The sequence below is a fragment of the Trinickia symbiotica genome, from assembly GCF_003028655.1.
Classification (GTDB): Bacteria; Pseudomonadota; Gammaproteobacteria; order Burkholderiales; family Burkholderiaceae; genus Trinickia; species Trinickia symbiotica_A.
Genome location: NZ_PYUC01000008.1, coordinates 1 through 109,622, shown reverse-complemented (window position 1 = coordinate 109,622; position 109,622 = coordinate 1). Strand labels below are relative to the sequence as shown.

The window sequence follows — 109,622 nt, the reverse complement described above, 5'->3', positions numbered from 1 at the left end:
GGAAGGCTGCTGTAAGCAGGTCCGGCCCGACATGGGTCGATACGGGTAGCAGGTTCGATAACGAGTAAAAGAGGAGACGTCATGGCTCATCACGCCGACGCTCAACGAGCCGCCAAACGCTGGCTCTGGCTGCTGGTTCTTCCCTGGATCGCGATGATCTGGGTACCGTCCTACAACAGCATGGACCCGCAGCTGTGGGGATTTCCGTTCTTCTACTGGTACCAGCTGTTCTGGGTGCTCGTGAGTGCGGTCATCACCGGCTTCGTCTACTTCAGGACCAAGCCGCGTTCCAGCGGCCCGGCCTCCCAAGGCAAAGGGGGCGCGCAATGAACGCGACCGCTACTGGCGTCTTCGTCTTCTTTTTTCTTGCCATCACGGTTCTCGGCTTCGTCGCCGCGCACTGGCGGCGCGGCGACCTGGCCCATCTCGAGGAGTGGGGGCTCGGCGGCCGGCGCTTCGGCACGATCGTTACCTGGTTCCTCGTTGGCGGGGATCTTTATACGGCCTATACGTTCGTTGCCGTGCCGGCGCTCGTCTTCGGCGCCGGGGCAATGGGCTTTTTCGCCGTGCCGTATACGATTCTGATCTATCCGTTCGGCTTCCTCGTGCTGCCGAAGCTCTGGAGCGTGGCGAAGCGCCATGGCTACGTGACGGCCGCCGACTTCGTCAGTGCGCGCCACGGCAGCCGCATGCTTGCGTTGGCCATCGCGGTCACGGGCATCATCGCGACGATGCCCTACATCGCACTGCAGCTCGTCGGCATCGAGGTTGTCATCGGCGCGCTCGGATTCGATACGTCGGGCTTTGCCGGCGACCTTCCGCTCATCATCGCGTTTGCGATTCTCGCCGCCTACACCTATACGTCGGGGCTGCGTGCGCCGGCCATGATCGCCATCGTGAAGGATCTTCTCATCTACATCACGATCATTGCGGCAATCATCGTCGTGCCGGTGCAACTGGGCGGCTTCAGCCATATCTTCGCCTCCGTGCCGCCGGCCAAGGTCCTGCTGAAGGCGCCCGACGCGGCGAGCATGAACGGGTTCTCCGCTTACGCCACGCTGGCGGTGGGTTCGGCCTTCGCGCTCTTCCTTTATCCCCACTCGGTCACGGCGGTCCTGTCGTCGTCATCCGGCAACGCCTTGCGCCGCAACATGGCGATGCTGCCCGCGTACTCGCTCGTGCTGGGCCTGCTCGCGCTGTTGGGCTTCATGGCGCTGGCCTCGGGCGTGCAGAACATGCCGGAATTCCAGCCGTACTTCAAGGCGTTCGGCCCCAACTTCGCCGTGCCCGCGCTGTTCCTTCACTTCTTCCCGTCGTGGTTCGTCGGCCTGGCATTCGCGGCGATCGGCATCGGCGCGCTCGTGCCGGCCGCGATCATGTCGATCGCCGCGTCCAATCTCTACACGCGCAACATCCATCGCGAGTTCGTCAATCGCAACATGTCGCACGAGCAGGAGACGCATGTCGCGAAGCTCGTCTCGCTCGTCGTGAAGGTGGGGGCGCTCGTCTTCATCATCGGCTTGCCGCTCAAGTTCGCGATTCAGCTCCAGCTGCTCGGCGGCATCTGGATCATTCAGACGCTGCCCGCGATCGTGCTGGGACTCTATACGCGCAAGCTCGACTACCGGGGGCTCCTCGCCGGTTGGGCCGTCGGCATTGTCTCGGGAACATGGATGGCGGCCACACTCAAGCTGACGAGCTCGATCTACACGATCCATCTCGGCAGTGTCGCGATTCCGGGCTACGCGGCGCTCTGGTCGCTGATCCTGAACCTCATCGTGGCGGTGGTCGTGAGCGTCGTCGTGCGGGTTGCCGGCATGGCGGCCAGCGAGGATCGCACGCGGCCGGAAGACTATCTCGACGTACTCGAGAGCTAAAGAAACATCGCGTCCCCGAGCGCCGCCGCAGCAGCGAGGTGGCGGCGTGCTCCGGGGACTGCCCGCATCGCTCGACGACGGACCGGCTTTCGTCGACAATGAGCGGCCATGGCCGCTCTTCTCAGTCCCCAAATCCTCGTCGCCCGTGCGGCGCGTGCGATCAATTCGCCGTACTACCGCTACCGGTACGCGAAGGTGTTGCACGCGGTGCGCGTCGGCTTGGCGATGCTCGTGTCGATCCTGTTGACGACAGGCATCGACGTGCCGAACGGCATCTGGGCGTCCGTGACGGTCCTCGTCGTCATCGGCGGGCTCCAGCATCAAGGCAATATTCGCAAGCGGGCCGCCGAGCGCGCACTGGGGACGGCGCTCGGGGCGGTCGTCGGTCTCGCCATGCTGATCCAGCTGGATCTCGTCGGATCAACGACGCTCACCTATGTGCTGATGTCGATAGCCGCCGGCATTTGCGGGTATTTCGCGATCGGGCGGCCTGGCTATATCGCGCTGTTGACGGCGATCACCATGCTCATCGTCGCCGGACATGGCGACAATTCGATCGCCACGGGCCTCTGGCGCGTGTTGAACGTACTTGTCGGCATTGCGGTTGCGCTCGTTTTTTCGTTTGCCCTGCCGCTTTATGCGACGTACTCGTGGCGCTACCTGCTCGCGCGCAATCTGCGCGAATGCGCTCGGATCTATTCCCGCATCGCCACCGGCGCGGCGATCGACTCGGGCGAGCAGCTGACCGCGTTCGCGGGGCTCGGCGAGCGGCTCGTCAAGCTGCGCTCGCTGATGCCATCGGTAGCGAAAGAGATCGATACGCCCATCAAGCAGCTCGAGGCCGTGCAGCGGCTCCACCGATCGATGCTGAGCGCGCTCGAGATGCTTTCGACAGCGGCGCTTGCCGAGCCGGAGCGCGCAGCGTCGGCGATCGGCTCAGGCAAGCGTGACCCGCAGGTCTACGCGGTGCGCGCGACGCTGCTCGCGATGGCTCGTGCACTGCGCTTCGGCTCCGAGTCGCAAGCGCGATTGCAAACGACGGGCAGTTGGCCTGCCGGTGCGGCGACCATCGTTCTTGGCGACGCGGAAGGCCTCAAAGGGCAGGAGTGGATCGCCCAAGGTTTCGCCGAGCAGGTCGATCGCCTGCGCGACTTGCTCGCGGAAAGCGAAATTCAGTGGAACATCGAGCGACGCTCCGCGCTCGCGCGGCTGCATTGACAGCCGCGCATCGCACTCAAGCTGACTTTGCCGATGGGCCGCGCTCACCAGCGTGCCGCATCAACGCAGTGCTTCGATCAGTTTTTCGAGCTTGACCGCATCGGCCGCGAATGTGCGAATGCCCTCGGCGAGCTTTTCGGTTGCCATCGCATCGTCGTTGAGCTGATAGCGGAATGCAGGCTCATCGATGGCGATCCGTTCGACAGTCTCGTTCGCGAGCGCCTCGGCCGAGAGCTTGCGTTCGACGGGCTGGTCGCTCTCGTAGAGTTTTTGCAGAAGATCGGGGCTGATCGTCAGCAGGTCGCAGCCGGCGAGCTCGACAATCTGATTCGTCGTGCGAAAGCTTGCGCCCATGACTTCCGTCTTGTAGCCGAACTTCTTGTAGTAGGCGTAGATGCGCCGCACCGACTGCACACCGGGATCGTTGGCACCGCCCATTTTCGCTTCATCCCACTCGCTGCCGGCCTGCTTCTTGTACCAATCGTAGATGCGGCCGACGAACGGGGAGATCAGCTTCGCGCCCGCTTCCGCGCAAGCGGCTGCCTGCACCGGCGAGAAGAGCAGGGTCATGTTGCAGTTGACGCCTTCTTCTTGCAGGACTTCGGCGGCGCGCACGCCCTCCCACGTCGATGCGAGCTTGATCAGCACGCGCTCGCGGCCGATGCCGGCCGCCTCGTAGAGCTTGATGAGCTCATGGGCCTTGTCGATGGAGCCCTTCGCGTCGAACGACAGGCGCGCGTCCACTTCCGTCGAGACGCGTCCCGGAATGATCTTCAGAATCTCGCAGCCGAACGCAACGAGCAGCTCGTCGATGATCGCGCGGGCCGGCTTGTCGGCATGGTCGCGCACGGTTTTCTCCAGCAGCGGCTTGTAGGCATCCTTTTGCACCGCCTTCAGGATCAGCGAGGGGTTCGTCGTGGCGTCGCGCGGCTTGTACTGGGCAAGCTGCTGGAAGTCGCCGGTGTCCGCGACGACGATCGTGAATTGCTTCAGTTGGTCAAGAGCATTAGTCATGGCAGATATCGGGCGCTGGCGCCCTGACGAAAAAACGTAACGGGTTGACGGGACGCTCGAATTCGGAGCGATAGCCTTGGAGCAACAGCCGTGCGGCGATTCGGGCCGCATACGGCAGCCAACATCCCCTATTTTATTCCCCGGCGAGCGCGAGGCGGTTTGCCTTCTGCAATGAGCCGCCGTGCGCGCACTCCAATTCGCCGACGAGAGCGAGCTGCGGCCCTTTTTATTTGCTTAGTGTGCGCATCGCAGCTTCGAGTCCGGCGAGCGTGAGCGGATACATGCGATCGCCGAGCAGCTGGCGAATGATCGCGATGGATTGCCGGTATTCCCAGAGCCCCTGCGGCTCGGGATTGAGCCATACGTGATGCGGGAACTGATCGGCGAGGCGGCGCAGCCAGACGGCGCCCGCTTCTGGGTTGTTGTACTCGACGGATCCGCCCGGCTGCAGCACTTCGTAGGGGCTCATCGTGGCGTCGCCGACATAGATCAGCTTGTAATCGGACGTGAACCGGTGCAGGACATCCCAGGTGGCGATCCGTTCGACGTGACGGCGGCGATTGTTCTTCCAGAGGTGATCGTAGACGCAGTTGTGGAAGTAGTAGAACTCGAGATGCTTGAATTCGGCTTTCGCCGCCGAGAACAGCTCCTCGGTTCGCTTGATGTGATCATCCATCGACCCGCCCACATCGAGCAGCATCAGCACTTTCACCGTGTTGTGGCGTTCAGGCACCATCTTGAGGTCGAGCCAGCCTGCGTTGGCCGCCGTGCTGCGAATCGTGTCGGGCAGGTCCAGTTCTTCGGCCGCTCCTTCGCGCGCGAAGCGGCGCAGGCGCCTCAGCGCGACCTTGATGTTGCGCGTGCCGATCTCGACCTGATCGTCGTAATCGCGATAACCGCGCGCTTCCCATACTTTGACCGCCGTGCGGTTGCCGGCCGATTCGCCGCCGATGCGCACGCCTTCGGGGTTGTAGCCGCCGTGACCGAATGGCGACGTGCCGCCGGTGCCGATCCATTTGTTGCCGCCCTCGTGGCGCGCCTTCTGTTCATCGAAGAGCTGCTTCAGACGCTCCATCAGCTTGTCGAGGCCGCCCATCGCCTCGACTTGCGCTTTCTCCTCGGCCGTGAACTCGCGTTCGAGGCGCTTCTTGAGCCACTCGGGCGGTATGTCGAAGGCGGCCTCCGTCAGCGCCGCGGCGCCGTGAAAGTAAGCGGCGAACGCCTGATCGAACTTGTCGAAGTAGCGTTCGTCCTTCACGAGCGTCAGGCGAGCGAGGTAGTAGAACTCGTCGAGCGACGGCGCGATCACGCGCTCGCGAAGCGCCTCGATCAGCGTCAGGTACTCTTTCACGGAAACAGGCAGCCGCGCTTCTCGAAGCGTATAGAAAAAGTCGATCAGCATGCCGCCCGTCCTCCTTTGTCCCGCTCGCCGTGCTCATTGCGCTGGCGGCTTTTGCTCGTCCGTGCGCGTGTCCGTGACCTTGCGCGCTCTTCGTCGAGCGCCTCCGCAACCGCGGTCTACCGGTTGTGACGATTCATGAAGACGAGCCGCTCGAAGAGACTCATGTCCTGCTCGTTTTTCAGCAACGCGCCCGCGAGCGGCGGAACGATCTGCTTGTGATCCGGCGAGCGCAGCGCTTCGGGCGGGATCTCTTCGGCGAGCAGAAGCTTGAGCCAGTCGAGCAATTCCGACGTCGAGGGCTTCTTTTTCAGGCCCGATACGTTGCGCAGCTCGAAGAAGCTTTCGAGCGCCGCGCGCAGCAGATCCGCCCGGATGCCGGGGTAGTGCACATCGACGATTTGCTGCATCGTCGCGGGATCGGGAAACTTGATGTAGTGGAAGAAGCACCGGCGCAGGAACGCGTCGGGCAGTTCCTTTTCGTTGTTCGACGTGATGACGACGAGCGGGCGATGTTTCGCGCGCACGATCTCGCGCGTTTCATAGACGTGAAACTCCATGCGGTCGAGCTCGCGCAGCAGATCGTTCGGAAACTCGATGTCGGCCTTGTCGATTTCGTCGATGAGCAGCACGGCAGGCGTTTCCGATTCGAACGCCTGCCAGAGCACGCCTTTCACGATGTAGTTGGCGATGTTCTTCACGCGCTCGTCGCCGAGCTGTGAATCGCGCAGGCGCGAAACGGCGTCGTATTCGTAAAGGCCCTGTTGCGCTTTCGTCGTCGACTTGATGTGCCACTGAAAGAGCGGCATGCCGAGCGAGGCGGCCACTTCCTCGGCGAGCATCGTTTTGCCCGTGCCGGGCTCGCCCTTGATCAGCAGTGGACGCTTGAGCGTCATGGCGGCATTGACGGCGAGCTTGAGATCGTCGGTGGCGACGTAGTGCGACGAGCCTTCGAAACGCATGGGTACGCTCTCTCGGGAAATTCCGGTCAGTATAGGGCAGAAGCCGGTTCGATCTGCGGCATGATGTCGCAGGCCGTCCGCCGGCCCGCCTTGCGGGGGGCGTCGGCCGGGGGCGAGGGGCGGTGCGGGCCTTGTGGACGTGCGGCTGAGCGTCGCGGTACAATTGCCGCGCTTTTTTGGCCTCTATTGGGGCAATTTCGACAATGAATGGCGGCGTGGCGATGATCCGCGCCGTGGCCCGCCGCGGTCAAGCGGGCGCTCGTTTCCCCTCAGCCAGGTTGAACAGAATATGACTTCTATCGTCGGCAAACATGTCGTGACCGCGACGCTTGCGGTGCTTGCGGGGTTTGCGCTGACTGCCCACGCTGCCGATGTCGTCGGCAACGCGAAGGCGGGGCGCGACAAGGTCGCGATGTGCATTGGGTGTCACGGCATTTCCGACTACCGCACGGCCTATCCCGAGGTGTACGACGTGCCAAAGCTCGGCGGGCAGAACGAGAAGTACCTCGAGAACGCGTTGCAGGGCTACAAGAAGGGCGACCGCCACTTCCAGACGATGCATGCGATCGCGTCGTCGCTGACGGACCAGGACATCGCCGACATCGCGGCTTACTACGCGGCACAGACGCCTGCGTCGCCGAACAATCCCGAAAAGTGACCCCTGTGCGGGACGCTTTCAGCCTTCCAACTTCGCGGGATAGGAGAATTCATGAACAAGCCTGACCAGGCCCTTCGGACGGTCATCAAGGCTGCCGGGGCAGCCATCGCCATCGGCGCTCTCGTGGCTTCGAATCTGGCTCTCGCCGCCGACGCGTCGAACGGCAAGACGCTCGTCGACAGCCACAACTGCGCGGCCTGCCACGGCGCGGGCCTCAATAAGCCGGTGAGCCCTGAATACCCGAAGCTCGCCGGGCAGCATGCGTCGTACGTCTATTGGGCGCTGCGTCAGTACCAGATGGGCAACGGCAACCCGAATTTCGGCCGCAACAATCCGATCATGCAGGCGCAGGTGCAGTCGCTCTCGCAAAGCGATATGAAGGACATCGCGGCGTATGTGGATTCGCTGTCAGGGGATTTGGTGCAGAAGAAGTAAGCGGCACGCGCGTTGCCGCGCGCACGACGCACCTGATCTGATAAACGCCCCGTTCGCGCGGGGCGTTTGCTTTGGGTCGATCTTTCGGCTATGAATCGGCCCGGCTGTCGCTCTCTCTTTCAATCCCGCGACGCCCGCCGCTCGATGCGGGCCAGATACGCGTCGGTGTCCGGCGGCATGTTGCTACGCTGCGCTTCCCAGATCGTCTCGCCGAGGCATTCCATGATGGCGTGCTGCGCCTCGTGCGTGGACCCTAGACGGGCGACGAGCCGCTCGTGCGCCGCCCGGATGCCGGGCGGCTGATCGATCGAAAGCTGCTCGCTGATCGCGAGGTGCATCGACAAGTGCAGGAACGGATTCGTCCTTCCCGCTTCCGGCGCGTACTCCGCCGCCGACGCCGCTGCCTCGTCGGACAGTTCGGCGTGGTACTCGGGATGCTCGACGATCCAGTCCGCCGCTATGGCCTCGAGCGGCGTGAGAATCTCGCCCGCGCGTTGCTTGCGCCAGGTCTCGGTAAAAAAGCGTCTGACTTCTTCGCGGCTCGGATTGAACATCTTTGAGGGGGCTTCGCTTCAAATGTGCGCGGCTGCGCGGCGTTCATGAACGGCGATTGCTGCGCCAAGTCCGCGTGCGCGCCGGGGGCGACGTAGGTGAATCCGCCATTTTACGCCCGTGCGCGATCGCACCGGGCAGACCCTTCGGATGTCCTGGATCATTCATGCCGCTTCACTCGAACGGCTAGAATCGCTCGATCGCTTTCTCCATCTATCGCATGCGACCCCGCTGCGCCCGCGTCGTCGTCGGCCGGGGCCGGTATCGTCAGCTTTCAACAAATGACCGACCTTTCCGCTTCTTCCCGCACCGAGACACTCTTCGGCGCGTTGCTCGTCGCCGTCTCGGCCAGCGCGTTCGGCGCGATGCCGATTTTCGGTCGATACGCCTATGCCGGCGGCACCGACGTGCTCGGTCTGCTCACGTTACGCTTCGGCATAGGCGGCATCGTCCTCGCGCTCGTGGCAAAACAGCGCGGTATAGTCTGGCCGCGCGGCCGCGCGCTCGCTTTCATTGCCGCGATGGGCGCATTCGGGTACTTCGGTCAATCGCTTTGCTATTTCATCGCGCTGCAGCACGCGCAGGCCAGCCTCGTCGCGCTGCTGCTCTACCTGTACCCGGCGTTCGTCACGCTGCTCGCGGCAATGTGGCTCGATGAGCGCCTCACACGCGTGAAGTGTGCGGCGCTCGTCCTTTGTCTCGCGGGCTCTGCGCTGATGGTCGGCGGCGGGCACGGTGAGCCGCTCGGCATCGCGCTCGGGTTCGCGGCGGCCATCGTCTATTCGCTCTACATCGTCATCGGCGCGCGCGTCACGCGCGGCGTCGATCCGCTCGCCACCACGGCCGTCGTCTGCCTCGCGGCCGCGGCGATGTTCGGCATGCTCTCGATCGCCCGCGCGGCCGCCGGCATGCCGCCGCACTGGCCCGGCACGTCCGCCGCCTGGGCCGCCGTCATCGGCATCGCGCTCCTCTCGACCGTGGCGGCGATGCTCGCCTTCTTCGGCGGCCTTGCCCGCTTGGGCGCGGCGCGCACATCGATGCTGTCGACGCTCGAGCCCGTCGTCACCGTGACGCTCGCCTCGCTGCTGCTCGGTGAAACGCTGGGATGGCTGCAGTGGATGGGGGGCGCTTCGGTTCTCGGCGCCGTGCTCTGGCTGGTCCGCTCGGGAGGCGGGGCGCGCGACGAGGCCGTTTCGCTCGAGGCGAATCAGTAGCGGGAGCCGCGGCTTGCGCGGTCCGCCGCTCAAAGCTCGGGCGGCGGCGTCTTCGGCTTGTACTCGCAAAGCGGCTCGATCACGCAGTGCCAGCATTCGGGCCGCCGAGCCTTGCAGACATAGCGCCCGTGCAGGATCAGCCAGTGGTGGGCGTCGTGCCGGAACTCGGGTGGCGTGAATTTCTCGAGTGCGGCCTCCACGGCACGCACGTCCTTTCCCGGAGCAAGGCCGGTTCGATTCGCGACGCGAAAGATATGCGTGTCGACGGCGATCGTCGGCTGACCGAATGCCGTATTGAGCACGACGTTTGCCGTTTTGCGGCCGACGCCGGGCAGATTCTCGAGCGCTTCGCGCTCCGCGGGCACTTCGCCGCCGTGCTGCTCGAGCAGAATCCGGCACGTCGCGATAACGTTCTTCGCCTTCGTGCGGTAAAGGCCGATCGTCTTGATGTAATCGGCGACCCCTTCCTCGCCGAGCTCCAACATCTTTTGCGGCGTGTTTGCGACCGCGTACATCCTGCGCGTCGCCTTATTGACCGAAACGTCGGTTGCCTGCGCCGAGAGCATCACCGCGATCAGCAGCTCGAACGGAGTCGTGTATTCGAGCTCGGTTGTCGGATGCGGGTTGAGGCTTTGCAGCGCCTCGTAGATGGCACGGCGTTTGGTGGCGTTCATGCGCGGCGGCTAACGGGGTTTGTCGTGGGTTGTCGAATCACGGGTGTCGGATCGCGAGTTGTTGTCGGCTGCATCATCACCGTCCGAAGCCGCAGGCTCGCCGCCAAGGCCGAGCCGGCGACGACGGGCCTCAGCGGCGTCGATCTGGGCTTGCACCGCCGGCGAAACACCGGTGACGTTCTTCGGCGCCATACCTTGAGCGGCCAGCTCGGCCTTCTTCTGGCGTGCGCGCTCGAGCGCGGCCTCGATGATGGCGCGCTTTTTCGCCTCGGCATCGTCGACGGTGGTCGGCGTGTCCGCTTCCTGCGCCGCGGGACCGGGTACCGATGCTGCCCGGCGCGCCGCCGCGCGCTCTTCCGCCGCTTCCCGCTCGCGAGCGAGACGAGCCAGTCGCCGGTCGTGCCGGACGCGCGCGGCGGTCGCTTGAGTGTCGCTCCACGCCTGCCATCCGGTTGCCTCGCCCGTTGCCGGGATCATTGCGATGCAATCGACGGGGCAGGGGGCGACGCAGAGGTCGCAGCCCGTGCAAAGCTCGGCGACGACGGTATGCATGAGCTTCGGCGCGCCCACGATGGCATCGACCGGGCACGCCTGCATGCAGAGCGTGCAGCCGATGCAAAGCGATTCGTCGATGAAGGCGAGTGGGCGCGGGCGCTCCGCGCCGTTGGCGGGGTTGAGCGCAATCACGGGCTTGCCGAGCAGCGTGGCGAGCCGCGCAATGCCTTCCGCGCCGCCGGGCGGACACTGGTTGTAGCCGGCGGCACCGCCCGCGACGGCTTCGGCGTATGGACGACAGCCGTCGTAGCCGCACTTCGTGCACTGGGTCTGAGGTAGCAGATCTTCGATGCGATCCGCGAGGGTCTTTCTATCGGTCACGTTCGGAAACGTCATGACGCAGCCCGTGGCGCTTGCCGCCAGCCAAGCGGCGGCGAAGCTCGGGGTGGTCGGCCCTGCTCGGCGGCGAGCCGCTTTCGCACACTTGTCCGTCCTAGCGGGCCGAAGGTGAGCGACACGCGGGCAAAGTGCGCATTATCGCCGATTTCCCGGGTTGCCATCGGCAAGCCATGTGCCATAATCGAAGCGCTTTTCGCATGACCGCTTAAAAGGCACGGGGGTATCTCCGACGAGTAATGGTAAATGGCGCGTCCAGCGCACGCACCGGCGTACGGGTCCAAGGAGGGGCCGGCGGCGTGATGCGGACGACACGGCTATCGAGAAAACGCCGGGCCGCCCCAGTATTCCGTCCCGCACGGAAATCCCCTTTGGGGGATGACCCTTCGGGGGACTTGGCGTTCAGCGCCAGGTCTGGGGGCCCTCAATATGCAAAAGGCCACCATGAATCAGCTGAAAATCAAAAGAGATCCCGAAGGCACCCGGCGGCGCATTCTGCTCGCGGCGGCCGAAGAGTTCGCGAATGGTGGCTTGTTCGGGGCCCGCGTCGATCAGATCGCGCGTCGCGCGGAAACGAACGAGCGGATGCTCTACTACTACTTCGGCAGCAAGGAGCAGCTCTTCACGGCGGTGCTCGAGCATGCTTTCGGCGCGCTCACGGAGGCCGAACGGGCGCTCGATCTGTCGGGGCTCGCGCCTGTGGAGGCGATCACGCGGCTCGCCCATTTCGTCTGGGACTACTATCGTGACCATCCCGATCTGCTGCGGCTCGTGAACAACGAGAACTTGCACGAAGCGCGCTACATGCAGAAATCGACGCATATTCGCGAGATGATCTCGCCGATCGTCGCCACGCTTTCGTCGATTCTCGAGCGCGGCCAACGGGCTGGCCTGTTCCGCACGAACGTGGATCCGTTGCGTTTTTATGTGGCGCTTTCGGGGCTCGGCTATTACATCGTTTCGAACCGCTTCACGTTGCAAGCCACGCTTGGGCGCGACTTCAGCACGCCCGCCGAGCGCGCCGAAATGATCCGCATGAACACGGAGCTGCTGCTCGCCTATCTGATGCGGCGCTGACCTACGCTGGCCCGCGCGACTCGAATGCCCGCGCCGACCGCCAGCAACGGCCGACGCGAGAATGCGTGTCAAGACGTCTCAAGCCTCGACAGGCTCGGCAGCGACCGTGGTTTCCTGGTTGTTCTCGAGGATGAAGTCGCGCAGTTGCGGGTAAATGATCGTGCGCCAACGGCGTCCCGAGAAAATGCCGTAATGGCCGCATTTCTCGGCCGTGAAATGGCGCTTCTTGTCTTCCGGAAGGCCCGTACAGAGCCGATGCGCGGCGCGCGTCTGGCCGGTGCCCGAGATATCGTCGAGCTCGCCCTCGATCGTAAAGAGCGCCGTCTTTTTGATGTCGGCCGGGCGCACGAGCTCGCCTTCGATCTCCCAGGTGCCCTCGGCTAGCCTGAACTCCTGGAACACGATGCGAATCGTGTCGAGGTAGTACTCGGCGGCCATGTCGAGCACCGCGTTGTATTCGTCATAGAAGCGGCGATGCGCTTCGGCGTCTTCCTCGTCGCCGCGCAGCAGACTCTGGTAGAAGTCCCAGTGCGACGCCGCGTGCCGCTCCGGGTTCATCGCGACGAACCCGGCGTGCTGCAGGAAGCCCGGATAGACGTGACGGCCGACGCCAGGATAGTTCGGCGGAACGGTGTAGATCACGTTGTTCTCGAACCACGAGTACGAGCGTTGCATCGCGAGGTTGTTGACCGACGTGGGACTGCAGCGCGCATCGACCGGGCCGCCCATCATCGTCATCGTGCGCGGCGTGTCTTCGCCGCGGCTCGCCATCAGCGAGATCGCCGCGAGCACGGGCACCGTCGGCTGACAGACGCCGAGCACGTGCAGATTGTTCGCGCCGATGTGGCGGATGAACTCCTGAATGTAGGCGACGTAATCGTCGAGATGGAACGGGCCGTTTTCGACCGGCACCATCCGCGCGTCGATCCAGTCCGTGATGTAGACCTTGTGGTCCTGCAGGAGCGTGCGCACGGTGTCGCGCAAAAGCGTCGAGTGATGGCCCGAGAGCGGCGCGACGACGAGCACGACGGGCTCGTCCTTCAGCTGTGCGACGGCCTCGCTGTCATCCGCATAGCGCTTGAACCGCAACAACCGGCAGAACGGTTTTTCGATGATCGTTTGCTCGACGATCGGAATGTTACGGCCGTCTTTGACGATTTGATGAAGATCGAATTCGGGTTTTTCGTAATCCTTGCCGAGACGGTACAGCAACTCGTACGCAGCCGAGTAGCGCGACGCACCGGGCACGTAAGCGAATGGGCTCGCGGGATTGGCGAACGACCTCGACGCGGCTTGCGCCCACGCCGTAAGGGGGTTCAAGAGCGCGCGCTGAAACTCGTAAAGCTGGTAAAGCATGATGGAGAGCTCCCACATCTGGGGCGAAGCACTGGAGGCGCCGGCGTCGCGGCATGCCATGCCGGAATCGATTCGCGCGGATGCAACTGACTTATTCGATAATAAAGGACAAACATGACCGGTTGCAACGCAACAACTTGTCACTGTGCAGGAAATGTTTCCCGCATTTATAGCAGCCAGAAACGTGCCGGCGGGTGTCAATAATCCGTCAGTATGAGCGCAAGCGAAACGAAAGATTGCGCCCACGCCCGAAATGGCGCAACGGCTGCACGCTTACAGTGCAAAACGGACAGTCCCGCCGGCCCATACCAGGTTCGCGCGGCATGCGTGGTGGCTTCCGATCAGTCTTTAGGGTGCCCCGTCACATGCGTCATTTCCTGTTCGTGGCGCATCAGATTAAGCCCTGTGTGGACGAGCGCAACGTGCGAAAACGCCTGCGGGAAATTGCCGGTGAAGCGTTTGTCGCGCGGATCGTACTCCTCCGAGAGCAGCCCGACATCGTTGGCGAGGCCGACAAGCCGCTCGTACATCGCGTGCGCTTCGTCGAGCCTGCCCTGCAGCGCGAGGTTGTCGACCATCCAGAAGCTGCAGGCGAGGAACGTCCCTTCGCCGGGAGGCAGGCCGTCGTCGACCTCGGCCGTGTGGTAGCGCAGCACGAAACCGTCGTGCATCAACTCACGCTCGATCGCGTGCACGGTCGAAGCGACGCGCGGATCGTCCGGCGGTAAAAAACCCACGAGCGGCAAGAGCAGCAGGCTCGCGTCGAGGTCGTCGCTGCCATATGACTGCGTAAAGGCGCCTACTTTTTCGTTCCATCCCGAGCGGCAGACGTCGGCGTGTATCTGATCGCGCAATTCGCGCCAGCGCTCGACGGGTCCGTGCAGCTTGAACGATTCGGCGGAGCGGATCGCGCGATCGAATGCCACCCAGGCCATCACCTTCGAAAATGTGAACTGGCGGCGTCCACTGCGTACTTCCCAGAGACCTTCGTCCGGATCGCGCCAGATTTTCTCGAGGTGGTCGAGCATCGCACATTGCACGGCCCAGACGGTTTCTTCGGTATGCAGGCCGCCGACACGCGCGAGATGCAGCGCGTTCATGACCTCGCCGTAGACGTCGATCTGAAGCTGGCCGACGGCGTTGTTGCCGATGCGCACGGGCCTCGACCCCTCATAGCCCGGGAGCCAGTCGATCTCCATCTCATGGAGCCGTCGCTCGCCGGCGAGTCCGTACATGATCTGCACTTGCGCGGGAGAGCCGGCGAGTACGCGCCCGAGCCATGTGCGCCATGCCCTCGCTTCGTCGTAATACCCGCAGCGCATCAGCGCGAGCAGCGTGATCGTCGCATCGCGCAGCCAGCAATAGCGATAGTCCCAGTTTCGCGTGCCGCCGATCAGCTCGGGCAGCGACGTCGTCGGCGCCGCGACGATGCCGCCCGTCGGGGCATAGGCGAGCGCTCTGAGCGTGATCAGAGAGCGCAGGATCGGTGCCGCATAGCGGCCCGTGACTTTGCAGCGCGCGGACCATTCCCGCCAGTGCGTCTCCGTGCGCGCGAGCGCCGAGAACGGATCGTCGGCGGGCGGCACGTGCTGATGCGAAGACGAGTAGGCGAGCGTGAAGGGCACCCGCTCACCCTCGGAGACGACGAAGTCCGCTTCCGTGTGCATGTTGGCGCCACGCAGTTCGACGTCCGTGCGCAGCACGACGGTATCCGGCCCGACGGTCGCCTTGATCCCCTTGCCGTGCGCAAGCCGCGTGACCCATGGGACCGAGAAGCCGTAGTCGAAGCGTAGCGTCAGCGCCATGTGCATCGGCACGGTGCCGCGCCGTCCGACGACCATGCGCACGAGCTCGGACCAGCCGTTGCCGGGCGGCATGAAATCAATGACCGTCACCGCGCCTTCCGGCAGCTCGTAATCGGTCTCGAGCACCAGCGTGCCGTCGCGGTAGCGACGCGTGATTTTCGACGCGGCGGCCGCCGGCGCGAGGCGCCAGCAGCCGTGCTCGTGAGTGCCGAGCAGTGCCGCGAAGCAGGCCCCTGAATCAAAGCGCGGCCAGCACAGCCAATCGACGGACCCCTCTCGGGAAATCAGCGCGGCCGTGTGGCCGTCCCCGACAAGGGCATAGTCTTCTATTCGAGCAGGCATGTGAACGATTTCAGAACGATCCGACGTTGTCATGATTCGATGTCGCTGGCTACAATCGTGCCTCGGGGATCCGGGCCGCGCGTCGCACGAAGTCGAGCACACAATACGCTACGACTACAAGAACGGAAAAGATTCCGCTGCGCCAACCAATCAGTCTCGCACGCGACGCATCTTTGGCCCTCAACGCTTATGTGACGTTCATTCATCGAGAGGATTGACGCCATGCAGCACCCGTCCAAAGTCGATTGCATCACTATTCTTTCCGCCGCGAGCAAGCTCGACGACAACGCCTTGCTTGCCCTCGATTCCAGACTGCTCGGCCTGACGCGCAACGGCATGGATACTGCTGCCGCGTTTCTCATCGAGCGCGCGTGCTTCAAGCAGCACCGCGACGGTGGTGGACATTATGAGGTCGGCGGACTCTCGCTGCAGGGCAAGCTCCGCCTCGAGCAGTTGATGCACGGTTAAGCGCCTGGCCCTCTTCAGAGCCTCAGATGCTCAGCACCGGGACCGACGAGACCCAGAATGCCGATGATGATGAGGTACAGCGCGACGATGTAATTGAGCAGGCGCGGCACGGCCAGAATCAGGATGCCGGCGATGAGCGCGGCAAGCGGTCCGAGGCTGATGGAAATGTTCATGGCGGTTCCTCGCTCGTGGCGAATCGAGAGGGCTTTTCGTGCGTACGACCATTTTGCCGCGGCACAGCGATTTGCGTGCCACCTCGCTCGGACCGGCGCCCAGACGCAAAGACTGCGCTGCGATCGCCGCTTTGTTGGCCGCTTTTACCTTGCTGAGCGTTTCATTGACATCGGCTATAGCCGTGGCTCAAACGACTGGAACGGCCGGAACGGCGGCCGGCGACTACGATCTGCTTGTCGGCACGTACACGGCGCCGGGCAAGAGCGAGGGCATCTATGTCTATCGCTTCGACACTCGCTCGGGCCGCGCAAGCCCCTTGTCGGTGCTGCGAACCGTCAATCCGTCGTATCTCGTGCCGAGCCGCGACAACCGCTATGTCTATGCCGTCAACGAATTGCCCGGCGACAACGGTCCGGCAAGCGCTCGCGGCGGCATCACCGCCATGGCTTTCGATGCGGCAAGCGGCCGTCTGACGCTCCTCGATCACGTTTCGTCCGAGGGGAACGATCCCTGCTACCTAAGCATCTCGCCCGATGGCAAATACCTCTTCGCGGCGAACTACTCGGTCGCGGCCGATCCCGGCGGCAGTTTCGCCGTCTTTCCGCTCGAAGCCGACGGACGTGTCGGCACGGCGGCACTCGTCGTTCATCACGAGGGGAGCGGGCCCGTCAAAAGCAGGCAGGACAGCGCGCACGTTCATTCGACGGTCTTCTCGCCAGACGGCCGCTATCTGCTCGCTCAGGACCTCGGCCTCGACAAGCTGTTCGTCTATCGCTATGCGCCGAATGCCGGGCAGGGCGCGATCGTGAGCCCGACCGAGCAGCGCTATGTGCAGATGCCGTACGGGTCCGGACCGCGCCATCTTGTTTTCGATGCGAAAGGGCAATACGCGTATCTGACGAGCGAGCTCGCCGGCACAGTGACGGCTTTGCAGTACTCGAACGGCACGTTGCGCTCGTTGCAAGTGCTGACGCTTGCGGAGACCGGCTTCACTGGAAAAGTCGGAGCCGGCGCGATTCATTTGTCGCCCGACGGCCGGTTTCTCTATGCGACCAACCGCGGCGACGCCAACGAGATTGTCATCTTCGCGGTCAATCCCGATGATGGTCTTTTGCGGCTCGTCGGGCGCCAATCAACGCTCGGGCGCACGCCGCGCGAGTTCTCGATCGATCCGACCGGACGCTGGCTCATCGTGGGCAATCAGGATAGCGATACGGCTTACGTTTTCAGCCGCGATCCGCAGACGGGACGTCTCGGCCCCAATCCGATCCGGCTCGATATCGGTTCGCCTGTCGACTTCAAGTTTGTGCCCGCGTCCTGACGCCGGCGCGGCGCGGGCGGCAAAGACGCGCGCGCGGATACAAAGAGAGCCCACGCGTCAGAGCAAGCACGTGGGCTCGAATCTACCGCCTCACGGGGGGCGGGGCGGCAGGGGATGAAAGCGGTTCGGGCAATGCATCCCCAACGAAGCAATGGCTATGCCGGGGCGTGCTTGTGCCGCTCCTTCAGTGCTTGCTCGCCCGAGGAAGGCGCCGAGTCGCTGGTGCGGCGCACGAAAGGACTCGCTACTTCTTGCAATCGCCGAGCAGGTTTTACCTTCAGTATGGCTATTGATCGGGGCCGGGCGGCGCGAGCACTTCACGGCTGCCGTTGACGCTCATCGACGAAACGAGTCCCGCCGCTTCCATTTGCTCCACGAGTCGCGCGGCGCGGTTATAACCGATGCGCAGCTGCCGCTGGACGGCCGAGATCGAGGCGCGGCGCGTGCGCACGACGAACGCCACCGCTTCGTCGTAAAGCGGATCGGCCTCTGCATCGGGTGCGTCGCCGAAGAGATCCTGTGCCGCGCCCTCGGCGGCGGGGCCGTCGAGAATCCCTTCCTCGTACTGCGGCTCGCCGAACTGCTTCAAGTGCTCGACGATCCGATGCACTTCCTCGTCGGCGACGAACGCGCCATGCACGCGCTGCGGGTAGCCGGTGCCGGGGGGCAGGAACAGCATGTCGCCCTGCCCGAGCAGCGATTCTGCGCCCATCTGATCGAGAATCGTGCGCGAATCGATCTTCGATGAAACCTGGAACGCGACGCGTGTCGGAATGTTGGCCTTGATGAGCCCCGTGATTACGTCGACGGAGGGGCGCTGCGTCGCGAGGATCAGATGGATGCCGGCGGCGCGCGCCTTTTGCGCGAGCCGCGCGATGAGCTCTTCGATCTTCTTGCCGGCGACCATCATCAGGTCCGCCAGCTCGTCGATGACGACGACGATGAGCGGCAGCGTCGAAAGCGGCTCCGGTGCGTCGGGCGTCAGTGAAAACGGGTTCGTCAGCTTCTTTTCCACGGCCTCGGCGTCGCGGATTTTCTGGTTGAATCCCGCAAGATTGCGCACGCCGACAGCCGACATCAGCCGATAGCGCTTCTCCATCTCGCCCACGCACCAGTTCAGAGCGTTGGCGGCGAGCTTCATGTCGGTAACGACGGGCGCGAGCAGATGCGGGATGCCCTCGTAGACGGAGAGCTCGAGCATCTTCGGATCGATCATGATGAGGCGCACGTCCTCCGGCGTCGCTTTGAAGAGCAGCGACAAAATCATCGCGTTGATGGCAACGGACTTGCCCGAGCCCGTCGTGCCCGCCACGAGCATGTGCGGCGCTTTGGCAAGATCGGTCACCACGGGATGCCCGGTGATGTCCTTGCCCATCGCGATCGTGAGGTTCGATGGGGAATGGCGGTAGGCGTCCGACGCGAGGATTTCCGAGAGGCGGATCGTCTGACGTTTCGCGTTCGGCAACTCGAGCCCCATGCACGTCTTGCCCGGAATCGTTTCGACGACGCGGATCGACGTGAGGCCGAGGCCGCGCGAAAGGTCCTTCATCAGGCCGACTATCTGACTGCCTCGAACGCCGAGCGCGGGCTCGACCTCGAAGCGGGTGATGACGGGGCCGGCCGACGCGCCGACCACCGTCACGGGCACCTTGAATTCCTGGAGGCGCTGCTCGATCAGCTGGCCCGTTTGCGCCAGTTGCTCGGCCGGGATCGGCTCTGCGTCGGGTGACGCCTGCACGAGCAGCTCGATCGACGGCAGCTCGACGGCAGCGGCCGCCGGCGCATGAAACGCGAACTCCGTCGCGGCATGGCCGCGGATCGGCGCGGGGGATGCGGCGGCGTCCGGCGCATCGGCGTCGGTTGCTCCGATTGGGGGCTGTGTCGGGACGAATGCGGCCTGCTCGGCAGGCGCCGGTTCGTCCCACGGCTCCACGGCCAGAACAGTGGATGGTTCGCCCACGATCGGTTGGTCCGCTGGCGGTTCCACAGGCGGGGGCAGGGCGGCCGGCTCCGACGTTTGCGGCTCCACTAGGGACGGGATTGGCTCTGGGGATCGCGCTTGCTCGGCCGAATCGATTGGCTTGGGGGATTGCTCGTGCGCAGGCCATGCGGCTGGTTCGGAGCGGGGCACTTGCGTCGGCCAATCGGTTGGCTCGGCGGATCGCGCTTCCGTAGCCCGGGCGCTTGGCTCGGGCAGCCGCACTTCCAAAGGCGAGGCGGCTGGCGCGGCCGGTTCGGGCTCCGCGGGCGACGATGCTTCCCGCTCCGCGGGCAACGACGCTTCCGGCTCCGCGGGCAACGACGGCGGTGAGGTTCGGTGCAGCGAGCGGGAGGAAACCGTTTCCACTTCAGCGCTTACGGTCGGCTGCTCGTCAGCCGTGCTGTCGATGCTCCCCATCGACTGCGCCGACGCGCCGCGGCGCGCAAGGCTGATTCCCGCAAGCGCGGTCCACTGAGCCGTGTTCGCTTCGATCGCACGCAACGTCTCTTCGACGCTTGGCGCCGGTAGAGCGCTGCCCGATGGCTGCGGCTCCGGCTGGGGGCGCTCACGCTCCGTGGCCGGCGAAACGGTTGGCGGGCGCGTCGTTGCATACGGTCGCGGCGTTGGTGCCGAAGTGGTTCCCGCGAACGACCGGGCGGTTTGCGGATGTTGCGTGGGGCGTGGCCGGTGCGGCGCGCCAGTCGCACTCGTCGTGTCAGGCGCCGCCGCGGGCGGAGCAGGCCGTGCGGCGCTCGAGCGCGCGGCAGGCTGCAGCGGCGGGGCGGGCCGGCGAGGTTCCGTCTGGCGGCGCGTACCGATGATCGTACTGTCCGTGCGCTGACCGCCCTGAGTTTTCATCGTTGCGGCGCCTGATGCCCCGCGCGATACCGACGGCGGTTGCCAGACGGTGGGGCGAGCGTAGCGTCCCCCCGACTTCGGCGCCATCGTGTTCACCGTATTGACGGCCGACATGCCGCCGGTCGCGACGCGCGCCGTTCCGGTGCTGCTCGGGTGCGCCTCGCCTGCGCGCGCGGCGACTCGCTCCTGCCGGCTGCTCGGTCGCGTCGCGACGTTTTGGGCCTGATCGCGCGAGGAGGTCAAACCGAGTCCGAGCCCGAACGCGCGGTCGGCGGCGCCGAGTGCATGACGCCAGCTGAATCCGATCAGCCACGGCAGGCCGGCGATCAAGAGCGCGAGCGCGCCGACCGAAGCGACGAGGCGGCCCGCCGCGCCGAACGCGTGGTCCGCGCCGGCGACGAATGCGTGCCCGAGCGCACTGCCGGAGGCAGGCGCGAGCGCGGCCTCGAGCGTGCTGCTCGCCGCGAGCACACAGGCGAAGCCGAACCAAAGGCGGATCGTCCCAGGACCGCCGAGGCCGCTGCCGCCAGGCAGCAGCGCCTTCGCGAGGCGCCACGCGAGAGGAACGAACCAGACGGCAGAGACGCCGAACCAGCCGGAAACAACCGTATGCATTCTAGTGCCCTGTCCCGCAAGTTCCTTTGATATGAAATCGCCCAGATGGCCGCCAAGCGGCGTCGCTCGTCGTTGCCATAGCTACGGCTATGGCGCCTCCTCCCTCCTTGCCTGACGACCATCTGGACAATTTCATTTATCAAAGAACTTACGGGACAGGACACTAATGGGAAAGAAAGGCAGAGAGCTGCGCTTCGCGCACCGCGGCGAGTTTAACCTTTCGGGGCGCCGTGCGGCTTCGATGTTGCGCGCATCGCATCGCGCCTACCGGCTCGCGGCGTCGAAACGCAGGGTGGCGCCGTCTTCCGTGACGAGTTCGAGCCGATGCGGCGTGCGCCATTGCACGCCTGTTTTCGCGATGTGGGCAAGCGCGTCGAGGTAGGCGTGTTCGAGTTCGCCGCGCGATCCGGAGCAGGCCATCCGCGTCGTGGCGAGCGGCCCCAACGTGAGCGCGCCGCTCTTGAGTGCATAGGGCCCGCTGAAACGATTGCAGCCTGCGAAGCCGCTAGCACGGCGCTGGCCGGTCGTCGTCGACAACACGAGCGTGGGGGCGGCTTCCCGCTCGCCGCCCGCCGCGTCCTTCGCGCCGGCGATTTGGCGCGTCGCCCCGCCGGCCGTTTGCCAGCTCGCGAGCGTCCACGACGTGTCGTCGAGCAGCTGCGTGGCCGCGGGATTGAACGGGTCGCTCGGCGGCGCGGCCGACTCGGGATGCGTCGGCATCGCGCAGGCCGCGAGCATCGCGCACACCCCGACCAGCGGCGCGGCAGCCAGCGCGCCGGCGCGGCCGGGCGACGGACGGACGCGCGAAGCTGCGCGCTGCCGCGCGACGGACGGATTCGACATGGGTTCGTTCCTTCTTTCTTGTATCGCTCGAAAGGCGTAAGGGTAGCGTACTCGGCCCGCGACGCGCGAGCGAGCGCGGGCAGCAGGTTGCGCGCGGCGTTCGCGGCATCCCGGGCAACGCGATGAAACGCACGGCGTCGCATGCTAGCATCGCGGCTTCATCGAGCTCCTCTTCTCGAACGGATAACCGTCATGCAGATCGGTCAACGAATCGGTACGCCGCTTTCCGCCTCCGCCACGCGCGTCATGCTGCTTGGCGCGGGCGAGCTTGGCAAGGAAGTCATCATCGCGCTGCAGCGGCTTGGCGTTGAAACGATCGCCGTCGATCGTTATCCGAATGCGCCGGGCCATCAGGTCGCGCATCGCTCGCACGTGATCGACATGACGGACGCGGCCGCCCTCGCCGAGCTCGTGCGCGCGGAGAAGCCGCACCTCATCGTGCCCGAGATCGAAGCGATCGCGACCGACGCGCTCGCCGAAATCGAAGCGGCCGGGCTCGCCGAAGTCGTCCCGACCGCGCGCGCGACGCAACTGACGATGAATCGCGAGGGCATCCGGCGCCTCGCGGCGGAAACGCTCGGGTTGCCGACGTCGCCGTACGCGTTCGCGGAGTCGCTCGACGAATTGAAGGCGGCCATCGATCGCATCGGCTACCCGTGCGTCGTCAAGCCCGTGATGTCGTCGTCGGGCAAGGGCCAATCGGTGTTGAAGAGCGCGGCCGATATTGATCCGGCGTGGCAGTACGCCACGGCCGGGGCGCGCGTCAACGTGGGCCGCGTCATTGTGGAAGGCTTCGTCCAGTTCGATTACGAAATCACGCAGCTGACAGTGCGCGCCGTCGAGCCGACGACCGGTAGCGTCGATACGTACTTTTGCGAGCCGATCGGCCACTTGCAGGTGGCCGGCGATTACGTCGAGTCGTGGCAGCCGCAGCCGATGTCGGCCGTCGCGCTCGCGCGCTCGCGCGAGATCGCGCGCAAGGTCACGGAGGCGTTGGGCGGCCGCGGCGTGTTCGGCGTCGAGCTGTTCGTGCGCGGCGACGACGTCTGGTTTTCCGAAGTGAGCCCGCGTCCGCACGACACGGGGCTCGTGACGCTGCGCTCGCAGCGCTTCTCGGAGTTCGAGCTGCACGCGCGTGCCATTCTCGGCTTGCCCGTCGATCCGTCCCTCGCCGCGCCCGGCGCTTCCGCCGTGATCTACGGTGGGCTGGAGGAGTCCGGCATCGCGTTCGAGGGCGTGCGCGAGGCGCTCGCCGTGCCCGGAACGGACTTGCGGCTCTTCGGTAAGCCAGAGAGTTTCAAGAAGCGCCGCATGGGCGTGGCCGTCGCGACGGGGGCCGACATCGACGAAGCGAGGCGGCGAGCGAAGGCGGCCGCGGCGGCGGTGCGGCCGGTGTCGGCTGCCCGCAGCGACGACGCGTCTCGGTAACGCATCGTCGCGCCAGGATCGGGGAGCCAGGAACTGTCACAGTCCGTGCAACAGCGCGGTGCTACAATACCGGCCTTTCCGGTGGCGCGTTTCGTCGACTTCCGCCACTGGCCCGAGCCGGCCGCTCGCACTCGTCGTCACATGACGCTTTGCGGCGCGGCGATGCGCGCGTGCGCAGGCGCACGGCGTCACGGGCGGTCCTCGCTGGCGACGACCGCGAGCTTGCCCTGCCGCGCAAGGCTGGCCGCCCCCGTCGGCTCACGGCCGCGCGCGAACGACGCGGCGCCGTCGACGGCGCATTTTTAGCGAACGCCACTATGTCCGATCCCGCTGCCAAGCCCCAGTCAGCCCCTACGACCATCGCCACCTTCGACCAATTCGGCCTCGGCCCCGACATCCTGAAGGCCATTGCCGAGCAAGGCTATACGACGCCGACGCCGATCCAGGCGCAGGCGATCCCGGTCGTGCTTTCGGGCCGCGACGTCATGGGCGCCGCGCAGACCGGCACTGGCAAGACGGCCAGCTTTTCACTGCCGATCATTCAGCGGCTCTTGCCGCTTGCGAGCACGAGCGCTTCGCCCGCGCGCCATCCCGTGCGCGCGCTGATCCTCACGCCGACGCGCGAGCTGGCCGACCAGGTGGCCGCGAACGTCGAGGCGTACGCGAAGCACACGGCGCTGCGCAGCGCCGTGGTTTTCGGCGGCGTCGACATGGGCCCGCAAGAAGCGGAGCTGCGGCGCGGCGTCGAAATTCTGATCGCGACGCCTGGGCGCCTGCTCGATCATGTCCAGCAAAAGACGACGAATCTCGGTCAGGTTCAGATGCTCGTGCTCGACGAGGCGGATCGCATGCTCGACATGGGCTTCCTTCCGGACTTGCAGCGCATCCTCAACCTGCTGCCGAAGGAGCGCCAAACGCTGCTCTTTTCGGCGACTTTCTCGCCCGAGATCAAGAAGCTCGCCGCGACTTATCTGCGCAACCCGCAGACGATCGAGGTCGCGCGCAGCAACTCGACGGCGGCCAACGTCACGCAGATCGTCTATGAGGTTGCCGAAGGCGACAAGCAGGGCGCCGTCGTCCAGTTGATTCGCGAGCGCGGCCTGAAGCAGGTCATCGTCTTTTGCAACAGCAAGATCGGCGCGGGGCGTCTTGCGCGCCAACTCGAGCGTGACGGCGTCGTGGCGTCGGCGATTCATGGCGACAAATCGCAACTCGAGCGGATGCAGGCGCTCGACGCCTTCAAGCGCGGCGAGATCGAGGCGCTCGTCGCCACCGACGTCGCCGCACGCGGCCTCGATATTGTCGAGTTGCCGGCCGTCATCAATTTCGACTTGCCGTTCAACGCCGAAGACTATGTGCACCGGATCGGCCGCACGGGCCGTGCCGGCGCATCGGGCGACGCGCTTTCGCTTTGCAGCCCGAACGAGCGCAAACAGCTCGCCGACATCGAAAAGCTGATCAAGCGCCCGCTCGAGATCCGGCCTCTGCAGGTGGACTCGCCCGTCCGGCATCACCGCGACGAGCATGGCCGCCGCGAGCGCGACGAGCGTTCCGGGCGCCGCCGCGGCGCGTCCGCCTATGAGCGCCCGGCCCACCGGCACGCGCCCGTCGACGACTTCTTCTACAAGCCCTACGAGCCGTCGCCGTCGGCGAGCAAGGGCGAGGAGCCGAAGAAGCCCGAGCCGGTGGCCAAGCCGGCACCGAAACAGCCGCTTGCCGCGCTGCTCGGCGGCTTCGGCATGTCCCGCCGCAATACGTCGTCTTGAGTCGAGGGGCACTCCTCGGCCGCGTCAGAGCGGAAATTCCGTTGTCGACAAGATCTCCTTCAGCACCATGAAGCTCCGTATCTGCCGCACGCCGGGCAGATAGAGCAACTGCTCGGCGTGCAGGCGATTGAAGCTGTCGCTGTCGCGCGTGCGCACGAGCATGAAGTAGTCGAACTCGCCCGTCACCACATGGCACTCCATGCAGCCGGAGATGTTGCGGGCGGCCTTCTCGAATTCGGCGAAAGTTTCCGGCGTCGACCGATCGAGCACGATGCCGATTACGACGAGCATGCCCGCGCCGATCGCCTTGGGCGCCAGCAGCGCGACGACTCCGCGTATCAGACCTGACTCCTTCAATCGCTCCACGCGCCGCAGGCACGCGGGCGGGCTCAGCTTCACCTTAGCGGCCAGGGCCACGTTGGAGATCGAGGCGTCGTGCTGTAAATGCTTGAGGATCGCGCGATCGATGCGATCCAGTTGAACGGGCGGCGGCGCCGACTGCTGGGCCGTGGCGGGACGATGCCGTAATTTTGTTGCGCACATGGCTCGTGACGGAAAATTTCGTTAGGCGGCAGGACTTGCTTCGTCAGCAAACTTACGCCGCGGCCTTCTATTTCGCAACCTCATTTCTTCGAAGGTTCCCTATCATTTTCTCGTCGCACGACACGCGATCCGCTTCCATCGAGCGGCCGCCGTCGCGCCGCTCTCTCACATCGACGATTGGAGCCTCGCCATGAATCTGCAACGGTTTTCCCGCTACCCCCTGACATTCGGCCCGACGCCGATTCAGCCGCTCAAGCGCCTCTCGGCGCATCTCGGCGGCAAGGTCAATCTCTGGGCCAAGCGCGAGGACTGCAACAGCGGCCTCGCGTTCGGCGGCAACAAAACGCGCAAGCTCGAATACCTCGTGCCCGAGGCGCTCGAGCAAGGTTGCGACACGCTCGTCTCGATCGGCGGCATCCAATCGAATCAGACTCGTCAGGTGGCGGCCGTCGCCGCGCATCTGGGCATGAAATGCGTGCTCGTCCAGGAAAATTGGGTCAACTATTCCGATGCCGTCTACGACCGTGTCGGCAACATCGAGCTCTCGCGCATCATGGGCGCCGACGTGCGTCTCGTGCCGGACGGGTTCGACATCGGCATTCGCAAAAGCTGGGAGGACGCACTCGCGAGCGTGCGGGAGGCCGGCGGCAAACCCTATGCGATTCCGGCCGGCTGCTCCGAGCACCGGCTCGGCGGTCTCGGCTTCGTCGGATTCGCCGAGGAAGTGCGACAGCAGGAGGCCGAACTCGGCGTCAAGTTCGATTACATCGTCGTCTGCTCGGTGACGGGCAGCACGCAGGCGGGGATGATCGTCGGCTTTGCGGCGGACGGCCGCGCGGACCGGGTCATCGGTATCGACGCATCGGCAAAGCCCGACGCCACGCGCGCTCAGATTCTGCGCATCGCGAAGCATACGGCCGAGCTCGTCGATCTGGGGCGCTCGATCGTCGATGACGACGTCGTGCTCGACACGCGCTACGGCGGCCCCGAGTATGGGTTGCCGAACGACGGGACGCTCGAGGCGATCCGGCTCACCGCGCGGCTCGAGGGCATGCTGACCGATCCGGTCTACGAAGGGAAGTCGATGCACGGCATGATCGATAAGGTCCGTCTCGGCGAATTCCCGGCCGGCTCGAACGTGCTCTACGCTCATCTCGGCGGCGCGCCGGCGCTTTCCGCTTACAGCTTCATCTTCCGCAACGGCTGAAACGCGCCGCCCAAGCAGCGGTGGCTTCGACGTAGAAGGTCTCGAGTGTCACGCTCGATGCGACGGCCGTCGTCGCGAGCCCGAGATGGCGCGCGGCCGCTTGCAGCGCGGGCAGCGGCCGGCTCGCGTCGAGCTCGGCTGCGCCAGTCTGCTTGCTGAGCTTCTCGCCGTGCGCGTCGACGACGACGGGCACGTGCAAATAAGCGGGCGTCGGCAGGCCGAGGCAGCGCTGCAAGTAGATTTGACGCGCTGTGGAATCGATGAGATCGGCGCCGCGTACAACATCGGTGATGCCTTGGTCGGCATCATCGACGACGACGGCGAGCTGATAGGCCCATTGGCCGTCCGCGCGCTTCAGGACGAAGTCGCCGACCTCGGTGGCAAGGTTTTGCGTGCGCGGGCCCTGCCATCTGTCGCTGAACGTGACGATCGCATCGGCGCCGTCGGGCACGCGCAGGCGCCAGGCGCGCGCTGGCTTGCCGCTGAGGCCTTGGCGGCACGTGCCGGGGTAGGCGAGCGTCGTATGGCGCGCGTGCGAAGTGGCGAGCGAGTCGGCGATTTCCTTGCGCGTGCAGCCGCACGGATAGACGACACCGGCCGCCTCGAGGCGCTCGAACGCGTTTTCGTATAGCGCGGTGCGCCCGCTTTGCCAGACGGGGGGCTCGTCGGGGCGCATGCCGAAGCGCTCGAGCGTGTCGAGAATCCGCTCGTCGGCGCCGGGCACCGTGCGCGGCCCGTCGATGTCTTCGATCCGAACGAGCCAAGTACCGCCATGTGCGCGCGCATCGAGGTAGCTTGCCAACGCGCCGACGAGCGAGCCAAAGTGCAAAGGGCCCGTCGGCGAAGGGGCGAAGCGGCCGCGGTAGGGGGCGCTCATGGACCGGGTTCCGCAGGGGCGGCAAACGGATGCACTGACGGCCGCCTGTCACCGCATGGAAGCGCTGCCTGGCGAGCGTTGGCGGGCGTCGCGGCCATCCTTACGCGGCCTGCGCGCGCTCCCGGTCCGGGTGACACGCGGGACATGTCTTGCCTGGCATATAGAGCGGCGAGCGCTGCGCGTCGGGCGTGACCACGGCGCGGCAGCCGAAGCACTGCAACGTCTCGGTGGGCTCGAGTCGCGGGTTGAGCGCCGTGCGGTAGTCGAAGACGAAGCATTCGCCCTGATAGTGGGCGCCGCCGACTTCTTCGAAGTACTTCAGAATGCCGCCCTCGAGCTGATAGACATGGTCGAGGCCGACCTCCTTCATGTGGATCGCGGCCTTTTCGCAGCGGATCCCGCCCGTGCAGAACGACACGATCGTCTTACCGGCGAGCTCGGCGCGGTGCGCCTCGATCGCCTCCGGAAACTCGCTGAATTTCGTAATCCGATAATCGACGGCGTTCTCGAACGTGCCGACATCGACTTCGAACGCATTGCGCGTATCGAGCATGACGACGGGGCGCCCCGCATCGTCGCGGCCGCTGTCGAGCCAGCGCTTCAGCGTGGGTGCGTCGACGGACGGCGCGCGGCCGAGCTCGGGCTGGATCGCCGGCTTTTTCATCGTGATGATCTCGCGCTTCAGCTTGACGAGCATCCGTCGAAACGGCTGCGTCGGCGACAGGCTTTCCTTGAACTGCAGCGCCGCGAATTTGCCTTCGAAGAGCGGATCGTGGCGGAGGTAGTCGATGAATGCGTCGGCGGCTTCGCGGGTGCCGGCGACGAAGAGGTTGATGCCTTCGGGCGCGAGCAGGATCGTGCCGCGCAGCGCGAGCGCGGCGCAGCGCTCGGCGACGAGGGGGCGCCATGCGCGGATCGCGTCGAGCGTGACGAACCGGTAGGCGGCGAGATTGACGATGCTCATGTTGATGGTGCGGGCGAAACCCGTATTATCCCGCAAATGGCCCGGGCGGCGCCCTGGACCCCGGATGTACAATACCGCCCATGCCAGATCCCCGCTTCGTCCATCTCCGCATCCACTCCGAATTCTCGATCGCCGACGGCATGGTGCGCCTCGACGATGTCGTCAAGGCCGCGGCCGAGGACGGCCAGGGCGCGCTCGCGTTGACCGACCTCGCGAATGCGTTCGGCCTCGTGCGCTTTTACAAAGAGGCCCGCGGCAAAGGCGTGAAGCCGATTGCCGGTTGCGACGTCTGGATGGCGAACCCCGACGACCGCGACAAGCCGTCGCGTCTTTTGCTGCTCGTCAAGGACCGTCGCGGCTACCTCAATCTCTGCGAGCTGCTGACGAAGGCCTGGCTCACGAATCAATACCGCGGCCGCGCCGAGATCGACGCGCAATGGCTCGATGGGCCGCTCGCGCAGGGGCTCATCGCGCTCTCGGGGGCGCAGCAAGGCGACATCGGCCTCGCGCTCGCGGCGGGCAACAAGGAAAGCGCCAAGCGTCACGCGATACGCTGGGCCGAGCGTTTTCCGAACGCGTTTTATATCGAGCTGCAACGCTGCGGGCAGCCGGGTGGCGAAGCGTACGTGCAGGAGGCCGTCGCGCTCGCGGCGGCGCTCGACCTGCCCGTCGTCGCGACGCATCCGGTGCAGTTCATGACGGCCGACGACTTCACCGCGCACGAGGCGCGCGTCTGCATTTCCGAGGGCGACATGCTCGCGAATCCGCGTCGGCAGAAGCGCTTCTCGACCGAGCAGCGTTTCGCCACGCAAGACGAGATGGCTGCGCTCTTTGCCGACATACCGTCCGCCGTCGCGAACACGGTCGAAATCGCGAAACGCTGCAACCTGACGCTCGAACTCGGCAAGCCGAAGCTGCCGCTCTTTCCGACGCCCGATGGCCTGTCGCTCGACGATTACCTCGTGCAGCTTTCGAAGGAAGGTCTCGAGCGGCGTCTCGTCGAGCTCTATCCGGACGAGGCCGAGCGCGGCGCCGAGCGCGAAAAGTACTACAAGCGTCTCGAGTTCGAGTGCGGCACGATCATCAAGATGGGCTTTCCCGGCTACTTCCTGATCGTGGCCGACTTCATCAACTGGGCGAAGAACAACGGCGTGCCCGTGGGGCCGGGCCGCGGCTCGGGCGCCGGCTCGCTCGTCGCGTACGCGCTCGGCATCACGGATCTCGATCCGCTGCGCTACAACCTGCTGTTCGAGCGTTTCCTGAACCCGGAGCGCGTGTCGATGCCCGACTTCGACATCGACTTCTGCCAGGAAGGGCGCGACCGCGTGATTCAGTATGTGAAGGGCAAGTACGGCGCGGACGCCGTCTCTCAAATCGCGACGTTCGGCACGATGGCGGCCAAGGCGGCTGTCCGCGATATCGGGCGTGTGCTCGATCTCGGCTACAACTTCACCGACGGCGTCGCGAAGCTGATTCCGTTCAAGCCCGGCAAGCACGTGACGATCGCCGACGCGATGGAGGAGGAGCCGCTTCTCAAGGAGCGCTACGAGAACGAAGACGAAGTGCGGCAGTTGCTCGAACTCGCGCAGCGAGTCGAGGGCTTGACGCGCAACGTCGGCATGCACGCGGGCGGCGTGCTGATCGCGCCCGGCAAGCTGACCGACTTCTGCCCGCTCTACACGCAAGGCGACGATGGCGGCGTCGTAAGCCAGTACGACAAGGACGACGTCGAAGCGGTCGGCCTCGTGAAGTTCGACTTTCTCGGGCTGACGACGCTCACGATTCTCGATTGGGCCGAGCGCTACATTCGCCGCCTCGATCCTTCGAAGGCCGACTGGTCGCTCGCGCAAGTGCCGCTCGACGATCCCGCCGCGTTCTCGATCCTGAAGAAGGCCAACACGGTCGCCGTCTTCCAGCTGGAAAGCCGCGGTATGCAGGGCATGTTGAAGGACGCGCAGCCCGACCGCTTCGAGGACATCATCGCGCTCGTCGCGCTTTACCGCCCGGGACCGATGGACCTGATCCCGAGCTTCTGCGCGCGTAAGCACGGGCGCGAGAGCGTCGAGTACCCGGATCCGCGCGTCGAGCCGGTCCTGAAAGAGACCTACGGCATCATGGTCTATCAGGAGCAGGTGATGCAGATGGCGCAGATCATCGGCGGCTATTCGCTCGGCGGCGCCGACCTCTTGCGCCGCGCGATGGGCAAGAAAAAGCCCGAGGAGATGGCGAAGCACCGCGAGCTCTTCCGAGAAGGCGCCGCGAAAAACGGCCTCACGGCCGAGAAGGCCGACGAAATCTTCGACTTGATGGAGAAGTTCGCGGGCTACGGCTTCAACAAGTCGCACGCGGCGGCGTACGCGCTGCTCGCTTACTACACGGCGTGGCTGAAAGCGCACCACCCGGCCGAGTTCATGGCTGCCAACATGAGCTTGGCGATGGACGACACGGACAAGGTCAAGATCCTTTACGAGGACTGCAAGACCAACGGCATGGCCGTGCTGCCGCCGGATATCAACCGCTCCGCGTATCGCTTCGAGCCTGTCGCCGAGGCGGACGGCAAGCGTTCGCGCACGATCCGCTACGGCCTCGGCGCCGTGAAGGGCAGCGGGCAGAACGCGATCGAGGAAATCCTGCGCGCGCGCGAGGCGGGGCCGTTCACGAACCTGTTCGACTTTTGCGCGCGCATCGACCGGCGCGTCGTCAATCGCCGCACTGTCGAGGCGCTCATTCGCGCGGGCGCTTTCGACGAGCTCCATCCGAATCGCGCGCAGCTGATCGCTTCGGTGCCGCTCGCGATGGAGGCGGCGGATCAAGCGAGCGCCAACGCGATGCAGGCGGGTCTCTTCGACATGGGAGACGCGGCGGCGGATGTGCATGAACTCGTCGACGAGCCGGCGTGGCCCGAAAAGCGCAAGCTGCAAGAGGAAAAGACCGCGCTCGGCTTCTACCTTTCGGGCCATCTTTTCGACGCTTACAAGGACGAGGTGCGGCGCTTCGTCCGCCTCAAGCTCGCCGATCTGAAAGAGGGGCGCGACAAGCTCGTGGCCGGCATCATCGTTTCGCTGCGCACGCAGATGACGCAGCGTGGAAAGATGCTGATCGCGCTCATCGACGACGCGACGAGCCAATGCGAGGTCACCGTATTCAACGAGCAGTACGAAGCCAATCGAATGCTCTTCAAGGAAGACGAGCTCATCGTCGTGCAAGGACAGGCACGCAACGACGCATTCACGGGCGGCATTCGCTTCACGGCCGATTCGGTGATGGATCTCGAGCGCGCGCGTAGCCGCTATGCGCAGGGCGTCAAGATCAGCATGAACGGCGATGCCGATGCCGCGGCGCTCAAGCGTGTCCTCGAGCTCTACTGCGCGCCCGCTCCGGAGCCCGAGGCGGCGAGCGCGGCATCCGTGAACGGGGCGGCGCGCACGAACGGGCGCGGTGCCGAGAATGGGCGTCAGCGTGCGCACGTGCCGGTTCGGAACGGACTCGCGGTACAGATCGTCTACAGCAACGAGCGGGCGCAAGGCGAGCTGCGCCTCGGGGACGCATGGCGTGTGCGGCCGAGCGACCAACTACTCGTCGAGCTGCGCAACACCTTCGCGGGCAGCGTCGCCGAAATCGTTTATTGAAGGACCGTCCAGTCCCTACAAGACCACAAGAAATGATGACCGGCTATATCGACAACTGCGTCGAAAAACTGACGAAAATTCCGTACCCGCTCGTTCCGCATGACCCCGAGAGCTTCCTGAGGACGCAATCACGTCTGAAGCTCGTGAAGAAGTACCTCCATCGCGACCTGGCACTGCGACTGGGTGGGCAGTCGAAGCGCGAAATCCGGCGGATCGAGAAGGGAATGCGCGTGCTTTGGCTCTACACGGGCAAGGCCAACTTCGGCGACGCGATCATGGAAATGTCCGGCCGCGCATTGCTGCCTGGCGCGGATTTCAGCGTCGACCTTCTCACGCTTCCGAAGCTGCATCCGTTGTTTTGCGAGGACGACATCTTCGAGAACGTTTACTCGCACGTCGATGCGCTGGAAGGCCGGCGATACGACGCGGTCGTATTGAACGAGTTCAACTATCCGTCGATCGAACTCAAAAAGCGGCACTTCCGGAAGACGCCGTTTGCGTGCCTGTTTCAGTACTTCCATGGACCGGCGCGCAACCAGACATTGTTCAGTTTCGCCGCCGTCAACGATGTGTTCGGTATCGGGTTGCGCGACGATGCGCTCATCCAGATCGCCAAGCCTTATCTTCAATGCAACGACGCGACGCGGCGTGCCGTCAGCGGCAAGCGGCCCGAACATACGGCCATGGCGCTTTCCGTCGGCGGGATCGATCAGAATCGGTCCTATCGCCACTGGCCATCCTTGCTTGCCATGCTCGACGCGATGGACGACGATCGCGTTCCGCGGCAGATCGTGCTGCTGGGATCGGACAACGGCCTGCAGATGGCTGACGAAATCATGCGGAAGACGTTTCGTCGCCTCGAGGTCGTGTCGCACGTCGCACGCCTTTCATTGCTCGAGGCGCGCGAGATCATCGGAGGCTGCCGCTTGTTCGTCGGCTGCGACGGCGGTCTGATGCATGTTGCGCATTCGACCGAGACCCCAAGCGTCACGATCTTTTCGCATCGTGAGCCGATGCGTTTCTTCCTTACGCGGCGCTGCCATTCACTCGGCCTGCAAAGCCCGGGTGGCGCGAGCGAAGTGCCGCCGGATGCCATCGCGGATGCCGTCCTGCGGCAGTTGGGGGTGACGGCGAGTCTGTCCGCCGATGCAGTGCAGGCGCGATGATCCGTCTGACCAGACAGGCCACCGCACAGTAGCCGCATCGCCACCATGTATACTAGCGGGTCTTCACTGACAGGCGGGGCGCGGACCTGACGCGATGCGCACGGGCTGCTCCAATACGCTGTCGCGCGTCGCTTCGCGCGAGCTTTGCTGCCTGGTGCATCTCCCAATCAGATTTTGCGTGCGTCCGCGCGGCGCGCGCCGAAGTCCTTCGACATGAACCGTTCGACCATCAGCCCTGCGTGGATTTCGCGCCCGAGCAACGCTGCCGCAGCCTTGTTTCTGCTTTCTTATCCGACGGTGACGCTCGTTGTTCATGGCGGCGCGAGCGCGCTTCAGCTCGCGGCGACTTTCTTCTCGCTCGTTGCGCTCGCGCTGCCGGACAACTCGGATACGCCGGGTGTCGATCGGATAACGATCGCCACATGCGTGGCGCTGGCCGGTCCGCTGGCCGCGACATTGATCAGCGAGCTCTGGTACGGCAATCTTGTTTTCAGCCTGCTCGACGCGCCTTCGCGCTTCGTGGCCGCCGTGCCGATCCTGCTTGCGATGCGGCGCGTGCCGGCCAAGATACTTCGTTGGAGCGATCTTTCGTTTGCGACAGGTGCTATCGCATCATGCCTGGTGCTGCTCATTACGCAGCGCGCGGAAGACGATCGGCTGGCCGGCCCGTTTCTCGACGCCATCCATTTCGGTGACATCGCGCTGGTGTTGGGCGCGCTCTCGGCTTTGTCGCTGAACTGGTGGAGAAAGGACGCCGTTCCCGTGCGGTTGGTCAAGATCGTCGGGTTGCTCGCCGGGCTCTATGCATCCGCGCTGACCGGAACGCGAGGCGGCTGGCTGGCCATACCGGCCATCGCGCTGATCGTTTATCTGCGCAAGAAGAAGTCCGCCGGAAGGCGGGTGCTGATTCCGCTCGCCGTCTTCGCGGCGATCGTCGTGGTTGGCGCGAGTTCGGCCGCCGTGCGCGATCGCGTGCTCCTCGTCTGGTCGGACCTCGTTCAATACAGCCATGGTTACAAGGATACGTCGACGGGTGTCCGGCTCCAACTCTACGAGGCCGCGTTGATGCTGATGCGAGACCATCTGGTGTTTGGCGTCGGTCCGAATGGCTTTGCCGACAGTATGCATGCGCTCGCGAGCGCAGGCCGGCTAACACCGCTCGCGGCCGCTTTCGGCCGTGGCGAGACGCACAACCAGATGCTCTTCTATGCGGCCAACTACGGCCTTATCGGCGGGCTCGCCGGTATCGCGCTCCATCTCGTTCCGTGCCTCATGTTCGCGAAGTACCTGAGAGCGTCTACCAGTCAAGTGCGCGGCGCAGCACTCATGGGTCTCACGTTCGTCGTCTCGTTCTGGATATTCGGACTCAGTGTCGAGACCTTCGATTTGAAGATGGTGGCGTCGTTTTATGCTGCCGTCATCGGCATCCTCGGAGGCATCGCAACCTCGCCGGCGGTCGCGCCAGCAGCGGAGCGCGGCACCAATCCGTCCATCAGCGGCACGCAATCCTCATGTTCAGCATCCTGATCCCTACGTGGAACAATCTGCCGTACCTGCAGCTCTGCATCGAGAGCATCAGGCGACACTCGGCCTTCGATCACGAAATCATCGTGCACGTCAACGAAGGGACGGACGGAACGCTCGAATGGGTCCGCGCACAGGGGCTCCGGCATACATGGAGCCGCGGCAACGTCGGCGTATGCATCGCGATGAACGACGCCGCGCGGCTCGCCACGCGCGATTGGATCCTGTTCATGAACGACGATATGTATTGTCTGCCCGGATGGGATCTTGCTCTGGAGGCGGCGGCACGTCCGTTCGGCGACACCCCCGTTTATCTCGCCGCGCGACTCGTCGAGCCCATCGATACGGGTAATGAGCTCGTCGGGGTCGCCAACTTTGGGACGGGTCCCGACAATTTCGACGAGGCGGGATTGCTGAGCTATGCCAAGGGCCTCGGTTTCGCGGATCGCAACGGTGTGGCGTCGCAGCCGATGCTGACGCAGCGGCGCCTCTGGCATATGGTGGGCGGCTACAGTATTGAGTTCGGCCCCGGCATGAGCAGCGACGACGATTTCCTCATGAAGATCTGGCTCGCCGGCTGCCGCGTTTTTCGCATCGTCGGATCGAGCCATGTCTATCACTTCGCTTGCGCGACCACGCGCCGGGTCCGCCGCAATAAAGGCGGGCGCACGTTCATCCTCAAGTGGGGCATCTCGCAACAGGATTTCATGCGCGACTATGTCAGAAGGACCGCGTCCGTCGATGGCGCGTCGCTGCCGAACGTTCCGCGGCCAGGCCTCAAGCGGCGGCTGAAGCGGGCGGTTTATGCGTTCGGCCGCTACCCCACGGGCGATCTCGAGGCCTGGGAGCCCGATTTGCCGCGGCAGATTGTCATGGACAGTGCGGCCGATCAACCTGTCGGTACCGAATAGCCATGGCCGTGCGTGACAACAGCGCCGGCACGGGGAGGCGCATGGAGACGAACGTCGAACTGGCCGCTGGCGAGACGCGGGCTGCCGAAAGGCGATCCGGCGAGAATGCGCGCGGCTTTCTTCCGAGGCCGCCGCGCAGCATCCTCGTCGTGTGTACACGCCGCATCGGCGACGTTCTGCTGACGACGCCATTCGTACGGTCGCTGAAGGCTCAATGGCCCGACACGCCAATCGACATGCTGGTCTTCCGCGGCACGGAGGGCGTCGTCGAGCACAACCCCGACATACGCCGGGTCATCACCGTCGCGCAGCGCGCGCGCTTTCGCGAGCGGCTTGCCGATGCCGCGCGGATGTGGCGCCGTTACGATCTCGCCTGCGCGGCGATCAGCTCCGACCGTCCGCGTTTCTATGCGTTCTTTGCGGGCAAGAAGCGCATCGGTCTCGTCGATCCCGATCGGTTGACGCTGCTCAACCGTTTCATGCTCCACAGGATCGCGCTCAACGAGCATCGATCGGTTCACACGGTGAGAAGCAGCCTGGCCCTGGCGGCGGCGATCGGTATTCCGCTTCATGCCGAAGTCGTACCGCCCGGCATCGGCGAGGATCCGGCAAGCCGCGCGCGCTTCGACGCGCGCTTCGATGAACCGCCGGCCATCGTGCCCGGCGAGCCGTTCGTCGTGCTTCATCTGCTGCCGATGTTCGAGTACAAGCGCTGGTCTTTCGAAGGATGGATCGAGATCATTCGCTGGTTGCGTGCGCGCGGATTCGCAGTCGTGCTTTCGGGCGGTCCGGCGCAGGCCGAGCGGGACTACGCCGAACGCGTCGCGGCTGCGACAGGCGAGCCCGTTCTGAATCTGGTCGGTCGGCTGTCCTTCGGTGAAAGCGCCGAGCTGTACCGCCGCGCGCGGCTCTATATCGGGCCGGACACCGGTGCGACGCACGTTGCCGCGGCCACGGGCACGCCAACGCTGGCTATCTTCGGGCCTTCCGACCCCGTGCGCTGGGGCCCTTGGCCCCGGGGTTGGCCTGCCGACCGCGATCCTTGGCCGCTGCGCGGCTCCGACCGCAAGGGCAACGTCTACCTGCTGCAGGGCGAAGGGGCGTGCGTACCCTGTCGAGAGGAAGGGTGTGACCGCCATATCGCCAGCGCGAGCGCTTGCCTCACGGGCCTTCCAGCGAGTCGCGTGATTGATGCCGCGGCGCGGATGCTCGGGCTCGAGGCGTAGTAGCCTGGCTTGCCGTCTGTGCGACGAACGCAACGCGAGGGGCGGGGAGGCGTTGGCGCGATCTTGCCGCCAACGCGTCAGCTGGAATGCGCGGATTCCTGGAGGCCGCGTTCGGCACGAGTGGTGCGATCGGCGAGCCGCGCGAGGACGCGCGCGTAGTTTGGCCCTTCGCGATCGCGAGGCGCTTCCGCGTGCCACAGGTGCAGCACTTCGGTCGACCAGAAGCCATTTTTTCGAACGACGCCCGCGTTGTGCAGCCTGGCGACGAGATCGGCATCTTCGTGACCCCATCCGACGAAGGTTTCGTCGAACCCGTTGACCGCTTCGAGATCGCTGAGCCACGCGGCGAGGTTACAGGTTTTGATGCCGCGCCAGACGAAACCGTCGACGCGCCGCAACGGGAGATCCGGCAGACGGATGGCGAGCGGCAGAACCTTGTTGACTTGAGCGGCGGCACGCTGGCGCAGCCAGAAAGTCAGCGGTTGCCGCTGCAGCGGCAGGCGTTGCGTGAGCACTTCGTTCGTGAGGCGAGGCGCCAGCAAAATGCGACTGCCCGTGACGACGGTGCGCTCGTGCGCCAATGCGCGATGGCGCGCCACGAAGTCGCGCTGCGGCACGCAATCGCCGTCGAGGAAAATCACGTAGTCGCCGCGCGCGCTCCGCAGTGCCTTGTTGCGGCTCGCCGCTGCCCGAAAGCCCTCGTCGGGCTGCCAGACATGGGTGATCGACACGGGCGACGCGCGTGCGATGTTCTCAATGAGCGTTCGCGTCGCGGCTCCCGAGCCGTCGTCAGCGATCACGATCTCGAAGTGGCGATCGGTCTGATCGAGGCAGGCGCCGATGACGAGCTCGAGCGCGTCCGGCCGATTGTAGGTGGTGACGATTACAGTGATGAGTTTGTCATGAGACATGGCAGTCGTCGTCCGACGCGTGCTGCCGTTCGAGCGCCAGCATCAGCTTGAGGTATCGGTAGTAAGCGCCCTCTGCATTGGAGACGGCGAGTATAAACCCCATCCTTCCGTCGAGGAATCCGCCTTTTATGAGGTAGGTTTTGACGAACGCCCACAAGCCGTGCGTGATCGCCTGGCGCACTCCGCCGCGCTTGCCGTTGACAGCCAGTCGCTGCCGCGCGCCGGCGCTCGAGTAAGCATCGATCTTGCGCAGCACGGTTTCCAAGTCGTCGAAGGAGTAATGAAGCAGCTTGCCGCTCAGTCGGCCGGGCGGACCTTCGAAAAGGAGCCGCTCGTGCACGAGATCGTCGGAGAAGCGGGCCGCGTCGCGCCGAAAGAGTCGCGGCACCCAGTCAGGAGACCAGCCGCTGTGCCGCATCCAATGGCCGCAGAAGTTGGAGAGACGGTCGAGCTCGAAGACATGGGCTTGCCCGTCGGCGATGGCTTCGCGGATGGAAGCGGCAAGTTCCGGTGTCACGACCTCGTCGGTGTCGATCGAGAGAATCCAATCGGTGGCGAGCGCGGCGACGGCGCGGTTCTTCTGCGGGCCGAAGCCGGGCCATTCGCGCGCCACGACGACGCGAGCGCCATGCGCCTCGGCGATCCGTACGGTGGCGTCGCTGCTGCCGCCATCGACGACGACGATCTCGTCCGCGAACGAGACGGCTTCGAGGCATTGCGCCAGCCGCGCCTCGCTATTGAGCGCGATGATGGCGACGCCGAGAGTAGGGCGCGGGCGGTCGGACGGCGGGACGGTCACGGTTCGGTTGTGCGGTGACGGGTGAGCGGAGTCGGAGTATACCGGTCGGGCCGGCGCGCGGTCGAATACGCCGAGCGGGGGCGTGTCTGTCGGGAGTTTTCTGCGTTTGGACGGCATGGGCCCGCGCTAGCCGCGTTTCGCATGGCGGCCGGCTATAATGCATCGATTTTTCCGGGTGAGGGCGAAACCAGCCCCTCCGTTTCGGGCGCGCTACGGCGCGCCCCGGCAAGCGCAGCGAGGCGCGGTCAACGCGGGCGAACGCGAACGCCTCGCTTCGCCGCCTCGAGCCGCTGCAAAGGGAATCCGTTGGACACCAGAAATACCTTGCGCAAGACGATCGGCGCGACGGGCACGTCGGCCGCGTCCGTGATGAAGCGGCTTTGGCCGTACGTGAAACCCAACTTGTGGGTCATCGTGCTGGCCATCGTTTCGATGGGCGCGAGCGCCGCGACCGACGCCGGCATCCCCGCGCTCCTGAAGCCGCTGCTCGATCACGGCTTCGGCGCGAAGGCGAACGTGAGCGCGCAGTGGCTCGTGCCGCTCGCTGTGATTGGCCTCGCCTTGGTGCGCGGCGTGGCGCAGTACGCGTCGGGCTATCTGCTCTCGTACGTCTCGAACCGGATCCTCCTGGATCTGCGGCTCCGGATGTTCGAGCGGATGATCCATACGGGCGCCTCGTTCTTTCAGCGTGAAACGGCGAGCACCGTCATCAACGCGATCGTGTTCGAGGTCAATCAGATACTTTCCGTGCTGACGAGCGTCATGATCACGCTCGTGCGCGATTCGCTGACGGTGCTGTTCCTGCTCGGCTATCTGTTCTATCTGAACTGGCGGCTGACGCTCATCGTCGCCGTGATCCTCCCCGGCATCGGCTGGATCGTGAGCAAGATCAACCGCCGGCTACGCCGCCTTGGTCGCGAGCAACAGACGCTCACGAACGAGCTCTCGTACATCGTCGAGGAGACCGTCGGCGGCTATAAGGTCGTCAAGGTGCACAACGGCGAGTCCTACGAGATGAACCGCTTTACAGCGATGAGCAAGCGCCTGAGAGGGTATGCGATGCGGATGACCGTGTCCGGCGGGCTCGCTCAGCCGATCACGCAGTTTCTCGCATCGATCGCGCTTGCGATCGTCATCACGATCGCCGTCGTGCAGTCTGCCCATGACCAGACGACCGTCGGCGGCTTCGTCGCGTTCGTGACGTCGATGCTGCTCGTGATCTCGCCGCTCAAGCATCTGATGGACGTCAATCAGCCGCTGCAGCGCGGGATGACGGCGGCCGAGCTGATCTTCGGGCTCATCGACGAGCCCTTGGAGCCCACCGGCGGCACGCGCAAGCTGCCCGCCGCGCGCGGCGACATCGAGTTTTGCAATGTGTCGTTTGCCTATGCGGCGAGCGAGCGTCCGATCCTCGACCGGGTCTCCTTCAAGGCGGCGCCGGGTGAAATGATCGCGCTTGCCGGCCCCTCGGGCAGCGGCAAGACGACGCTCGTGAACTTGCTGCCGCGCTTTTTCGATCCGAAAGGCGGGACGATTTTCGTCGATGGCGTGCCGATCGACGAGTACGACATTCACGAGCTGCGCGGTCAGATCGCGATGGTGAGTCAAGACGTCGTGCTCTTCAACGACACCATTGCCGCCAACGTCGCGTATGGAGAGACGCCGGACCGTGCGCGCGTCGAGGCGGCATTGCACGCGGCGAACCTTTCGGACATGATCGCGACGTTGCCGGAAGGCATCGATACGTCGATCGGCGGCAATGGGATGCGGCTATCGGGCGGGCAGCGTCAGCGTCTCGCGATTGCGCGCGCCATCTACAAAAACGCGCCGATTCTGATTCTCGACGAAGCGACGTCGGCGCTCGATTCGGAATCGGAGCGCCATGTACAGGCGGCGCTCGAGACGCTCATGCAAGGGCGCACGACGCTCGTCATCGCGCACCGCCTCTCGACCATCGAGCGCGCCGACCGCATTCTCGTCATGGAGAGCGGGCGCATCGTCGAGCAGGGCAACCACGACGAACTGCTGCGGCAAGGCGGGCTCTATGCCCATCTGCACCGGATTCAGTATCAGCAGCAGGCTGCGTGAGCGCGCTCGCGCACGCTCGAGAGGCGCCGTCGCCGCCGGCCTGACATCAGTACCCGCTCGTCACGAGCGATAGGACGGTCAAATCGGGGTGCGTGCCGTCGACGATCGTGCGCCCGACGTGGAGTCCTTCGTCCCAGGCTTCTTCCGCGCTCGAAAACGTCTCTTCGCCGTCGGCGTGAAACGGGACCGTATGCCCGGGCAGTTTCGGATCGGCTCCCGGATGGCAGACATATCCGATGTAGGTGAAGCGGTCGCTCGGTGCGAGCTCGCGGTGCTGTCCCCGTTCGTCCTCGTGGCCCTTCACGAGCGCTACGACATGGACTTCGAATCCTTCATACCCGGTCGTTCGCCAACGGGCGTCTTCCTGAGACAAGACTTCCGGCATGGTCGCCTCCCAAACGCTTCCATTCGTTCGATCAATGCCGATGCCGCAGCCGGTCCCAGACGCGATGGCTCTCGAGCCGGCCTAGCCACTTGTCGCGGCGGTGTTGACGCCGGTAGTGCGATGTCACGAGGATCGCCGCGACGGCCAGCACGATCACGCCCGTCACGATGCTTTCCATCGATTCGGCCATGAGACCTCCTTACGGAACACCTGCATAAAGCCAATTCTAGGAGATTTGCGCGTCGGTGCCGCGCGGCGGCCCGGTGCTTGCGCCGAGCGGCGCGCCGATGTTTACCGCTGTTACCGGCGGTGACAACTTAGTTTCGAACGCGGGCCCACGCTTGCTTCTCTAATCTTTGACGATCAAGGGGAGATGACGCGATGTTCAGATCATTGATTGCTCTGACCCTTATCGGCGTGCTTGCGGGCTGCGTCGTGGATCCCGCGGCGTCGCCGTATTACGGTTACGGGTACGGAAACGACTACGACTACCCCTATGGCTACGGTTATGCGCCGGGGTATTACGACTATGGCGGACCGTCGGTCGCGCTCGGATTCGGTTACTGGGGCGGGGGCGGCCATCACCACTGGGATCACGATCGCGACTGGCACGGCGATCGTGGATGGCATGGCGGTCACGGCGGCGGCTGGGGCGGCGGTCACGGCTGGGGGCACAGGTGACTGTAGTGCGCGACGTTGTTGCTAATGCGCCGGCACGTCACATCAGCACGATGTCGTACTGCTCCTGGCTTAAGTTCGACTCGACCTGCAACGAGACAGGCTTACCGATGAAGTCGATCAGCATCGCGAGATGTTGCGACTCTTCATCGAGAAAGAGATCGATGACTTCCTGCGAAGCCACCACGCGAAACTCGCGCGGATTGAACTGCCGCGACTCGCGCAGGATTTCGCGCAGCACGTCGTAGCAAACAGTGCGCGCCGTCTTCACCTGCCCCTTGCCCTGGCAGACCGGGCAGGGCTCGCAAAGCACATGCGCGAGCGATTCGCGCGTGCGCTTGCGCGTCATCTCAACCAACCCCAGCTGCGAGAATCCATTGACCGTCGAGCGCGTCCGGTCGCGTGCGAGCGCCTTCTTCAGCTCGGAGAGCACGGCATCGCGATGCTCGGCGTTCTCCATGTCGATGAAGTCGATGATGATGATCCCGCCCAGGTTGCGCAGCCGTAGCTGGCGCGCAATCGTATGCGCCGCTTCGAGGTTCGTCTTGAAGATCGTGTCGTCGAAATTGCGCGCGCCGACGTACCCGCCCGTGTTGACGTCGATCGTCGTCATCGCCTCGGTCTGGTCGATCATCAAGTAACCGCCCGACTTCAGATCGACACGGCGCGACAGCGCGCGCTGAATCTCCTGCTCGATGTTGTAGAGGTCGAAGAGCGGCCGCTCGCCCGTGTAGTGATGCAGTTTGGAGCTGACAGCCGGCGTGAATTCCGCCGCGAACTCGACGAGCATCTGGTATGTCTCGCGTGAATCGACCTGAATGCGTGTCGTCTCGTCGGTCACGAAATCGCGCAGCACACGTTGTGCGAGATTGAGGTCCTGATAAAGCAGGCTGGTAGGCGGCAGGCGCTGCGCCTGTCCAACGACGGTTGCCCAAGTCTTGCGCAAGTAAGCCACATCGGCCGCAAGCTCTTCGCTCGTCGCATCCTCAGCAATCGTGCGCACGATGTAGCCGCCTTTTTCATCGGACGGCAATACCGCCGTGAGCCGCGCGCGAATCGCCTCGCGCTCGGCTTCATCCTCGATCTTCTGCGAGATGCCGATATGCGGTTCTTGCGGCAGATAGACGAGCGTGCGCCCGGCGATGCTGACTTGCGTCGAGAGCCGCGCGCCCTTCGTGCCGATCGGATCCTTGATGACCTGCACGGTCAGCGTTTGCCCTTCGAACACGGTCTTCTCGATCGGCTGCGGCGGCGGCGCATGCTCGCCCGCGATGCGCGGATGCCAGATGTCGGCCACATGCAGAAACGCGGCACGCTCGAGGCCGATGTCGATGAAGGCCGATTGCATGCCCGGCAACACGCGCACTACCTTGCCGAGGTACACGTTGCCAACGCGGCCGCGCGAGGCAGTCCGCTCGATATGGAGTTCCTGCACGGCGCCTTGCTGGATAAGCGCAACGCGCGTTTCCTGCGGGGTCACATTGATGAGGATTTCTTCGTTCATCGCTGTCTTTTTCGAACGCCTTCGAACAGAACGGAGCGAAAGGCCTAGAACTCGACCCGCGCTGCACGCAACAACGCGGCCGTCTCAAAAAGGGGCAGACCCATGATACCCGAATAGGACCCCTCGATACGCTCGATCAACTCGGCGGCCCGGCCCTGGATACCATAAGCACCCGCCTTTCCGAGCGGCTCGCCGGTCATCGCATAGCGCTTGAGCGCCTCACGCGAGGCTGCCGCGAAGCGGACGGTCGAGCGCGAGAGCGCCGGCGGCAGCAGACGGCCTTCGCCATCGACGACGGCAAGCGAGGTCAAGACCTCATGCTCGCGGCCGGCGAGCCGTTCGAGCATGGCGAGCGCATGGTCTACGTTGTCCGGCTTGCCGAGAATCGCGCCGTCGATCGTGACCGTGGTATCGGCAACGAGAATCGGGGCGCGCGCGTGGTCGCCCGCGATGAGCCGCGCAAGCGCTGCTTCGGCCTTCGCGACGGTGACGCGCCGCACGTACGCATCGGCCGACTCGCCGGGTTGCTCGGCTTCGAGTGCTTCGGCGTCCTCGTCGGGACGCGGCAGCAAGAGCTCGAAGCGCACGCCGAGCTGACCGAGCAGTTCCTGACGGCGCGGACTTTGCGAGGCAAGGTAGACGAACGGGTGAGGCGAGGAAGAGGGCTTCGATAGAGGCATCGGTCTGTCGTTGTGGTCCGGCGGCCAATGCGGCCGACGAGACTCGACGGCGCATCAGACGCGATGATAAGGGTGATTCTGCGTGATGCTCCACGCGCGGTAAAGCTGCTCAGCCAGCAACACGCGCACCATGCCGTGCGGCAGCGTGAGGCTCGAGAGGCGAAGCAGTACTTCGGCACGGGCTTTCAGTTCCGCATCGAGCCCATCCGCTCCACCGATGATGAACGCCACGTCGCGCCCGTCCTGCTGCCAGGCGGGGAGCGCCTCGGCAAGCTGCATCGTGGTCCAATCGCGGCCGCGCTCGTCGAGCGCGATGAGCCGTGCACCCTTTGGCAGCGCCGCCTCGATCCGCTGCCGTTCCGCGGCCATTACGCTTGACGCGGTCCGACCGCCCGTTCGCGGCTCGGGCTTGATCTCGCGCAACTCGATACGCAATTCGGGCGGCATCCGCTTCGCGTATTCGTCGAAGCCGGCCGCGATCCAATCAGGCATCTTGTGACCGACGGCGAGGATATGCAGCTTCATGGGGAGAGTGGCGTGGCCACAGGGGGCTTTTTAGGTTTAGCTGCTCTTGCCGCGCCGCTTCGCAGGCGATTTGCGAGCCGGCTTCGATGCGCTCGTTACCCCGCCATCGTCGTGGCCGTCGTCATCCTCGTCCTCGCCATCGCCGGCGAGCGGTTCGCGCGGGCGCGCGCCCCCGAACGGGCTCGTGCTCGTCAGCTTGACCCTGACGGGCTTGTCGCCCCAGATCTCTTCGAGGTTGTAGTACTGCCTGAGCGCCGGCTGAAGGATATGGACGACGGCGTCGCCGCAATCGACGAGCACCCATTCGCCGATATCTTCGCCCTCGGTACTGACGATCTCGCCGCCCGCTTCCTTCACTTTCTCGCGCACGCTCGAAGCGAGCGCCTTCGTTTGCCGGTTGGAGTTGCCGCTGGCGACGATCACGCGATCGAAGAGCTCCGTCAGATGGCTCGTGTTGAAGACTCTGATGTCCGTCGCCTTGACGTCCTCAAGGCCGTCGACGATCGCGCGTTGCAGTTTGCGAATGTCCATGGTTACCGGTGGTAAACGTGATGTTGAAGAATATAGCGCCAGACGGCCTCCGGGATCGCCTCGTGGGCCGGCGGGGCGTCCGCGCCCGCGTGCGCACCACCGGCGAGCCGCTCGCGCAGCTCGGCACGGATATCGGTGGCCGAGACGCCGAGCGCGAGCGTCGCATCGATCAGCAGGTGGCCGCTCGGGGTCGCGCGCAGCACTTCGGCGCGCGCCTCGCGCGCCGAGAGCTCGCGCGCGAGCGCGGGCGGCGCCGAGTTCAAGTCGAAGCCGGGCCGAGTGGCGGCGCAGATATGCGCGAAGTCGAAAAGGCGCCGCCAATCGTGCCAAGTATCGAGCCGCAACAGTTGATCCGCGCCTATCAAGAGCGATAGAGACGCGTCCGTGCCTTCGCGCGCGCGCCAGCGCTCGAGCGTGTCCACCGTATAGGTGGGGCCCGCGTGCTCGATTTCGTCGGTGGCGACGGTGACGGTCGTCCCGGGCAGGGCGAACGAAGCGGCCGCGGCACGCGTCATCGCGAGTCGGTGGCGCGCATCGCTGACGTCGGCTTTCTGCCATGGCTGCCCCGCCGGCAGCAGAACGAGCTCCGTCAGTTGCAGCAGTTCGGCGAAGCGCCGTGCGAGCGCCAGATGTCCGTTGTGGATCGGATCGAAGGTGCCGCCGAGCAGCCCCACGCGGCGCGGCAAGGCGGCCGGCGTCTCGTCCTGCGCGCGGGAGGAGGCGCCGGCGCTTGCGCCCGCTCGGCTGGACCGACTGGCTGGCGCGTGGGGTTGGGAGCGGGTCGGCGAATTCAGGGCAGCATCCTTTATTCGAGCCACTCGCGCGGTTTCAGGAAATCGCTGGCGAGTTGTGCTTCGGGCGTGCCCGGCTCGGGTTGCCAGTTGTAGCGCCAGTTGGCGACAGGCGGCATCGAGAGCAGGATCGACTCGGTTCGTCCGCCGCTTTGGAGTCCGAACAGCGTGCCGCGATCATAGACGAGGTTGAATTCGACATAGCGCCCGCGCCGATAGCCCTGGAATGCGCGTTCGCGCTCGCCATATGGCGTTTGCCGCCGTTTTTCGAGGATCGGCAGATAGGCGTGCAGGAATGCATCGCCGACGCTCTTCATCATCTCGAACGAGCGCGCGAAGCCGAGCTCTTCGAAATCGTCGAAGAATATGCCGCCGATGCCCCGCGTTTCGCCGCGGTGCTTGAGGAAGAAGTACTCGTCGCACCAGCGCTTGAAGCGCGGGTAGAGATCGGCGCCGAAGGGGCTGAGCGCGTCGCGGCAAACCCGATGAAAGTGACGCGCGTCTTCCTCGTAGCCATAGGTGGGCGTGAGGTCCATGCCGCCGCCGAACCAGAAGACGGGCGCTTCCCCTGACTTCGTCGCGGTGAGGAAACGCACGTTCATGTGCACCGTCGGGCAATGCGGGTTGCGCGGGTGCATGACGAGCGAGACGCCCATCGCCTCGAAGCCGCGTCCGGCGAGCTGCGGGCGCACCGCGCTGGCCGAAGGCGGCAGCGCATCGCCCGCCACATCGGAGAATCCGACGCCGCCGCGCTCGATCAGCTCGCCGTCTTCGAGAATCGCCGTGACCCCGCCGCCGCGCAACCGTTCGCCGTCCGGGCGCTGCCAGGCGTCCGCCACGAACGGTTTGCCGTCGAGCGCGCCGATGGCTTCGGCGATGCGCATTTGCAGGCCCTGCAGATAGGCGCGGACAGGCGTGGCGTCGAAGGTGGAATCAGTCATCGTTCGAGGGGCGCTGAGCGCTTTCCGTTGAGGCGCTCAATGCTTTCGATTGAGCGCGCGATAGCCGATGTCGCGGCGATACTGCATGCCGTCGAACGAGATCTGGTTGATGGCTTCGTACGCGGCCGACTGCGCGCCGCGCACCGCGTCGTGCAGTCCGACGACGCAGAGCACGCGGCCGCCCGAGGTGACGAGCTTGCCGTCGACGAGCGCAGTCCCCGCATGGAACGTCACCGCATGCTCGGTTTCAGCCGGGATGTCGTTGATGCGGTCGCCCTTGCGCGGGGCATCGGGGTAGCCGTGCGCGGCGAGCACGACGCCGAGCGCGGTGCGACGGTCCCACGTGAGCTCGACCGTATCCAGCGTGCCGGCGATCGCCTGCTCGAGCACCTTCGAGAAATCGCCTTTCAGGCGCGCCATGATCGGCTGCGTTTCGGGGTCGCCCATGCGGCAATTGAACTCGAGGGTCTTCGGATTGCCTTCGGCGTCGATCATGAGCCCGGCATAGAGAAAGCCCGTGTAGCGAATGCCTTCCTTTTCCATGCCACGCACGGTCGGCAGAATGATCTCGCGCATCACGCGCGCATGCAGTTGAGGCGTCACGATCGGTGCCGGCGAATAGGCGCCCATGCCGCCCGTGTTCGGACCGGCGTCGCCGTCGAGGAGCCGCTTGTGGTCCTGGCTCGACGCGAGCGCGAGCACATGCTTGCCGTCGACCATCACGATGAAGCTCGCTTCCTCGCCCTCGAGAAATTCCTCGATCACGACGCGCGCGCCGGCATCGCCAAGCTTGTTGTCCGCGAGCATCATGTCGACCGCGGCATGCGCGTCTTCGAGCGTCGCGGCGACGACGACGCCCTTGCCCGCGGCGAGCCCATCGGCCTTGATGACGATCGGCGCGCCTTTCGCGTCGAGATAGGCGTGCGCAGAAACGGCGTCCGAGAACGTTTCGTATTCGGCTGTCGGGATTCCGTGGCGCTTCATGAACGCCTTCGCGAAATCCTTCGAGCTCTCGAGTTGCGCCGCTTCCTTCGTCGGGCCGAAGATCTTCAGGCCGCGCTGGCGGAACAGATTGACGATGCCGGCCGCGAGCGGCGCTTCGGGGCCGACGACGGTCAACGCGACCTGCTCTTTCTCGGCGAAATCGGCAAGCGCCTCGAGATCGGTGATGGCGACGTTGCGCAGTCGCTCGTCCTGCGCCGTTCCGCCGTTGCCGGGCGCGACGTAGACGACCTGGACGCGCGGCGACTGGGCGAGCTTCCATGCGAGCGCATGTTCGCGACCGCCCGAACCGACGACGAGTAATTTCATAGCAACAATCCTATGGCCTAAACGGGGCGGCCGGCGCATGACGCCGGCCGCGGTCTCTCAGCCTTGCATGGGCTGGAGCAAGCGCCAAAACGCCCACTCTTGCCGACAAATTCGAAGGGGGCCGCCCGGCGCGTCGCGTGGTGGTTTCGCACCATGCGCGCGCCAGCCGGCGCACGCGTGTCATTCCTCGATGATCGTCGCGTTCGTGTAGACCTCTTGCACGTCGTCGAGGTTTTCGAGCGCGTCGAGCAGCTTTTGCATCTTTACCGCTTCTTCGCCGGTGAATTCCACTTCCGTTTGCGGCTTCATCGTCACTTCGGCGAGCTCGGCCTTGAAGCCGGCCGCTTCGAGCGCCGTCTTGACCTTCGGAAAATCGGGCGGCGAGCAAAGCACTTCGACACTGCCGTCGTCGTTCGTGACGACATCGTTCGCGCCGGCTTCGAGCGCCGCTTCCATCAGCTTGTCCTCGGGCGTATCGGGCGCGAACAGGAACTGTCCGACGTGATCGAAGAGGAACGAAACGGAGCCGTCCGTCCCCATGTTGCCGCCGAATTTGGAGAACGCATGACGGACTTCGGCTACGGTGCGCGTGCGGTTGTCCGTCATCGTATCGACGATGATCGCCGCGCCGTTGATGCCATAGCCTTCGTAACGGATTTCCTCGTAGTTCGCGCCGTCCACGCCGCCCACGCCGCGCTGGATCGCACGGTTGATGTTGTCTTTCGGCATGTTCGCGTCGGTCGCCTTGTCGACGGCGAGCCGCAGGCGCGGATTCGAGTCGATGTCGCCGCCGCCCAGGCGCGCCGCGACCTGGATTTCCTTGATGAGACGCGTCCAGACCTTGCCGCGCTTCGCGTCTGCTGCTGCCTTCTTATGCTTGATGTTGGCCCATTTCGAGTGACCAGCCATACCCTTTCTCCGTTGCGCGCGCGTCTTGCGCGCTCGCATGATGCGTTCTTTAGTGCGGATCTGCGGATCGAATCGGCGAATCCGTGAATCGATCGGCCGCGATATCGAGTGGTCGAGCGGCGCGGGGCGCGCCAATGGCGCGGAAAATGCGGGAGCCGCCGCTCGGAAGCAGAGGAGAATTTTAGCACGCGGCCCGGGCGCGCCCGGCTCGTGCGGCTATCGGGCGCGGCCGGGTGGCGGGCGGATGCGTTTCAGCGCGAAAACGCGCTCGCGCGCTCGCGGGCAGCCACTTCGTGACGCCCTTCGCCGGCTCCGGCTCGCTAGTTCTTTGTCCCGAAGAGCCGATCGCCGGCATCGCCGAGCCCCGGCACGATATAGGCGTGCTCGTTCAGGTGCGAATCGAGCGAGGCGACGAAGAGCTTCACGTCCGGGTGCGCGCGCTGGAACACTTCCACGCCCTCGGGGGCGGCGACGAGCGCAAGGAAAAGGATCCGCTCGCCGGGCACGTTGCGGCGCTTGAGGACATCGATGGCATGCACGGCGGAATTGCCCGTCGCGACCATCGGATCGCAGAGGATGAAGGTGCGGTCCTCGAGGTCGGGCAGCCGCACGAGGTACTCGACCGGCCGGTGCGCCTCGTCGCGATAGACCCCGATATGCCCGACGCGCGCGGACGGAATCAATTCGAGCAGCCCGTCCGACATGCCGACGCCGGCCCGCAGCACGGGCACGATCGCGAGCTTTTTGCCGGCGATGACGGGCGCGTCGATCTCGACGAGCGGCGTCGCGACGCGCTTGGTCGTGATCGGCAGATCGCGCGTGATTTCGTAGCCCATCAATAGCGTCAGCTCGCGCAGGAGCTCGCGAAAGGTCCGCGTCGACGTGTCCTTGTCGCGCATATGCGTGAGCTTGTGCTGGATCAGCGGGTGATCGAGGATGAAAAGGTTCGGAAAACGGCTGTCTTGTTTCATGGGCGGGGCGCCGCGCGTAGCGGCGGCTCAAGGGGCTCGACGAGGTGAACGGCTCGGAACTCGGGGCGAGAGGGCCGAGGCGATGGACGCCAGTTTACCTCTACAATCGCGAGCATTCCCCATTTCGACTGCTTGGCAAAGCGAGGAGTGCAACATGGACATGGGCATCGCAGGCAAGACCGCGCTCGTATGCGCCGCGAGCAAGGGGCTCGGGCGCGGCTGCGCCGAGGCGCTTGCCGCCGAAGGCGTCGAGCTCGTCATTCTCGCCCGCACGGCTGAAACCCTCGAGGCCACCGCGGCCGACATACGCGCGAAGACGGGGGCGAAGGTGCGCACCGTGGCATGCGACATCACGACGCCCGAGGGACGTGAGGCAGCGCTCGCCGCATGTCCCGACCCCGACATCCTCGTCAACAATGCGGGCGGCCCGCCGCCGGGCGACTTCCGTCAGTTCACGCACGATGACTGGATCCGCGCGCTCGAGGCAAACATGCTGACGCCGATCGCTCTGATTCAGGCGACGATCGACGGCATGATCGCGCGCGGCTTCGGCCGCATCGTCAACATCACGAGCTCCGCCGTGAAGGCGCCCATCGACGTGCTGGGCCTCTCGAACGGCGCGCGCTCCGGATTGACGGGTTTCGTCGCCGGCGTCGCGCGCAAGGTCGCCACGCACAACGTCACGATCAACAATCTGCTGCCGGGCCTCTTCGATACCGATCGGATCGGCGCGACCTTCAGCGCGCAGGCAAAAGCGAAGGGGATCAGCATCGACGAAGCGCGCCGCGAGCGCATGAAGACGATCCCCGCCGGCCGCTTCGGTCAACCGGCCGAATTCGGCAAGGCCTGCGCGTTCCTTTGCAGCACGCATGCGGGCTACATCACCGGGCAGAATCTGCTCATCGACGGCGGCGCCTATCCGGGCACTTTTTAAGACAACAATCGGAGCTGATTCACCATGACCCCACGCGTCGCACTGATTGCGCACGATCACAAGAAGGACGACATCGTCGCCCTCGCGGGCGAATACGTCGAGTTGCTGCGCGGCTGCCAGCTCGTCGCGACGGGTACGACCGGAGGACGCCTCGCGGGCGCCCACGGTCTCACCGTCGAGCGCATGCTCTCGGGGCCGAACGGGGGAGACCTGCAGATCGGCGCGCGGCTCGCTGAAGGGGCGATCGATGTCGTCGTATTCTTGCGTGATCCGATGACGCCGCAGCCGCACGAGCCCGACATCAACGCGCTCGTGCGCGCCTGCGACGTTCATAACGTGCCGTGCGCGACGAACATCGCGACGGCGCGGATGATTCTCGACGCGCTCGCCCGGCGCATGCGCGGCGCAGCCTGAGCGAGCTTGCACGGTTCCGGCGGGTGCCGGGCGTGAGGCAACACATCAAGGAGAGCACGATGGTCAAGGCAATTCGATTCGAACGGGTCGGCGGCCCCGAGGTGCTGCAGTGGGTCGATGTCGAAGTCGGTGAGCCCGGCCCGGGGCAAGTCCGCGTGAAGCATCATGCGATCGGCCTGAACTTCATCGACGTCTATTTCCGGACGGGCCACTATCCCTTGCAACTGCCGGCGGGGCTCGGCATGGAGGCGGCCGGTGTCGTCACGGCCACGGGCCCCGGCGTGTCCGGGTTCAAGGTGGGCGACCGTGTCGCGTATGTCGCGCGTCCTCCGGGCGCCTATGCGCAAGAGCGCGTGCTGCCGGCCGATCCGCTCGTGAAGCTGCCCGATGCGGTTTCGTTCGACGCCGCCGCCTCGGCGATGCTGAAAGGATTGACGGCTCAGTACTTGTTGCGCCGAACGTTTCGCGTCGAGCCGGGGCAGACGATCCTGATCCATGCGGCGGCCGGCGGAGTGGGGCTCTTCGTCTGTCAATGGGCGAAAGCGCTCGGCGCGACGGTGATCGGCACCGTCGGTTCCGACGAAAAGGCGGAGCTCGCGAAAGCGCGCGGCTGCGATCATCCGATCGTCTATACGCGGGAGAATTTCACCGAGCGCGTGAAGGAGATCACGGGCGGTGCGGGCGTGCCGGTCGTCTACGATTCGATCGGCAAGGATACCTACCAGGGCTCCCTGGACTGCCTGGCGCCGCTCGGCTACTTCGTCAGCTTCGGTAGCGCCTCGGGACCGCTGCCGCCGATCGACGCGTCCGAGTTCGCGAACCGCGGATCGCTGTTTTTCACGCGGCCGACGCTCTTCACCTACACGTCGAAGCGCGAATGGCTCGACGCGATGGCGGCCGAGCTTTTCGACGTCATCGCCTCGGGCAAGGTGGAGACGAGTATCAACCAGCGCTACGCGTTGAAAGACGTGGCCGACGCCCATCGCGATCTCGAATCCCGCAAGACCACGGGCTCGACGATTCTCGTGCCCTGATCGATCGGTGCCCGATGACCGAGCCGACCGTGACCGTCGTCCTGATCGAAGACGAAAAGCAAATTCGCCGGTTCGTCCGCACGTCGCTCGAAGGCGCGGGAATGGTCGTGCACGACGCCGAGACGGGCAAGCAGGGGCTCGTCGAGGCGGCGACGCGCAAGCCCGATCTCGTCATCGTCGATCTGGGATTGCCCGATACCGACGGGCTCGATGTCATCCGCCAGCTGCGCGGATGGACCGAATTGCCGGTCATCGTGCTATCGGCGCGCACGCGTGAGGACGAGAAGGTGGCGGCGCTCGATGCGGGCGCCGACGACTATCTGACCAAGCCTTTCGGCGTGTCGGAGCTGCTTGCGCGCATTCGCGCGCATCTGAGGCGGCGCAATCACGGCGGTGCGGGCGAATCGCCGCTCATGCGCTTCGGCGAGGTCGAGGTCGATCTCGCCGGGCGACGCGTCGCGCGCGGCGGCGTACCCGTTCATCTCACGCCGATCGAATACCGGCTGCTCGCCACGCTCGTGCGCCACGCGGGACGCGTGCTCACGCACCGGCAACTGCTCGTCGAGGTTTGGGGGCCGTCGCACGTGGAAAGCAGCCACTACCTGCGCATCTACATGGCGCATCTCCGGCAAAAGCTCGAGCGCGATCCGGCGCAGCCGGAGCATATCCTCACGGAGACGGGCGTCGGCTACCGACTCGTCGGCGCTGTTTGACTCAGCCCAATTCGGCCGATAGGGCCGTGCGTACCAGGCCCCGCGCGATCGGCCGATTGCGAGCGAGGCTTTCGAATCGAGCCGGGCGCGCTGCCGCGGAGCGACGCCCGCGGCTCGCCGGCGGCGCCCGAGCGGCGTTTGCGGCAGCGCGTCTATAATCAAGAGAAAGCCGCGCGGCGCGAACCAGGGGGTGTCGCGGCATGCGCGGCAAGGGCTGACACGGAGGGGCGATGCTCGACGCACTTTCGCTTGGCGCCGGCCTCTCGTGGGCGAGCGGTCTGCGGCTTTATCTGACGGTGCTGCTCGTCGGCGTCTTCGCGCGCCTCGACATCATCCACTTGCCGGGTTCGCTCTCGGCGCTCGCCTCGCCCTGGGTCATCGGCGCCGCGGCCATCCTCGCCGTCGTCGAGTTCTTTGCCGACCGCATTCCCGCATTCGATTCGCTCTGGGATGCGATTCACACGTTCATCCGCATACCGGCCGGCGCGTTGCTCGCGGCCGGGGCGCTCGGCCATGCCGACCCGACGCTGATGACGATCGCCGCGCTGGCGGGCGGCACGCTCGCGGGCTCGGCGCATCTGACCAAGGCCGGCACGCGCGCGCTCATCAATCTGTCTCCCGAGCCGTTGTCGAACTGGATCGCGTCGTCGACCGAAGATCTGCTCGTCTGCATCGGGCTTGCGCTCGCGGTCTTCGCGCCGCTCGTCTTCCTAGCGCTGATGATCGCGTTCGTCGTCTTCGCGGGCTGGGCGCTCCCGCGGCTCTGGCGCGGCGTGCAAGGCGGCTTTCGCGCCATGGCGGCGCATATGGGTGCCCGATTCGGCGGCTCGCGCTTGACTTCGTTCGGGAGCAAGCGCGATTGAGGGGACGGACTGCAAGCGTGCCGGGCCGCCGCCCGGCGGTTTCGGATCTCATGCGGCAGGCGGCGCGCATGACCGCGCGCGACTGGCGCGCCGGCGAGCTTTCGATGCTCGCGATCGCGCTGGTCCTCGCCGTGGCGGCGCTCTCGAGCGTCGCCTTTCTCGCCGATCGCCTGCAGCAGGGCCTCGAGCGCGACGCGCGCCGCATGATCGCGGCCGATTTCGTCGTGCGCGCCGATCATCCCATCGATCGGCCGTTCGTCGATGAAGCGCACTCGCTCGGGCTCAAGACCGCGACCACGACGATCTTTCCGAGCATGGTCGGCCTCGCGCCGGCCAATGGCGCATATGCATCGACTCGCGTTGACGCACACGGCAACGAGTCCGACCCGCCGCCGCCCGCGGTGAGGCTCGCGGCCGTCAAAGCGGTTTCGCCGGGGTACCCGCTGCGCGGCGCACTGCGGATCACTGCGGCGCCCGACGCGCCCGATCGTCCCGCGAACGGCATTCCGGCGCCCGGTACCGTCTGGGTCGATGCGCAACTGCTCGGTGCGCTTCATGCGCACGTCGGCGATCGCGTCGTGCTGGGCCAGCGCACCTTTACGATCGCCGCTGTCATCACGCGCGAGCTCGATCGCGGGTTCTCGTTCGTCAACTTCTCGCCCCGTGTGATGCTCAATGTTGCCGACGTCGCATCGACGGGGCTGCTCGGCTATGGCAGCCGCGTCACGTATCGGCTGCTCGTGGCCGGCCCGGATGCCACGGTCGCTCGTTTCGCGCGCTTCGCGCATGAGCGCGTCGACGGCGGCCGCCTGCGCGGCGTCGCCCTCGAATCGCTCGAGGACGGTCAGCCGCAGGTGCGCGAGACGCTCGATCGCGCGGGCCATTTCCTGCGGCTCGTGTCGTTGCTGACAGCGCTGCTGGCCGCCGTCGCCATCGCGATGGCCGCTCATCGCTATACGCGGCGCCATCTCGACAGTTGCGCCGTCATGCGCTGCCTCGGGCTCGCGCAAGGCGCGTTGCGCACGCTCGTTGCGCTCGAGTTTTTCATCGTTGGCCTGGCCGCCGGAGTGGCTGGTGTAGCGCTCGGCTATGCAGGGCATTTCGCGCTGCTCGCGTGGCTTGGCGAGCTGATCGGCGTCGAGCTCCCCCAACCGAGCGTCGTGCCGGCGCTCGAGGGGATCGCGGCGGGGCTCGTGTTGCTGTTCGGCTTCGCGCTGCCGCCGCTCTTGCCGTTGACGCGCGTGCCGCCCGTGCGCGTGCTGCGGCGCGAATGGGGCGGCGAGGCGCGCATCGCCTGGTACGCCTATGCGATCGGGATCGCGCTCTTCGGCGCGCTGCTGGTGCTCGCGGCGGGCGAGGTGAAGCTCGGCGGCATCGTCGCGGGCGGCTTCGCGGCGGGGCTCGTCATATTTGGCGGGGTCGCGCGCGCGGCGCTTTGGACCACGTCGAAGATCGCACGCAGCGAGCGCAGCGTTCAGCGCATCGCGGCCGGCGTCGGCTGGCGTTACGCCCTTGCTTCGCTCGAGCGGCGCGGCGCCGCGAGCGCGCTGCAGATCACGGCGCTCGCGATCGGGCTCATGTGCCTGCTCATGATTGCGATCACGCGCAATGACCTCATCGCCGGTTGGCGCAAGTCGACCCCGCCCGACGCGCCCAACGAGTTCCTCATCGACATTCAGCCCGACGAGCGGCAGGCCGTGACGGATTATCTGGCCGCGCACGGCTTTCCGGGCGTCGTGCTCGAGCCGATGGTCCGCGGGCGGCTCCTCGCGATCGACGGCAAGCCTGTCGATCCCGCGTCGTACAAGGATGAACAGGCACGCCGTCTCGTCGATCGCGAGTTCAATCTCTCGTACCGCTCGAGCCTGCCCGACGATAACCGGATCGTCGCGGGCCGATGGTACGGCGACACGATACGGCCCGAGATTTCGATCGAAGAAGGACTCGCCAAGCTCGTCGGGATCAAGCTCGGCGACGTGCTGCGCTTCGACGTGACGGGCCTGACGATCGACGCGCCGGTCACGAGCGTGCGCAAGCTCGACTGGGGCACGTTCAAGGTCAACTTCTTCGTGCTCATGCCGCCTTCGTCGCTGAAGGGCTTTCCGGCCACCTACATCACGAGCTTTCGCCTGCCGCCCGAGCGGCGTGCCGTCCTCGATAGTCTGATCGCGGCCCATCCGAACGTAACGGCGATCGACGTCGGGCCGATTCTCGCGCAGATCCAGCACGTGCTCGAGCAGGTGATCGGCGCCGTGCAGTTCCTGTTTGCGTTCACGCTCGGAGCCGGCGTGCTCGTGCTTTATGCGGCGCTGGCCGGCACACGCGACGAACGCATGAAAGAATCGGCGCTCTTGCGGGCGCTCGGGGCGTCGCACCGGCAGGTGCGCGCGGTGCAGGCGGCCGAGTTCGCCGTCGTGGGCGCGCTGGCGGGGCTCATGGCGGCCATCGGCGCACAGGTGCTCGGTTCCGTCCTCGCGACGCATGTGTTTCTGTTCTATCTCGACTTCGATCCATGGCTGCTGCCGGCCGGCATCGCCGCGGGTATTGCGTGTGCCGGCGTCGGCGGGTGGCTCAGCTTGCGGCGTGTGCTCGAGCGGCCCGCCGGACAGTCGTTGCGCGATGCTTGATCTTTCACTTTTTCGCTTATGACCGATTCCACCGACGACGATAAGCCGTCGCAACCGAGCGCATTCGAGCTCATCGGCGGCGAGGCGCGCGTGCGCGAGCTCGTCGACCGTTTTTATGACCTGATGGACCTCGAGCCGGAGTTCGCCGGCATTCGAGCGCTTCATCCCACGACGCTCGAGGGCTCGCGCGACAAATTGTTCTGGTTCCTTTGCGGCTGGCTCGGCGGCCCTAGTCACTACACCGATCGTTTCGGCCATCCGATGCTGCGTGCGCGCCACCTGCCGTTCGCGATCGCCTCGTCCGAGCGCGATCAGTGGCTGCGCTGCATGGCTTGGGCGATGGAGGACGCGGGCCTGCCGGAATGGCTGCGCGAGCGTCTGCTGCGTGCGTTTTTCGATACGGCGGACTGGATGCGCAACCGGCCCGGCTGAACGCCCGGTACAGTCGCGACGGGGCGGCTCGCGAAGCGTGCTGTCGACGCGTCGCGACGAACGCGATAATCGACAACGAGATCGACAAGGAATCGGCCCTATGACGACACAAGCCCTTTTTCGAGAAGACGCCTATTTGACGCGATGCGAGGCGACGATCGCCGCGATCGGCGACGACGGGATCCTGCTCGACCGAACCGTTTTCTATCCGCTCGGCGGCGGCCAGGCGGGCGACGCGGGCGCGCTCGTCCTTTCCGACGGCACGCGCATCGACATTGCGGACACGCGCAAGGCGAAGTTCGAGGGTGCGACGCCCGACGACGCGCTGCACGTGCCTGCGCCGGGCCAGGAGGCGGTACTGGCGAGGCTCGCCGCGGGCGAATCCGTGCTGGCCGAGATCGATTGGGCTCGCCGCTACCGGCACATGCGCCTGCATACGGCGAGCCACCTCATGTGCGCGTTGCTGCCGTATCCCGTCGATGGCTGCAGCATCACGGTCGACTATGCGCGCCTCGACTTCGCGACCGTCGAGCCGATCGAGCGCGAATTCGTCGAGACGCGGCTTGCGTCGCTCGTCGATGGCGGGCATCGCGTCGGCACGGAATGGATCACCGACGACGAGATGGCGGCAAGACCCGAGCTCGTGCGCACGATGAGCGTGAAGCCGCCGATGGGGCTCGGGCGCGTGCGGCTGTTGCGCATCGAGGGTGTCGATCTGCAGCCATGCGGCGGCACGCATGTGCGCAATACGGCGGAGATCGGCGCCTTGCGCGTGGCCAAGCTCGAGAAAAAAAGCGCGCGCACGCGGCGCCTCGTGCTGGAGCTCGCGTCGTGACCGCGGGGGCCGGCGACTACGCCGCGCTCGCGCCGGCCGCGCGTGACGTGCTGGACTTCTGGTTCGGCGAGCCGGGCTCGGCGCGCTTCGGCAAAGAGTGGGATCGGTGGTTCGACGGCGACGAAGGGTTCGATGCGACGCTGGGCGTGCGCTTCGGCAAAACGCTGGAAGCCGCGCGGCGCGGGGACTTCGACGATTGGGAACGCTCACCGTTAGGTACGCTGGCGCTCATCGTCGTGCTAGACCAGTTCTCGCGGAACATTCATCGGGGCAGCGCCGAGGCTTTCGCCGGCGACGCGCGGGCACTCGCGGCGGCGCGCCGCATGGTCGAGTCAGGCGCCGACCGCCGCCTTCCCTCGGCGCAGCATCGCGCGTTCGTCTACATGCCGTTCGAGCATGATGAGTCCCGCGAGAGCCAGGAGCTTGCCGTACGCCTTTTCGAGGCGCTCGAGCGTGTAGCGGGATTGACCGGGTACCTCCGCTATGCGCGGCGTCACGCGGAAATCATCGAGCGCTTCGGGCGCTTTCCGCACCGCAATGCCATGCTTGGCCGGCGCTCGACCGATGCCGAGCGTGACTTCCTGTCGGAGCCGGGCTCCTCGTTCCGTTAAGCGGATCAGTTGCCCTAGCGAACATCGAAGCCGGGCGGACTCAGCGCCCGCCCGCAACGTCGAGCAGAGCGCCATTCACATACGACGCCGCATCGGAGAGCAGCCAGACGATCGCCGCCGCCACTTCGTCGGCGCGGCCGGGCCGTCCGGCCGGCGTTTGCGCGCCGAGTTGCGCGGCGCGATCGGGCTTGCCGCCGCTCGCGTGAATTTCGGTATCGATGAGGCCGGGGCGCACGGCATTGACGCGTATGCCGCGCGGGCCGAGCTCCTTCGCGAGTCCGATCGTCATCGTGTCGACGGCGCCCTTCGAGCCCGCATAATCGACGTACTCGTTCGGCGACCCGAGCCGCGACGCCGCGGACGAAACGTTCACGATCGCGCCGCCCGCTCCGCCGCGGTCCGTCGACATGCGCCGCGCCGCTTCGCGGGCGCAAAGATAAGCGCCCAAGACATTGACGTCGAACATTCGCTTAAGACGCGCGAGATCCATGTCCGCGAGCGGCATCGAGGGCGCGACGATGCCCGCGTTGTTGACGAGCGCATCGAGCCGGCCGAACGCTTGCGCGACGGCATCGAACATCGCGCTGACGGCCGTTTCGTCGGCAACGTCGGCCTGCACGACGAGGGCCTTGCCGCCCGCCTGCTCGACTTCGCGTGCCGTTTGCTCAGCCGCTTGCCGATCTCGCGCATAGTTGACGCCGACAGCCCAGCCCTCCGCGCCCAGCGACCGCGCGGTGGCGCGCCCGATGCCGCGGCTCGCGCCAGTGATGAGTACGACAGGCATCTCCGTGTTCATGTCAGTGCGCGTCCCCCAAGGGGACATCCTCCGGGCGCCGGCTCCGCCCCAAGCGCACTGACCGCCCCCGCGGGGGGCAGCGAACGAAGTGAGCGTGGGGGGCGTTCATGTCAGTGCGCGCCGGGCCGCCCCAAGCGCACTGACCGCCCCCGCGGGGGGCAGCGAACGAAGTGAGCGTGGGGGGCGTTCATTAGGCGGCTCGCTTAAACAGCCTCGCGCTCGGTGGCCCATTTATCGGGACCGGGCGGGCGATAGCGGCGCAGCTTGTCGACGAGCGCCGCGGGTTGCGAATCGATTTGCAGGATGTCGACGTATCGCTGTTGCATGAAGCCTTCGCGGACCGTATGCCGCAGCAGGCCGACGAGCGGCGCGTAGTAGCCGTCGACATCGAAGAGGCCGATCGGTTTCGCGTGATACCCGAGCTGAGCCCACGTATAGACCTCGAATAGCTCCTCGAACGTGCCGGCACCGCCCGGCAGCGCAACGAACGCGTCGGCGAGGTCGGCCATCATTTTCTTGCGCTGGTGCATGTCCGGCACGACGTGCAATTCGGTGAGCCCGCGATGTCCCACTTCCTTATCGATGAGGAGCTTCGGAATGACGCCGATCGCACGCCCCCCCGCCGCGAGCACCTCGTCGGCGACGACGCCCATCAATCCGACGCGCCCGCCGCCGTAGACGAGCGTGCAGCCCGCCTCGACGAGCGCACGGCCGAAGCCGCGCGCCGCTTCGGCATAGGCGGGTTTGGCGCCGAGCGAAGAGCCACAGTAGACGCAGATCGACTTCATGGTTGCGCGCCCTTGACGGCCGTCTTCACGGCGGAGTCGCGTGGCGGCAGATAGTCGTGGAATTCCCGCAAGGGGCGCCGGCCGGAGACGAGATCGTCGAAAAGCTGCCGCGAGCGGCCGCGCAGATACGGCGCCATGACCGAGATGACGTGGACGCTCACCTGATGCAGCTCGGCGCGGATCGCCTCCTGCTCGTTGTACTTGCGCGGATGCATGACGAACTGGTACGAGAGCCAGTAGGTGGCGATGACGCCCATGTTCGTCGAGATGACCTGGATCTCGTCGGGTGTCGCGACCATCTCGTCGTCGGCGACGAGCAATTCGCACATTTCGCGCGCAAAGCGCACCTTGTGACTGATGATCTGCTTGAAATGCGTCTCGAGCGTGCGGTTGCGCGCGAGCAGGTCGTTGAGGTCGCGATAGAGAAAGCGGTACTGCCACATGAAATCGGCCATGTACTGCAGATATGACCAGGTTTCGTCGATGGTCGGACGATGGTCTTCCGGGAACCGCAGCCGCTTTTCGATCGCCTGCTCGAATTGAGCAAATATGCTGTTGATGATGTCGTCTTTATTACGGAAATGGTAATAAAGATTGCCGGGGCTGATCTCCATTTCCTCGGCGATGGTCGTGGTCGTGACGTTCGGCTCGCCGATTTCGTTGAAGAGCTTCAACGACAGTTCGAGGATCCGTTCACGGGTGCGGCGGGGAGTTTTGGCTTCCATGTCGTCCGGCCCTGAAGTGTATTCACGCTGGGCCAAATACGACGGAACGCGCGGCACTTTCGAGACGCTGCGTCGTGTCAGCCCGGCGTGGTTGGTCTGTCTCGGAGTTCTGGGCCGATTATAAACCGGTCGTTCTCTTCTTCGACCGGCCTAGGGTTTTCATGGAGAAGCGACAAGCCGCCCGATCCATGCAAGCAGGAGCGGGCCGGCGATGAGGACCCACGTGAGCAGGCATGCGCCGAGCGCGACCGTCACGGCTGCGCTGCCGAGATCCTTCGCGCGCCGGGAAAGCTCGTGGCGCTCGAGCGAAATGCGGTCGATGGCCGCTTCGACGCTCGAGTTGAGCAGCTCGACGATCAGCACGAGCAGCACGGAGCCGATCAGGAGGACGTGGGAGACGGCATCGACCGGAACGAGCGCGCCGCCCGGCACGAGGATCGCGGCGAGCGTGAGCTCCTGGCGAAACGCGCTCTCCTCGCGGATGGCCACGCGGAATCCATTGACCGAGTTCTTGAGCGCATGCCAGGCGCGCGTGAACCCGCGATTGCCCTTGTAGGGGTTGAAGGGCGGCGGGGCCAGCGGATCGTCGGGCGAGAGCGGCTCCGGCCGCTCCACGTGATCATCGCGCGCGTGCGGCTCGTCGGGCGCGAGATCGACGTGGCGCTCGCGCGCGGCGGGCGGTTCAAGGGGCGGGGGCGACTCGACCCGTTCGTCACGGGCGAGCGATTCATCGCGCCTCATGCCGCGGCGTTCTCGTTCTCTTCGCGCCACGGGGCGCGCGAAAGGGGTTTCAAATGCGCGGCGAACTGCTCGGACGCGGCGCCCCAGGAGAACCGCTCGGCCCAGGCACGCGCATGCGCGCGCTCGATTTTCAGCGCGTCGAGGCAAGCTTCGCGCAAGTCTTCGTTCATCGCGCCGGCTCCACCGTCGCCGAGCACGTCGATGGGGCCCGTCACCGGGTAGGCCGCGACGGGCGTGCCGCAGGCGAGCGCCTCGAGCAGCACGAGCCCGAAGGTGTCGGTGCGGCTCGGAAAGACGAAGACGTCGGCGGCTGCATAGACTTTCGCGAGCTCGGCCTGCGTCAGCACGCCGAGGTAGTTGGCCTCGGGGTAGCGGGACTTCAGCTCGGCGAGGGCCGGGCCTTCGCCGGCCACCCATTTGGACCCGGGCAGATCGAGCTTGAGGAAAGCCTCGACGTTCTTCTCGATCGCGACACGGCCGACATAAAGGAAGATCGGCCGCGCCGTGTTGAGCACTTTCGATTCCATCGGATGGAAGATGTCGAGATCGACTCCGCGCGACCAAAGCACGACATTCGTAAAGCCGTACTGCTCGAGATCGGCTTTCACGACGGGCGTCGGCGCCATGACGGCGAGCGAGGGCCGGTGGAACCAGCGCAGGAACCGATAGGAGACGGCGGCGGGCAGCGCGAAGCGGGCCTCGATGTACTCGGGAAAGCGCGTGTGATAGGCCGTCGTGAACGGCAACCCGTGCCGGATCGCGTAGCGGCGCGCGGCGAGCCCGAGCGGCCCCTCCGTCGCGATATGGAGCGCGTCGGGGCCGAACTCGTCGATCCGCCGGTTCAGCCGCATGCGCGGAAAGAGCGACAGGCGGATCTCGGGGTAGGTCGGACACGGCACGGTGCGAAACTCGAGCGGGGTGAGCAGCTCGACGCGATGCCCGAGCGCCGTGAGTTCGCGCGTGGTGTTCTTGAGCGTCCGGACGACGCCGTTGACTTGAGGTTCCCACGCGTCGGTGACGATCATGATCTTCATGCGAAGCCCTATGCGGTGAAGGGGGAGCGTGAGGAGCGGGGCGGCGGACGTCGCGACCGTGAGCGCCCTGTCATTTTAGGCGGTTGCCTTCGCCTTGCGCGAGCTGACTTCCGGCGAGCGCATCACGGTCCAATAGACCACCTGCAGCTCGCCCTCGAGCGTTTCGACGAGCGCGGACAGGCTTTCGACCCAATCGCCGTCGTTGCAATAGGTGAGCCCGTCGACCTCGCGGATCTCGGCCTTGTGGATGTGGCCGCAGACGACGCCGTCGCAGCCGCGGCGGCGCGCCTCGTCGATCATGACCTGCTCGAACGACGAGATGAAGTTCACCGCGTTCTTGACCTGGTGTTTCAGATATTGCGAGAGCGACCAGTACTGGAACCCGAAGCGGCTGCGAATGCGGTTGAACCAGCGGTTGAGCACGAGGATCGCCGTGTAGGCGGTGTCGCCGAGATAGGCGAGCCACTTCGCATGCTGAATCACGCCGTCGAAGAGATCGCCGTGGACGATCCAGAGGCGCTTGCCGGCCAACGTCGTATGGAACGCTTCGCCGCGCACGTGAATGTCGCCGAACGCAAGATCGCAGAACTGCCGCGCCGCTTCGTCGTGATTGCCGGGAATGTAGACGACCTGCGTGCCCTTGCGCGCCTTGCGCAGGATTTTCTGCACGACGTCGTTGTGCGCCTGCGGCCAGTACCAGCCCTTCTTGAGCTGCCAGCCGTCGATGATGTCGCCGACGAGGTAGAGATACTCGGACTCGTTGTGGCGCAGGAAATCGAGCAGGTAATTGGCCTGACAGCCGCTCGAGCCGAGGTGGATGTCGGAGAGCCAGATCGTGCGGTAACGGTGTGGATCGGGCACGCTGTCGTCGTGGTGGCTGCTGCTCGAAGCCGGCTGCCGACCCCCTGCATCCTCGATCGTCGACGCGCCGCCGGGCGTGGCGGGGTGGAACGGAACGGCGTCGACCGAAGCGCCGATCTGCCGTAGGAGGGAAGTCGCGGACGTCGCACGGTCCATGGCTTCTCGCGTCGAGTTGTACATGTGTGCATTGCGCCACGCGCCTGTGACTGCCACATGACAGTCACGAGAAGTTCTTATTACGCGGCGGGGATTCGACGCGCGGCCCGCGAGCGGGTCGCGACGCGCGCGTCAGGATGGCGACGTGCCGGCGGCGGCCTGCCGACGCGCTTCGGCCATGACGATGCGCGTGCCGGCGAGGCGATCGTGGGGAAACTGTCGTGCGCCGTCGAGCCGCGCCGAGGCGGCCCAGAGCACGAACCAGACGGCCGCCGCGCCGAGCGTGTAGGGCAGCGAAAGACCGAGGAGCGGGTGCAGCGCGAGCGGCGGCAAAAACCAGAGCCAGGCCAGCAGATAGCGAACGACGGCGCGGGCGGGCCGCACGGGGGAGCCATGGCGGCCGACGAGGCGCAGCCGCCAGGTTTTCATCGGCAGCGTCTGACCGCCGTGCGTCCAGCACCAGACGAAGTAAGCGCCGACGACGAGCGCGATCCACGCCGCGAGCAGGTCGCGATGGACGAGCCCGTTGCGCTGCTGCGTGAGCGTGCCGAACAGATAGCCGGCGAAAAAGACGATGCCGAAGAGAATCACCGCCTCGTAGACGAGCGCGGCGAGACGCCGGCGCACACTCGGGGGCGGCAACGGCGGCGCACGCTTTGCCACGCCGGCATTGCCGAGCTCGCTCGTGTCCGATTCGTCCGATGCCGACATCGCGCGAGCCCTCAGGCGCCTTTGAAAATGCCCGATTGGTCCTCGGACGGCGAGAGCGGCGCATTGTTGGCCGGCGCCGAGCTGGCCGGGGCCGTCGGGACCGACGGCGGCGGTGCGGCGATGGGCGCCGACGCGCTCGTCGCGGACGCGACGCTACTGCCCGGGCCCGGCCGCGGCTCCACGAGTCGATTGAGCCCGCGGATCTCGCTTTTCGCGCCCGACGGGGGCGCGCTGACGACGGTCGGCCGCCGCTTGCGCTCGCTTGCCGCCAAGCGGGCCTTTTGCTCGGGCGAGAGTTGCTGATAGGCCGTCCATGCCTTTTGGCGTGCCTGCGGCGGCAGCGCTTTCGAGAGCTGGTAGTTTTCGCGCGCGACGCGCCGCTGCTCGGGCGTCATGCGCACCCACTCCGCCATCTGTTCGTGCAGCCTTTTTTGCCGTTCGGGCGACATCTTCGCGAAACCGGACGCGATCTTGATCCATTTTCGCTTGCGTTCGTCGCTGAACTTGTCCCATACCGCCGCGAACGGCGCGAGCGCCGCGTGTTGCGCGGGCGTCAGATGGGCCCATGAAAGCGGATTGTGGTCGGTGACGAGCGGCGGAAACTCGAGCGCGAGTGGAGCGCCGGGCGACGACGCCGACGCGACGGCGGGCGCGCTGGCGCCCGCGGCCGCATGCGCGGCGGCCGGCGGCGGGGCGAAAAACCGGTGGTAGGTGGCGGCGAACGCGACCGCCGAGGCGATCGCGCACGCGAACACGACGGCCAGGCCGCGCTTGTAGCTCACGCAGGACTCCTCCGCATGCGTTCAGCGCGCACGCGAGAGATACGCGTTGAACCCGTGATCGAGATACGCGTTGAGCGGAAGCTCGTCGTTGAGCATGGCTGCGTCGATGTCGGCAAGCTCTGCCGAGCGTTGCAGGTTTTCCCAGTAGGCGATCGCGGCGACGCCGACGACGAGCGCAATGACGGGCCACGCGCGCAGCATGCGGACGAACGGCGACACGCGCCGTTCGCGCGGCGCGGACCGCGGACTCATGCTCTGCGCCGCCCCCGCATGCGCGAGCACCGGCACGAATGCGGGCGCGGCGAGCGCTTCGGGTTTCTTGCGCGCGAGCGCGACACGCCGCGCGGCCGCGAGTTTATCGACCGTCGAGGCGGGCAAGCTGGCCGCGTTTTCGTCGAGCGCGCGACAGATGTTGTGCGCGAACTCGCGTTCTTTGATTTCGGGAGCGGGGCTCATAGCGTGATTCCTTTGGCCTTGAGCGCAACCGCCAGCGTATGCGTGGCTCTCGAGCAGTGCGTCTTGACACTGCCTTCGGAGCAGCCCATCGCGGCGGCAGTCTCGGCGACATCCATATCTTCCCAGTAACGCATGAGAAACGCCTCCCGTTGACGCGCCGGTAATTTTTGGATCTCTTCGTCGATGAGCGCAAGCACCTGATGGCGCTCGAGCGTTTGCTCGGAGCTTTCCGATCCGCCCGAGCTTTCCTGTCCTTCGATCGTTTCGAGCAGGTCGAATTCCTCGTCTTCGCCGCTGCCGAACGACGAGAAGAGGCTCACCCAGGTGTTGCGCACCTTCTGCCGACGAAAAAAGTCGTGCGTCGCATTCTGGAGAATACGCTGAAAGAGGAGCGGAAGCTCGGCGAGCGGCCGGTCGCCATACCGTTCGGCGAGCCGGATCATCGCGTCCTGCACGATGTCGAGGGCGGCATCGTCGTCGCGCACGGCGTAGACGGTCTGCTTGAACGCACGCCTTTCGACGCTCGTCAGGAAATCGGCGAGTTCCTTGTCTGATGCCATCCGAGGGAGGCCGCGCCTCATTTTTGGGCGCGCGCCGTAATCGATTGAAAAATATCCGTAAAACTGGCGGATGCTAGCAAATTTTTCGAGATGACGGGGTGCGAACAGGGGGGCGCGGCGGCTTCGGGCAGCGTTTTTTCGAATCCTTGTGGTGCAAACGCCACCGGCGGGCCTGCGCGGTATCGGCTATCGGCGCCGCACGCTCTTCCGGCACCGCAGCAAATTTTGCTTGACCGGCAGGGCCGTACCCGTTAACGTTTCCGGTTCGCAACATAAGTGATTGTCTTCTTTGAGGCGTGCCCAAGAGGCCCGCCTGTCAAACTGGACGCGCCGCTTGAACCCGAGCCACAAGCCCGGCAGAGAGCACCCGATCAATTTTTTGCCGAAAATTCGAAAGGTGAATGATGAATATGCCCAGCGCGGAATTCTCCACGTCGGATACCACCCCCCCTCATGAAGCTCCCTCGATCGGCGCGACCGTGCTCATGCGCGCGCTGGCCGACGAAGGCGTCGAGGTGCTCTGGGGCTATCCCGGCGGCGCAGTGCTCTACATCTACGACGAACTCTACAAGCAGGATAAAGTGCAGCACGTGCTCGTGCGCCACGAGCAGGCGGCGGTGCACGCGGCGGACGGCTACGCGCGCTCGACGGGCAAGGTGGGCGTGTGCCTCGTGACGTCGGGCCCCGGCGTGACGAACGCGGTGACGGGTATCGCCACGGCCTACATGGATTCGATTCCGCTCGTCATCATCAGCGGTCAGGTGCCGACGGCCGCGATCGGCCAGGATGCGTTCCAGGAGTGCGATACGGTCGGCATCACGCGCCCGTGCGTCAAGCACAACTTTCTCGTGAAGGACGTGCGCGACCTCGCGGCGACGGTCAAGAAGGCCTTTTACATCGCGCGCACGGGCCGCCCGGGGCCGGTGCTCATCGACATCCCGAAGGACGTGTCGAAAACGCCGTGCGAGTACGAGCCCGTGAAGAGCGTGTCGCTGCGCTCGTACAACCCGGTGACGAAAGGGCACTCGGGCCAGATCCGCAAGGCCGTCTCGCTGCTGCTCGGCGCGAAGCGCCCCTACATCTACACGGGCGGCGGCATCGTTCTCGCCGACGCCGCGCGTGAGCTCAATCAGTTCGCCGACCTGCTCGGCTATCCCGTCACGAACACGCTGATGGGGCTGGGCGGCTACCGCGCGAGCGACAAGAAGTTCCTCGGCATGCTCGGCATGCACGGCACGTATGAAGCCAACATGGCGATGCAGCACTGCGACGTGCTGATCGCGATCGGCGCCCGCTTCGACGACCGCGTGATCGGCGATCCGCAGCATTTCTCGTCGCGTCCGCGCAAGATCATCCATATCGATATCGATCCGTCGTCGATCAGCAAGCGAGTGAAGGTCGACATTCCGATCGTCGGCGACGTGAAAGAGGTGCTCAAGGAGCTCATCGAGCAGCTGCAGCACGCCGAGCACGGACCCGACGCCGCGGCGCTCGCCGAATGGTGGAAAGAGATCGGGAGCTGGCGCGCGAAGGACTGCCTCAAGTACGACCGGACGAGCCCGATCATCAAGCCGCAGTACGTCGTCGAGAAGCTCTGGGAGCTCACGGACGGCAGCGCCTACGTATGCTCCGACGTCGGTCAGCACCAGATGTGGGCGGCGCAGTTCTACCGCTTCGACAAGCCGCGCCGCTGGATCAACTCGGGCGGGCTCGGCACGATGGGCTTCGGGCTACCCGCGGCGATGGGCGTGAAGATGGCGCATCCCGAGTCCGACGTGGCCTGCATCACGGGCGAAGGCTCGATCCAGATGTGCATCCAGGAGCTGTCGACCTGCAAGCAGTACGACACGCCGATCAAGATCATCTCGCTCAACAACCGCTATCTCGGCATGGTTCGCCAGTGGCAGCAGATCGAGTACAGCAAGCGCTATTCGCATTCGTATATGGATGCGCTGCCGGATTTCGTGAAGCTGGCCGAGGCGTACGGCCATATCGGCATCCGCGTCGAAAAGACGGCGGATGTCGAGCCCGCGTTGAAGGAGGCGCTGCGGCTCAAGGATCGCACCGTGTTTCTCGATTTTCAGACCGATCCGACCGAAAACGTCTGGCCGATGGTTCAAGCCGGCAAGGGCATCACCGAGATGCTGCTCGGTGCGGAAGATCTCTGACGGGAAACACAACATGAGACATATCATCTCCGTCCTGCTGGAAAACGAACCCGGTGCGCTTTCGCGCGTGGTCGGCCTTTTTTCGGCTCGCGGCTACAACATCGAAACCTTGACGGTGGCGCCGACCGAAGACCAATCGCTTTCGCGCCTGACCATCGTCTCCATTGGCTCGGACGACGTGATCGAACAGATCACGAAGCACTTGAACCGCCTGATCGAGGTGGTCAAAGTGGTCGACTTGACCGAAGGCGCCCACATCGAGCGCGAGCTGATGCTGATCAAGGTAAGAGCGGTCGGCAAGGAACGCGAAGAGATGAAGCGGATGGCGGACATCTTCCGCGGCCGCATCATCGACGTAACCGAGAAGACCTACACGATCGAGCTGACGGGGGCGAGCGACAAGCTCGACGCCTTCATCGAAGGGCTCGACAGTACGGTGATTCTCGAGACGGTCCGCACGGGCAGCTCGGGCATTGGCCGTGGCGAGCGCATCCTGAAGGTCTGAGGCGGCGTCAATGCTTTTTGGCGCCTCGCTCGTCGGGTACGGGTGTGGCGCGTTATCCGAATTTCACTGAATCGATCAAGCGAAGGAATCAACATGAAAGTTTTCTACGATAAAGACGCGGACCTCTCCCTCATCAAGGGCAAGGATGTCACGATCATCGGCTACGGCTCGCAAGGCCATGCCCACGCGCTGAACCTCAAGGAGAGCGGCGTGCGCGTGACGGTCGGTCTGCGCCGTGGCGGGGCATCGTGGAAGAAGGCCGAGCAGGCCGGGCTCGCGGTCAAGGAAGTCGCGGAAGCCGTGAAGGGCGCCGACGTCGTCATGATGCTGCTGCCCGACGAGCAGATCGCCGAGGTCTACAAGAGCGAAGTGCACTCGAACATCAAGGAAGGCGCGGCGCTCGCGTTCGCGCACGGCTTCAACGTCCACTACGGCCAGGTCATTCCTCGCGCCGATCTCGACGTGATCATGATCGCGCCCAAGGCGCCGGGTCACACCGTGCGCAACACGTACCAGAACGGCGGCGGCGTGCCGCACCTGATCGCCGTTGCGCAGGACAAGTCGGGCGCGGCGCGCGACATCGCGCTCTCGTACGCGGCGGCGAACGGCGGCGGCCGTGCCGGCGTGATCGAGACGAACTTCCGCGAAGAGACCGAAACGGACCTCTTCGGCGAGCAGGCGGTCCTTTGCGGCGGCACGGTCGAGCTCATCAAGGCGGGTTTCGAGACGCTCGTCGAAGCCGGCTATGCTCCCGAGATGGCGTATTTCGAATGCCTGCACGAGCTCAAGCTCATCGTCGACCTCATCTACGAAGGCGGCATCGCGAACATGAACTACTCGATCTCGAACAACGCTGAGTACGGCGAGTACGTGACGGGGCCGCGCATCGTCAATGAAGAGACGAAGAAGGTCATGAAGGAAGTCCTGAAGGACATCCAGACGGGCGAGTACGCGAAGAGCTTCATCATCGAGAACCGCGCCGGCGCGCCGGTGCTGCAATCGCGCCGCCGCATCACGGCCGAGCACCAGATCGAAACGGTCGGCGCGAAGCTGCGCGCGATGATGCCGTGGATCGCGAAGAACAAGCTCGTCGACCAGTCGAAGAACTAAGCGTAAGCGCGCCCGATTCATCGGCATGTTCGAGAAAGCCGTCCCGCGCGTCGAGCGCCGGACGGCTTTTGCTATCCTACGGTTTTACAAAAAGACCCATACTGTTTTATGAATTACCCTCATCCGATCATCGCGCGCGAAGGGTGGCCCTTCATTGCGATTGCCGCCGTCGCCGCGCTGTTGATCCATGCGGTCGCGGGGTTCGGCGTGGCCTGGATTTTCTGGCTGCTGCTCATTTTTGTAGTGCAATTTTTCCGCGATCCGGCGCGTCCGATCCCGACCGAGCCGGGCGCGGTGCTTTGCCCGGCCGATGGCCGTATCGTTGCGGTGGAGACGACGCTCGATCCTTACGTCGGCCGCGAGGCGCTCAAAATCAGCGTGTTCATGAATGTGTTCAACGTTCATTCGCAGCGTTCGCCCGTCGACGGCGCCGTGACCAAAGTCGAGTATTTTCCGGGCGCGTACCTCAATGCGTCGATCGACAAGGCGTCGCTCGAAAACGAGCGCAACGCGATCGTCATTCAGACGGGGAGCGGACATACGGTGACATCGGTGCAGATCGCCGGGCTCATCGCGCGGCGCATTCTCTGCTACGTGAGGGAAGGGGAGCCGCTCGCGCGCGGTCAGCGCTACGGCTTCATTCGCTTCGGTTCGCGCGTCGACGTCTATCTGCCTGTCGGCAGTCGCGCCAAGGTCTCGATCGGCGAGAAGGTGTTCGCCTCGTCGACGATTCTCGCCGAGCTCTGACGCGGCGCGAGGAGGAGTTCGATGGCCGCATTGAAACCGCGCCGCCCGCGCATCGGCAAATCGCCGCTGCCGCGAGCGTTCAGGCGCAACAAGATGTTCGCCGACGCGGCGTCGCCGTCGTCGGTGAGCGCGCCGGCCGAAAACCGGCGTTTCGCGCGTCAGCAATTCCTGCGCAGGCGCGGCATTTACCTGCTGCCGAACGCGTTCACGACGGCTGCGCTCTTTTGCGGCTTCTTCGCCGTCGTGCAGGCGATGAACGTGCGCTTCGAGATCGCGGCCATCGCGATCTTCGTCGCGATGGTGCTCGACGGCATGGACGGCCGCGTCGCCCGCATGACGCATACGCAAAGCGCGTTCGGCGAACAATTCGACAGCCTTTCCGACATGGTCTCGTTCGGCGTCGCGCCGGCGCTCGTCATGTACGAATGGGTGCTGAAGGACCTCGGGCGCTGGGGCTGGCTCGCGGCGTTCGTCTACTGTTCGGGCGCGGCGCTGCGGCTCGCCCGCTTCAACACCAACATCGGTGTCGTCGACAAGCGCTTCTTCCAGGGGCTGCCGAGCCCGGCCGCGGCCGCGCTGATCGCGGGCTTCGTCTGGCTCGCCACCGACAACCGCGTGCCGCTCAAGCTCGTCTGGCTGCCCTGGGTGGCGTTCGCGCTGACCGTCTACGCGGGCGTCACGATGGTATCGAACGCGCCGTTTTACAGCGGCAAGGCGCTCGACGTCAGGCATCGCGTGCCGTTCGCGGCAATATTGCTCGTCGTCGTTGCGTTCGTGCTCGTATCCTCCGATCCGCCGTTGATGCTGTTCGGCCTCTTCGTGCTTTACGGCCTGTCGGGCTATGCGTTCTGGGGGTATCTGGCGCTGCGCCGGCGCGACAACCCGGCCCGCTCGGTGCCGCACGACCGCTGATTCCGGGGGGCGCCGAGCCGGGCGCCCCCAGCCGGTCGATTGCACGTTTTCGCGAATGCCGCTATAGTCGGCGACATGTCGAAATTTGCGTTCCCCCTCCTATCCCTTCTCGCCGGTGCGCCGCTACTACGCGGTCTAGCACTAGCGTCGGCGCGTCTCGCGCGCTGACCGTTCTCGCCCCCGTCTGCCTTCGTTCGTTGTTCGGCGTCGCCAGCGGTGGCGCGAACACCCGAATTCCGTTGTGACTTTCCGACTTCCGATTGCATATCGTCCAGGAGACCCAGATGGCAGACAAGCTGATAATTTTCGACACGACGTTGCGTGACGGCGAGCAGTCGCCGGGTGCTTCGATGACGAAAGAAGAGAAGATCCGCATCGCGCGGCAGCTCGAGCGGATGAAGGTCGACGTCATCGAGGCAGGCTTCGCGGCGAGCTCGAACGGCGATTTCGACGCCATCAACGCCATCGCGTCGCTCGTGAAAGAGAGCACCGTCTGCTCGCTCGCGCGCGCGAACGACAAGGACATTCAGCGGGCCGCCGACGCGCTGAAGCCGGCCGAGCGCTTCCGCATCCATACCTTCATCGCGACGTCGCCGCTGCATATGGAAAAGAAGCTGCGCATGACGCCCGATCAGGTCTACGAGCAGGCCCGGCTCGCCGTGCGCTTCGCGCGCAAGTTCACCGACGACGTCGAGTTCTCGCCGGAGGACGGCAGCCGCTCGGACATGGACTTCCTCTGCCGAGTGCTCGAGGCCGTCATCGACGAAGGCGCGACGACGATCAACATCGCCGACACGGTCGGCTACGGCGTGCCCGAGCTTTACGGCAATCTCGTGAAGACACTGCGCGAGCGGATTCCGAATGCGGGCAAGGCCGTCTTCTCCGTGCATTGCCACAACGATCTCGGGATGGCCGTCGCGAACTCGCTCGCGGGCGTCCAACTCGGCGGTGCGCGCCAGGTCGAGTGCACGATCAACGGCCTCGGCGAGCGCGCGGGCAATACGGCGCTCGAGGAAATCGTCATGGCCGTGAAGACGCGCAAGGACTATTTCGGTCTCGAGCTCGGCATCGATACGACGCAGATCGTGCCGGCGTCCAAGCTCGTCTCGCAGATCACCGGTTTCGTCGTGCAGCCGAACAAGGCGGTCGTCGGCGCAAACGCGTTCGCTCACGCATCGGGTATCCATCAGGACGGCGTGCTGAAGGCGCGCGATACGTACGAGATCATGCGCGCCGAGGACGTGGGCTGGTCGGCAAACAAGATCGTGCTCGGCAAGCTGTCGGGCCGCAACGCCTTCAAGCAGCGCTTGCAGGAGCTCAACGTCAGGCTCGAGAGCGAAGCTGACCTCAACACAGCGTTCGCGCGCTTCAAGGAGCTCGCCGATCGCAAGGCCGAGATCTACGACGAGGACATCATGGCGATCGTCGGCGAAGAATCGGCCGAGGCGGCCGAGCGCGAGCATTTCAAGTTCGTCTCGCTTTCGCAGCATTCGGAGACGGGCGAGCGGCCGCACGCGCGCATCGTGATGTCGTCCGAGGGGCAGGAGGTCACGACCGAGTCCGATGGGAACGGACCTGTCGATGCGACGCTCAATGCCATCGAGGCGCACGCGAAGAGCGGCTCAGAGATGCTCCTCTATTCGGTCAACGCCATCACGACGGGCACGCAGGCGCAAGGGGAAGTGACGGTGCGTCTCTCGAAGAACGGGCGCATCGTCAACGGCGTCGGCACGGATCTCGACATCGTCGCGGCGTCGGCGAAGGCCTATATCGCCGCCCTCAACAAGCTTTACGCCGGTGGCGAGAAGCTGAATCCGCAGATCTGACCGGGAACGGAACGGCGCCCGGTCCGAGCCGGCCCGGCGCCTGCCTCCCCGAGTAGGACGCGCGTAGCGCCGGGGACGAGGCAGCCGGGGCGCACCCTACATCATTCCGAAGTGGTCGCGTTCCGGCTCGTGCAAGGGATCGGGCGTCTTTTGCGTGAGCCGCAGCACGCCCTGCTGGTCGAAATAAAAGTTGTAGAGCAGGTACCAGACGTTGTCTTCCTGGTACCGGTACGACCAGACCTCGCGCTTCATCAGCGGAAAATACGACGTTTCGACGGGGCGGCCGAAGTTGATGAGCACGTCCTTCTTCGTCCACGTGCCGATCTGCGCTTTATAGAACTCGTTGGCCGACAGCACCTGACGCACCGTCAGGACTTTGCCCGAAGCGTCGATGTCCGCGGCCGTCGTCACTTCGCCCATCGGTTGCGTCGGCCACATGAGACGCTTGCCGCCCGTCGGCAGGTCATAGACTTCGCGCGGCGGGCCGAGGCGCGCGACGAGCGTCGATTCCGCTTCTCCCGGCGTAAATTGCTGCCAAGGCTGCGCGCAGCCGGCCGTCACGAGCACGGCTGCCGCTGCCGCCACTGCTGATAGACGCTTGCCCATCGACATAAGAAAACTCCTCTGTTCGTCCCCGGCGTTTTATCACGAGCCCCATTATTTTGACAGGCAACGCCCCCAAAAGATCGAGGACGTCCCCCGCGAGCCGCCCGCCGCTTGCAGCAGACCGCTTCGACGGCCTATGATCCGCGCTTTCGATCGATTGCATCGCGGGTAAGGAAGGACATCAACATGATTGCCGGAAGATGGGCTTGGATCGCCGTCGCCGCCGTCTCGACGGCGTTCTGCCTCGCGCGGGCCGCCGCGGCGGACCAGCGGGCCGAGCCGGTGCGTCTCGCATTGATCGAAGGTATGTCGGGACCGTTCGCCGATGCCGGCGCGGCCGTCGAGCGCAACCTGCGCTTCGGCGTCGAGCGCGTGAACGCGCGCGGCGGAGTCGAGCTTGCCGACGGACGTCATCCGCTCGAGCTCGTCGTACTTGACAGTCATGGCAGCGTCGACGAGGCGCTCGTGCAGCAGCGCGCGGCCGCCGACCGCCGTATTCCGTTCGTGCTGCAAGGGAACAGCTCGGCCGTCGCCGCGGCCCTCATGGCGGCCATCGACAAGCACAACGCGCGCGAGCCCGGCGATCGCCAGCTTTTCCTCAATTACTCGGCCGACGACCCGGCATTGACGGGCTCGGGGTGCAGCTTCTGGCATTTCCGCTTCGACGCGCATGCCGGCATGCGAATGAGCGCGCTTGCGGCCGTGATCGAGCGCGATCGGTCGGTGAAGAAAGTCTATCTGCTCAATCAGGACTATAGCTTCGGACGCGATGTGAGCGCGCTTGCGCGCGAGGCGCTTGCGGCCCGCCGCCCCGACATCGCCATCGTCGGGGACGAGTTCCACCCGATCGGGCGCGTGAAGGACTTCGCGCCCTATATCGCCAAGATCCGGGCGAGCGGCGCCGATGCGGTCGTGACCGGCAACTGGGGGAACGACTTGACCTTGCTCGTCAAGGCGGCGCGCGAGCAGGGCTTCAACGGCAAGTTCTATACGTTCTATGGCAACAGTCTCGGCGCGCCCGCCGCGCTCGGCGACGCGGGCGTCGGCCGCGTGCTTGCCGTGGCGGACTGGCACCCGAACGCGGGCGTCGCGCCGATGCCGGGACAGGCCAGCGGCGCCCGGCAGCCCGATGCCGAGGCGGCCGCTGCCTCGAACGCCTATTACGCCGCGTTTCGCGCGCGCTTTCCGGCCGCGCGCGACGACTATCCGGTGCTGCGCATGGAGATTCTCGTGGAAATGCTCGCCGACGCGATCACCCGCGCCCATACGACGGAAGCGGCGGCTGTCGCCAAAGCGCTCGAAGGGATGCGCTACGACAACGGATTCCAGCGGGTCGAGATGCGGGCCGACGATCACCAGATGATCCAGCCCCTTTACGTGATCGAGATGGAGCGGGCCGGAGCCCCGGCTGTGCGGTTCGACAACGAAGGCTCCGGCTACGGCTTTCGCACGGTCCTCGCGCTGTCGCCGGAAGCGCCGGCCCAACCGGGCGCCTGCCGGATGAAGCGGCCATGAATGAGTGGCCGGCCGGCGCGCCTGTGCTACAATGGTCGCTTCGTCGTAACCCACGGCACGGCCGTTCTTCCGTGACCGCCTGTCAGATTCAAAGGAAATCACATGTCTGTAGCTGATATCAAGAAGTCCGACATCGTCGCGCAATACGCGCGCGCCGCGAACGATACGGGTTCGCCCGAGGTGCAGGTTGCGCTGCTGACCTCCCGCATCAACGAATTGACCGCCCACTTCAAGTCGCACGTGAAGGATCACCACAGCCGCCGCGGCCTGCTGCGCATGGTGAGCCGTCGCCGCAAGCTGCTCGACTACCTGAAGGGCAAGGATGCCGACCGTTACCGTTCGCTGATCGAAAAGCTGGGTCTGCGCAAGTAATCGGCGCGGCGGTCGTCGCTTCATGCAAGATGCCTGTGTCAGCATGCTGATGCAGGCATTTTGTTTTTTTCGACCGCGCAAGGCCGCATGAGGCCGCAGAGGGTCGCTGAGAGACGGGCAGAGCTTTGTGTCATTCCAGTGCGGTGCACGCAGAAGAGCCGGAGCGCCGGCGAGCGGCGCGCTGGAATGGCATAACACTCCTCTTCCCGTGTCGCGAGGGCCCGCGGCGTCGTTGCCGGCATGTCTCGTCATGCCGCGCGGCGACAATCGACAACGAAGACGAGCAAAGAGAAAGTGAGAGAAAGCAAGGAGTGACCATGTCAATGTTCAATAAAGTCGTCAAAGAATTCAAATGGGGGCAGCACAACGTTCGCCTCGAGACGGGCGAAGTCGCTCGCCAGGCCACCGGTGCCGTCATTGTCGATATCGAAGACACCGTCGTGCTCGCGACCGTCGTCGGCGCGAAGGCGGCCAAGCCCGGCCAGGATTTCTTCCCGCTGACGGTCGATTACCTCGAAAAGACGTACTCGGCCGGCAAGATCCCCGGCGGCTTCTTCCGCCGTGAAGGGCGCCCGTCGGAACACGAGACGCTGACGTCGCGTCTCATCGACAGGCCGTTGCGCCCGCTCTTCCCCGAAGGCTTCTACAACGAAGTGCAGGTCGTCGTGCACGTGCTGTCGGTGAACCCGGAAGTGCCGGCCGACATCCCCGCGATGATCGGCGCATCGGCTGCGCTCGCCGTGTCGGGCATTCCGTTCAACGGCCCGGTCGGCGCCGCGCGCGTGGCGTACGTCAACAACGAGTACGTGCTGAATCCGACGCGCACGCAGATGAAGGATTCGCGCCTCGAGCTCGTCGTCGCCGGCACTGAGCGCGCCGTGCTGATGGTGGAGTCGGAAGCCGATCAACTGCCCGAAGACGTGATGCTCGGCGCCGTCGTGTTCGGCCACGAGCAGATGCAGACCGCCATCGATGCGATCCACGAGCTCGTCCGTGAAGGCGGCAAGCCCGAATGGGATTGGCAGCCGGCAGCGAAGGACGAGGCATTGATCGCGCGCGTGACAGAGCTCGCGCAGGCACAGCTCGACGGCGCCTATCAGATCCGCAACAAGCAGGAGCGCTCGAACAAGCTGAAGGAGATCTACGCCGCAACGGGCGTGAAGCTCGACGAAGAGGCGCTCGCGGCGGGCAAGCTGCCTATCGACAAGGCGACGGTCGGCAACATCCTGTTCGATCTCGAGGCGAAGATCGTCCGCAGCCAGATTCTCTCGGGCGAGCCGCGGATCGACGGCCGCGACACGCGTACCGTGCGCCCCATCGAGATTCGCACCGGCGTGCTGCCGCGCACGCACGGCTCGGCGCTCTTCACGCGTGGCGAGACGCAGGCGCTCGTCGTGGCGACGCTCGGCACGAAGGGCGACGAGCAGATCATCGATGCGCTCGAAGGCGAGTACCGCGAGCGCTTCATGCTCCACTACAACATGCCGCCGTTCGCGACGGGCGAAACGGGCCGTGTCGGTTCGCCGAAGCGGCGCGAGATCGGTCACGGCCGGCTCGCGAAGCGCGCTCTTTCGCCGTGCCTGCCCGGGCCCGACGAGTTCGGCTATTCGATTCGCGTCGTCTCGGAGATCACCGAGTCGAACGGCTCGTCGTCGATGGCCTCCGTGTGTGGCGGCTGTCTCGCGTTGATGGATGCGGGCGTTCCGATGAAGGCTCACGTGGCCGGCATCGCGATGGGCCTCATCCTCGAAGGCAACAAGTTCGCGGTGCTCTCGGACATTCTCGGCGACGAGGATCACCTCGGCGACATGGACTTCAAGGTGGCCGGCACGGCCGAGGGCATCACGGCGCTGCAGATGGACATCAAGATCCAGGGGATCACGAAGGAGATCATGCAGGTCGCGCTCGCGCAGGCAAAGGAAGGGCGCATCCACATCCTCGGCAAGATGAAGGACGCCGTGGCCGGGGCGAGCACCGAGCTCTCCGAGTTCGCGCCGCGCATGATCACGATCAAGATCAATCCGGAGAAGATCCGCGACGTGATCGGCAAGGGCGGTTCCGTCATCCGCGCGCTGACCGAGGAAACGGGCACGACGATCGACATCTCCGACGACGGCGTCGTCACGATCGCGAGCACGAGCAGCGAAGGCATGGCCGAAGCTAAGCGCCGCATCGAACAGATCACGGCGGAGGTCGAAGTCGGCCAGGTGTACGAAGGCACCGTCCTCAAGCTGCTCGAATTCGGCGCGATCGTGAATATCCTGCCGGGCAAGGACGGCCTCCTGCATATCTCCGAGATCGCCAACGAGCGCATCAAGGACATCAAGGACTACCTGAGCGAAGGCCAGCAGGTCAAAGTCAAGGTCATCCAGACGGACGAGAAGGGTCGCGTTCGCCTGTCGGCCAAGGCGCTGCTCAACGAGGCCGCCTCGGGTGGCTCGGGTGCCGTGGAGAGTGAGTCGGCGCCGCAGCAGTAACGCTGCGACGACGAGGATGAGCGGCCGGTGCGCTTGCGAGCGAGCCGGCCGTTTTTTTATCAGAATAGTGCCGCGCGAAGCTGCTGCGCGAACCCGTCAGCGAGAGAGGTGAGGTAGATGAGAGCAATCGAAATTACCGAATTCGGCGGCCCCGAGGTGCTCGCGCTGGCCGAGCGGCCAAAGCCCGAGCCCGCGCCCGGCGAGGTGCTGGTGAAGGTTGCCGCATCGGGCGTCAACCGCCCCGATGTGTTCCAGCGCAAAGGCGCTTATGCGCCGCCTCCGGGCGCCTCCGATCTGCCGGGGCTCGAGATCGCCGGCGAGATCGTCGGCGGCGCGCTCGAAGACAAGCACAATCCGTTCGGCCTCAAGATCGGCGATCGCGTTTGCGCGTTGCTGGCGGGCGGCGGCTACGCCGAATACGCGGCCGTGCCGCTCGCGCAGTGCTTGCCGGTGCCGGCCGGCCTCTCCGATGTCGAAGCCGCATCGCTGCCCGAGACGTTCTTCACCGTCTGGAGCAATGTGTTCGAGCGCGGACAGCTCGGCGCGGGCGAGGGCGGGGCCAACGAAACGCTGCTCGTGCAGGGCGGCACCAGCGGCATCGGCGTCGCGGCGATCCAGATTGCGCACGCGCGCGGCTTTCGCGTCTTCGCAACGGCGGGCACGGCCGACAAGTGCCAGGCTTGCGAAGCGCTCGGCGCCGAGCGCGCCATCAACTACAAGTCGGAAGATTTCGTCGAGGTGGTGAAGTCGCTGACGAACGATCGCGGTGTCGATGTGATTCTCGACATGGTGGCGGGCGGTTACGTGCCGCGCGAGCTGTCGGCGCTTGCCGACGGCGGGCGGCTCGTGATCATCGCGCTGCTCGGCGGCGCGAAGGCCGAGGTCAATCTCAACGAGATTCTGCGCAGGAGACTGACCGTCACAGGCTCGACGCTGCGCGCACGCTCCGTCGACTTCAAGGCGGCGGTCGCGAGGCAGCTGAAGGCGCATGTCTGGCCGCTCGTCGAGGACGGACGCGTGAAGCCGATCGTCTATCGCGTTCTGCCCGCGCCGCGGGCGGCGGACGCGCACGCGCTGATGGAAAGCGGCGAGCACGTCGGCAAGATCGTGCTCGATTGGACGCAAGTTTGACCCGCCGCGCCCGCGCACAGTAAAATTGCGCGTTTTGCGTGCGTGTTGCGTAGTCGATCGCGGCAGAGAGGCAGAGAAACAGAGGGGAGTTCGGGGACGATGGCGAGACAACCTGGGCAACGAGCGAAATGGGTGGTCGGCAACTGGAAGATGCACGGGCGGCTCGCCGATAACGAGGCGCTCTTGCGGGATCTTGCAAGCGGCGCGGGTGCCTGCTCCGATATCCGGGTGGGCGTTTGCGTGCCAACCCCTTATCTTGCGCAGGTCGAGGCGGCGCTGCGCGGTACGCCGTTCGAATGGGGCGTGCAGGACGTCTCGGCCTATACGCATGGCGCTTATACGGGCGAAGTGGCCGCCGAGATGGCGCTCGAGTTCGGCGCAACGCTTGCCATCGTCGGTCACTCCGAGCGGCGCGCCTATCATGGCGAGCATTCGGAGCTCGTGGCCGCGAAATCCCAGCGCGCGTTGCAAGCGGGTCTGACGCCGATCGTCTGCGTCGGCGAAACGCTCGAAGAACGCGAGCGCGGCGCAACGCAGGCCGTCGTCGGCGCGCAGATCGACGCGCTGCTCGCGAAGCTGTCCGTGGAGGAAACGGCGCGCGTCGTCATCGCCTATGAGCCGGTCTGGGCGATCGGCACCGGCAGAACGGCGACGACCGACCAAGCGCAAGAGGTTCATGCGTTCTTGCGTGCGCGTCTCGTCGGCAAGCATGCGGTGCTCGCAAGCGTGCCGCTGCTTTACGGCGGCAGCGTCAAGCCGGAAAACGCCGCGGCGCTTTTCTCGCAGGCGGATATCGACGGCGGCCTCATCGGCGGCGCGTCGTTGAAGAGTCAGGATTTTCTTGCAATCTGCGCGGCGGCGCAGGCGGCGGGCGCGACGCGCTGAAGGCGCGCGGCGGACCGTGCCGGCTTTGCTTCGGGTGCGCAAGCGAAAGGCGCTTTGCGCCTAAACCTCAATTCAGGTGAGTGTGATGCTGTTTTTCAAAACGTTGATCATCGTCGTACAGCTGCTGTCGGCGCTCGGTATCATTGGCCTCGTGCTGCTCCAGCACGGCAAGGGCGCGGACATGGGCGCGGCGTTCGGCAGCGGCGCATCGGGGAGTCTCTTCGGCGCGACGGGGTCGGCGAACTTTCTCTCGCGCACCACGGCGATCCTCGCAGCGGTGTTCTTTGCCGCAACGCTCGCACTGACCTACATCGGCTCGTATAAATCGAAGCCTTCTGCCGGTGTGCTCGGTGCGGTCCCGGCGGCGCCCGTCACTGCTTCGGCAGCTGGCCCCGCTTCGGCGCCCGCCGCATCGGCCGCGCTCGCGCCGGCTCCCGCATCGGGGCAGAACGCGCCGGCGCAAGCGCCGGCCGTTCCGAAATGATCTTTTTCGCTGAACGTCGTATTTGTGCGTTGAACAAATCCAGCAGACAGGTTAGAATTTAAGTCTTGAAGCGATTCGCGGGTCTCGAAGAGTTGTGTCCCGGATTGCAGTCAGTGCCGACGTGGTGAAATTGGTAGACACGCTATCTTGAGGGGGTAGTGGCGAAAGCTGTGCGAGTTCGAGTCTCGCCGTCGGCACCAACGTTATCCAATGCCAGCCGCTTGCTTCGCTTCGGCTGGCATTTCCACTTCTGGGGTTAAGCTTGCGGCATCCTTGCGGTGCAGGGGCGCGTTGCGCGGGATGTGTGGGCAGTGTGAAGTGATTTTTCGATCGGGGATAGCATGAGCAGTCAGTCTCCGTGGCACTCAGAACCAACCGTTAGAGGATAGTCTTGAACCTCGCAGCCTACTTCCCCGTTTTTCTCTTCCTCCTCGTGGGCCTGGGTTTGGGTATTGCGCTTGTCAGCATCGGCAAGATCCTCGGTCCCAGCAAGCCAGATAGCGACAAGAACTCCCCCTACGAATGCGGCTTCGAGGCGTTCGAAGACGCGCGTATGAAGTTCGACGTACGCTATTACCTCGTCGCCATCCTTTTCATCATCTTCGATATCGAAACCGCGTTCCTGTTCCCGTGGGGCGTTGCCCTGCGCGACATCGGCTGGTTCGGCTTCCTGTCGATGATGATCTTCCTGGTCGAACTGCTGCTCGGATTCGCCTATATCTGGCGCAAGGGCGGGCTCGAGTGGGAATGATGGATCGTTAATTGCCGATTTCTCGCGGGCGGCTAAGCGCGCGCCGCTCCGTTTGGAGTGCAAAGCAAATGAGTATCGAAGGGGTCTTGAAGGAAGGGTTTGTCACCACGACGGCTGACAAGCTGATCAACTGGACGCGCACGGGGTCGCTTTGGCCCATGACGTTCGGGCTTGCCTGCTGTGCGGTGGAGATGATGCACGCGGGCGCGGCCCGCTACGATCTCGACCGGTTCGGCGTGGTGTTTCGCCCGAGTCCGCGTCAGTCGGATGTGATGATCGTTGCCGGCACGCTTTGCAACAAGATGGCACCGGCATTGCGCAAGGTCTACGACCAGATGGCCGAGCCGCGCTGGGTCATTTCGATGGGCTCGTGCGCGAACGGTGGCGGCTACTACCACTACTCGTATTCGGTCGTGCGCGGTTGTGACCGGATCGTGCCCGTCGATGTCTACGTGCCCGGTTGTCCGCCCACCGCGGAGGCACTCGTCTACGGCGTGATCCAGCTGCAAGCGAAGATCCGCCGCACGAACACGATCGCCCGGCAATAGCCTCAGAACAGATCTAGCTTCCCCACAACATGGCAAGCAAACTCGAGACTCTCAAAGCGAACCTCGAGGCGGCCTTCGGCGGCCGTCTCTCGAGCATCACCGAATCGGTCGGGGAGCTCACGATCGTCGTGAAGGCGGGCGATTTCCTCGACGTGGCGAAGCGCCTGCGCGACGATCGCTCGCTCGGCTTCGAACAGTTGATCGACCTGTGCGGCGTCGACTATCAAACGTACGGCGACGGCGCTTATGACGGTCCCCGCTTCGCCGCGGTCCTCCATCTGCTCTCGATTTCGAACAACTGGCGGGTGCGCGTGCGCGTGTTCGCACCCGACGACGATCTGCCGATCGTGCCGTCGGTCGTCGAAATCTGGAACTCGGCGAACTGGTACGAGCGAGAGGCGTTCGATCTCTACGGCATCGTTTTCGAGGGTCATCCGGACCTGCGCCGCATCCTGACCGACTACGGCTTCATCGGACACCCGTTCCGCAAGGATTTCCCGATCTCGGGCTATGTGGAAATGCGCTACGACCCGGAAGAGAAGCGCGTCGTCTACCAGCCGGTGACGATCGAGCCGCGCGAAATCACGCCTCGCGTGATCCGCGAGGATCGCTACGGCGGTCTGAAACACTAAGAGGGCGCCATGGCAGAGATCAAGAACTACACGCTCAACTTCGGTCCGCAGCACCCGGCCGCGCACGGCGTGCTGCGCCTCGTGCTCGAGCTCGACGGCGAAGTGATCCAGCGCGCCGATCCGCATATCGGCCTGTTGCATCGCGCGACCGAAAAGCTCGCCGAGAACAAGACGTTCATCCAGTCGGTGCCGTATATGGACCGGCTCGATTACGTGTCGATGATGTCGAACGAGCACGGCTACGTGCTCGCGATCGAGAAGCTGCTCGGAATCGACGTGCCGATCCGCGCGAAGTACATCCGTGTGCTCTTCGACGAGCTCACGCGCGTCCTGAACCATCTGATGTGGATTGGCGCGCACGCGCTCGACGTCGGCGCGATGGCCGTGTTCCTTTACGCGTTCCGCGAGCGGGAAGACCTGATGGACGTCTACGAGGCGGTATCGGGCGCGCGCATGCACGCGGCCTACTATCGCCCCGGCGGCGTCTACCGCGATCTGCCCGACGCGATGCCGCAATACAAGCCGTCGAAAATCCGCAATGCCAAGGCGCTCGAGAGACTGAACGAGGCGCGCCAAGGGTCGCTCCTCGATTTCATCGACGATTTCTTTACACGCTTCCCGGGCTGCGTCGACGAGTACGAAACGCTGCTGACGGACAACCGGATCTGGAAGCAGCGCCTGGTCGGCATCGGCGTCGTAAGCCCCGAGCGCGCGCTGCAGCTCGGCTTGACGGGCGCGATGCTGCGCGGCTCGGGCATCGAATGGGATCTGCGCAAGAAGCAGCCCTACGAAGTCTACGACCAGCTCGATTTCGATATTCCGGTCGGCGTGAACGGCGATTGCTACGATCGTTATCTCGTGCGTGTCGAGGAAATGCGTCAATCGACGCGGATCGCGAAACAATGCATTGAGTGGCTGCGGAAGAATCCCGGTCCCGTGATGACGGACAATCACAAAGTTGCACCGCCTTCGCGTGTGTCCATGAAGTCGAACATGGAAGAGCTGATTCACCACTTCAAGCTCTTTACCGAAGGCTTCCATGTGCCGGAAGGCGAAGCGTACGCGGCGGTCGAGCATCCGAAGGGCGAGTTCGGCATCTACCTGATCTCGGACGGCGCGAACAAGCCCTATCGCCTCAAGATCCGTGCGCCCGGCTACGCACACCTTGCGGCGCTCGACGAAATGGCGCGCGGTCACATGATTGCGGACGCGGTGACGATCATCGGCACGCAGGACATCGTGTTCGGCGAGATCGATCGTTGAAACGCAGGCGCCGCGCGAAAGGCGATGAATGAAAGAGCGCTGGGTCTGCCGCGCAATCGGCGGCAGGTTTTCGTTCGGTAGGTTTTGAAAGAGTCGTGTTCAGAAAATGATCTCAGCTGAAGGCCTGAAAGAAATCGATCGCGCGGTGGCGAAGTACCCCGCGGATCAGAAGCAGTCCGCCGTCATGTCGGCGTTGGCCGTCGCCCAGGAAGAGCATGGCTGGCTCTCGCCCGAGCTCATGCAGTACGTCGCCGACTACCTCGGCATGCCGGCTGTCGCCGTGCAAGAGGTGGCGACGTTCTACACGATGTACGAGACGGAGCCCGTCGGCAAGTTCAAGATCACGCTCTGCACGAATCTTCCGTGCCAGCTCGGCCCCCACGGCGGCGCCGAAAGCGCGGCCGACTATCTGAAGCAGAGGCTCGGCATCGACTTCGGCGAGACGACGCCCGACGGCAAGTTCACGCTGAAGGAAGGCGAATGCTTCGGCTCGTGCGGCGACGCGCCGGTGCTGCTCGTGAACAACACGCGCATGTGCAGCTTCATGAGTCGAGACAAGATCGACCAGCTGCTCGAGGAGCTTTCGAAATGACGTCTTTGCACGATCGTCACATCAAACCGCTGATTCTCGCGGGCCTGACCGGCGAGAACTGGCATCTCGAGGATTACGCCGCGCGCGGCGGCTACAAGCAACTGCGCCGCATTCTCGAAGAGAAGATTCCCCCGGAGCAGGTGATTGCCGACGTCAAGGCGTCGGGCTTGCGCGGACGAGGCGGCGCGGGCTTTCCGACCGGTCTCAAGTGGAGCTTCATGCCGCGCCAGTTCCCGGGGCAGAAGTATCTCGTCTGCAATTCGGACGAAGGCGAGCCCGGCACGTTCAAGGATCGCGACATCCTGCGCTGGAACCCGCACTCGCTGATCGAGGGCATGGCGATCGGCGCCTATGCGATGGGGATCACGGTCGGCTACAACTACATCCACGGCGAGATCTGGGACGTCTACAAGCGCTTTGAGGAGGCGCTCGAAGAGGCGCGCCGCGCCGGGTTCCTCGGCGAGAACATCCTCGGCTCGGGCTTCTCGTTCGAGCTCCATGCCCATCACGGCTATGGCGCCTATATCTGCGGCGAGGAGACGGCGCTGCTCGAATCGCTCGAAGGCAAGAAGGGACAGCCGCGCTTCAAGCCGCCGTTTCCGGCGAGCTTCGGCGTCTACGGCAAGCCGACGACGATCAACAACACCGAGACGTTCGCCGCAGTGCCGTTCATTCTCGACATCGGACCCCAGAAGTATCTCGAGCTCGGCAAGCCGAACAACGGCGGCACGAAGATCTTCTCGGTCTCGGGCGACGTCGAGCGGCCGGGCAACTATGAAGTGCCGCTCGGCACCCCGTTCTCGACACTGATGGAGCTGGCGGGCGGCGTGCGGGGCGGAAAGAAGCTGAAGGCCGTGATTCCGGGCGGCTCGTCGGCGCCGGTCGTGCCCGGTGACATCATGATGCAAACCGACATGGACTACGATGCGATCGCCAAGGTCGGGTCGATGCTCGGTTCGGGTGCCGTCATCGTCATGGACGAGACCCGCTGCATGGTGCGCTCGCTCCTGCGCCTGTCGTACTTTTATTTCGAGGAATCGTGCGGCCAGTGCACGCCTTGCCGCGAAGGCACGGGTTGGCTCTGGCGCGTCGTCAACCGGATCGAGCACGGTCAGGGTCGTAAGGAAGACCTCGACCTGCTGAACTCGGTGGCCGACAACATCATGGGTCGCACGATCTGCGCGCTCGGCGATGCGGCGGCGATGCCCGTGCGCGGCATGCTCAAGCACTATTGGGACGAGTTCGCCTATCACGTCGAGCACAAGCGTTGCCTCGTCGGCGGGCATGCGGGGACGCCCCAGACGGTCGAGGCGGTGGTCGCGTAACGGCGGCTTCGGGGCAAAAGGCGAAAGCCCCGGGTTGCGCGGTGCCGGCGGCAAGCAATTCATCGCATCGGCTCACGCTCGCCGACTTCGCGCGGCGCGCGCGACGCGAGCGAACGAGCGGTAAATAGGTTAAGGACCATCCACCATCATGGTTGAACTTGAAATAGACGGGAAGAAGGTCGAGGTGCCCGAAGGGAGCATGGTGATCCAGGCTGCCCATAAGGTCGACACGTACATCCCTCACTTCTGCTACCACAAGAAGCTTTCGATCGCGGCGAACTGCCGGATGTGTCTCGTCGAAGTCGAGAAGATGCCGAAGGCCGTGCCGGCCTGCGCGACGCCCGTCTCGGCCGGCATGGTCGTGCGCACGACGTCCGACAAAGCGGTGAAGGCGCAGCAGTCGGTGATGGAATTCCTGCTCATCAATCACCCGCTCGATTGCCCGATCTGCGACCAGGGCGGCGAATGCCAGCTGCAGGACCTCGCCGTCGGCTACGGCAAGTCCGCTTCGCGCTACAGCGAAGAGAAGCGCGTCGTTTTTCACAAGAACGTCGGCCCGCTCATCTCGATGGAAGAGATGACCCGCTGCATCCATTGCACACGCTGCGTGCGCTTCGGGCAGGAGGTCGCCGGCGTCATGGAGCTCGGCATGCTGGGCCGTGGCGAGCACGCCGAAATCACGACGTTCGTCGGCAAGACCGTCGACTCTGAGCTGTCCGGGAACATGATCGATCTGTGCCCCGTCGGCGCGCTGACGAGCAAGCCGTTCCGCTACAGCGCACGCACGTGGGAGCTGTCGCGGCGCAAGTCGGTGAGCCCGCACGATTCCGTCGGCGCCAACCTCGTCGTCCAGGTCAAGAACAACCGCGTCATGCGCGTGCTGCCGCTCGAGAACGAGGCCATCAACGAATGCTGGATCTCGGACAAGGACCGGTTCTCGTACGAGGGTCTCAATAGCGAAGAGCGCCTGACGCAGCCGATGATCAGGCAAGGCGGCCAGTGGATTGAAACCGACTGGCAGACGGCGCTCGAGTACGCGGCGAAGTCGCTCAAGGGTATCAAGAACGAGCACGGCGCGAATGCGCTCGCGATGCTCGGAAGCCCGCACAGCAGCGTCGAAGAACTGTTCCTCCTGAAGGCGCTCGCCAAGGCGATCGGCACGCCGAACGTCGACTTCCGCCTGCGCCAATCCGATTTCTCGGCCGCGCCCACGGGCGCACCGTGGCTCGGCCTGCCGCTCGCCGAGCTTTCGACGCTCGACGCCGCGTTCGTCGTCGGCTCGTTCCTGCGCCGCGATCATCCGCTGCTGGCCGCCCGTCTGCGGCAGGCCGCGAAGACGGGCGCCAAGCTGCATTTGCTGCATGCGACCGGCGACCACTCGCTGATCCCGAGCGCGAAGACGATCGTCGCCGCGCCGTCGCAGTGGCTCGCCGCGCTCGCCGGTGTGGCCGGCGCCGTGTCGCAGGCGCGCGGCGTGGCGCTGCCCGAAGGGTTCGGCGGCGTCGAAGTGTCGGCTGCGGCGCAAGACGTGGCGGCCGCGCTGACGACGGGCGAGCGCCGCGTCGTCCTGCTCGGCAACAGCGTTGTCCAGCACCCCGATTTCTCGCGTATCCATGCGCTTGCGCAATGGATCGCCGACAACACGGGCGCCACGCTCGGCTTCCTGACCGAAGCGGCGAACACGGTGGGCGCGCATATCGTCGGCGCCTTGCCCGACGCCGGCGGCCTCAATGCACGCGAGGCATTCGAAAAGCCGCGCAAGGGCTACGTGCTCCTCAACGTCGAGCCCGAGTTCGACACGGCCAACCCGGCGCAGGCGCTCGCGGCGCTCGGTCAGGCCGAGTCGGTCGTCATGCTGACGGCTTTCAAGACGGGCACCGAATATGCCGATGTGCTGCTGCCGATTGCGCCGTTCTCCGAAACGGCCGGCTCGTTCGTCAATGCGGAGGGCACGTTGCAGGGATTCAGCGGCGTCGTGCGGCCGCTCGGCGAAACGCGCCCCGCGTGGAAGGTGCTGCGCGTGCTCGGCAATGTGCTCGGCCTTGCCGGCTTCGGGTACGACACCGTCGAAGAAGTCCGCCGTGCGGCCATCGCTGACGGCGACGGCGCGATCCGCGCCAAGCTCTCGAACCGCGCAGCCGCCGCACCGGCCCCGAACGGCACGCTCGCGAAGCCGGCCGGCTTCGAGCGCGTCGCCGATGTGCCGATCTATCACGCCGATCCGCTCGTGCGTCGGGCGCCGTCGCTGCACCTGACGGCCGCGGCGCGCGCGGCGCACACGATCGGCTTGCCGGCCGGACTGTTCGACAAGCTCGGCTTGAAAGAGGGCGACCCCGTGCGCGTGCGCCAGGGCGACCGTGCGGTCGTCGCGAGCGCGGTCCGCGATGCGGATCTGGCGGAGACGGTCGTTCGCGTGCCGGCGGCCACGCCCGCGGCGGCGGCGCTCGGCGGCCTGTTCGGTGAACTGCTGGTGGAGAAGGCTTAAATGAGCTTGTTCGATACGATCAATGCGGGCGGCACCCAGGCGCTCGGCGCGGCGTGGCCCACGATCTGGGCGCTCGTTCGCATCGTCGTGGTATCCGTCGTCATCCTGCTTTGCGTGGCCTACCTGATTCTCTGGGAGCGCAAGCTGATCGGCTGGATGCACGTGCGTCTCGGGCCGAACCGTGTCGGCCCCGCGGGTCTGCTGCAGCCGATCGCCGACGTGCTGAAGCTGCTCCTGAAGGAAGTCATTCAGCCGACGGCCGCGGCGCGCTGGCTCTATCTGATCGCGCCGATCATGGTCGTCGTGCCGGCGTTCGCCGTCTGGGCGGTCATTCCGTTCCAGGCCGGCGCGGTGCTCGGCAACATCAACGCGGGTCTGCTCTACGTCATCGCGATCTCGTCGGTCGGCGTCTACGGCGTGATCCTCGCGGGCTGGGCGTCGAACTCGAAGTACGCGTTCCTCGGCGCGATGCGCGCCGCCGCGCAGATGGTCTCGTACGAAGTCTCGATGGGTTTCGCGCTCGTCGTCGTGCTGATGACCTCCGGGAGCCTCAACCTGTCCGACATCGTCGGCTCACAGGAGCACGGCTTTTTCGCGAGCCACGGCATCACGTTCCTTTCGTGGAACTGGCTGCCGCTTCTGCCCGTTTTCGTCGTCTATTTCATTTCGGGCATCGCCGAAACGAACCGCCACCCGTTCGACGTCGTGGAAGGGGAGTCGGAGATCGTCGCCGGTCACATGATCGATTACTCGGGGATGGCGTTCGCGCTCTTCTTCCTTGCCGAGTACATCAACATGATCGTGATCTCGGCGCTCGCCGCAACGTTGTTCCTCGGCGGATGGAGCGCGCCGTTCGGCTTCCTGTCGTTCATCCCGGGCATCTTCTGGCTCGTCCTGAAGGTGTTCGCGCTGCTGTCGGTGTTCATCTGGGCGCGTGCGACGTTCCCGCGCTATCGCTATGACCAGATCATGCGTCTCGGCTGGAAAGTGTTCCTGCCCGTGACGATCCTTTGGGTCGTGGTGATCGGGTTCTGGATCATGTCGCCGCTGAACATCTGGAAATAAAGGGCGGAACGAAATGACCGCAATTCAAAACTTCTTCAAGACGTTTTTCCTGACCGAGCTCATCAAGGGGCTCGCGCTGACGGGCCGTTACGCGTTCAAGCGCAAGTTCACGGTGCAGTTCCCCGAGGAAAAGACGCCGATCTCGCCGCGCTTTCGCGGGTTGCACGCGCTGCGCCGCTACGAAAACGGCGAAGAGCGCTGCATCGCCTGCAAGCTTTGCGAAGCGATCTGTCCGGCGCTCGCGATCACGATCGAGTCGGAAACGCGCGCCGACAATACGCGCCGCACGACGCGTTACGACATCGATCTGACCAAGTGCATCTTCTGCGGTTTCTGCGAGGAGAGCTGCCCCGTCGATTCGATCGTCGAGACGCACATCCTTGAGTACCACGGCGAGAAGCGCGGCGACCTTTACTTCACGAAGGACATGCTGCTCGCGGTCGGCGATCGCTATGAAGCCGAGATCGCTGCGTCGAAAGCCGCCGACGCCCCGTATCGGTGACAAGGATTGACCAACGTAGTCAGTAGTGAGCGGTTGGCGCGGCGGCGTGAGGCCGTCGCGGCAGGGCCGGCTTGTGTGCCGGCGACCGCTTGAGCCTCAAGATGGGCTAACGATGAAACGGTGACCATGGAATTCACGACCGTACTGTTCTACATCTTCGCGCTGCTCCTGACGGTGTCGGGGCTGAAGGTGATCACGTCGCGCAACCCTGTCGGGTCCGCGCTCTTTCTCGTGCTCGCGTTCTTCAACGCGGCCGCCATCTGGATGCTGCTCGAGGCCGAGTTTCTCGCGATCCTGCTCGTGCTGCTCTATGTCGGCGCGGTGATGGTGCTGTTCCTGTTCGTCGTGATGATGCTCGACATCAATCTCGACGTGCTGCGGCGCGACTTCAGGCGCTTCGTGCCGATGGCGAGCATCGTCGGCGCGATCATTGTTGTCGAGACGGCGCTGATTCTCTGGCACGGCTACGGCGCGACGACGACGCCCGTGCACGACGCGACGACGGGCGGCGGGGCGGCTGCCGCGCTCCCGAACACGTTCCTGATCGGCAAGGCGATCTACACCGACTACGTGTTCGCGTTCGAGGTCGCGGGCCTCGTGCTGCTCGTGGCGATCATCGCCGCGATCGCGTTGACGGCGCGCAAGGGCAAGGACAGCAAGCGCCAGCGTGTCTCGGAGCAGGTCAAGGTGCGCGCGAAAGATCGCGTGCGGATCGTGAAGATGCCGGCGGAAACGGCGGTGCTCGAGACGGGCAAGGGCCCGGACGCGCCGGGCGATACCAGCGCGAACGTCGGCGCGGGCGCCGTCGGCAACAACGGTTGAGCATCGAGGAGATAAACATGTTGACCCTGGCTCACTACCTCGTGCTCGGTGCGATCCTCTTTGCGATCAGCATCGTCGGCATTTTCCTGAACCGTCGCAACATCATCATCATCCTGATGGCGATCGAACTGATGCTGCTCGCGGTGAACACGAACTTCATCGCGTTCTCGCACTATCTCGGCGACGTGCACGGGCAGATCTTCGTGTTCTTCGTGCTGACCGTGGCGGCGGCCGAAGCGGCGATCGGCCTCGCGATTCTGGTGACTCTCTTCCGGACCCTCGACACGATCAACGTCGAGGATCTCGATCAGCTCAAAGGCTAATTCAGGCACTGCGGCCATGACGACACTCAATGAAAATCTGCTGCTGGGCATCCCGCTCGCACCACTCGCCGGCTCGCTGATCGCGGGGCTCGCGGGCAAGGTGGTGGGACGCAAAGGGAGCCACCGGATCACGATCCTCGGCGTCTTCATCTCGTTCGTTCTCTCGGCGATCGTCTACGCCGACGTGATGAACGGCGCGAGCTTCAACGCGACCGTCTATGAATGGATGCGCGTCGGATCGCTCAAGCTCGAGGTCGGTTTCCTCGTCGATTCGCTGACCGCGATGATGATGTGCGTCGTGACGTTCGTCTCGCTGATGGTGCACATCTACACGATCGGCTACATGGCCGACGACGACGGTTACGAGCGCTTTTTCTCGTATATCTCGCTCTTCACGTTCTCGATGCTGATGCTCGTGATGAGCAACAACTTCCTGCAGCTCTTCTTCGGCTGGGAAGCGGTCGGTCTCGTGTCGTACCTGCTGATCGGGTTCTACTTCACGCGTGAAAGCGCGATCTACGCAAACCTGAAGGCGTTCCTCGTGAACCGTGTCGGCGACTTCGGCTTTTTGCTCGGCATCGGCCTGATCCTCGCGTATGCCGGCTCGATGAACTACGGCGAAGTGTTCGCGAAGCGCAACGAGCTCGCCGCGATGACGTTCCCCGGCACGGACTGGGGGCTCGTTACGGTAGCCTGCATCTGCCTCTTCATCGGCGCGATGGGTAAGTCCGCGCAGTTCCCGCTGCACGTCTGGCTGCCCGATTCGATGGAAGGCCCGACGCCGATCTCCGCGCTGATTCACGCGGCGACGATGGTGACGGCCGGCATCTTCATGGTCACGCGCATGTCGCCGCTGTTCGAGCTCTCCGACACCGCGCTCTCGTTCATCATGGTGATCGGCGCGATCACGGCGCTCTTCATGGGCTTTCTCGGGGTCGTGCAGAACGACATCAAACGCGTCGTCGCCTATTCGACGCTGTCCCAGCTCGGCTACATGACCGTCGCGCTCGGCGCCTCGGCCTACTCGGTCGCTGTCTTCCACCTCATGACGCACGCCTTCTTCAAGGCGCTGCTGTTCCTCGGCGCGGGCTCCGTCATCATCGGCATGCACCACGACCAGGACATGCGCAACATGGGCGGCCTCTACAAGTACATGCCGATCACGTGGATCACGTCGCTGGTCGGCTCGCTCGCGCTGATCGGCACGCCGTTCTTCTCGGGCTTCTACTCGAAGGATTCGATCATCGACGCCGTCGCCCATTCGAATCTGCCGGGATCGAGCTTCGCCTACTTCGCCGTCGTGGCGAGCGTTTTCGTGACGGCGCTCTACTCGTTCCGGATGTACTTCATGGTCTTCCACGGCGAGGAGCGCTTCCGTCATCCGCAGGATTTCGGCAACGGTCACGGCGCCGAATCGTCGGCGCACGGCGCGCATGGCCACGACGAGCACGCGCATCACTCGCATGAGCCTCATGAAACGCCGTGGGTCGTGTGGGTGCCGCTCGTGCTGCTCGCGATCCCGTCGATCGTCATCGGTGCGATCGCCGTCGGTCCGATGCTCTACGGGGACTTCTATCAGCATGGCGTCGCGTTCGACAAGGTCATCTACATTGCCGATAACCACCCGGCGCTGCACGAGATGGCCGACGAGTTTCACGGCTGGCTCGCGATGGGCCTGCATTCCGTGTCGGGCCTGCCCGTGTGGCTCGCACTCGCGGGCGTGGTGACGGCGTGGTTCCTCTACCTGAAGCGTCCTGACCTGCCGGCGACGATCCGCCGCGCGTTCGGGCCGATCTACACGCTGCTCGACAACAAGTACTACATGGACAAGATCAACGAAGTCGTCTTCGCACGGGGCGCGGTGGTCATCGGCCGCGGCCTCTGGAAGGAGGGCGACGTCGTTTGCATCGACGGTATCGTCAACGGAAGCGCGCGCTTCATCGGCTGGTTCGCGAGCGTGATCCGCTTCCTGCAATCCGGCTACATCTATCACTACGCGTTCGCCATGATCATCGGCATGCTGGGGCTCCTTACCCTGTTTGTCACGCTCGGCGGGAAATAAAGGCGGGGAGAGAAAACTCAATGCACTCGTTTCCGATTCTCAGTGTCGCGATCTGGCTGCCGATCGTTTTCGGGCTGATCGTCCTTGCCGTCGGGTCCGACAAGAATCCTGCGCCCGCGCGCTGGATTGCACTCGTCGGCTCGGTCCTCGGGCTCATCGTCACGCTGCCGTTGATCAGCGGCTTCGATTCGTCGAGCGCCGCGTTGCAGTTCGTCGAACAGTCGGACTGGATCGATCGCTTCCATATCACGTATCACCTCGGCGTCGACGGTATCTCGATGTGGTTCGTCGTGCTGACGGCGCTGATCACGGTCATCGTCGTCATCGCGGGCTGGGAGGTGATCACCGAGAACGTCGCGCAATACATGGCGGCGTTCCTGATCCTCTCCGGGATCATGGTCGGCGTGTTCTCGGCCGTCGACGGACTGCTCTTCTACGTGTTTTTCGAGGCGACGCTGATCCCGATGTACCTGATCATCGGTATCTGGGGCGGCCCGAACCGGATTTACGCCGCGTTCAAGTTCTTCCTCTATACGCTTGCCGGCTCGCTGCTGATGCTGGTCGCGCTGATTTACCTGTACGTGCAAACGGGCACGTTCGATCTCGCCGCCTGGCAGAAGGCGCCGCTCGCGATGACGCCGCAGGTGCTGCTCTTCATCGCGTTCTTCCTCGCGTTCGCGGTGAAGGTGCCGATGTGGCCCGTCCATACCTGGCTGCCCGATGCGCACGTCGAAGCGCCGACGGGGGGCTCCGTCGTCCTGGCCGCGATCATGCTGAAGCTCGGCGCGTACGGCTTCCTGCGCTTCTCGCTGCCGATCGCACCCGATGCGAGTCACGCGCTCGCGCCCGCCGTCATCACGCTGTCGCTCGTCGCCGTCATCTACATCGGCTTCGTCGCGATGGTGCAGGCCGACATGAAGAAGCTCGTCGCCTATTCGTCGATCGCGCACATGGGGTTCGTCACCCTCGGCTTCTTCATCTTCAACCAGCTCGGCACGGAAGGGGCGATCGTGCAGATGATCTCGCACGGCTTCGTCTCCGGCGCGATGTTCCTTTGCATCGGGGTGCTCTACGACCGTATGCATTCGCGCCAGATCGCCGATTACGGCGGTGTCGTCAACGTGATGCCGAAGTTCGCGGCGCTCGTCATGCTGTTCTCGATGGCCAACTGCGGCTTGCCGGGCACCTCCGGGTTCGTCGGCGAGTTCATGGTCATCCTCGCGGCCGTTCAGCACAATTTCTGGATCGCTTTCGGCGCGGCGTTCACGCTGATTCTCGGCGCGGCCTATACGCTCTGGATGTATAAGCGCGTCTACTTCGGCGCCGTCACGAACGATCACGTGAAGTCGCTTGCCGATATCAACGGCCGCGAGTTCCTCGTGCTCGGCGTGCTGGCGGCGCTGACGCTCTTCATGGGCCTCTATCCGAAGCCCTTTACCGATGTAATGCACGTGTCCGTGCAGGACCTCCTCTCCCACGTCGCGCAGTCGAAACTGCCGCCGCTGCCCCAGTAACGCCGAGCGGAGGAACGAAAAGATCATGCAAAACGCCTCTATGACTGTCCTGTTGCCCGACGCGCTCATCATGGTGGCCGCCGTCGTGGCCTGGCTCAACGAAACGTTCGTCGGCGATTCCGGCCGCCGCGTCACCTATCTGATCGGCGTGCTGTCGTCGCTCGTCGCCGGCATCTGGTTCGCGACGCTGATCGTCACCCCGCAGCAGTACTTCTTCTCGCACATGTACGTCGTCGACGGCTTTGCGAGTGCGATGAAGGCGGTCGTGTCGATCGGCTACGCGATCACGATGATCTACTCGCGCAAGTACCTGGAAGACCGCGGCCTCTTCCGCGGCGACTATGTGCTGCTCGGCATGTTCGCGCTGCTCGGCCAGCTCGTGATGATCTCGGGCAGCAACTTCCTCACGCTCTATCTCGGCCTCGAGCTGATGTCGCTCTCGCTCTATGCGGCCATCGCAATGCGCCGCGACGCGTCGCAGTCGAACGAAGCGGCGATGAAGTACTACGTGCTCGGCGCGCTTGCCTCGGGTTTCCTGCTCTACGGCATCTCGATGATCTACGGCGCGACGGGCTCGCTCGATCTGAGCGAGGTGCTGAAGGCAATCGCATCGGGCCGGATCAACGATGCGGTGCTGCTCTTCGGCGTCATCTTCATCGTGGCCGGCGTCGCATTCAAGATGGGCGCCGTGCCGTTCCACATGTGGGTGCCCGATGTCTACCACGGCGCGCCGACGGCGATGACGCTGCTCGTCGGCGGCGGCCCGAAGGTAGCCGCGTTCGCATGGGGTCTGCGCTTTCTCGTGATGGGTCTTCTGCCGCTCGCCGCCGATTGGCAGGACATGCTGATCATCCTGGCCGCGCTTTCGCTCATCGTCGGCAACATCACCGGTATCGCGCAGCGCAACGTCAAGCGAATGCTCGCCTACTCGGCGATTTCGAACATGGGTTTCGTGCTGCTGGGCCTGCTGGCGGGCGTCGTCGACGGCAAGGCCGACGGCATGGCGAGCGCCTACAGCTCGGCGATGTTCTACAGCATCATTTACTTCCTGACGACGCTCGGTTCGTTCGGCATCGTCATGCTGCTGGCGCGCCGCGATTTCGAAGCAGAGACGCTCGACGACTTCAAGGGCCTCAACAAGCGCAGCCCGGTTTATGCATTCGTGATGATGGCGATGATGTTTTCGCTCGCCGGCATCCCGCCGACCGTCGGTTTTTACGCGAAGCTGGCCGTGTTGCAGGCGGCACTTAACGCCGGGCTCGTCTGGCTCGTCGTGCTCGCCGTCATTACCTCGCTCTTCGGCGCCTTCTATTACCTGCGCATCGTCAAGCTGATGTATTTTGACGCTCCGCAGGACAGCGCGCCGCTCTCAAGCCCGATCGCCAATCGTTGGGTGCTGACGATCAACGGCGTCGCCGTGCTCGTGCTCGGCATCGTGCCGGGTCCGCTGATGACGCTCTGCCTGAACGCCATCGCCCATACGCTGCCCGTCGCACTGTGATGCCCCCGCGCTCACTATCGTTCGCTGCCGGGCAGGTCATCCCCTTGGGGACGGGGAGCTGAGATGTCGGCCGCAGGCTGGTTCGTCGTCCTGTTGGCGGTGCTCGCCGCCAACGTGCCATTCGCCAATCAGCGGCTTTTCGCGGTCCTGCCGCTCGGCGCGGTGAAAAAAAGCGCCTGGATCAGGATCGCCGAGCTGATTGTGTTGTATTTCGCGGTTGGCGCGCTCGGCTTCATGCTCGAAGCGCGCGCCGGCAACCGTTTTGAGCAGGGCTGGCAGTTTTACGCGATCACGTTCTGCCTTTTCCTCGTTTTCGCGTTCCCGGGGTTTACCTTTCAATATCTCGTCAGGCGCCGCTGACGGAGCGCCAAATGGGGAGTGGAGGAGACGTTCCTTCCCTATCGGAGAAAAGCGCATGGCCGACTTGCCCGACAATGACCACGACGCGTCGCTGACCGAGACGCGCCTTTCCGGCGAGACCGTCCACAAGGGCTCGTTTTTGCACGTCAAGCGCGATATCGTGAGGCTGCCCGACGGTAAGCAGGCTACGCGCGAATATGTCCAGCACCCTGGCGCCGTGATGGTGATCCCGCTTTTCGACGACGGGCGAGTGTTGCTCGAGCGCCAATATCGCTATCCCATCGGCCGTGTGATGGTCGAGTATCCGGCCGGCAAGCTCGACGACGAAGAAGACGAGCTCGCCTGCGCGCAACGCGAGCTGCAAGAAGAAACGGGCTATACGGCGCGTGAATGGCATTTCCTGACGCGCATCCATCCGATCATTTCGTATTCGACCGAGTTCATCGACATCTTTCTCGCGCGCGGACTGACTCCGGGCGAGCGCAAGCTCGACGACGGCGAATTTCTCGAGACGTTCGTGACCGAGCTGCCGCAAGTCACCGAATGGATCCGCACCGGTGCGATCACCGATGTGAAGACGATCATCGGCACGCTTTGGCTCGAGAAGGTGCTCGCCGGCGTCTGGACGCCCGGCGATGCCGCGGCGGCGCGCGTGTCCGGCAAATAGGGCGTGGTCCGCGCGGTTCGCGCAAGCGCGCTAGAATGAGCCGTTTCGTTCGGTGAACGGTCGTTCACTGGAATCGTTTTCGCGCTACACTTAGCCGCAGTTTTTGTCCGATCGAGCATGAAGGTCCTTGATTTGCAATGTCCGCACGGCCATCGGTTCGAAGGCTGGTTCGCCTCCGTCGATGAGTTTGAATCGCAGTTGTCGCGCAAGTTGGTCGAATGTCCCGTTTGCGCCGCGACCGCGGTGAGCCGTGTCCCGTCCGCACCGCGCCTGAACTTGTCGGGCGCCACGAGCCCCGGCGAGAGCGGGGCGGGAAGGCGTGCGTCCACCGGCGACGAGGTGCAAGCGGGTGCGCCCGCGGCGCAGAGGGAGCGCATGCGCGAAGTCGAGGCGCGCGCCATGCGTGCTTTACGTGAGCTGGTCCAGAACACGGAAAACGTCGGCGACCGGTTTGCCGAAGAGGCGCGCCGCATCCACTACAACGAGGCGCCTGCCCGCAATATCCGCGGCGTAGCCACGCCCGATGACGCGCGCTCGCTCGCCGAAGAAGGGATCGACGTCATGGCGGTGCCTGGCGCCTGGGCGTCGAAAGAGTCGCTGCAGTAAGCCCAACAAGGAGACAGCGCGATGGGTTTGAGCTTCGAGGACCTCGAAGTCGGCTCCCGGCGGGACGCGGGCGCACATACATTCAGCGTCGATGAGATCCTCGAGTTCGCCGAGCGCTTCGATCCGCAACCGTTTCATCTCGACGAGTCGGCCGCAAAAGCTTCCCCGTTCGGCGGGTTGATCGCGAGCGGCTGGCATACGTGCTCGGTGCTCATGGGCCTTTGCGGGCGCAATATGCTGAACGGCTCGACCTCGATGGGCTCGCCCGGTATCGACGAGATTCGCTGGACCAAGCCCGTGCGCCCGGGCGATACGATTCACCTTTTCATTTCGATCCTCGAGAAGCGCATTTCGGCGAGCCGGCCCGATCGTGGCATCGTCTCGCTCCTTTGGGAAGGTATCAATCAGGCGGGCGAGACGGCCGTGACCGTGCGATCGAAAGTAATCTTTGGTTTGCGCGGCGGTTAATGCTTCGCGTACTGCGTGGCGCCGAACAACATTTCCCTCGCCTTGTCGTCCATCAGCGGCCTGCGGGCCGAAGCTAGCACCTCGACGCCACGCACGACGGCCGGCCGCGCCGCAATGGCTTCATGCCAGCGCTTCACGTTCGGAAAGTCACTGAGCTCGATGCCCTGGTTTTGCCACGAGCGCGTCCACGGAAAGGCGGCGATATCCGCAATCGTGTAGTCGTCGCCGGCAAGGTACTGAGTTTTGCTCAGCTGCGTGTCCATGACGCCATAGAGGCGCTTGGCCTCGTTCGTGTAGCGGTTGATCGCGTATTCGATCTTTTCCGGGGCATAGACGCGGAAGTGATGCGTCTGCCCGAGCATCGGCCCGATGCCGCCCATTTGGAACATGAGCCATTGCAGTGTGGCATAGCGCGCCACCGGGTCCGCCGGCAGGAATTTGCCCGTCTTGTCGGCGAGATAGAGGAGGATCGCTCCCGATTCGAAGAGCGAGATCGGCTTGCCGCCAGGACCGTCGGCATCGACGATCGCCGGGATCTTGTTGTTCGGGCTGATGGCGAGAAACTCGGCCTTGAATTGATCGCCGGCACCGATATCGATCGCATGGACGCGATATTCGAGGCCCGTTTCCTCGAGCATGATATGGACCTTGTGCCCATTCGGCGTCGCCCAGCTATAGACATCGATCATCGCGGCTCCTTGGAGGACGGTGGCGTCGCGACAAGCAACGCCGATCGAGCCGCAAATTAGCATAGAACGATGGGAGCCGCAGACAGCGCCGCAAACCCCTTTCGGCGGTGCGGTTTCGGTGCGCGTGCGCGCCGTGGCACCCCGCGCGTTCGACTCGCGTCAGGTCGCGCTTGGCGGGGTATAGCGCGCCAGTTCCAGCTTCGCAATGGCGTTTCGGTGCACTTCGTCGGGACCGTCTGCAAAGCGCAGCGTGCGTGCTAGCGCGTACGCGTAAGCGAGCGGAAAATCGTCGCTGACGCCACCGCCGCCGTGCGCCTGGATCGCCCAGTCGATCACCTGGCACGCCATATTCGGCGCGATCACCTTGATCATCGCGATCTCGGCGCGCGCGGCCTTGTTGCCGACCGTATCCATCATATAGGCCGCCTTCAGCGTCAGCAGGCGAGCCTGCTCGATCGCGCATCGCGCGTCGGCGATGCGCTCCTGCGTGACCGTTTGCGCCGCAATCGGCTTGCCGAATGCGACGCGCTCGGACGCCCGTCGACACATCAGTTCGAGGGCTCGCTCGGCGAGCCCCACCAGCCGCATGCAATGATGGATGCGGCCAGGACCGAGGCGACCCTGCGCGATCTCGAAGCCGCGACCCTCGCCGAGCAGCACGTTCGCGGCGGGCACGCGCACGTCGTCGAGCGAAATTTCCATATGGCCGTGCGGCGCATCGTCGTAACCGAAAACGTTGAGCGGGCGATGCACGGTGATGCCCGGCGTATCGGACGGCACGAGAATCATCGATTGCTGCGCATGCTTCGGCGCGGCGGGATCGGTCTTGCCCATGACGATGTAGACTTTGCAGCGCGGATCGCCAGCCCCCGAGGACCACCACTTGCGGCCGTTGATCACGTAGCTGTCGCCGTCGCGTTCGATGCGCGTGCGGATATTCGTCGCGTCGGATGAGGCCACATCGGGCTCGGTCATCAGGAACGCCGAGCGGATAACGCCTGCGAGCAGCGGTTCGAGCCAGCGGCGTTTTTGTTCGTCCGTACCGTAGCGCTCGATGGTCTCCATGTTCCCCGTATCGGGTGCATTGCAATTGAAGACTTCGGGTGCCCAAGGCACGCGTCCCATGATCTCCGCGAGCGGCGCGTATTCGAGATTCGTGAGGCCGGCACCGCGCGACGAGTCGGGAAGAAAGAGATTCCAGAGGCCCGCCTCGCGTGCGCGTGCTTTGAGCGTCTCGATCAGTTGCGTCGGCACCCACGCGTTGCCGTTTCGACGATTGCGCGCGACTTCTTCGATGAACGCGCGCTCGTTCGGGTAGATGTGCTCGTCGAAGAAAGCCAGGAGCCGCGAACGCAGCGCCTCGACTTTGGGGGTGTAGTCGAAATTCATCGTCGGCTCCCTTGCAATTCTCGAAGTCAGCGCACCTTCTGTGCGTACGACCACGCGAGCTCCGCCATTGGCCTCGCGCGCCGGCCAGCGTCGGCCGCTTGCGCGCTCGCGGCGGTACCGACGGTCACGCGCTTCATGATGCCCTGCAGGATCGCGGCGATGCGAAACATGTTGAAGGCGAGGTAGAAATTCCAGTCGCCCGTGATCGTGAGCCCCGTACGCTCGCAGTAGCGGCCGACGTAGCTGGCTTCGTCGGGGATGCCGAGCGCCGCCCAATCGAGGCCGCCGATCCCGCGGAATTGCCGCGGATCAACGTGCCATGTCATCACGTGATAGGCGAAATCGACGATTGGATCGCCGAGCGTCGACAGCTCCCAATCGAGCACCGCCAATATGCGCGGCTCGCTTGGATGGAAGATGAGATTGTCGAGCCGATAGTCGCCATGCACGATCGCGACACGTGTCTCGCCGTCGGAAGATTCCACTGGAACATGGGCGGGCAGCCATTCGATGAGTCGATGCATCGCTTCGATCGGCTCCGTCTCCGACGCTTCGTACTGCTTGCTCCAGCGTGCGATCTGGCGCGCGAGATAGTTGCCTGGCTTGCCGTAGTCCGCGAGGCCGACGCGCTCGGCATCGACGGTATGAAGCGCCGCGATCACGCGATTCATTTCGTCGTAGATCGCCGCGCGCTCGTCGCGCGACATGCCGGGCAGTGTCGGGTCCCAGAGCACGCGTCCGTCGACGTGCTCCATCACATAAAACGCGCGACCCATCACCGATTCGTCGTCGCAACGCGCGAGCATGCGGGCGACGGGCACGTCGCTGCCGGCCAGCGCATCCATCACGCGGTACTCGCGCTCGATTGCGTGCGCGGACGGAAGAAGCTTCGCGGCAGGCCCGGGCTTCGCGCGCATCACGTAGCTTCGCGCGGGAGTGACGAGCTTGAACGTCGGGTTCGACTGGCCGCCCGCGAACTGCTCGACGGCGAGCGGGCCCGCGAATCCATCGACATGCTCGCGCAGCCAGGCCGAAAGCGCTGCTTCGTCGAAACGCTGTTGCGCGGATACCGAGCGCGTGCCGGTGAACGCGGAATAGTCCTGCCGCTGATCCGCGTCGCCAGCCGCTGGGCTTTGCGCCGTCATAGTGCGACTCCTCCGATGTGCTAGTGCTAGCTAGTCCCCTCGATATCGCAGATATTGGGCGTAAAGCATCTCCATCGTCGTGTGCCGCACATCGCGGAAGAGCGGGGCGGGCGGCGCGTAATTGAGCATCCGCACCACCCAATCGCGTGGCTGGCTACCGGCGTCGAGTGCATTGATACACCCCGCCGCTTGGGCGAGATGGCCGAAGAATGCTCTGCCGCCCGCCGTGATCGCATGCGAAAGGAGCGCGCGGTTCACGCCGCCATGCAGCACGAGCAATACGGTATCCCACGATGGATCGGCGCGCAGCCTGGTGAGTGCGGGAAGGACCCGATCGAGCAATTCGCCGATCGTCTCGCCGCCGAGAAAGCGCGTTTCCTCGGGCACGATGCCGTCGAAAATCGTCAGGAACGCACGCTCGATTTCGGCCGGCGGCAAATCGGGCAACCGTCCCGATCGAATCTCGCGCCACTCGGGCCAGCTTTCGATCTCGACTCGCTTGCCGAGCGGATCATCATCGTCGCGCCGCTTGGCGTTACTGTGCGGATTGCCATGCTCATCGCCCTCGCTCGCGCCCATGGTCTGACGCATTTCCGCGATCACGCACTGCGCGGTTTCGATCGTGCGCGGCAGGCCGCTTGCGATGACGCGATCGAATCGCACGTTCGCCGCGGCAAATGCCTGGCCTGCCGCTCGCGCCTGCGCTTGGCCCCGTTCGTTGAGCGGCACCGTATCGGGATCGATCGCCCTGCCCGAGTCGTCGAAGTAAGTTACGTCGCCATGCCGCATCAGGAAGATGCGCCGCCGCTTCGGGATCTTGAACTCGGGCATCGCGGTGGTCCGTTATCGATAGCGCGCAGGCCGCTTTTCCAAAAAGGCGGTGATGCCTTCCAGCCCCTCGCGGTGATGCAGCGAGGCGACGAAGTGGTCGCGCTCAAGGTTCAGCTGATCGGGCAACGACTGCTCGCCGGCGGCCGCCACGAGCGCCTTGATGCGGCTCGTCGCATTCGGCGAGCCGCGGCCGAGCTCGTCGGCCCACGCGATCGCCGCGTCACGGACCTGCCCCGGCCCGGGCTTCACGAGGCGGTTGACGAGGCCGAGCGCATGAAGACGCGCCGCGGAGATCGGTTTGGCGTCGAGCAGCACTTCCGTCGCGAGCTGGCGCGGCAGCGACTGCGCGAGGAACCACGAGCCGCCGCCGTCAGGTGTCAGCCCGACGCGCGCATACGACATGACGAACTTCGCATCTTCGGCCGCGACGATCAGATCGCAGGCGAGGGCAAGCGAAAACCCGGCCCCGGCCGCCGCGCCGGCCACCGCGGCGATGACGGGTTTCGTCGACGTGCGCAGCGCCAGAATCCACTGACCGAGCAGGTCGATGCTTTGGGCCTGGACGGAGGGGTCTTTCGCGCGGTTCTCGAGCAGCCGGTTCAAATTGCCGCCGGCGCAGAAGAAATCGTCCGCGCCCGTCAGCACCACGGCGCGGATCGAGGCGTCACGCTCGGCCGTCTCGAGCGCGACGATGCCGGCCGCGTACATGTCCGGATGCAGCGCGTTGCGCGCGCCGGGGTTCGAGAGCGTCAGGACGAGCGTCGATTCGCTCTCGGGTGGCCGCGCTGCCAGAAGTTCCGCGCTCATGATCGTCAAAGGCGCGAAAGCCGCTCGAGCGCTGTCGCGAGGGTTTCCTCGCGCTTCGCGAAGCAAAAGCGCACGACGCCCGACTCGTGCCGCTCATGATAGAACGCCGACACCGGAATGGCGGCCACGCCGATTTCGCGCGTGAGCCACTTCGAGAAATCCTCTTCGGACATATCGCTGATCGCCGAGTAATCGACGCACTGGAAGTAGGTGCCTTCGCAAGGCAGCAGCTTGAAACGCGTACCGCTCAGGCCTGCGCGGAAAAAGTCGCGCTTGCGCTGATAGAAGGCGGGCAGTTCGAGATAGGGTGCGGGATCGCGCAGATAGTCGGCGATGCCGACCTGCATCGGCGTGTTCACCGTGAACACATTGAACTGATGCACCTTGCGGAACTCGGCCGTGAGCGGCGCTGGCGCCGCCACGTAACCGACCTTCCAGCCCGTCACATGAAAGGTCTTGCCGAAACTCGAGACGACGAAGCTGCGCGCCGCGAGCTCGGGATAGCGCGCGACGCTCTGATGCGGCGCGCCGTCGTAGACCATGTGCTCGTAGACTTCGTCCGAGACGATGAGCACGTTCGTGCCGCGCACGATGTCTTCGAGCCTGCGCATGTCCTCGGCGTGCCAGACAGTACCCGTCGGGTTGTGCGGCGTGTTGATGAGCATGAGCCTCGTGCGCGGCGTGATGGCGGCCGCGAGCTTGTCGAACGGCACCCGATAGTCGGGCGCTTCGAGCGTCACGAAGACGGGCGTGCCGCCGGCGAGCTCGATCGACGGCAGATAGCTGTCGTAGGTCGGCTCGAGCACGACGACCTCGTCGCCCCGATGCACCGTCGCGAGAATCGCGGTCAAGAGCGCCTGTGTTGCTCCCGCCGTGACGGTGACTTCGGTCAGCGGATCATATCGCCGTCCGTGAATCGTCTCGATTTTGCTCGCGATTGCATCGCGCAGCGCGGCGATGCCTGCCATCGGCGGATACTGGTTGTGACCATCGCGCATCGCCTTCGCGACCGCGTCGACGATACGGGCATCGCAGCCGAAATCGGGGAATCCCTGGCCGAGATTGACCGCTTCATGCTCCGTCGCGAGCGCGCTCATCACGGTGAAGATCGTCGTGCCGACGTTCGGCAGACGCGAGGGAAACTCGGGAGGCGCCACGTCGTGCGCGCGTTTCGTTGGCTCGTGCGGTGCGTTCATGGTGCAATCGGCGAAGTGACGACAGGTTCATGCAGCATGCAGGCGGCCGCGAACGGCGCCGGCTGGGCGATGCGAAAGCCGAAATCGCGCGCGGTGCGCCGCGCGAGCTTGAGCAACGCACGGTCCTTGGAGACGAGCCAGTCCGCACCGGCCGAATGGGCGAGCTCGAGAAACTTCTGGTCGTCGCGATCCTTGCAGCGCGGCAGCGAGGCTGTGCCGGCGGGCGGCTCGGCCGGCGGTGTCATCACCGAGAGTCGCGCGACCGACGCGAGCGCCTCCTGCTTGTCGACGGCGCGGCGCGTGAACTGCGGATAGTCGAGCACGCGCGAGAGCTCGGCGAGGCAGCGCGCGTCGATAACGGCGTCGAGCGCGCCGCTGCGCAAGGCGGCATGGATCGGGCGCGTGGCCGCGTCGTCGAACACGAGGATGTCGATCCAGACATTCGAATCGAGGACGACCTTAGGCGCGGCGCGCGAGGTATCGGGACCAGAAAGACTAGGCATTCGCTACAATCGGGCTTTTCGCGTTCTCCACCCGGCACATCGTGCCGGCCAGCCTCCATGATAATTGTTTTGTCTCCGGCGAAGTCGCTCGACTACGAGACCCCGCCGCACGTTCGACGTCACACGATTCCCGACTTCGTCGAGGACGCCGCGCAGCTCGTGGAGGGCTTGAGGCGTTTGTCGCCGCAACAGATCGCGACGCTGATGGGCGTTTCCGATTCACTCGCGCAGCTCAATTTTCAGCGCTATGCCGACTGGTCGCCCGAGTTTGGCTTGCACAACGCGAAACAGGCCGTGCTCGCGTTCAACGGCGACGTCTACGAGGGATTCGACGCCAAATCGCTGTCGGCGGCCGATCTCGATTACGCGCAGCAGCACGTGCGCGTGCTCTCGGGTCTTTACGGTCTGCTCCGGCCGCTCGATTTGCTCCAGCCTTACCGTCTCGAGATGGGAACGCGTTTTTCGAACGTGCGGGGCAAGGATCTCTACGCATTCTGGGGCGAGCGCATTACCGATGCGCTCAACGAGCAGCTGCGCAAGAAAAAGCGCGGGGCTCGCGTGCTGGTCAATTGCGCCTCGGAGGAGTATTTCAAATCGGTCAAGCCCAAGCGGCTCGAAGCGCCTGTGGTCACGCCGGTATTCGAGGACTGGAAGGGCGGCCGCTACAAGGTCATCAGCTTTCACGCCAAGCGCGCGCGAGGACTGATGGCGCGCTTCGCCGTCGAACACCGCCTCGGCGCGCCCGAGGAATTGAAAGCCTTCGCGGCCGAGGGTTATTCGTTCGACGAAGCGGCGTCGAACGATGCCACCTATGTTTTTCGCCGCCGCGTCGGCGATTGAGACTCTCCATGACACTTTCGATCACGAGCAATTTCGATGGCGGCGCGATCCAGGTGCTGTCTTGCGAGACGGCCGGCGATATCCGCTTGCGCATTCGCCCCGACAGCCATGCCGAATTCGCCCAGTGGTTCTACTTTCGGCTCTCGGGCGCACGCGGCGAGCGCTGCGTGATGACGTTCGAGAACGCGGCCGATTGCGCGTTCGCGCAAGGATGGCACGGCTACCGCGCCATGGCGAGCTACGACCGGGTGAACTGGTTTCGCGTTCCCACGTCGTATGACGGCCGCGTGCTGACGATCGACCATACGCCCGAATTCGATCGCATTTACTACGCTTACTTCGAGCCCTACAGCGAGGAGCGGCACGCGGAGTTTCTCGGCGCGCTGCAGCAGATGCCCCATGCGACGCTCGTCGAGCTTGGGCAAACGGTCGAGGGGCGTCCTGTCTCGCTGCTGGCGCTCGGCGCGCACGAAGCCGCCGACGCAGCGCGGCACGAGGGCGACGCGGCAAAGAAGAAAGTCTGGATCGTCGCGCGCCAGCACCCCGGGGAAACGATGGCCGAATGGTTCGTCGAAGGGCTCGCGAAGCGACTGGCGGGCTGGGGCGACTGGTCGGGCGATCCGGTCGCGCGCAAGCTTTTCGAGCGCGCCGTGTTCTACATCGTGCCGAACATGAATCCCGACGGCAGCGTGCACGGCAATCTGCGCACGAATGCGGCAGGCGCGAATCTCAACCGCGAATGGATGGATCCGGATCCGGAACGAAGCCCCGAGGTCCTCGCGGTACGCGATGCGATTCACTCGATCGGATGCGATCTGTTCTTCGATATTCACGGCGACGAGACGTTGCCTTATGTGTTCGTCGCCGGCTGCGAAATGCTGCCCGGCTTCACGGCGCACCAGGCGGCCGAGCAAGCGGCCTTCATCGAAGCGTTCAAGCAAGCAAGCCCTGATTTTCAGGACAAGCACGGCTACGAGTCGGGCAAATACCAGGAAGACGCGCTGAAGCTTGCTTCGAAGTACATCGGCCATACGTTCGGCTGCCTGTCGCTGACGCTCGAGATGCCGTTCAAGGACAACGCGAACCTGCCCGATGAGCGAGTCGGATGGAACGGCGAGCGTAGCGCGGCGCTCGGCGCCGCCATGCTCGGCGCCGTGCTGCGCCATCTCGAAACGTTCGCGTAAGCGAAGCGCCCCGGCTTCTCGCGGCTAGCTGCCGCCGCCGCGTTTTTTCCTCTGAGCCTGGGCTCGCTTCGTCGTGCTTTTCGTCGTGTGCTTCGCCCCGTGCTTGCCTTTGCCCTTCTTCGTCGAGCGCTCGGCGCGCGGCTTGGCCGGCGGCACGGGGTCGTTCCAGCTGAATGCGAGCATTTGCTGGCCGACATAGCCGCAGCGAAACTTCAGATCGTAGGGAGCGTGATCCTTGTCGCGCGCGATCCCTTGCCCTTCGACGGTGACGACATTGTCGACCTTGATCCGCTGCTTGCCTTCGTCGAACGAATCGTTCCACGGCGTGATCGTGGCATGCTGGCTGTCGAACGATTCGGGCGCGAATTCGACGTGGTCGATGACGTTCGACGTGCTCGCGACGAAACTGCCGTGCGCGGCGCAATCGGCGACGAGCGGATCGGCGTGCATGTCGCCGACGAACTTGGCGATCAATTCGTTGCGCTGATCGATCAAATCGGCGCGGGCAGGGGTCACGAAGGCGAGAGGCAATGCGGCGAGCGCAACCGTCAGCGATCGGACAAGCCGACGCAGGCGGCGTAATGTGTTGGAGCTATCCATCCAGTTGATATTATCGAGATGTCACTTGGCCAGACGCCCCTCCGGACACTGCCTTGGGCAGCCTTACGGCGGAAATGGCGGGACGTCAGTGTGGCGGGCGCACTTCGCTAAGATGCCGCAGTCGCCGATAGAGTTCAACCGATCCGTGAACATTTGTGCGGCAATGATGCTCGGCTCGGGCGACACGGGCCGCGTGAGTCACAACCGGTGGTGAACGTCGAAGCAACGACTGACGATTACGTGCGCGGCCCCCCGAGGCGATAGCGGCGAACGTCGTTGGTGGTGACCCATGTCGGCTTGTAGACGGCGATGAGCGTCGTCGACATGCCCGTGAACCATGCTTCCCCGAGCACGAGCAGGAGCACGCTCATTGCATAGCCGGCGGGGATGATGACCTTCGGCGAGCCACCCGCCAGCCCGACATGAAACCCGATCGCGACGGCCGAGGCGAGGGCGACGGCCACGGCTGGCGAGACGAAGCCCTGGACGGCAATGAATGCGAAGAGATTGCGGGGCAGCCACGCGAGCGAGGCGCGCTGCAACAGCGCCGAGACGCCCACCGGCATTGCACCGTAGACGAGGAACGTCAGCGCGATGCCTTGCCAGGCCGCGTCGAAGACGACGGCCGCGATCCCCGACACGGCAGCCATCGCGACGAGCGCGAGCGCCCAGTCGAACAAGGTCACGAAAAGGGTAGCGCCGAGCAAGTGCATGACGGGGCCGTCTTCGAGCCACGCATTGCTTGCCCATAACACCGAGATAGCGACGATGATGGCGAGCCACACGTGCTGCAGCGTCGCGTCCTGCAAGCGCTTGAACGGCCTGCGCGCCACCGCGAGCGCGAGAAGCCCTGCCGCGGCGACCCAGGCACCGACGGAAACCCACAGCGGAAGCGGCGTATAAAAGAACCCCATGTCGCCATATTACTCGTTGGAATCCGAAACCGGGAGCCGTTGCGGGCCCGACGCCAGTGCGCCGAGCGGCACTTTTCCGTGCTTATCGCGAGCCGGTATTCGTTACCGTCTTGCGGAACGGCGTTGCAGGTTCGGCAGCCATTGGCAGGCTATTCGTTTCGTCTTGCCGCGGCAATGGATACTTGAAAGTGGTGCGGCGGCGCAACGGTACGGGGCCTGGCTGACCTATCGCCGCTTTCGGCGCGTGTTCGTGCTCGCCGCGCAACACTTCGAGTTGCGGCGTGAGCCATCCGTTGTAGATGGCGACGGCTGCGGCGCGATTGGGCGCGCCGAGCTGCTGGAAGATGCTCGCGAGGTGGATCTTGACCGTGCCCTCGCTGATACCGAGCGTACGGGCGATCATCTTGTTGGTGCTGCCCATATGAACACAGCGCATGATCTGCTCCTGCCGCGGGGAGAGGGCCGGCGCGAAGCGGGCGCGCCGCGTGGACGGCGGCGTCAGCTCGCAGACGAGCGCGGGCGGCGCCGGTACGTCGGGCGCAGTGCCTTCCTCGTGCATGAAAGCGCCGTGCGGCGCATAGTGCCCACCCGCCAGCACCAGCTCGACGAGGCGCAAAATCAGTTTGGGATTCGTGCCGCGCGGGATGACGCCTTGCACGCCCTCGTCCATCAGCAGCCGGACGCGGGATGCGGACGCATCGTCGACGAACACCGCCACGCGCAGGCCGGGCTGCTCGGCGATCAGCGCGCGCACTTCCGAGACGCGCATCGCGTCGTGCCAGTCGACGACGAGCAAATCGACCGGTGCTCGCCGCAACGCCCGGCACGCCTGCGTCCAATCCCTTGCCTCACAAAACCGTGCGTGCCGATTGATCTGCCGCAACAGTGCCTTGAGACCGTCGCGCCGCTCTGCTTCCGAACCGAGAACTGCGAACCGCATACTTTGCCTCCTGGTAGTCCAATGCGGCGCCGCCGCGGCGACCCGACAGCGGGCCGGCCGCGCTCCTCTCGTGCCGCCGACGCAATGATGACAAATTACTTACGAGCGGACGGCTAGCCGGACGGCATAGGACGCGCCCCGGCGGCTCGGCGTGCGGCTGGCGGTTGGCGGTTGGCGAAGAAAGACTCTCGCGAAGGGAGCGATCGGCTCCCTTGCGGCGGAATCGGCGCCACGCGCGCCCCGGACAGCCCCCTTTTGAATGAGACAAGGGGCGGGGCGCTTTAACGG

At 64.9% G+C, this 109,622-nt stretch carries 107 protein-coding genes, 1 tRNA gene and 1 pseudogene; 61 read left to right on the top strand and 48 right to left on the bottom strand.

Annotation, left to right across the window (positions count from 1 at the left end):
- Positions 1-81 precede the first annotated feature (81 nt).
- The 3 genes from C9I57_RS16995 to C9I57_RS16985 all read left to right on the top strand — a co-directional run bounded on the left by C9I57_RS16995 (position 82) and on the right by C9I57_RS16985 (position 3,095).
- Positions 82-330, top strand: a complete 249-nt coding sequence (locus C9I57_RS16995) for a DUF3311 domain-containing protein (RefSeq protein ID WP_107151826.1) — start codon at positions 82-84, stop codon at positions 328-330.
- Positions 327-1,877, top strand: a complete 1,551-nt coding sequence (gene mctP / locus C9I57_RS16990) for a monocarboxylate uptake permease MctP (RefSeq protein ID WP_107151825.1) — start codon at positions 327-329, stop codon at positions 1,875-1,877. Before C9I57_RS16995 ends, mctP begins: the two co-directional genes overlap by 4 nt.
- A 108-nt stretch (positions 1,878-1,985) precedes the next feature.
- Positions 1,986-3,095 (top strand): FUSC family protein, encoded by a 1,110-nt coding sequence (locus C9I57_RS16985; RefSeq protein WP_107151824.1) that lies wholly within the window; start codon positions 1,986-1,988, stop codon positions 3,093-3,095.
- A 60-nt stretch (positions 3,096-3,155) separates the two neighbouring features.
- On the opposite strand, the gene tal is transcribed toward C9I57_RS16985, so the two are convergent.
- From tal to C9I57_RS16970, 3 genes are all read right to left on the bottom strand, one after another.
- Positions 3,156-4,109, bottom strand: a complete 954-nt coding sequence (gene tal / locus C9I57_RS16980) for a transaldolase (RefSeq protein ID WP_107151823.1) — start codon at positions 4,107-4,109, stop codon at positions 3,156-3,158.
- A gap of 226 nt (positions 4,110-4,335) precedes the next feature.
- On the bottom strand, positions 4,336-5,511 hold the full coding sequence (locus C9I57_RS16975; RefSeq protein WP_107151822.1) for a vWA domain-containing protein: 1,176 nt from the start codon (positions 5,509-5,511) through the stop codon (positions 4,336-4,338).
- A 116-nt stretch (positions 5,512-5,627) separates the two neighbouring features.
- Positions 5,628-6,470 (bottom strand): AAA family ATPase, encoded by an 843-nt coding sequence (locus C9I57_RS16970; RefSeq protein ID WP_107151821.1) that lies wholly within the window; start codon positions 6,468-6,470, stop codon positions 5,628-5,630.
- A gap of 289 nt (positions 6,471-6,759) precedes the next feature.
- Between C9I57_RS16970 and C9I57_RS16965 the strand changes: the two genes are divergently transcribed.
- Positions 6,760-7,128: a c-type cytochrome gene (locus tag C9I57_RS16965; RefSeq protein ID WP_107152055.1), complete on the top strand. Its 369-nt coding sequence runs from the start codon at positions 6,760-6,762 to the stop codon at positions 7,126-7,128.
- 51 nt (positions 7,129-7,179) lie between these two features.
- A complete protein-coding gene (locus tag C9I57_RS16960; RefSeq protein ID WP_107151820.1) occupies positions 7,180-7,563 on the top strand; it encodes a c-type cytochrome in 384 nt (127 codons plus the stop codon).
- A 119-nt stretch (positions 7,564-7,682) separates the two neighbouring features.
- On the opposite strand, the gene C9I57_RS16955 is transcribed toward C9I57_RS16960, so the two are convergent.
- Positions 7,683-8,117, bottom strand: coding sequence for a DUF1841 family protein (locus tag C9I57_RS16955; RefSeq protein WP_107151819.1), 435 nt, complete (start codon positions 8,115-8,117; stop codon positions 7,683-7,685).
- A 279-nt stretch (positions 8,118-8,396) separates the two neighbouring features.
- Here C9I57_RS16955 and C9I57_RS16950 point away from each other — a divergent pair, with 279 nt between their 5' ends.
- The gene (locus C9I57_RS16950; protein WP_107151818.1) at positions 8,397-9,329 is read left to right on the top strand and encodes a DMT family transporter; all 933 of its coding nucleotides are present in this window, start codon (positions 8,397-8,399) and stop codon (positions 9,327-9,329) included.
- Positions 9,330-9,358: 29 nt separating this feature from the next.
- Here the strand turns inward: C9I57_RS16950 and nth are convergent, their stop codons facing one another.
- Positions 9,359-10,003: an endonuclease III gene (gene nth / locus C9I57_RS16945; protein WP_107151817.1), complete on the bottom strand. Its 645-nt coding sequence runs from the start codon at positions 10,001-10,003 to the stop codon at positions 9,359-9,361.
- Between the two features lie 9 nt (positions 10,004-10,012).
- Positions 10,013-10,921 carry an electron transport complex subunit RsxB gene (gene rsxB, locus C9I57_RS16940; RefSeq protein WP_258187705.1) on the bottom strand — a complete coding sequence of 303 codons (909 nt, stop codon included), beginning with the start codon at positions 10,919-10,921 and terminating at the stop codon, positions 10,013-10,015.
- 417 nt (positions 10,922-11,338) lie between these two features.
- On the opposite strand from rsxB, the gene C9I57_RS16935 reads away from it, so the two are divergent.
- On the top strand, positions 11,339-11,971 hold the full coding sequence (locus C9I57_RS16935) for a TetR/AcrR family transcriptional regulator (RefSeq protein ID WP_026230099.1): 633 nt from the start codon (positions 11,339-11,341) through the stop codon (positions 11,969-11,971).
- A gap of 78 nt (positions 11,972-12,049) precedes the next feature.
- On the opposite strand, the gene C9I57_RS16930 is transcribed toward C9I57_RS16935, so the two are convergent.
- Complete coding sequence (locus tag C9I57_RS16930) at positions 12,050-13,327, bottom strand: polyhydroxyalkanoate depolymerase (protein ID WP_107152054.1); 1,278 nt, start codon at positions 13,325-13,327, stop codon at positions 12,050-12,052.
- A 341-nt stretch (positions 13,328-13,668) separates the two neighbouring features.
- The gene (locus tag C9I57_RS16925; RefSeq protein WP_107152053.1) at positions 13,669-15,474 is read right to left on the bottom strand and encodes a glycoside hydrolase family 15 protein; all 1,806 of its coding nucleotides are present in this window, start codon (positions 15,472-15,474) and stop codon (positions 13,669-13,671) included.
- A 222-nt stretch (positions 15,475-15,696) separates the two neighbouring features.
- On the opposite strand from C9I57_RS16925, the gene C9I57_RS33270 reads away from it, so the two are divergent.
- Entirely contained in the window at positions 15,697-15,942 is a 246-nt protein-coding gene (locus C9I57_RS33270) for a hypothetical protein (protein WP_107151815.1), read from the top strand.
- A 14-nt stretch (positions 15,943-15,956) separates the two neighbouring features.
- Here the strand turns inward: C9I57_RS33270 and C9I57_RS16915 are convergent, their stop codons facing one another.
- Complete coding sequence (locus C9I57_RS16915; RefSeq protein WP_018442986.1) at positions 15,957-16,115, bottom strand: DUF3096 domain-containing protein; 159 nt, start codon at positions 16,113-16,115, stop codon at positions 15,957-15,959.
- Positions 16,116-16,237: 122 nt separating this feature from the next.
- On the opposite strand from C9I57_RS16915, the gene C9I57_RS16910 reads away from it, so the two are divergent.
- Positions 16,238-17,437: a lactonase family protein gene (locus C9I57_RS16910; RefSeq protein WP_440130218.1), complete on the top strand. Its 1,200-nt coding sequence runs from the start codon at positions 16,238-16,240 to the stop codon at positions 17,435-17,437.
- Positions 17,438-17,723: 286 nt separating this feature from the next.
- Here C9I57_RS16910 and C9I57_RS33835 read toward each other — a convergent pair.
- Positions 17,724-19,271: pseudogene (locus C9I57_RS33835) on the bottom strand (DNA translocase FtsK); the annotation flags it as partial.
- 1,884 nt (positions 19,272-21,155) lie between these two features.
- Positions 21,156-21,734, bottom strand: a complete 579-nt coding sequence (locus C9I57_RS16900) for an META domain-containing protein (RefSeq protein WP_107151813.1) — start codon at positions 21,732-21,734, stop codon at positions 21,156-21,158.
- A 192-nt stretch (positions 21,735-21,926) separates the two neighbouring features.
- Here C9I57_RS16900 and purT point away from each other — a divergent pair, with 192 nt between their 5' ends.
- Positions 21,927-23,162, top strand: a complete 1,236-nt coding sequence (purT, locus tag C9I57_RS16895; protein ID WP_107151812.1) for a formate-dependent phosphoribosylglycinamide formyltransferase — start codon at positions 21,927-21,929, stop codon at positions 23,160-23,162.
- A 317-nt stretch (positions 23,163-23,479) separates the two neighbouring features.
- Positions 23,480-24,928, top strand: coding sequence for a DEAD/DEAH box helicase (locus tag C9I57_RS16890; protein WP_107152051.1), 1,449 nt, complete (start codon positions 23,480-23,482; stop codon positions 24,926-24,928).
- Between the two features lie 24 nt (positions 24,929-24,952).
- Here the strand turns inward: C9I57_RS16890 and C9I57_RS16885 are convergent, their stop codons facing one another.
- Positions 24,953-25,471 carry an Lrp/AsnC family transcriptional regulator gene (locus C9I57_RS16885; RefSeq protein ID WP_107151811.1) on the bottom strand — a complete coding sequence of 173 codons (519 nt, stop codon included), beginning with the start codon at positions 25,469-25,471 and terminating at the stop codon, positions 24,953-24,955.
- Between the two features lie 190 nt (positions 25,472-25,661).
- On the opposite strand from C9I57_RS16885, the gene C9I57_RS16880 reads away from it, so the two are divergent.
- Positions 25,662-26,678: a 1-aminocyclopropane-1-carboxylate deaminase gene (locus C9I57_RS16880; RefSeq protein WP_107151810.1), complete on the top strand. Its 1,017-nt coding sequence runs from the start codon at positions 25,662-25,664 to the stop codon at positions 26,676-26,678.
- On the opposite strand, the gene gluQRS is transcribed toward C9I57_RS16880, so the two are convergent.
- The gene (gluQRS, locus tag C9I57_RS16875; RefSeq protein ID WP_107151809.1) at positions 26,659-27,555 is read right to left on the bottom strand and encodes a tRNA glutamyl-Q(34) synthetase GluQRS; all 897 of its coding nucleotides are present in this window, start codon (positions 27,553-27,555) and stop codon (positions 26,659-26,661) included. The genes C9I57_RS16880 and gluQRS overlap by 20 nt on opposite strands.
- Before the next feature lie 100 nt (positions 27,556-27,655).
- Positions 27,656-28,519, bottom strand: a complete 864-nt coding sequence (locus C9I57_RS16870) for a sulfurtransferase (protein ID WP_107151808.1) — start codon at positions 28,517-28,519, stop codon at positions 27,656-27,658.
- An 80-nt stretch (positions 28,520-28,599) separates the two neighbouring features.
- Between C9I57_RS16870 and dnaE the strand changes: the two genes are divergently transcribed.
- The 5 genes from dnaE (at position 28,600) to C9I57_RS16845 (ending at position 36,975) form a co-directional block, all read left to right on the top strand.
- On the top strand, positions 28,600-32,148 hold the full coding sequence (dnaE, locus tag C9I57_RS16865; RefSeq protein WP_107151807.1) for a DNA polymerase III subunit alpha: 3,549 nt from the start codon (positions 28,600-28,602) through the stop codon (positions 32,146-32,148).
- Between the two features lie 32 nt (positions 32,149-32,180).
- The gene (locus C9I57_RS16860) at positions 32,181-33,314 is read left to right on the top strand and encodes a glycosyltransferase family 9 protein (RefSeq protein ID WP_107151806.1); all 1,134 of its coding nucleotides are present in this window, start codon (positions 32,181-32,183) and stop codon (positions 33,312-33,314) included.
- 213 nt (positions 33,315-33,527) lie between these two features.
- Positions 33,528-34,841: an O-antigen ligase family protein gene (locus tag C9I57_RS16855; RefSeq protein WP_107152050.1), complete on the top strand. Its 1,314-nt coding sequence runs from the start codon at positions 33,528-33,530 to the stop codon at positions 34,839-34,841.
- Positions 34,826-35,749, top strand: coding sequence for a glycosyltransferase family 2 protein (locus tag C9I57_RS16850; RefSeq protein ID WP_107151805.1), 924 nt, complete (start codon positions 34,826-34,828; stop codon positions 35,747-35,749). The genes C9I57_RS16855 and C9I57_RS16850 overlap by 16 nt, the downstream gene beginning before the upstream one ends.
- Before the next feature lie 2 nt (positions 35,750-35,751).
- On the top strand, positions 35,752-36,975 hold the full coding sequence (locus tag C9I57_RS16845) for a glycosyltransferase family 9 protein (RefSeq protein ID WP_258187684.1): 1,224 nt from the start codon (positions 35,752-35,754) through the stop codon (positions 36,973-36,975).
- 77 nt (positions 36,976-37,052) lie between these two features.
- Here C9I57_RS16845 and C9I57_RS16840 read toward each other — a convergent pair whose 3' ends face one another.
- Positions 37,053-37,886: a glycosyltransferase family 2 protein gene (locus tag C9I57_RS16840; protein WP_107151804.1), complete on the bottom strand. Its 834-nt coding sequence runs from the start codon at positions 37,884-37,886 to the stop codon at positions 37,053-37,055.
- A complete protein-coding gene (locus C9I57_RS16835; RefSeq protein WP_107151803.1) occupies positions 37,876-38,685 on the bottom strand; it encodes a glycosyltransferase family 2 protein in 810 nt (269 codons plus the stop codon). The genes C9I57_RS16840 and C9I57_RS16835 overlap by 11 nt, the downstream gene beginning before the upstream one ends.
- A 306-nt stretch (positions 38,686-38,991) precedes the next feature.
- Here C9I57_RS16835 and msbA point away from each other — a divergent pair, with 306 nt between their 5' ends.
- Positions 38,992-40,773, top strand: coding sequence for a lipid A export permease/ATP-binding protein MsbA (gene msbA, locus C9I57_RS16830; RefSeq protein ID WP_107152048.1), 1,782 nt, complete (start codon positions 38,992-38,994; stop codon positions 40,771-40,773).
- Between the two features lie 46 nt (positions 40,774-40,819).
- Here msbA and C9I57_RS16825 read toward each other — a convergent pair whose 3' ends face one another.
- Together C9I57_RS16825 and C9I57_RS32780 are read right to left on the bottom strand one after the other, a co-directional pair.
- Positions 40,820-41,158: a hypothetical protein gene (locus C9I57_RS16825; protein ID WP_258187683.1), complete on the bottom strand. Its 339-nt coding sequence runs from the start codon at positions 41,156-41,158 to the stop codon at positions 40,820-40,822.
- Positions 41,159-41,189: 31 nt separating this feature from the next.
- Positions 41,190-41,348, bottom strand: coding sequence for a hypothetical protein (locus tag C9I57_RS32780; RefSeq protein WP_018442965.1), 159 nt, complete (start codon positions 41,346-41,348; stop codon positions 41,190-41,192).
- A gap of 191 nt (positions 41,349-41,539) precedes the next feature.
- Between C9I57_RS32780 and C9I57_RS16820 the strand changes: the two genes are divergently transcribed.
- The gene (locus tag C9I57_RS16820; RefSeq protein ID WP_107151802.1) at positions 41,540-41,839 is read left to right on the top strand and encodes a hypothetical protein; all 300 of its coding nucleotides are present in this window, start codon (positions 41,540-41,542) and stop codon (positions 41,837-41,839) included.
- A gap of 37 nt (positions 41,840-41,876) precedes the next feature.
- Here the strand turns inward: C9I57_RS16820 and rng are convergent, their stop codons facing one another.
- The 9 genes from rng to upp form a co-directional block, all read right to left on the bottom strand.
- Positions 41,877-43,340, bottom strand: coding sequence for a ribonuclease G (gene rng, locus C9I57_RS16815; protein ID WP_018442961.1), 1,464 nt, complete (start codon positions 43,338-43,340; stop codon positions 41,877-41,879).
- 44 nt (positions 43,341-43,384) lie between these two features.
- Entirely contained in the window at positions 43,385-44,020 is a 636-nt protein-coding gene (locus tag C9I57_RS16810; protein WP_107151801.1) for a Maf family protein, read from the bottom strand.
- A gap of 54 nt (positions 44,021-44,074) precedes the next feature.
- A complete protein-coding gene (gene rlmH, locus C9I57_RS16805) occupies positions 44,075-44,545 on the bottom strand; it encodes a 23S rRNA (pseudouridine(1915)-N(3))-methyltransferase RlmH (protein ID WP_107151800.1) in 471 nt (156 codons plus the stop codon).
- Between the two features lie 36 nt (positions 44,546-44,581).
- Positions 44,582-45,076 carry a ribosome silencing factor gene (gene rsfS, locus C9I57_RS16800; protein ID WP_107151799.1) on the bottom strand — a complete coding sequence of 165 codons (495 nt, stop codon included), beginning with the start codon at positions 45,074-45,076 and terminating at the stop codon, positions 44,582-44,584.
- Between the two features lie 2 nt (positions 45,077-45,078).
- On the bottom strand, positions 45,079-45,762 hold the full coding sequence (locus C9I57_RS16795; RefSeq protein ID WP_107151798.1) for a nicotinate-nucleotide adenylyltransferase: 684 nt from the start codon (positions 45,760-45,762) through the stop codon (positions 45,079-45,081).
- 119 nt (positions 45,763-45,881) lie between these two features.
- Complete coding sequence (gene hemF / locus C9I57_RS16790) at positions 45,882-46,808, bottom strand: oxygen-dependent coproporphyrinogen oxidase (RefSeq protein ID WP_107151797.1); 927 nt, start codon at positions 46,806-46,808, stop codon at positions 45,882-45,884.
- A 36-nt stretch (positions 46,809-46,844) separates the two neighbouring features.
- Positions 46,845-48,119, bottom strand: coding sequence for a phosphoribosylamine--glycine ligase (gene purD / locus C9I57_RS16785; protein WP_107151796.1), 1,275 nt, complete (start codon positions 48,117-48,119; stop codon positions 46,845-46,847).
- A 180-nt stretch (positions 48,120-48,299) separates the two neighbouring features.
- On the bottom strand, positions 48,300-49,028 hold the full coding sequence (locus C9I57_RS16780; RefSeq protein ID WP_107152046.1) for a YebC/PmpR family DNA-binding transcriptional regulator: 729 nt from the start codon (positions 49,026-49,028) through the stop codon (positions 48,300-48,302).
- Positions 49,029-49,348: 320 nt separating this feature from the next.
- Complete coding sequence (upp, locus tag C9I57_RS16770; RefSeq protein ID WP_018442952.1) at positions 49,349-49,999, bottom strand: uracil phosphoribosyltransferase; 651 nt, start codon at positions 49,997-49,999, stop codon at positions 49,349-49,351.
- A 154-nt stretch (positions 50,000-50,153) separates the two neighbouring features.
- Between upp and C9I57_RS16765 the strand changes: the two genes are divergently transcribed.
- From C9I57_RS16765 to C9I57_RS16725, 9 genes are all read left to right on the top strand, one after another.
- The gene (locus C9I57_RS16765; RefSeq protein WP_018442951.1) at positions 50,154-50,933 is read left to right on the top strand and encodes an SDR family oxidoreductase; all 780 of its coding nucleotides are present in this window, start codon (positions 50,154-50,156) and stop codon (positions 50,931-50,933) included.
- Between the two features lie 24 nt (positions 50,934-50,957).
- Positions 50,958-51,347 carry a methylglyoxal synthase gene (locus C9I57_RS16760; RefSeq protein WP_107151794.1) on the top strand — a complete coding sequence of 130 codons (390 nt, stop codon included), beginning with the start codon at positions 50,958-50,960 and terminating at the stop codon, positions 51,345-51,347.
- A 59-nt stretch (positions 51,348-51,406) separates the two neighbouring features.
- Positions 51,407-52,381: a quinone oxidoreductase family protein gene (locus tag C9I57_RS16755; RefSeq protein WP_107151793.1), complete on the top strand. Its 975-nt coding sequence runs from the start codon at positions 51,407-51,409 to the stop codon at positions 52,379-52,381.
- A 14-nt stretch (positions 52,382-52,395) separates the two neighbouring features.
- A complete protein-coding gene (kdpE, locus tag C9I57_RS16750) occupies positions 52,396-53,094 on the top strand; it encodes a two-component system response regulator KdpE (RefSeq protein ID WP_107151792.1) in 699 nt (232 codons plus the stop codon).
- 230 nt (positions 53,095-53,324) lie between these two features.
- Positions 53,325-53,957 carry a DUF4126 domain-containing protein gene (locus tag C9I57_RS16745; protein WP_018442947.1) on the top strand — a complete coding sequence of 211 codons (633 nt, stop codon included), beginning with the start codon at positions 53,325-53,327 and terminating at the stop codon, positions 53,955-53,957.
- A 68-nt stretch (positions 53,958-54,025) separates the two neighbouring features.
- Complete coding sequence (locus C9I57_RS16740) at positions 54,026-56,584, top strand: ABC transporter permease (protein ID WP_107152045.1); 2,559 nt, start codon at positions 54,026-54,028, stop codon at positions 56,582-56,584.
- Between the two features lie 18 nt (positions 56,585-56,602).
- Positions 56,603-57,016 (top strand): group II truncated hemoglobin, encoded by a 414-nt coding sequence (locus C9I57_RS16735; RefSeq protein WP_107151791.1) that lies wholly within the window; start codon positions 56,603-56,605, stop codon positions 57,014-57,016.
- Positions 57,017-57,116: 100 nt separating this feature from the next.
- Positions 57,117-57,851 (top strand): alanyl-tRNA editing protein, encoded by a 735-nt coding sequence (locus tag C9I57_RS16730; RefSeq protein ID WP_107151790.1) that lies wholly within the window; start codon positions 57,117-57,119, stop codon positions 57,849-57,851.
- Positions 57,848-58,462, top strand: coding sequence for a DUF924 family protein (locus C9I57_RS16725; protein WP_107151789.1), 615 nt, complete (start codon positions 57,848-57,850; stop codon positions 58,460-58,462). The genes C9I57_RS16730 and C9I57_RS16725 overlap by 4 nt, the downstream gene beginning before the upstream one ends.
- A gap of 40 nt (positions 58,463-58,502) precedes the next feature.
- On the opposite strand, the gene C9I57_RS16720 is transcribed toward C9I57_RS16725, so the two are convergent.
- The 10 genes from C9I57_RS16720 to C9I57_RS16675 form a co-directional block, all read right to left on the bottom strand.
- Complete coding sequence (locus C9I57_RS16720) at positions 58,503-59,258, bottom strand: SDR family oxidoreductase (RefSeq protein ID WP_181321859.1); 756 nt, start codon at positions 59,256-59,258, stop codon at positions 58,503-58,505.
- Between the two features lie 203 nt (positions 59,259-59,461).
- Positions 59,462-60,046: a TIGR00730 family Rossman fold protein gene (locus C9I57_RS16715; RefSeq protein WP_107151788.1), complete on the bottom strand. Its 585-nt coding sequence runs from the start codon at positions 60,044-60,046 to the stop codon at positions 59,462-59,464.
- Positions 60,043-60,771, bottom strand: a complete 729-nt coding sequence (locus tag C9I57_RS16710; protein WP_107151787.1) for a TetR/AcrR family transcriptional regulator — start codon at positions 60,769-60,771, stop codon at positions 60,043-60,045. Before C9I57_RS16710 ends, C9I57_RS16715 begins: the two co-directional genes overlap by 4 nt.
- 159 nt (positions 60,772-60,930) lie before the next feature.
- Positions 60,931-61,512 carry a diacylglycerol kinase gene (locus C9I57_RS16705; RefSeq protein ID WP_107151786.1) on the bottom strand — a complete coding sequence of 194 codons (582 nt, stop codon included), beginning with the start codon at positions 61,510-61,512 and terminating at the stop codon, positions 60,931-60,933.
- Complete coding sequence (locus tag C9I57_RS16700) at positions 61,509-62,546, bottom strand: glycosyltransferase family 4 protein (RefSeq protein ID WP_107151785.1); 1,038 nt, start codon at positions 62,544-62,546, stop codon at positions 61,509-61,511. The genes C9I57_RS16705 and C9I57_RS16700 overlap by 4 nt, the downstream gene beginning before the upstream one ends.
- Before the next feature lie 75 nt (positions 62,547-62,621).
- Complete coding sequence (locus C9I57_RS16695; protein ID WP_107152043.1) at positions 62,622-63,563, bottom strand: UDP-2,3-diacylglucosamine diphosphatase; 942 nt, start codon at positions 63,561-63,563, stop codon at positions 62,622-62,624.
- A gap of 132 nt (positions 63,564-63,695) precedes the next feature.
- Positions 63,696-64,274: an RDD family protein gene (locus C9I57_RS16690; protein ID WP_258187682.1), complete on the bottom strand. Its 579-nt coding sequence runs from the start codon at positions 64,272-64,274 to the stop codon at positions 63,696-63,698.
- A gap of 11 nt (positions 64,275-64,285) precedes the next feature.
- Positions 64,286-65,056, bottom strand: coding sequence for a DUF3106 domain-containing protein (locus tag C9I57_RS16685; protein ID WP_107151784.1), 771 nt, complete (start codon positions 65,054-65,056; stop codon positions 64,286-64,288).
- 21 nt (positions 65,057-65,077) lie between these two features.
- Positions 65,078-65,512, bottom strand: coding sequence for a DUF3619 family protein (locus tag C9I57_RS16680; RefSeq protein ID WP_107151783.1), 435 nt, complete (start codon positions 65,510-65,512; stop codon positions 65,078-65,080).
- A complete protein-coding gene (locus C9I57_RS16675) occupies positions 65,509-66,072 on the bottom strand; it encodes an RNA polymerase sigma factor (RefSeq protein WP_107151782.1) in 564 nt (187 codons plus the stop codon). Before C9I57_RS16675 ends, C9I57_RS16680 begins: the two co-directional genes overlap by 4 nt.
- A gap of 404 nt (positions 66,073-66,476) precedes the next feature.
- Here C9I57_RS16675 and C9I57_RS16670 point away from each other — a divergent pair, with 404 nt between their 5' ends.
- The 6 genes from C9I57_RS16670 to C9I57_RS16645 all read left to right on the top strand — a co-directional run bounded on the left by C9I57_RS16670 (position 66,477) and on the right by C9I57_RS16645 (position 73,340).
- The gene (locus C9I57_RS16670) at positions 66,477-68,240 is read left to right on the top strand and encodes an acetolactate synthase 3 catalytic subunit (RefSeq protein WP_107152041.1); all 1,764 of its coding nucleotides are present in this window, start codon (positions 66,477-66,479) and stop codon (positions 68,238-68,240) included.
- 13 nt (positions 68,241-68,253) lie between these two features.
- Positions 68,254-68,745 carry an acetolactate synthase small subunit gene (gene ilvN / locus C9I57_RS16665; RefSeq protein WP_018442931.1) on the top strand — a complete coding sequence of 164 codons (492 nt, stop codon included), beginning with the start codon at positions 68,254-68,256 and terminating at the stop codon, positions 68,743-68,745.
- 93 nt (positions 68,746-68,838) lie between these two features.
- The gene (ilvC, locus tag C9I57_RS16660; protein ID WP_107151781.1) at positions 68,839-69,855 is read left to right on the top strand and encodes a ketol-acid reductoisomerase; all 1,017 of its coding nucleotides are present in this window, start codon (positions 68,839-68,841) and stop codon (positions 69,853-69,855) included.
- A 108-nt stretch (positions 69,856-69,963) separates the two neighbouring features.
- Positions 69,964-70,602 (top strand): phosphatidylserine decarboxylase, encoded by a 639-nt coding sequence (locus C9I57_RS16655; protein WP_107151780.1) that lies wholly within the window; start codon positions 69,964-69,966, stop codon positions 70,600-70,602.
- 21 nt (positions 70,603-70,623) lie between these two features.
- The gene (gene pssA / locus C9I57_RS16650) at positions 70,624-71,514 is read left to right on the top strand and encodes a CDP-diacylglycerol--serine O-phosphatidyltransferase (RefSeq protein WP_107151779.1); all 891 of its coding nucleotides are present in this window, start codon (positions 70,624-70,626) and stop codon (positions 71,512-71,514) included.
- A gap of 284 nt (positions 71,515-71,798) precedes the next feature.
- The gene (locus tag C9I57_RS16645) at positions 71,799-73,340 is read left to right on the top strand and encodes a 2-isopropylmalate synthase (protein WP_107151778.1); all 1,542 of its coding nucleotides are present in this window, start codon (positions 71,799-71,801) and stop codon (positions 73,338-73,340) included.
- 96 nt (positions 73,341-73,436) lie between these two features.
- On the opposite strand, the gene C9I57_RS16640 is transcribed toward C9I57_RS16645, so the two are convergent.
- A complete protein-coding gene (locus C9I57_RS16640; protein ID WP_018442926.1) occupies positions 73,437-73,952 on the bottom strand; it encodes a hypothetical protein in 516 nt (171 codons plus the stop codon).
- A gap of 180 nt (positions 73,953-74,132) precedes the next feature.
- On the opposite strand from C9I57_RS16640, the gene C9I57_RS16635 reads away from it, so the two are divergent.
- From C9I57_RS16635 to C9I57_RS16515, 25 genes are all read left to right on the top strand, one after another.
- On the top strand, positions 74,133-75,461 hold the full coding sequence (locus tag C9I57_RS16635; RefSeq protein WP_107152040.1) for a branched-chain amino acid ABC transporter substrate-binding protein: 1,329 nt from the start codon (positions 74,133-74,135) through the stop codon (positions 75,459-75,461).
- A 102-nt stretch (positions 75,462-75,563) separates the two neighbouring features.
- Positions 75,564-75,833 (top strand): 30S ribosomal protein S15, encoded by a 270-nt coding sequence (gene rpsO, locus C9I57_RS16630; RefSeq protein WP_018442924.1) that lies wholly within the window; start codon positions 75,564-75,566, stop codon positions 75,831-75,833.
- A gap of 317 nt (positions 75,834-76,150) precedes the next feature.
- Positions 76,151-78,310: a polyribonucleotide nucleotidyltransferase gene (gene pnp / locus C9I57_RS16625; RefSeq protein ID WP_107151777.1), complete on the top strand. Its 2,160-nt coding sequence runs from the start codon at positions 76,151-76,153 to the stop codon at positions 78,308-78,310.
- A 117-nt stretch (positions 78,311-78,427) separates the two neighbouring features.
- The gene (locus C9I57_RS16620) at positions 78,428-79,441 is read left to right on the top strand and encodes an NAD(P)H-quinone oxidoreductase (RefSeq protein WP_107151776.1); all 1,014 of its coding nucleotides are present in this window, start codon (positions 78,428-78,430) and stop codon (positions 79,439-79,441) included.
- 99 nt (positions 79,442-79,540) lie between these two features.
- Positions 79,541-80,326, top strand: a complete 786-nt coding sequence (tpiA, locus tag C9I57_RS16615) for a triose-phosphate isomerase (RefSeq protein ID WP_107151775.1) — start codon at positions 79,541-79,543, stop codon at positions 80,324-80,326.
- A gap of 85 nt (positions 80,327-80,411) precedes the next feature.
- Positions 80,412-80,810, top strand: coding sequence for a preprotein translocase subunit SecG (secG, locus tag C9I57_RS16610; RefSeq protein WP_107151774.1), 399 nt, complete (start codon positions 80,412-80,414; stop codon positions 80,808-80,810).
- A 115-nt stretch (positions 80,811-80,925) separates the two neighbouring features.
- A tRNA-Leu gene (locus C9I57_RS16605) sits at positions 80,926-81,010 on the top strand.
- 191 nt (positions 81,011-81,201) lie between these two features.
- Positions 81,202-81,561: an NADH-quinone oxidoreductase subunit A gene (locus tag C9I57_RS16600; protein WP_107151773.1), complete on the top strand. Its 360-nt coding sequence runs from the start codon at positions 81,202-81,204 to the stop codon at positions 81,559-81,561.
- 68 nt (positions 81,562-81,629) lie between these two features.
- A complete protein-coding gene (locus C9I57_RS16595) occupies positions 81,630-82,109 on the top strand; it encodes a NuoB/complex I 20 kDa subunit family protein (RefSeq protein WP_006052903.1) in 480 nt (159 codons plus the stop codon).
- 29 nt (positions 82,110-82,138) lie between these two features.
- Entirely contained in the window at positions 82,139-82,741 is a 603-nt protein-coding gene (locus C9I57_RS16590) for an NADH-quinone oxidoreductase subunit C (RefSeq protein ID WP_107151772.1), read from the top strand.
- Positions 82,742-82,750: 9 nt separating this feature from the next.
- Entirely contained in the window at positions 82,751-84,004 is a 1,254-nt protein-coding gene (locus C9I57_RS16585; protein ID WP_107151771.1) for an NADH-quinone oxidoreductase subunit D, read from the top strand.
- A 106-nt stretch (positions 84,005-84,110) separates the two neighbouring features.
- On the top strand, positions 84,111-84,596 hold the full coding sequence (gene nuoE / locus C9I57_RS16580) for an NADH-quinone oxidoreductase subunit NuoE (RefSeq protein WP_107151770.1): 486 nt from the start codon (positions 84,111-84,113) through the stop codon (positions 84,594-84,596).
- Entirely contained in the window at positions 84,593-85,921 is a 1,329-nt protein-coding gene (gene nuoF, locus C9I57_RS16575) for an NADH-quinone oxidoreductase subunit NuoF (RefSeq protein ID WP_107151769.1), read from the top strand. Before nuoE ends, nuoF begins: the two co-directional genes overlap by 4 nt.
- Positions 85,922-86,069: 148 nt before the next feature.
- Complete coding sequence (gene nuoG / locus C9I57_RS16570; RefSeq protein WP_107151768.1) at positions 86,070-88,406, top strand: NADH-quinone oxidoreductase subunit NuoG; 2,337 nt, start codon at positions 86,070-86,072, stop codon at positions 88,404-88,406.
- A complete protein-coding gene (nuoH, locus tag C9I57_RS16565; RefSeq protein ID WP_107151767.1) occupies positions 88,407-89,471 on the top strand; it encodes an NADH-quinone oxidoreductase subunit NuoH in 1,065 nt (354 codons plus the stop codon).
- Positions 89,472-89,484: 13 nt separating this feature from the next.
- Positions 89,485-89,973: an NADH-quinone oxidoreductase subunit NuoI gene (nuoI, locus tag C9I57_RS16560; protein WP_018442912.1), complete on the top strand. Its 489-nt coding sequence runs from the start codon at positions 89,485-89,487 to the stop codon at positions 89,971-89,973.
- Positions 89,974-90,099: 126 nt separating this feature from the next.
- Positions 90,100-90,795 (top strand): NADH-quinone oxidoreductase subunit J, encoded by a 696-nt coding sequence (locus C9I57_RS16555; RefSeq protein ID WP_107151766.1) that lies wholly within the window; start codon positions 90,100-90,102, stop codon positions 90,793-90,795.
- 17 nt (positions 90,796-90,812) lie between these two features.
- Positions 90,813-91,118 carry an NADH-quinone oxidoreductase subunit NuoK gene (gene nuoK, locus C9I57_RS16550; protein WP_018442910.1) on the top strand — a complete coding sequence of 102 codons (306 nt, stop codon included), beginning with the start codon at positions 90,813-90,815 and terminating at the stop codon, positions 91,116-91,118.
- 16 nt (positions 91,119-91,134) lie between these two features.
- The gene (gene nuoL, locus C9I57_RS16545) at positions 91,135-93,180 is read left to right on the top strand and encodes an NADH-quinone oxidoreductase subunit L (protein WP_107151765.1); all 2,046 of its coding nucleotides are present in this window, start codon (positions 91,135-91,137) and stop codon (positions 93,178-93,180) included.
- 20 nt (positions 93,181-93,200) lie between these two features.
- Complete coding sequence (locus C9I57_RS16540) at positions 93,201-94,694, top strand: NADH-quinone oxidoreductase subunit M (RefSeq protein ID WP_018442908.1); 1,494 nt, start codon at positions 93,201-93,203, stop codon at positions 94,692-94,694.
- A gap of 25 nt (positions 94,695-94,719) precedes the next feature.
- On the top strand, positions 94,720-96,195 hold the full coding sequence (nuoN, locus tag C9I57_RS16535) for an NADH-quinone oxidoreductase subunit NuoN (protein ID WP_107151764.1): 1,476 nt from the start codon (positions 94,720-94,722) through the stop codon (positions 96,193-96,195).
- Positions 96,196-96,258: 63 nt separating this feature from the next.
- Positions 96,259-96,555 carry a DUF2818 family protein gene (locus tag C9I57_RS16530; RefSeq protein ID WP_107151763.1) on the top strand — a complete coding sequence of 99 codons (297 nt, stop codon included), beginning with the start codon at positions 96,259-96,261 and terminating at the stop codon, positions 96,553-96,555.
- Between the two features lie 55 nt (positions 96,556-96,610).
- Complete coding sequence (locus tag C9I57_RS16525) at positions 96,611-97,222, top strand: NUDIX domain-containing protein (RefSeq protein ID WP_107151762.1); 612 nt, start codon at positions 96,611-96,613, stop codon at positions 97,220-97,222.
- Positions 97,223-97,339: 117 nt separating this feature from the next.
- Positions 97,340-97,828, top strand: coding sequence for a DUF1178 family protein (locus C9I57_RS16520; protein WP_107151761.1), 489 nt, complete (start codon positions 97,340-97,342; stop codon positions 97,826-97,828).
- Positions 97,829-97,849: 21 nt separating this feature from the next.
- Entirely contained in the window at positions 97,850-98,296 is a 447-nt protein-coding gene (locus C9I57_RS16515; RefSeq protein WP_107151760.1) for a MaoC family dehydratase, read from the top strand.
- Here C9I57_RS16515 and C9I57_RS16510 read toward each other — a convergent pair.
- The 7 genes from C9I57_RS16510 to C9I57_RS16480 form a co-directional block, all read right to left on the bottom strand.
- Positions 98,293-98,985: a glutathione binding-like protein gene (locus C9I57_RS16510; RefSeq protein ID WP_107151759.1), complete on the bottom strand. Its 693-nt coding sequence runs from the start codon at positions 98,983-98,985 to the stop codon at positions 98,293-98,295. The genes C9I57_RS16515 and C9I57_RS16510 overlap by 4 nt on opposite strands.
- Positions 98,986-99,144: 159 nt before the next feature.
- A complete protein-coding gene (locus C9I57_RS16505; protein ID WP_107151758.1) occupies positions 99,145-100,374 on the bottom strand; it encodes an acyl-CoA dehydrogenase family protein in 1,230 nt (409 codons plus the stop codon).
- Positions 100,375-100,400: 26 nt separating this feature from the next.
- Positions 100,401-101,519, bottom strand: a complete 1,119-nt coding sequence (locus C9I57_RS16500) for a phosphotransferase (protein ID WP_107151757.1) — start codon at positions 101,517-101,519, stop codon at positions 100,401-100,403.
- Between the two features lie 30 nt (positions 101,520-101,549).
- The gene (locus tag C9I57_RS16495; protein ID WP_107151756.1) at positions 101,550-102,350 is read right to left on the bottom strand and encodes a histidine phosphatase family protein; all 801 of its coding nucleotides are present in this window, start codon (positions 102,348-102,350) and stop codon (positions 101,550-101,552) included.
- A gap of 12 nt (positions 102,351-102,362) precedes the next feature.
- Positions 102,363-103,157: an oxepin-CoA hydrolase, alternative type gene (locus tag C9I57_RS16490; RefSeq protein ID WP_107152039.1), complete on the bottom strand. Its 795-nt coding sequence runs from the start codon at positions 103,155-103,157 to the stop codon at positions 102,363-102,365.
- Positions 103,158-103,162: 5 nt separating this feature from the next.
- Entirely contained in the window at positions 103,163-104,353 is a 1,191-nt protein-coding gene (locus tag C9I57_RS16485) for a pyridoxal phosphate-dependent aminotransferase (protein ID WP_107151755.1), read from the bottom strand.
- Positions 104,350-104,856, bottom strand: a complete 507-nt coding sequence (locus C9I57_RS16480; protein WP_107151754.1) for a putative toxin-antitoxin system toxin component, PIN family — start codon at positions 104,854-104,856, stop codon at positions 104,350-104,352. The genes C9I57_RS16485 and C9I57_RS16480 overlap by 4 nt, the downstream gene beginning before the upstream one ends.
- A 57-nt stretch (positions 104,857-104,913) precedes the next feature.
- Here C9I57_RS16480 and yaaA point away from each other — a divergent pair, with 57 nt between their 5' ends.
- Both yaaA and C9I57_RS16470 read left to right on the top strand, forming a co-directional pair.
- Entirely contained in the window at positions 104,914-105,696 is a 783-nt protein-coding gene (gene yaaA / locus C9I57_RS16475; protein ID WP_107151753.1) for a peroxide stress protein YaaA, read from the top strand.
- An 8-nt stretch (positions 105,697-105,704) separates the two neighbouring features.
- A complete protein-coding gene (locus tag C9I57_RS16470) occupies positions 105,705-106,880 on the top strand; it encodes a M14 family metallopeptidase (RefSeq protein WP_107151752.1) in 1,176 nt (391 codons plus the stop codon).
- 24 nt (positions 106,881-106,904) lie between these two features.
- Here the strand turns inward: C9I57_RS16470 and C9I57_RS16465 are convergent, their stop codons facing one another.
- The 3 genes from C9I57_RS16465 to C9I57_RS16455 form a co-directional block, all read right to left on the bottom strand.
- A complete protein-coding gene (locus C9I57_RS16465; protein ID WP_107151751.1) occupies positions 106,905-107,480 on the bottom strand; it encodes a BspC domain-containing protein in 576 nt (191 codons plus the stop codon).
- 236 nt (positions 107,481-107,716) lie between these two features.
- Positions 107,717-108,394 (bottom strand): energy-coupling factor ABC transporter permease, encoded by a 678-nt coding sequence (locus tag C9I57_RS16460; protein WP_107151750.1) that lies wholly within the window; start codon positions 108,392-108,394, stop codon positions 107,717-107,719.
- Positions 108,395-108,476: 82 nt separating this feature from the next.
- Positions 108,477-109,334, bottom strand: coding sequence for a helix-turn-helix transcriptional regulator (locus C9I57_RS16455; protein ID WP_107151749.1), 858 nt, complete (start codon positions 109,332-109,334; stop codon positions 108,477-108,479).
- Between the last annotated feature and the right edge of the window lie 288 nt (positions 109,335-109,622).

What these genes read in the sequence shown, in the direction of transcription:
- C9I57_RS16995 (WP_107151826.1), top strand. Translation starts at nt 82, where the DNA reads ATGGCTCATCACGCCGACGCTCAACGAGCCGCCAAACGCTGGCTCTGG.
- mctP (WP_107151825.1), top strand. Translation starts at nt 327, where the DNA reads ATGAACGCGACCGCTACTGGCGTCTTCGTCTTCTTTTTTCTTGCCATC.
- C9I57_RS16985 (WP_107151824.1), top strand. Translation starts at nt 1,986, where the DNA reads ATGGCCGCTCTTCTCAGTCCCCAAATCCTCGTCGCCCGTGCGGCGCGT.
- tal (WP_107151823.1), bottom strand. Translation starts at nt 4,109, where the DNA reads ATGACTAATGCTCTTGACCAACTGAAGCAATTCACGATCGTCGTCGCG.
- C9I57_RS16975 (WP_107151822.1), bottom strand. Translation starts at nt 5,511, where the DNA reads ATGCTGATCGACTTTTTCTATACGCTTCGAGAAGCGCGGCTGCCTGTT.
- C9I57_RS16970 (WP_107151821.1), bottom strand. Translation starts at nt 6,470, where the DNA reads ATGCGTTTCGAAGGCTCGTCGCACTACGTCGCCACCGACGATCTCAAG.
- C9I57_RS16965 (WP_107152055.1), top strand. Translation starts at nt 6,760, where the DNA reads ATGACTTCTATCGTCGGCAAACATGTCGTGACCGCGACGCTTGCGGTG.
- C9I57_RS16960 (WP_107151820.1), top strand. Translation starts at nt 7,180, where the DNA reads ATGAACAAGCCTGACCAGGCCCTTCGGACGGTCATCAAGGCTGCCGGG.
- C9I57_RS16955 (WP_107151819.1), bottom strand. Translation starts at nt 8,117, where the DNA reads ATGTTCAATCCGAGCCGCGAAGAAGTCAGACGCTTTTTTACCGAGACC.
- C9I57_RS16950 (WP_107151818.1), top strand. Translation starts at nt 8,397, where the DNA reads ATGACCGACCTTTCCGCTTCTTCCCGCACCGAGACACTCTTCGGCGCG.
- nth (WP_107151817.1), bottom strand. Translation starts at nt 10,003, where the DNA reads ATGAACGCCACCAAACGCCGTGCCATCTACGAGGCGCTGCAAAGCCTC.
- C9I57_RS16935 (WP_026230099.1), top strand. Translation starts at nt 11,339, where the DNA reads ATGAATCAGCTGAAAATCAAAAGAGATCCCGAAGGCACCCGGCGGCGC.
- C9I57_RS16930 (WP_107152054.1), bottom strand. Translation starts at nt 13,327, where the DNA reads ATGCTTTACCAGCTTTACGAGTTTCAGCGCGCGCTCTTGAACCCCCTT.
- C9I57_RS16925 (WP_107152053.1), bottom strand. Translation starts at nt 15,474, where the DNA reads ATGCCTGCTCGAATAGAAGACTATGCCCTTGTCGGGGACGGCCACACG.
- C9I57_RS33270 (WP_107151815.1), top strand. Translation starts at nt 15,697, where the DNA reads ATGCAGCACCCGTCCAAAGTCGATTGCATCACTATTCTTTCCGCCGCG.
- C9I57_RS16915 (WP_018442986.1), bottom strand. Translation starts at nt 16,115, where the DNA reads ATGAACATTTCCATCAGCCTCGGACCGCTTGCCGCGCTCATCGCCGGC.
- C9I57_RS16900 (WP_107151813.1), bottom strand. Translation starts at nt 21,734, where the DNA reads ATGTCGAATCCGTCCGTCGCGCGGCAGCGCGCAGCTTCGCGCGTCCGT.
- purT (WP_107151812.1), top strand. Translation starts at nt 21,927, where the DNA reads ATGCAGATCGGTCAACGAATCGGTACGCCGCTTTCCGCCTCCGCCACG.
- C9I57_RS16890 (WP_107152051.1), top strand. Translation starts at nt 23,480, where the DNA reads ATGTCCGATCCCGCTGCCAAGCCCCAGTCAGCCCCTACGACCATCGCC.
- C9I57_RS16885 (WP_107151811.1), bottom strand. Translation starts at nt 25,471, where the DNA reads ATGTGCGCAACAAAATTACGGCATCGTCCCGCCACGGCCCAGCAGTCG.
- C9I57_RS16880 (WP_107151810.1), top strand. Translation starts at nt 25,662, where the DNA reads ATGAATCTGCAACGGTTTTCCCGCTACCCCCTGACATTCGGCCCGACG.
- gluQRS (WP_107151809.1), bottom strand. Translation starts at nt 27,555, where the DNA reads ATGAGCGCCCCCTACCGCGGCCGCTTCGCCCCTTCGCCGACGGGCCCT.
- C9I57_RS16870 (WP_107151808.1), bottom strand. Translation starts at nt 28,519, where the DNA reads ATGAGCATCGTCAATCTCGCCGCCTACCGGTTCGTCACGCTCGACGCG.
- dnaE (WP_107151807.1), top strand. Translation starts at nt 28,600, where the DNA reads ATGCCAGATCCCCGCTTCGTCCATCTCCGCATCCACTCCGAATTCTCG.
- C9I57_RS16860 (WP_107151806.1), top strand. Translation starts at nt 32,181, where the DNA reads ATGATGACCGGCTATATCGACAACTGCGTCGAAAAACTGACGAAAATT.
- C9I57_RS16855 (WP_107152050.1), top strand. Translation starts at nt 33,528, where the DNA reads ATGAACCGTTCGACCATCAGCCCTGCGTGGATTTCGCGCCCGAGCAAC.
- C9I57_RS16850 (WP_107151805.1), top strand. Translation starts at nt 34,826, where the DNA reads ATGTTCAGCATCCTGATCCCTACGTGGAACAATCTGCCGTACCTGCAG.
- C9I57_RS16845 (WP_258187684.1), top strand. Translation starts at nt 35,752, where the DNA reads ATGGCCGTGCGTGACAACAGCGCCGGCACGGGGAGGCGCATGGAGACG.
- C9I57_RS16840 (WP_107151804.1), bottom strand. Translation starts at nt 37,886, where the DNA reads ATGTCTCATGACAAACTCATCACTGTAATCGTCACCACCTACAATCGG.
- C9I57_RS16825 (WP_258187683.1), bottom strand. Translation starts at nt 41,158, where the DNA reads ATGCCGGAAGTCTTGTCTCAGGAAGACGCCCGTTGGCGAACGACCGGG.
- C9I57_RS32780 (WP_018442965.1), bottom strand. Translation starts at nt 41,348, where the DNA reads ATGGCCGAATCGATGGAAAGCATCGTGACGGGCGTGATCGTGCTGGCC.
- C9I57_RS16820 (WP_107151802.1), top strand. Translation starts at nt 41,540, where the DNA reads ATGTTCAGATCATTGATTGCTCTGACCCTTATCGGCGTGCTTGCGGGC.
- rng (WP_018442961.1), bottom strand. Translation starts at nt 43,340, where the DNA reads ATGAACGAAGAAATCCTCATCAATGTGACCCCGCAGGAAACGCGCGTT.
- C9I57_RS16810 (WP_107151801.1), bottom strand. Translation starts at nt 44,020, where the DNA reads ATGCCTCTATCGAAGCCCTCTTCCTCGCCTCACCCGTTCGTCTACCTT.
- rlmH (WP_107151800.1), bottom strand. Translation starts at nt 44,545, where the DNA reads ATGAAGCTGCATATCCTCGCCGTCGGTCACAAGATGCCTGATTGGATC.
- rsfS (WP_107151799.1), bottom strand. Translation starts at nt 45,076, where the DNA reads ATGGACATTCGCAAACTGCAACGCGCGATCGTCGACGGCCTTGAGGAC.
- hemF (WP_107151797.1), bottom strand. Translation starts at nt 46,808, where the DNA reads ATGACTGATTCCACCTTCGACGCCACGCCTGTCCGCGCCTATCTGCAG.
- purD (WP_107151796.1), bottom strand. Translation starts at nt 48,119, where the DNA reads ATGAAATTACTCGTCGTCGGTTCGGGCGGTCGCGAACATGCGCTCGCA.
- C9I57_RS16780 (WP_107152046.1), bottom strand. Translation starts at nt 49,028, where the DNA reads ATGGCTGGTCACTCGAAATGGGCCAACATCAAGCATAAGAAGGCAGCA.
- upp (WP_018442952.1), bottom strand. Translation starts at nt 49,999, where the DNA reads ATGAAACAAGACAGCCGTTTTCCGAACCTTTTCATCCTCGATCACCCG.
- C9I57_RS16765 (WP_018442951.1), top strand. Translation starts at nt 50,154, where the DNA reads ATGGACATGGGCATCGCAGGCAAGACCGCGCTCGTATGCGCCGCGAGC.
- C9I57_RS16760 (WP_107151794.1), top strand. Translation starts at nt 50,958, where the DNA reads ATGACCCCACGCGTCGCACTGATTGCGCACGATCACAAGAAGGACGAC.
- C9I57_RS16755 (WP_107151793.1), top strand. Translation starts at nt 51,407, where the DNA reads ATGGTCAAGGCAATTCGATTCGAACGGGTCGGCGGCCCCGAGGTGCTG.
- kdpE (WP_107151792.1), top strand. Translation starts at nt 52,396, where the DNA reads ATGACCGAGCCGACCGTGACCGTCGTCCTGATCGAAGACGAAAAGCAA.
- C9I57_RS16745 (WP_018442947.1), top strand. Translation starts at nt 53,325, where the DNA reads ATGCTCGACGCACTTTCGCTTGGCGCCGGCCTCTCGTGGGCGAGCGGT.
- C9I57_RS16740 (WP_107152045.1), top strand. Translation starts at nt 54,026, where the DNA reads ATGACCGCGCGCGACTGGCGCGCCGGCGAGCTTTCGATGCTCGCGATC.
- C9I57_RS16735 (WP_107151791.1), top strand. Translation starts at nt 56,603, where the DNA reads ATGACCGATTCCACCGACGACGATAAGCCGTCGCAACCGAGCGCATTC.
- C9I57_RS16730 (WP_107151790.1), top strand. Translation starts at nt 57,117, where the DNA reads ATGACGACACAAGCCCTTTTTCGAGAAGACGCCTATTTGACGCGATGC.
- C9I57_RS16720 (WP_181321859.1), bottom strand. Translation starts at nt 59,258, where the DNA reads ATGAACACGGAGATGCCTGTCGTACTCATCACTGGCGCGAGCCGCGGC.
- C9I57_RS16715 (WP_107151788.1), bottom strand. Translation starts at nt 60,046, where the DNA reads ATGAAGTCGATCTGCGTCTACTGTGGCTCTTCGCTCGGCGCCAAACCC.
- C9I57_RS16710 (WP_107151787.1), bottom strand. Translation starts at nt 60,771, where the DNA reads ATGGAAGCCAAAACTCCCCGCCGCACCCGTGAACGGATCCTCGAACTG.
- C9I57_RS16705 (WP_107151786.1), bottom strand. Translation starts at nt 61,512, where the DNA reads ATGAGGCGCGATGAATCGCTCGCCCGTGACGAACGGGTCGAGTCGCCC.
- C9I57_RS16700 (WP_107151785.1), bottom strand. Translation starts at nt 62,546, where the DNA reads ATGAAGATCATGATCGTCACCGACGCGTGGGAACCTCAAGTCAACGGC.
- C9I57_RS16695 (WP_107152043.1), bottom strand. Translation starts at nt 63,563, where the DNA reads ATGGACCGTGCGACGTCCGCGACTTCCCTCCTACGGCAGATCGGCGCT.
- C9I57_RS16690 (WP_258187682.1), bottom strand. Translation starts at nt 64,274, where the DNA reads ATGTCGGCATCGGACGAATCGGACACGAGCGAGCTCGGCAATGCCGGC.
- C9I57_RS16680 (WP_107151783.1), bottom strand. Translation starts at nt 65,512, where the DNA reads ATGAGCCCCGCTCCCGAAATCAAAGAACGCGAGTTCGCGCACAACATC.
- C9I57_RS16675 (WP_107151782.1), bottom strand. Translation starts at nt 66,072, where the DNA reads ATGGCATCAGACAAGGAACTCGCCGATTTCCTGACGAGCGTCGAAAGG.
- C9I57_RS16670 (WP_107152041.1), top strand. Translation starts at nt 66,477, where the DNA reads ATGAATATGCCCAGCGCGGAATTCTCCACGTCGGATACCACCCCCCCT.
- ilvN (WP_018442931.1), top strand. Translation starts at nt 68,254, where the DNA reads ATGAGACATATCATCTCCGTCCTGCTGGAAAACGAACCCGGTGCGCTT.
- ilvC (WP_107151781.1), top strand. Translation starts at nt 68,839, where the DNA reads ATGAAAGTTTTCTACGATAAAGACGCGGACCTCTCCCTCATCAAGGGC.
- C9I57_RS16655 (WP_107151780.1), top strand. Translation starts at nt 69,964, where the DNA reads ATGAATTACCCTCATCCGATCATCGCGCGCGAAGGGTGGCCCTTCATT.
- pssA (WP_107151779.1), top strand. Translation starts at nt 70,624, where the DNA reads ATGGCCGCATTGAAACCGCGCCGCCCGCGCATCGGCAAATCGCCGCTG.
- C9I57_RS16645 (WP_107151778.1), top strand. Translation starts at nt 71,799, where the DNA reads ATGGCAGACAAGCTGATAATTTTCGACACGACGTTGCGTGACGGCGAG.
- C9I57_RS16640 (WP_018442926.1), bottom strand. Translation starts at nt 73,952, where the DNA reads ATGTCGATGGGCAAGCGTCTATCAGCAGTGGCGGCAGCGGCAGCCGTG.
- C9I57_RS16635 (WP_107152040.1), top strand. Translation starts at nt 74,133, where the DNA reads ATGATTGCCGGAAGATGGGCTTGGATCGCCGTCGCCGCCGTCTCGACG.
- rpsO (WP_018442924.1), top strand. Translation starts at nt 75,564, where the DNA reads ATGTCTGTAGCTGATATCAAGAAGTCCGACATCGTCGCGCAATACGCG.
- pnp (WP_107151777.1), top strand. Translation starts at nt 76,151, where the DNA reads ATGTCAATGTTCAATAAAGTCGTCAAAGAATTCAAATGGGGGCAGCAC.
- C9I57_RS16620 (WP_107151776.1), top strand. Translation starts at nt 78,428, where the DNA reads ATGAGAGCAATCGAAATTACCGAATTCGGCGGCCCCGAGGTGCTCGCG.
- tpiA (WP_107151775.1), top strand. Translation starts at nt 79,541, where the DNA reads ATGGCGAGACAACCTGGGCAACGAGCGAAATGGGTGGTCGGCAACTGG.
- secG (WP_107151774.1), top strand. Translation starts at nt 80,412, where the DNA reads ATGCTGTTTTTCAAAACGTTGATCATCGTCGTACAGCTGCTGTCGGCG.
- C9I57_RS16595 (WP_006052903.1), top strand. Translation starts at nt 81,630, where the DNA reads ATGAGTATCGAAGGGGTCTTGAAGGAAGGGTTTGTCACCACGACGGCT.
- C9I57_RS16590 (WP_107151772.1), top strand. Translation starts at nt 82,139, where the DNA reads ATGGCAAGCAAACTCGAGACTCTCAAAGCGAACCTCGAGGCGGCCTTC.
- C9I57_RS16585 (WP_107151771.1), top strand. Translation starts at nt 82,751, where the DNA reads ATGGCAGAGATCAAGAACTACACGCTCAACTTCGGTCCGCAGCACCCG.
- nuoE (WP_107151770.1), top strand. Translation starts at nt 84,111, where the DNA reads ATGATCTCAGCTGAAGGCCTGAAAGAAATCGATCGCGCGGTGGCGAAG.
- nuoF (WP_107151769.1), top strand. Translation starts at nt 84,593, where the DNA reads ATGACGTCTTTGCACGATCGTCACATCAAACCGCTGATTCTCGCGGGC.
- nuoG (WP_107151768.1), top strand. Translation starts at nt 86,070, where the DNA reads ATGGTTGAACTTGAAATAGACGGGAAGAAGGTCGAGGTGCCCGAAGGG.
- nuoH (WP_107151767.1), top strand. Translation starts at nt 88,407, where the DNA reads ATGAGCTTGTTCGATACGATCAATGCGGGCGGCACCCAGGCGCTCGGC.
- nuoI (WP_018442912.1), top strand. Translation starts at nt 89,485, where the DNA reads ATGACCGCAATTCAAAACTTCTTCAAGACGTTTTTCCTGACCGAGCTC.
- C9I57_RS16555 (WP_107151766.1), top strand. Translation starts at nt 90,100, where the DNA reads ATGGAATTCACGACCGTACTGTTCTACATCTTCGCGCTGCTCCTGACG.
- nuoK (WP_018442910.1), top strand. Translation starts at nt 90,813, where the DNA reads ATGTTGACCCTGGCTCACTACCTCGTGCTCGGTGCGATCCTCTTTGCG.
- nuoL (WP_107151765.1), top strand. Translation starts at nt 91,135, where the DNA reads ATGACGACACTCAATGAAAATCTGCTGCTGGGCATCCCGCTCGCACCA.
- C9I57_RS16540 (WP_018442908.1), top strand. Translation starts at nt 93,201, where the DNA reads ATGCACTCGTTTCCGATTCTCAGTGTCGCGATCTGGCTGCCGATCGTT.
- nuoN (WP_107151764.1), top strand. Translation starts at nt 94,720, where the DNA reads ATGCAAAACGCCTCTATGACTGTCCTGTTGCCCGACGCGCTCATCATG.
- C9I57_RS16530 (WP_107151763.1), top strand. Translation starts at nt 96,259, where the DNA reads ATGTCGGCCGCAGGCTGGTTCGTCGTCCTGTTGGCGGTGCTCGCCGCC.
- C9I57_RS16525 (WP_107151762.1), top strand. Translation starts at nt 96,611, where the DNA reads ATGGCCGACTTGCCCGACAATGACCACGACGCGTCGCTGACCGAGACG.
- C9I57_RS16520 (WP_107151761.1), top strand. Translation starts at nt 97,340, where the DNA reads ATGAAGGTCCTTGATTTGCAATGTCCGCACGGCCATCGGTTCGAAGGC.
- C9I57_RS16515 (WP_107151760.1), top strand. Translation starts at nt 97,850, where the DNA reads ATGGGTTTGAGCTTCGAGGACCTCGAAGTCGGCTCCCGGCGGGACGCG.
- C9I57_RS16510 (WP_107151759.1), bottom strand. Translation starts at nt 98,985, where the DNA reads ATGATCGATGTCTATAGCTGGGCGACGCCGAATGGGCACAAGGTCCAT.
- C9I57_RS16505 (WP_107151758.1), bottom strand. Translation starts at nt 100,374, where the DNA reads ATGAATTTCGACTACACCCCCAAAGTCGAGGCGCTGCGTTCGCGGCTC.
- C9I57_RS16500 (WP_107151757.1), bottom strand. Translation starts at nt 101,519, where the DNA reads ATGACGGCGCAAAGCCCAGCGGCTGGCGACGCGGATCAGCGGCAGGAC.
- C9I57_RS16495 (WP_107151756.1), bottom strand. Translation starts at nt 102,350, where the DNA reads ATGCCCGAGTTCAAGATCCCGAAGCGGCGGCGCATCTTCCTGATGCGG.
- C9I57_RS16490 (WP_107152039.1), bottom strand. Translation starts at nt 103,157, where the DNA reads ATGAGCGCGGAACTTCTGGCAGCGCGGCCACCCGAGAGCGAATCGACG.
- C9I57_RS16485 (WP_107151755.1), bottom strand. Translation starts at nt 104,353, where the DNA reads ATGAACGCACCGCACGAGCCAACGAAACGCGCGCACGACGTGGCGCCT.
- C9I57_RS16480 (WP_107151754.1), bottom strand. Translation starts at nt 104,856, where the DNA reads ATGCCTAGTCTTTCTGGTCCCGATACCTCGCGCGCCGCGCCTAAGGTC.
- yaaA (WP_107151753.1), top strand. Translation starts at nt 104,914, where the DNA reads ATGATAATTGTTTTGTCTCCGGCGAAGTCGCTCGACTACGAGACCCCG.
- C9I57_RS16470 (WP_107151752.1), top strand. Translation starts at nt 105,705, where the DNA reads ATGACACTTTCGATCACGAGCAATTTCGATGGCGGCGCGATCCAGGTG.
- C9I57_RS16465 (WP_107151751.1), bottom strand. Translation starts at nt 107,480, where the DNA reads ATGGATAGCTCCAACACATTACGCCGCCTGCGTCGGCTTGTCCGATCG.
- C9I57_RS16460 (WP_107151750.1), bottom strand. Translation starts at nt 108,394, where the DNA reads ATGGGGTTCTTTTATACGCCGCTTCCGCTGTGGGTTTCCGTCGGTGCC.
- C9I57_RS16455 (WP_107151749.1), bottom strand. Translation starts at nt 109,334, where the DNA reads ATGCGGTTCGCAGTTCTCGGTTCGGAAGCAGAGCGGCGCGACGGTCTC.